The sequence below is a fragment of the Hymenobacter montanus genome (assembly GCF_014699115.1).
GTDB classification, from domain to species: Bacteria; Bacteroidota; Bacteroidia; order Cytophagales; family Hymenobacteraceae; genus Hymenobacter; species Hymenobacter montanus.
Window position 1 is genome coordinate 1 of sequence record NZ_JACXAD010000003.1, and the last position, 115,343, is coordinate 115,343.

The 115,343-nt window shown below is 57.9% G+C and carries 92 protein-coding genes and 3 pseudogenes (1 of these 95 running past the window's edge); 43 read left to right on the forward strand and 52 right to left on the reverse strand.

What is annotated here, in order from left to right:
- Positions 1-725: 725 nt before the first annotated feature.
- Both IC235_RS22425 and IC235_RS02995 read right to left on the reverse strand, forming a co-directional pair.
- Positions 726-848: a hypothetical protein gene (locus IC235_RS22425; protein ID WP_262892809.1), complete on the reverse strand. Its 123-nt coding sequence runs from the start codon at positions 846-848 to the stop codon at positions 726-728.
- Positions 849-1,357: 509 nt separating this feature from the next.
- The gene (locus IC235_RS02995) at positions 1,358-1,726 is read right to left on the reverse strand and encodes a hypothetical protein (RefSeq protein ID WP_191003694.1); all 369 of its coding nucleotides are present in this window, start codon (positions 1,724-1,726) and stop codon (positions 1,358-1,360) included.
- On the opposite strand from IC235_RS02995, the gene IC235_RS03000 reads away from it, so the two are divergent.
- Entirely contained in the window at positions 1,727-2,125 is a 399-nt protein-coding gene (locus tag IC235_RS03000) for an integrase core domain-containing protein (RefSeq protein ID WP_191003695.1), read from the forward strand.
- A gap of 77 nt (positions 2,126-2,202) precedes the next feature.
- On the opposite strand, the gene IC235_RS03005 is transcribed toward IC235_RS03000, so the two are convergent.
- From IC235_RS03005 to IC235_RS03015, 3 genes are all read right to left on the reverse strand, one after another.
- Positions 2,203-2,388, reverse strand: coding sequence for a hypothetical protein (locus tag IC235_RS03005; protein ID WP_191003696.1), 186 nt, complete (start codon positions 2,386-2,388; stop codon positions 2,203-2,205).
- A gap of 1,167 nt (positions 2,389-3,555) precedes the next feature.
- Entirely contained in the window at positions 3,556-3,780 is a 225-nt protein-coding gene (locus IC235_RS03010) for a hypothetical protein (RefSeq protein WP_191003697.1), read from the reverse strand.
- Positions 3,781-3,849: 69 nt separating this feature from the next.
- On the reverse strand, positions 3,850-4,353 hold the full coding sequence (locus IC235_RS03015; protein WP_191003698.1) for a hypothetical protein: 504 nt from the start codon (positions 4,351-4,353) through the stop codon (positions 3,850-3,852).
- Between the two features lie 117 nt (positions 4,354-4,470).
- Here IC235_RS03015 and IC235_RS03020 point away from each other — a divergent pair, with 117 nt between their 5' ends.
- The 6 genes from IC235_RS03020 (at position 4,471) to IC235_RS03045 (ending at position 9,082) form a co-directional block, all read left to right on the forward strand.
- Positions 4,471-4,731 (forward strand): 4a-hydroxytetrahydrobiopterin dehydratase, encoded by a 261-nt coding sequence (locus IC235_RS03020; RefSeq protein WP_191003699.1) that lies wholly within the window; start codon positions 4,471-4,473, stop codon positions 4,729-4,731.
- A gap of 69 nt (positions 4,732-4,800) precedes the next feature.
- Complete coding sequence (gene rsmI / locus IC235_RS03025) at positions 4,801-5,562, forward strand: 16S rRNA (cytidine(1402)-2'-O)-methyltransferase (protein WP_191003700.1); 762 nt, start codon at positions 4,801-4,803, stop codon at positions 5,560-5,562.
- A complete protein-coding gene (lnt, locus tag IC235_RS03030) occupies positions 5,534-7,255 on the forward strand; it encodes an apolipoprotein N-acyltransferase (RefSeq protein WP_191003701.1) in 1,722 nt (573 codons plus the stop codon). Before rsmI ends, lnt begins: the two co-directional genes overlap by 29 nt.
- Positions 7,256-7,381: 126 nt before the next feature.
- A complete protein-coding gene (locus tag IC235_RS03035) occupies positions 7,382-8,188 on the forward strand; it encodes an inositol monophosphatase family protein (protein ID WP_191003702.1) in 807 nt (268 codons plus the stop codon).
- Positions 8,189-8,386: 198 nt separating this feature from the next.
- Positions 8,387-8,608: a hypothetical protein gene (locus IC235_RS03040; RefSeq protein WP_191003703.1), complete on the forward strand. Its 222-nt coding sequence runs from the start codon at positions 8,387-8,389 to the stop codon at positions 8,606-8,608.
- 132 nt (positions 8,609-8,740) lie between these two features.
- A complete protein-coding gene (locus IC235_RS03045; protein ID WP_191003704.1) occupies positions 8,741-9,082 on the forward strand; it encodes a hypothetical protein in 342 nt (113 codons plus the stop codon).
- Between the two features lie 204 nt (positions 9,083-9,286).
- On the opposite strand, the gene IC235_RS03050 is transcribed toward IC235_RS03045, so the two are convergent.
- From IC235_RS03050 to IC235_RS03070, 5 genes are all read right to left on the reverse strand, one after another.
- Positions 9,287-9,913 (reverse strand): XAC2610-related protein, encoded by a 627-nt coding sequence (locus IC235_RS03050; RefSeq protein ID WP_191003705.1) that lies wholly within the window; start codon positions 9,911-9,913, stop codon positions 9,287-9,289.
- Between the two features lie 265 nt (positions 9,914-10,178).
- Positions 10,179-11,198 carry an SPASM domain-containing protein gene (locus tag IC235_RS03055; RefSeq protein WP_191003706.1) on the reverse strand — a complete coding sequence of 340 codons (1,020 nt, stop codon included), beginning with the start codon at positions 11,196-11,198 and terminating at the stop codon, positions 10,179-10,181.
- Positions 11,199-11,313: 115 nt separating this feature from the next.
- On the reverse strand, positions 11,314-12,915 hold the full coding sequence (locus IC235_RS03060) for a TlpA family protein disulfide reductase (protein WP_223847057.1): 1,602 nt from the start codon (positions 12,913-12,915) through the stop codon (positions 11,314-11,316).
- Between the two features lie 242 nt (positions 12,916-13,157).
- Complete coding sequence (radA, locus tag IC235_RS03065) at positions 13,158-14,555, reverse strand: DNA repair protein RadA (RefSeq protein WP_191003708.1); 1,398 nt, start codon at positions 14,553-14,555, stop codon at positions 13,158-13,160.
- A 130-nt stretch (positions 14,556-14,685) separates the two neighbouring features.
- Positions 14,686-15,429: a hypothetical protein gene (locus IC235_RS03070; RefSeq protein WP_191003709.1), complete on the reverse strand. Its 744-nt coding sequence runs from the start codon at positions 15,427-15,429 to the stop codon at positions 14,686-14,688.
- A 1,104-nt stretch (positions 15,430-16,533) separates the two neighbouring features.
- On the opposite strand from IC235_RS03070, the pseudogene IC235_RS22730 reads away from it, so the two are divergent.
- Positions 16,534-16,946, forward strand: a pseudogene (locus IC235_RS22730) (sensor histidine kinase).
- A 179-nt stretch (positions 16,947-17,125) separates the two neighbouring features.
- On the forward strand, positions 17,126-18,784 hold the full coding sequence (locus IC235_RS03080) for an FAD-dependent oxidoreductase (protein ID WP_191003711.1): 1,659 nt from the start codon (positions 17,126-17,128) through the stop codon (positions 18,782-18,784).
- Between the two features lie 89 nt (positions 18,785-18,873).
- Here the strand turns inward: IC235_RS03080 and rfbA are convergent, their stop codons facing one another.
- From rfbA to IC235_RS03120, 8 genes are all read right to left on the reverse strand, one after another.
- Positions 18,874-19,752, reverse strand: coding sequence for a glucose-1-phosphate thymidylyltransferase RfbA (gene rfbA / locus IC235_RS03085; protein WP_191003712.1), 879 nt, complete (start codon positions 19,750-19,752; stop codon positions 18,874-18,876).
- Between the two features lie 62 nt (positions 19,753-19,814).
- Positions 19,815-20,174 (reverse strand): DUF4259 domain-containing protein, encoded by a 360-nt coding sequence (locus tag IC235_RS03090; protein ID WP_191003713.1) that lies wholly within the window; start codon positions 20,172-20,174, stop codon positions 19,815-19,817.
- A 241-nt stretch (positions 20,175-20,415) separates the two neighbouring features.
- Positions 20,416-21,450, reverse strand: coding sequence for an SDR family oxidoreductase (locus IC235_RS03095; RefSeq protein ID WP_223847058.1), 1,035 nt, complete (start codon positions 21,448-21,450; stop codon positions 20,416-20,418).
- 65 nt (positions 21,451-21,515) lie between these two features.
- Positions 21,516-22,571 carry a dTDP-glucose 4,6-dehydratase gene (gene rfbB, locus IC235_RS03100; RefSeq protein ID WP_191003714.1) on the reverse strand — a complete coding sequence of 352 codons (1,056 nt, stop codon included), beginning with the start codon at positions 22,569-22,571 and terminating at the stop codon, positions 21,516-21,518.
- A 104-nt stretch (positions 22,572-22,675) separates the two neighbouring features.
- The gene (gene galE / locus IC235_RS03105; RefSeq protein WP_191003715.1) at positions 22,676-23,692 is read right to left on the reverse strand and encodes a UDP-glucose 4-epimerase GalE; all 1,017 of its coding nucleotides are present in this window, start codon (positions 23,690-23,692) and stop codon (positions 22,676-22,678) included.
- A gap of 126 nt (positions 23,693-23,818) precedes the next feature.
- Positions 23,819-25,114, reverse strand: a complete 1,296-nt coding sequence (locus IC235_RS03110; protein ID WP_191003716.1) for a nucleotide sugar dehydrogenase — start codon at positions 25,112-25,114, stop codon at positions 23,819-23,821.
- Between the two features lie 35 nt (positions 25,115-25,149).
- A complete protein-coding gene (locus tag IC235_RS03115; RefSeq protein ID WP_191003717.1) occupies positions 25,150-25,782 on the reverse strand; it encodes an acyltransferase in 633 nt (210 codons plus the stop codon).
- Between the two features lie 428 nt (positions 25,783-26,210).
- Complete coding sequence (locus tag IC235_RS03120; protein ID WP_191003718.1) at positions 26,211-27,653, reverse strand: aldehyde dehydrogenase; 1,443 nt, start codon at positions 27,651-27,653, stop codon at positions 26,211-26,213.
- Between the two features lie 261 nt (positions 27,654-27,914).
- Between IC235_RS03120 and IC235_RS03125 the strand changes: the two are divergent.
- Positions 27,915-28,124: pseudogene (locus IC235_RS03125) on the forward strand (transposase); the annotation flags it as partial.
- A gap of 566 nt (positions 28,125-28,690) precedes the next feature.
- On the opposite strand, the gene IC235_RS03130 reads toward IC235_RS03125, so the two are convergent.
- On the reverse strand, positions 28,691-29,635 hold the full coding sequence (locus IC235_RS03130; RefSeq protein ID WP_191003720.1) for a glycosyltransferase family 2 protein: 945 nt from the start codon (positions 29,633-29,635) through the stop codon (positions 28,691-28,693).
- A 321-nt stretch (positions 29,636-29,956) separates the two neighbouring features.
- Here IC235_RS03130 and IC235_RS03135 point away from each other — a divergent pair.
- A pseudogene (locus IC235_RS03135) lies at positions 29,957-30,409 on the forward strand (IS1 family transposase); the annotation flags it as partial.
- A 658-nt stretch (positions 30,410-31,067) separates the two neighbouring features.
- Here IC235_RS03135 and IC235_RS03140 read toward each other — a convergent pair.
- Together IC235_RS03140 and IC235_RS03145 are read right to left on the reverse strand one after the other, a co-directional pair.
- Positions 31,068-32,018, reverse strand: coding sequence for a glycosyltransferase family 2 protein (locus tag IC235_RS03140; RefSeq protein ID WP_191003721.1), 951 nt, complete (start codon positions 32,016-32,018; stop codon positions 31,068-31,070).
- 463 nt (positions 32,019-32,481) lie between these two features.
- Complete coding sequence (locus tag IC235_RS03145; RefSeq protein WP_191003722.1) at positions 32,482-32,778, reverse strand: hypothetical protein; 297 nt, start codon at positions 32,776-32,778, stop codon at positions 32,482-32,484.
- 1,103 nt (positions 32,779-33,881) lie between these two features.
- Between IC235_RS03145 and IC235_RS03150 the strand changes: the two genes are divergently transcribed.
- The 3 genes from IC235_RS03150 (at position 33,882) to IC235_RS03160 (ending at position 36,896) form a co-directional block, all read left to right on the forward strand.
- A complete protein-coding gene (locus IC235_RS03150; protein ID WP_191003723.1) occupies positions 33,882-34,421 on the forward strand; it encodes a carbohydrate binding domain-containing protein in 540 nt (179 codons plus the stop codon).
- A 113-nt stretch (positions 34,422-34,534) separates the two neighbouring features.
- A complete protein-coding gene (locus IC235_RS03155; protein WP_191003724.1) occupies positions 34,535-35,968 on the forward strand; it encodes a hypothetical protein in 1,434 nt (477 codons plus the stop codon).
- 385 nt (positions 35,969-36,353) lie between these two features.
- On the forward strand, positions 36,354-36,896 hold the full coding sequence (locus tag IC235_RS03160; RefSeq protein ID WP_191003725.1) for a carbohydrate binding domain-containing protein: 543 nt from the start codon (positions 36,354-36,356) through the stop codon (positions 36,894-36,896).
- Between the two features lie 124 nt (positions 36,897-37,020).
- Here the strand turns inward: IC235_RS03160 and IC235_RS22735 are convergent, their stop codons facing one another.
- The 3 genes from IC235_RS22735 to IC235_RS03175 are packed head-to-tail and all read right to left on the reverse strand — an operon-like array spanning position 37,021 to position 37,605.
- Positions 37,021-37,155 carry an integrase core domain-containing protein gene (locus IC235_RS22735; RefSeq protein WP_191003726.1) on the reverse strand — a complete coding sequence of 45 codons (135 nt, stop codon included), beginning with the start codon at positions 37,153-37,155 and terminating at the stop codon, positions 37,021-37,023.
- Entirely contained in the window at positions 37,148-37,453 is a 306-nt protein-coding gene (locus IC235_RS03170) for a DDE-type integrase/transposase/recombinase (RefSeq protein ID WP_191003727.1), read from the reverse strand. Before IC235_RS03170 ends, IC235_RS22735 begins: the two co-directional genes overlap by 8 nt.
- Positions 37,450-37,605: a hypothetical protein gene (locus IC235_RS03175; protein ID WP_191003728.1), complete on the reverse strand. Its 156-nt coding sequence runs from the start codon at positions 37,603-37,605 to the stop codon at positions 37,450-37,452. The genes IC235_RS03170 and IC235_RS03175 overlap by 4 nt, the downstream gene beginning before the upstream one ends.
- Positions 37,606-38,490: 885 nt before the next feature.
- Between IC235_RS03175 and IC235_RS03180 the strand changes: the two genes are divergently transcribed.
- The 3 genes from IC235_RS03180 to IC235_RS03190 all read left to right on the forward strand — a co-directional run bounded on the left by IC235_RS03180 (position 38,491) and on the right by IC235_RS03190 (position 42,728).
- A complete protein-coding gene (locus IC235_RS03180) occupies positions 38,491-39,564 on the forward strand; it encodes a hypothetical protein (protein ID WP_191003729.1) in 1,074 nt (357 codons plus the stop codon).
- Positions 39,565-40,262: 698 nt separating this feature from the next.
- On the forward strand, positions 40,263-40,802 hold the full coding sequence (locus tag IC235_RS03185; RefSeq protein ID WP_191003730.1) for a carbohydrate binding domain-containing protein: 540 nt from the start codon (positions 40,263-40,265) through the stop codon (positions 40,800-40,802).
- A 78-nt stretch (positions 40,803-40,880) separates the two neighbouring features.
- Complete coding sequence (locus IC235_RS03190) at positions 40,881-42,728, forward strand: hypothetical protein (RefSeq protein WP_191003731.1); 1,848 nt, start codon at positions 40,881-40,883, stop codon at positions 42,726-42,728.
- Positions 42,729-42,753: 25 nt separating this feature from the next.
- Here IC235_RS03190 and IC235_RS03195 read toward each other — a convergent pair whose 3' ends face one another.
- The 3 genes from IC235_RS03195 to IC235_RS03205 all read right to left on the reverse strand — a co-directional run bounded on the left by IC235_RS03195 (position 42,754) and on the right by IC235_RS03205 (position 46,165).
- Positions 42,754-43,479: a glycosyltransferase family 2 protein gene (locus IC235_RS03195; RefSeq protein WP_394355239.1), complete on the reverse strand. Its 726-nt coding sequence runs from the start codon at positions 43,477-43,479 to the stop codon at positions 42,754-42,756.
- Positions 43,480-43,588: 109 nt separating this feature from the next.
- Entirely contained in the window at positions 43,589-44,383 is a 795-nt protein-coding gene (locus IC235_RS03200) for an SDR family oxidoreductase (protein ID WP_191003733.1), read from the reverse strand.
- A gap of 27 nt (positions 44,384-44,410) precedes the next feature.
- Complete coding sequence (locus tag IC235_RS03205; RefSeq protein WP_191003734.1) at positions 44,411-46,165, reverse strand: glycosyltransferase family protein; 1,755 nt, start codon at positions 46,163-46,165, stop codon at positions 44,411-44,413.
- 366 nt (positions 46,166-46,531) lie between these two features.
- Here IC235_RS03205 and IC235_RS03210 point away from each other — a divergent pair, with 366 nt between their 5' ends.
- From IC235_RS03210 to IC235_RS03235, 6 genes are all read left to right on the forward strand, one after another.
- Positions 46,532-47,050 (forward strand): 3-hydroxyanthranilate 3,4-dioxygenase, encoded by a 519-nt coding sequence (locus IC235_RS03210; protein WP_191003735.1) that lies wholly within the window; start codon positions 46,532-46,534, stop codon positions 47,048-47,050.
- 87 nt (positions 47,051-47,137) lie between these two features.
- Positions 47,138-48,172, forward strand: coding sequence for an amidohydrolase family protein (locus tag IC235_RS03215; protein ID WP_317173524.1), 1,035 nt, complete (start codon positions 47,138-47,140; stop codon positions 48,170-48,172).
- 384 nt (positions 48,173-48,556) lie between these two features.
- Entirely contained in the window at positions 48,557-49,825 is a 1,269-nt protein-coding gene (gene kynU / locus IC235_RS03220; protein ID WP_317173525.1) for a kynureninase, read from the forward strand.
- 83 nt (positions 49,826-49,908) lie between these two features.
- Positions 49,909-50,601, forward strand: coding sequence for a hypothetical protein (locus tag IC235_RS03225; protein WP_191003737.1), 693 nt, complete (start codon positions 49,909-49,911; stop codon positions 50,599-50,601).
- Positions 50,602-50,621: 20 nt separating this feature from the next.
- Positions 50,622-51,251 (forward strand): alpha-ketoglutarate-dependent dioxygenase AlkB family protein, encoded by a 630-nt coding sequence (locus IC235_RS03230; protein WP_191003738.1) that lies wholly within the window; start codon positions 50,622-50,624, stop codon positions 51,249-51,251.
- Positions 51,252-52,154: 903 nt separating this feature from the next.
- Positions 52,155-54,836, forward strand: a complete 2,682-nt coding sequence (locus IC235_RS03235) for a T9SS-dependent M36 family metallopeptidase (RefSeq protein WP_191003739.1) — start codon at positions 52,155-52,157, stop codon at positions 54,834-54,836.
- A 909-nt stretch (positions 54,837-55,745) separates the two neighbouring features.
- Here IC235_RS03235 and IC235_RS03240 read toward each other — a convergent pair.
- On the reverse strand, positions 55,746-58,517 hold the full coding sequence (locus IC235_RS03240; protein ID WP_191003740.1) for a TonB-dependent receptor: 2,772 nt from the start codon (positions 58,515-58,517) through the stop codon (positions 55,746-55,748).
- 749 nt (positions 58,518-59,266) lie between these two features.
- Here IC235_RS03240 and IC235_RS03245 point away from each other — a divergent pair.
- Positions 59,267-60,658 (forward strand): FAD-dependent oxidoreductase, encoded by a 1,392-nt coding sequence (locus tag IC235_RS03245; RefSeq protein WP_191003741.1) that lies wholly within the window; start codon positions 59,267-59,269, stop codon positions 60,656-60,658.
- A gap of 257 nt (positions 60,659-60,915) precedes the next feature.
- Positions 60,916-61,635, forward strand: a complete 720-nt coding sequence (locus IC235_RS03250) for a LytR/AlgR family response regulator transcription factor (protein ID WP_191003742.1) — start codon at positions 60,916-60,918, stop codon at positions 61,633-61,635.
- On the opposite strand, the gene IC235_RS03255 is transcribed toward IC235_RS03250, so the two are convergent.
- A complete protein-coding gene (locus IC235_RS03255) occupies positions 61,632-62,246 on the reverse strand; it encodes a 3'-5' exonuclease family protein (protein WP_191003743.1) in 615 nt (204 codons plus the stop codon). The genes IC235_RS03250 and IC235_RS03255 overlap by 4 nt on opposite strands.
- Before the next feature lie 399 nt (positions 62,247-62,645).
- On the opposite strand from IC235_RS03255, the gene IC235_RS22925 reads away from it, so the two are divergent.
- Together IC235_RS22925 and IC235_RS03265 are read left to right on the forward strand one after the other, a co-directional pair.
- Positions 62,646-63,917: a hypothetical protein gene (locus tag IC235_RS22925; protein ID WP_240540696.1), complete on the forward strand. Its 1,272-nt coding sequence runs from the start codon at positions 62,646-62,648 to the stop codon at positions 63,915-63,917.
- 412 nt (positions 63,918-64,329) lie between these two features.
- Entirely contained in the window at positions 64,330-67,017 is a 2,688-nt protein-coding gene (locus tag IC235_RS03265; RefSeq protein WP_191003744.1) for a T9SS type A sorting domain-containing protein, read from the forward strand.
- Between the two features lie 429 nt (positions 67,018-67,446).
- On the opposite strand, the gene IC235_RS03270 is transcribed toward IC235_RS03265, so the two are convergent.
- Complete coding sequence (locus IC235_RS03270; RefSeq protein WP_191003745.1) at positions 67,447-68,661, reverse strand: serine hydrolase domain-containing protein; 1,215 nt, start codon at positions 68,659-68,661, stop codon at positions 67,447-67,449.
- Between the two features lie 275 nt (positions 68,662-68,936).
- On the opposite strand from IC235_RS03270, the gene IC235_RS03275 reads away from it, so the two are divergent.
- The 3 genes from IC235_RS03275 (at position 68,937) to polA (ending at position 73,939) form a co-directional block, all read left to right on the forward strand.
- On the forward strand, positions 68,937-69,989 hold the full coding sequence (locus tag IC235_RS03275; protein ID WP_191003746.1) for a sensor histidine kinase: 1,053 nt from the start codon (positions 68,937-68,939) through the stop codon (positions 69,987-69,989).
- A gap of 51 nt (positions 69,990-70,040) precedes the next feature.
- Positions 70,041-70,763, forward strand: a complete 723-nt coding sequence (locus IC235_RS03280) for a LytR/AlgR family response regulator transcription factor (protein WP_191003747.1) — start codon at positions 70,041-70,043, stop codon at positions 70,761-70,763.
- 290 nt (positions 70,764-71,053) lie between these two features.
- Entirely contained in the window at positions 71,054-73,939 is a 2,886-nt protein-coding gene (gene polA, locus IC235_RS03285) for a DNA polymerase I (RefSeq protein ID WP_191003748.1), read from the forward strand.
- A 124-nt stretch (positions 73,940-74,063) separates the two neighbouring features.
- Here polA and IC235_RS03290 read toward each other — a convergent pair whose 3' ends face one another.
- The gene (locus IC235_RS03290) at positions 74,064-76,535 is read right to left on the reverse strand and encodes a fibronectin type III domain-containing protein (RefSeq protein ID WP_191003749.1); all 2,472 of its coding nucleotides are present in this window, start codon (positions 76,533-76,535) and stop codon (positions 74,064-74,066) included.
- A 698-nt stretch (positions 76,536-77,233) separates the two neighbouring features.
- Between IC235_RS03290 and IC235_RS03295 the strand changes: the two genes are divergently transcribed.
- Entirely contained in the window at positions 77,234-78,307 is a 1,074-nt protein-coding gene (locus tag IC235_RS03295) for a serine hydrolase domain-containing protein (RefSeq protein ID WP_191003750.1), read from the forward strand.
- Between the two features lie 544 nt (positions 78,308-78,851).
- Here IC235_RS03295 and IC235_RS03300 read toward each other — a convergent pair.
- Complete coding sequence (locus IC235_RS03300) at positions 78,852-80,981, reverse strand: sigma-54-dependent Fis family transcriptional regulator (RefSeq protein WP_191003751.1); 2,130 nt, start codon at positions 80,979-80,981, stop codon at positions 78,852-78,854.
- Between the two features lie 286 nt (positions 80,982-81,267).
- Here IC235_RS03300 and IC235_RS03305 point away from each other — a divergent pair, with 286 nt between their 5' ends.
- From IC235_RS03305 to IC235_RS03335, 7 genes are all read left to right on the forward strand, one after another.
- Positions 81,268-82,599, forward strand: coding sequence for a TolC family protein (locus tag IC235_RS03305; RefSeq protein ID WP_191003752.1), 1,332 nt, complete (start codon positions 81,268-81,270; stop codon positions 82,597-82,599).
- 110 nt (positions 82,600-82,709) lie between these two features.
- Entirely contained in the window at positions 82,710-83,138 is a 429-nt protein-coding gene (locus IC235_RS03310) for a universal stress protein (RefSeq protein WP_191003753.1), read from the forward strand.
- 110 nt (positions 83,139-83,248) lie between these two features.
- Entirely contained in the window at positions 83,249-84,364 is a 1,116-nt protein-coding gene (locus tag IC235_RS03315) for an HlyD family secretion protein (RefSeq protein ID WP_191003754.1), read from the forward strand.
- A gap of 274 nt (positions 84,365-84,638) precedes the next feature.
- Entirely contained in the window at positions 84,639-86,210 is a 1,572-nt protein-coding gene (locus tag IC235_RS03320) for a DHA2 family efflux MFS transporter permease subunit (RefSeq protein ID WP_191003755.1), read from the forward strand.
- A gap of 440 nt (positions 86,211-86,650) precedes the next feature.
- On the forward strand, positions 86,651-87,079 hold the full coding sequence (locus tag IC235_RS03325; RefSeq protein ID WP_223847060.1) for a hypothetical protein: 429 nt from the start codon (positions 86,651-86,653) through the stop codon (positions 87,077-87,079).
- Between the two features lie 67 nt (positions 87,080-87,146).
- Complete coding sequence (locus IC235_RS03330) at positions 87,147-87,527, forward strand: hypothetical protein (RefSeq protein WP_191003756.1); 381 nt, start codon at positions 87,147-87,149, stop codon at positions 87,525-87,527.
- 101 nt (positions 87,528-87,628) lie between these two features.
- Positions 87,629-88,330 carry a carboxypeptidase-like regulatory domain-containing protein gene (locus tag IC235_RS03335; protein WP_191003757.1) on the forward strand — a complete coding sequence of 234 codons (702 nt, stop codon included), beginning with the start codon at positions 87,629-87,631 and terminating at the stop codon, positions 88,328-88,330.
- A gap of 123 nt (positions 88,331-88,453) precedes the next feature.
- Here the strand turns inward: IC235_RS03335 and IC235_RS03340 are convergent, their stop codons facing one another.
- Positions 88,454-89,488 carry a hypothetical protein gene (locus IC235_RS03340; protein WP_317173526.1) on the reverse strand — a complete coding sequence of 345 codons (1,035 nt, stop codon included), beginning with the start codon at positions 89,486-89,488 and terminating at the stop codon, positions 88,454-88,456.
- Between the two features lie 897 nt (positions 89,489-90,385).
- Between IC235_RS03340 and IC235_RS03345 the strand changes: the two genes are divergently transcribed.
- On the forward strand, positions 90,386-90,649 hold the full coding sequence (locus IC235_RS03345) for a hypothetical protein (RefSeq protein WP_191003758.1): 264 nt from the start codon (positions 90,386-90,388) through the stop codon (positions 90,647-90,649).
- A 97-nt stretch (positions 90,650-90,746) separates the two neighbouring features.
- Here the strand turns inward: IC235_RS03345 and IC235_RS03350 are convergent, their stop codons facing one another.
- From IC235_RS03350 to IC235_RS03375, 6 genes are all read right to left on the reverse strand, one after another.
- Complete coding sequence (locus IC235_RS03350) at positions 90,747-91,859, reverse strand: efflux RND transporter periplasmic adaptor subunit (RefSeq protein WP_191003759.1); 1,113 nt, start codon at positions 91,857-91,859, stop codon at positions 90,747-90,749.
- A 108-nt stretch (positions 91,860-91,967) separates the two neighbouring features.
- Positions 91,968-93,209, reverse strand: a complete 1,242-nt coding sequence (locus IC235_RS03355) for an ABC transporter permease (RefSeq protein ID WP_191003760.1) — start codon at positions 93,207-93,209, stop codon at positions 91,968-91,970.
- Positions 93,210-93,324: 115 nt separating this feature from the next.
- Complete coding sequence (locus IC235_RS03360; protein WP_191003761.1) at positions 93,325-94,566, reverse strand: ABC transporter permease; 1,242 nt, start codon at positions 94,564-94,566, stop codon at positions 93,325-93,327.
- Between the two features lie 89 nt (positions 94,567-94,655).
- Positions 94,656-95,150: a hypothetical protein gene (locus IC235_RS03365; protein ID WP_191003762.1), complete on the reverse strand. Its 495-nt coding sequence runs from the start codon at positions 95,148-95,150 to the stop codon at positions 94,656-94,658.
- Between the two features lie 45 nt (positions 95,151-95,195).
- Positions 95,196-95,864, reverse strand: a complete 669-nt coding sequence (locus IC235_RS03370) for an ABC transporter ATP-binding protein (protein WP_191003763.1) — start codon at positions 95,862-95,864, stop codon at positions 95,196-95,198.
- 60 nt (positions 95,865-95,924) lie between these two features.
- Positions 95,925-96,095 carry a hypothetical protein gene (locus IC235_RS03375; RefSeq protein WP_191003764.1) on the reverse strand — a complete coding sequence of 57 codons (171 nt, stop codon included), beginning with the start codon at positions 96,093-96,095 and terminating at the stop codon, positions 95,925-95,927.
- A gap of 407 nt (positions 96,096-96,502) precedes the next feature.
- Between IC235_RS03375 and IC235_RS03380 the strand changes: the two genes are divergently transcribed.
- A complete protein-coding gene (locus tag IC235_RS03380; protein ID WP_191003765.1) occupies positions 96,503-96,691 on the forward strand; it encodes a hypothetical protein in 189 nt (62 codons plus the stop codon).
- 432 nt (positions 96,692-97,123) lie between these two features.
- Here IC235_RS03380 and IC235_RS03385 read toward each other — a convergent pair whose 3' ends face one another.
- The 5 genes from IC235_RS03385 to IC235_RS03405 all read right to left on the reverse strand — a co-directional run bounded on the left by IC235_RS03385 (position 97,124) and on the right by IC235_RS03405 (position 101,970).
- A complete protein-coding gene (locus IC235_RS03385) occupies positions 97,124-97,915 on the reverse strand; it encodes a hypothetical protein (RefSeq protein WP_191003766.1) in 792 nt (263 codons plus the stop codon).
- A 417-nt stretch (positions 97,916-98,332) separates the two neighbouring features.
- Positions 98,333-98,740, reverse strand: a complete 408-nt coding sequence (locus IC235_RS03390) for a hypothetical protein (RefSeq protein WP_191003767.1) — start codon at positions 98,738-98,740, stop codon at positions 98,333-98,335.
- Between the two features lie 458 nt (positions 98,741-99,198).
- On the reverse strand, positions 99,199-99,960 hold the full coding sequence (locus IC235_RS03395; protein WP_191003768.1) for an acetolactate decarboxylase: 762 nt from the start codon (positions 99,958-99,960) through the stop codon (positions 99,199-99,201).
- 616 nt (positions 99,961-100,576) lie between these two features.
- Complete coding sequence (locus IC235_RS03400; RefSeq protein ID WP_191003769.1) at positions 100,577-101,122, reverse strand: prolyl hydroxylase family protein; 546 nt, start codon at positions 101,120-101,122, stop codon at positions 100,577-100,579.
- A 137-nt stretch (positions 101,123-101,259) separates the two neighbouring features.
- Positions 101,260-101,970 carry a head GIN domain-containing protein gene (locus tag IC235_RS03405; protein WP_191003770.1) on the reverse strand — a complete coding sequence of 237 codons (711 nt, stop codon included), beginning with the start codon at positions 101,968-101,970 and terminating at the stop codon, positions 101,260-101,262.
- Between the two features lie 330 nt (positions 101,971-102,300).
- Between IC235_RS03405 and IC235_RS03410 the strand changes: the two genes are divergently transcribed.
- The gene (locus tag IC235_RS03410; RefSeq protein WP_191003771.1) at positions 102,301-102,843 is read left to right on the forward strand and encodes a hypothetical protein; all 543 of its coding nucleotides are present in this window, start codon (positions 102,301-102,303) and stop codon (positions 102,841-102,843) included.
- A gap of 169 nt (positions 102,844-103,012) precedes the next feature.
- On the opposite strand, the gene uvrB is transcribed toward IC235_RS03410, so the two are convergent.
- The 3 genes from uvrB to IC235_RS03425 all read right to left on the reverse strand — a co-directional run bounded on the left by uvrB (position 103,013) and on the right by IC235_RS03425 (position 107,534).
- A complete protein-coding gene (uvrB, locus tag IC235_RS03415) occupies positions 103,013-105,055 on the reverse strand; it encodes an excinuclease ABC subunit UvrB (protein ID WP_191003772.1) in 2,043 nt (680 codons plus the stop codon).
- A gap of 102 nt (positions 105,056-105,157) precedes the next feature.
- The gene (locus IC235_RS03420; RefSeq protein ID WP_191003773.1) at positions 105,158-106,867 is read right to left on the reverse strand and encodes a hypothetical protein; all 1,710 of its coding nucleotides are present in this window, start codon (positions 106,865-106,867) and stop codon (positions 105,158-105,160) included.
- 19 nt (positions 106,868-106,886) lie between these two features.
- Positions 106,887-107,534 (reverse strand): RNA polymerase sigma factor, encoded by a 648-nt coding sequence (locus IC235_RS03425; protein WP_317173527.1) that lies wholly within the window; start codon positions 107,532-107,534, stop codon positions 106,887-106,889.
- 361 nt (positions 107,535-107,895) lie between these two features.
- Here IC235_RS03425 and wrbA point away from each other — a divergent pair, with 361 nt between their 5' ends.
- Entirely contained in the window at positions 107,896-108,510 is a 615-nt protein-coding gene (gene wrbA, locus IC235_RS03430; RefSeq protein WP_191003774.1) for an NAD(P)H:quinone oxidoreductase, read from the forward strand.
- Positions 108,511-108,781: 271 nt separating this feature from the next.
- Here the strand turns inward: wrbA and IC235_RS03435 are convergent, their stop codons facing one another.
- Positions 108,782-109,525 carry a shikimate dehydrogenase family protein gene (locus IC235_RS03435; RefSeq protein ID WP_191003775.1) on the reverse strand — a complete coding sequence of 248 codons (744 nt, stop codon included), beginning with the start codon at positions 109,523-109,525 and terminating at the stop codon, positions 108,782-108,784.
- A 117-nt stretch (positions 109,526-109,642) separates the two neighbouring features.
- Positions 109,643-110,305, reverse strand: coding sequence for a DedA family protein (locus IC235_RS03440; RefSeq protein ID WP_191003776.1), 663 nt, complete (start codon positions 110,303-110,305; stop codon positions 109,643-109,645).
- Positions 110,306-110,782: 477 nt separating this feature from the next.
- Between IC235_RS03440 and IC235_RS03445 the strand changes: the two genes are divergently transcribed.
- On the forward strand, positions 110,783-113,536 hold the full coding sequence (locus IC235_RS03445) for a TonB-dependent receptor (RefSeq protein ID WP_191003777.1): 2,754 nt from the start codon (positions 110,783-110,785) through the stop codon (positions 113,534-113,536).
- 141 nt (positions 113,537-113,677) lie between these two features.
- Here the strand turns inward: IC235_RS03445 and IC235_RS03450 are convergent, their stop codons facing one another.
- From IC235_RS03450 to IC235_RS03460, 3 genes are all read right to left on the reverse strand, one after another.
- Complete coding sequence (locus IC235_RS03450) at positions 113,678-113,965, reverse strand: acyl carrier protein (protein WP_191003778.1); 288 nt, start codon at positions 113,963-113,965, stop codon at positions 113,678-113,680.
- A gap of 127 nt (positions 113,966-114,092) precedes the next feature.
- The gene (locus IC235_RS03455) at positions 114,093-115,088 is read right to left on the reverse strand and encodes a DUF4249 domain-containing protein (protein WP_191003779.1); all 996 of its coding nucleotides are present in this window, start codon (positions 115,086-115,088) and stop codon (positions 114,093-114,095) included.
- A 246-nt stretch (positions 115,089-115,334) separates the two neighbouring features.
- Positions 115,335-115,343: the end of a DUF4249 domain-containing protein gene (locus tag IC235_RS03460; RefSeq protein ID WP_191003780.1), read on the reverse strand. It continues 987 nt past the right edge of the window; only the last 9 of its 996 coding nucleotides appear in the window; its start codon lies off the right edge, out of view — the gene reads right to left on this strand; the stop codon is at positions 115,335-115,337.

Genomic DNA, 115,343 nt, shown 5'->3' on the forward strand with positions numbered 1-115,343 from the left:
GCCAACGCCGCCCATGCCCGGTCACTGATTTCATCCAGATTGCTCACGAACCCAAAGATAATTGTCCGTACAGCCTAGGTCATTAGGTGGTAATGAAAAAGTTGGGTATGTGAAAGGTGAATAGCAGATGCTATCCAAAAGACCGTTTATACTAAATACCCTCTCTGTTTTTAGGGTAGTAGCAGGCGATGTAGGAATTCCTGCAATACTCCTAAACTCTAAATCGTAGCTGTATATAACACTAGGCCACAAAACATTACTGGGTATATTGCCTACACTTCGCGCTGTAACGGCCACAATGTGTAGATTATCGCCCAATTTAGTTGTGACTAGATCGCCTGATAAGATTGGAGCCATAGGTCCCGACATTCCCTGAGCGCCCGTTCCTCCTTCATAAACTGATAAGTATACACGCCGCGCTGCCTTCAAGGCTAGCCAAACTGTTACCGATGCATTCTCGGTGCGGCGCAAAATAGGCCCAGCCAATATCAGCGGCAAATCGGACAAGCGTGAAGCAAGAGAAGACCAAGCCATTATTTCTCAAGTAAACAACTGGTTGTATTGATTTTGCTCTGCAAACCCTAAACAGGGTAATGTCAGAAAGGGTACTTACAACTTTGGTAAGCATTTATAAACGTGAATCTAGAACCCGAACCTTCCAAACTGTGCACCCTTCCACCACACCCGGCCACTATACTCGAACTTGCGGGCTCCGCCTTGGCTCATTAGTGGCCGGGGCCCCACTCGCCCTGGCAGTTGGCGGAGTACTGAGCCGTTTCGGGCACCAGGGCGCAGATGGTGCCGACTAAAGTGCCGCCCAGCGGCAAAAGACGTGCACGTGCTCCCAACTATTCGAACGCATAATACGTAGCATGCCAAGGCATTACCCAGCATGCTCCCGCCTTTCATGAGCAGGCCCACGTATGGGCAGCCACCACCGTTGGTGACGTCGTTCCCCTGTCGGCTCCCTACAGCCGCCAGTTGGCGCGCTGCGGTCGTCTCGGCGATAGCTAAGGCTTGTGTGGCAGCAGCGCAGTATGCGGGAACGAGCATGGGACAAGGGTAAGCGAGGGACCTGGTGGAAGGCTGAATCGTGGGTGGGGCCACGCAACTGAAAGGAAGGGGCAAGCCCGGCGTGTGGCGGCCGGAAGTTTATACTTGGCGGGGCGGGCCACTATAGGTCCGTTGTGAGCAGGCGCGCAGAAATCGGACGGAAGAGGTAGCGTCCGGGAGGCAGTGTTACCCGCGACAAGGATACAACGCGAACACGACTTTCGCAGTATGGCAGGAGTAAAATATTTTTGATATTATCTAGTAATATTAAGGAGTTTGTTGGGGATGAGTAGATTATCGGTAGCTAAGCGTCGAGCCAGTTGAGCAGCACCGTCAGGGCGCTACCGCAGAGGTGTAGCGAGCGGCGGGTAGGGCGTTTGCTCCAAGAGGGCGTGCAGCAAGACGTACTGGGACCAGTGCCGACAAAACCTTCGCGCCGCACCGTTGGCCGGGCTAGCGGCGGGCGGGTAGCTCGAGCCAGCGCCAGTTGGTACTCCGGCACCACCAGCACCTCTAGGGTCAGGGTGAGCGCAGCGGCCCCCAGGGCCTGGTGGTATTGCTCGGCCTCCACCTGGGTGGTGAGGCGGGCATTCCCCACCGGCTCGTAGATCTCTAGGTGTATAGTCCCATAGAGTAGTGGAGTGGTGTTTAGCACCGAATCTCGCCAGCACATATGGGACAAATACTTCACGGCAGCGCCCGGACAACTCCGGCAGTACGGCGCCTTATCCAGCTCCCTTATAAGGTGCACAAGGTGCTGACCGACAACGGGACCCAGTTCGGCAATATATCCCACCAGGTGTATACCTGGCGGCACCTTTTCGACCGCGTGTGCGACGAGCACGGCATCGAACACCGCTTCACCAAGCCCGCCCACCCCTGGACCAACGGCCCGGTCGAGCGCTTCAGCCGCACGCTGAAAGAAGCCACCGTGCCGCGCTACCATTACCAGACTACAAATGAACTCAACGACCACTTGCAAGCCTTTTTGCTGGCCTACAACCATGGCAAGCGCCTCAAACGGCTAGCGGGTAAAACCTACACGAGTTCATCTGCCAGCAGTGGCACCTGAACCCCACTATCTTTATCCGCGACCCTACCCAGCTCACCCTGGGACTATACACCTAGTGTGGCGGCGTGGACTAGCGCTTAGGTATCTTCGCCCAGCTCACGGGCTCGGGCGCCCGAACTGAGGGCCGCCGGGCTGAGCAGGCGCTTTTGAGTGGGGGCGCCCCCACTCGTGCCGCCCAGCCGTTGGTGCTCATACGCCACCACCCGGCATGTGGCCCGGGGGCGGCCACCAGGCCAGCCAGATTGGTCAGGCGCAAGCCGCACGGCAGCAGTTGGAAGTAGGGTTAGCAAGGCCTACACGTCCCATACTAGGTCCTCGAAAAGCTGGATAGTGCTAGCCTAACTGAGCGTGACCACTACCAAAGGCCGGAAAATGCTGGCTACTTCCTCGAGTATTATCTTTTGCAGGTTGGCTTTCACGGAGCTATATTTTGGGGATACTGCGCACTAGATTTATAAGAGCGGCCCCCAGAGGAAGGTAAAAAAATACCAGCACCACCCAGCCATACTCCATCCATGCAAACTCTTTGCTCCATCCATTGCTAAGCCAAATCGGCAGTGAAGCTCGCCCCAAGGCCACTATCTTGGCTGTACCAGATGATTTCGGCCGCGACAGGAAGAAAATGGGAACGTATAGGGCCAGCACAAACGGAGCTATAATGAACAAGCTTGCCAAAGCTATTGGGGTAGTTTCAGACAGAAGCAGGGTCAATAGCATTGCCAGACGCGGTTAAGAGCATGTACATTGTTTTATACTGGGGAAATGATAAGTTGGTGCTGAGTTGCAGGGCCGAGCATAGACTCCAGCATTCGGTCGGACACCTGAAACCAGAAATTATACTAAATCCTGTGCCGCGGTAAATCCACCCGAAATCAAGTTATTTGATCATATCCCACCGCTAGCTCCCAAACAGGCACCTTGTTCAGCAAAGCATTTCCGGCCAACGGTGTGAGCCGAAGCGGTAGATAGTGCGTAGCGCAGTAGCGGTTATCCAGGGCGTGTCCGTAGTGGCAAGTGAAACGGTTGAGCCAGCAGGCCATCAAGCTGGGGCTGCAACTCCAGGCTTCGCTGCAACCTTTGCAAAGCCTGGGTAGCTCCTTGGGCAAAGGAAAAGAATACTCGCTCATAGTCTCTGAAGCGATATCATTTCCGTGAATGCCTCCTGCAAAGCTCAAGCCATTGTGTACAAGGTTAGCAGTGTACGCTCGGCTTCGGTCCTGTGGCACTTCGCCCGTTGGGATGCGTCTGTGCCGCTTCGCCACCGTTGTCTTTTGTAATGGGTGAGGTGCCGTATGCTAAGAGGCGTTCCTGACAATGCGGGATAGAGCATCGTCAGGAACGCCATTGCACGGGCGATGAAACACTTGCTTCATCATTTCCGGCGAGCTCTCGGCCCGAAAGCTACGCCACCACATCGTGGGACTAGACCGCTAGTGGCCACCACCGTAAGCGGGGCGCCCCGTCTCCGGCTTTTCGAGGTTGCGATTGGGGTGGCGCACCCCGGCGTCGAGTGCTTCCTGCTCAAGCCGGGCTTCGGTTTCGGCGTCGTGTTCGATGGCGGGCATGTTGCCCACGGCTTTGGGCTGCTCCGTTACCGTGGGGCCTCCTTTGTTTTCGCCGGATTGTTGGTTGGTGTTATTGCTCTTGTACGGCATGATGAAGGAACGTTAGAAAGGTGGAAGGAATGGCAGTTTCTCTTTCGGTGGTGCCGGCCGCTGCCGCGGTTACTGGTCGATGGCGGAGTCGCTGGCGCCGGGGTCAGTAAGTTCGGCGTTGGTGTCGGTACCGGTGATGGGCTGAATGGCGCGCGGTTCCATTTGGCCCATGCCCACGCGGGAATTAGGCTTCAGCATTTCATCGACGCCGGGGCGCCGGTCGTGGGCGTCGAGCTCGTCGACGGGGTGGCCGCTGGGAATTACCCGCTCATCTTCGTCGTCGGGCAGGTCCTGGTTCGGGCGGTCAGCCAGCGTCCCATCGGGCAGGCGGATATTGTCCGGAACTAGGCCCTGGCTCAGGCGGTCGGCGTTGGCATTCACGGAGAGGGCCGTTTCGCCGTTGGCCGAGTCGGTGCCAAAGCCTTCCTTGCCGTCCCGGTTGCCGAAGCCGCCGCGGGCCTCTTCGTTCTTGGGAGGGTCGGCGTTGGGAATGTGGTGGCCGGCCTCCATTTCTTCGTTGGTGGTGTCGTCGTTGATGACGCGGATAGGGCGATTATTGGGGTCGATGGCCATTTTCAGAGGAGGATTTTGATGAAACGACTGGGATTAAGGTGTACTTTGGTTTGGCCGTTTGGGTTGTGTCTCCTTAAAGCCCGGCTTCTCCCTCTTACCCGCTAATCTCCTTACCCTATGTGGGTCGAAACTAATCATAGTCTGCGCCGCCGCTTCCGCTTCGTGGACTTCAAAGCAGCCTTCGCTTTCCTCACCGACGTCGCCGCCGAAGCGGAGCGGCTGGACCACCATCCGTGGTTCAGCAACGAATACAACGTGGTAGAATTCCGCCTGCGCACCCACGACGCGGGCAACACCGTAACCCGGCGCGACCACCAACTGGCTGAAGCTATCGACGCGGCGGCCGCCCGGTACGCGGCGCTCACGGAGGAATGCTAAGCCGCCGGCTACTGACTTTCACTGCTTCATTCGGTAGGGCTCGTTGGACCCAGCGTTTACCTTTGCGCCATGCCTAACACGGTCCTTTACTTGGTGCCCACACCCATTGGCAATCTGGAAGACATCACCCTGCGGGCCATCCGCATTCTGGGCGAGGTGAGCACGGTGCTGTGCGAGGATACCCGCACCAGCGGCCGCCTGATGCAGCACCTGGGGCTGAAAAAGCCGCTCCTCTCTTACCACCTGCACAACGAACACCAGCAAGTACCGCGCTTACTCGACCGGCTGGCGGCCGGCGAAGCCATGGCCTTGATTTCGGATGCCGGCACTCCCGGAATTTCCGACCCGGGGTTTCTGTTGGTGCGGGAGTGCCTGGCCCGGGGCCTGGGCGTGGAGTGCCTGCCCGGGGCCACGGCTTTCGTGCCGGCCCTGCTCAAGTCCGGATTCGGGGCCGAGCGATTCACATTTGAGGGGTTTCTGCCGGCGAAGAAAGGTCGCCAAACCCGCCTGCGCGAGCTGGCCTCGGAAACCCGGACCATGATTTTTTATGAGTCTCCGCACCGCATCGTCAAAACGCTGGGCCAACTGGCCGAGGTGTTGGGCCCTGCCCGGCCGGCTTCGGTTAGCCGCGAGCTGACTAAATTATTTGAAGAAACCGTGACCGGTACCCTGGCCAGCCTGGAAGCTGACTTCGCGGCCCGTCCCACAATCAAAGGAGAAATTGTCGTTGTCGTCGAAGGAAATCCTGCCCCGCCCGCCCGCGAGCCCCGCCCCGGCCGCGAAGACCGAACCCACCGCGCCGATGACGAGGGCCTCGACGGCGAGGAGTAGCCTCCTCCAGCACCCGGTAGTACTGGCTGGGCTGGGCGCCCTGCTACTGTGGGGGGGCTGGGCTCCGCACCCCACGGCCTGGCTGGTGCCGCTGTTGTTTATTGGCTGGGTGCCGTACCTGGTGATGGAGCGGCAGCTCACGCTGGCCGGCGCTCGCAAACGTCGGGTATTTGCCAGCACGTACTTGTTTCTGGTGCTCTGGAACGCGCTTACTACCTGGTGGGTGAGCTACGCTGAGCTAGCGGCCGGCATCGCCGCCGTGGTGCTGAATGCCCTGCTCATGTGCCTGCCCCTCATGGCCTTCAGGCAAACCAAAAAGCGGCTCGGGAACCGCCTCGGCTACTTGTCGCTGCCCGTATTCTGGATTGCCTTCGAACAGCTGCACCTGCACTGGGACATAACCTGGCCCTGGCTCACGCTGGGCAACGGCTTCGCGGCGGCCCCGCAGTGGGTGCAATGGTACGAGTACACCGGCTTTCTAGGCGGGTCGGTGTGGGTGTGGGCGATGAACCTGCTGATATTTAGAGTCTTAATTAAAAATGAAAAATTAAAAATTAAAAGCGCAGCCGGCCCCGATGCCGATACCGGCACACGCCGCGTTGCATCCGACGAGTCATTTTTAATTTTTAATTCTCAATTTTTAATTCCCCTCCTAGCCATCATCCTGCCCATACTCCTATCCTACCTCATGGGGGCGGTTTACCAGGAGAAAGGCCCCAGCACCGAGGTAGTGGTCGTGCAGCCCAACGTCGACCCCTACGTGGAAAAGTTCGAGGGCGGCGCCAAATTCATTTCCTACGACGAGCAGTTGACCCGCTTGCTTAGCCTCTCGGAACGGCACCTCACTTCGCAAACGCGCCTGGTGCTCTGGCCCGAGACGGCCCTGGAGGAGTCATACTGGGAAAGCACGATTGAGAGCAACCCCAAAATCCGCCGCATCCGGCAGTGGCTGGCCCAGCACCCCGGGGTGGCCTTGCTCACGGGCATCACCACCATCGACTCGTACCCCAACCAGGAAGCGGCCAGCGAAACCGCCCGCTACCGCGACGATCTGGGCTATTACGACGTCTTCAACACGGGCGCTTATTTCGCTGATGCCACGGCCCCGATTGCCTTCTATCACAAGTCGCGCCTCGTGCCCGGAGTAGAGAAAATTCCGCCCCTGCTGGCTTCCGTCATTTCCCACATCGACCTTGGCGGAACGGTGGGCAGCGTGGGCAGCCAGGCCGAGCGTACGGTGTACCCCGCCCCGGCCCCCGCGCCGGCTCTGCGCGTGGCCCCAGTCATCTGCTATGAGTCTATCTACGGTGATTTTGTGGGTGAATACACCCGCCGCGGGGCCACGCTGCTGAGCGTCATCACCAACGATGCCTGGTGGCACGATTCCCCCGGCTACCGGCAGCTGTTTAGGTACGGGGCCTTACGCTGCATCGAAACCCGCCGCGACTTGGCCCGCTCGGCCAATACGGGCTTCACGGGCTTCATTAACCAGAAGGGCGAAGTTATTCAGCGAGAACCGGCCTGGGTGCCGACGGCCAGCCGGGCCACGGTGCACCTGAATAAGGAAGTAACGTTTTATGCCCGTTTCGGGGAGCTGATTGGCCGGGGCACGCAAGGGCTGGCGGTGCTGCTGTTGCTGGTCGCTTTCTGGCAAGGCCGCCGCCGCCTGCCAGCCCGGGTGCCCGCCGCCTGAATGGTACCAAAACGCTAATAAGCGTTTCCACCTTGATCAGCCGACGTTACGCAAAGCCCGGCAGACTGCCCCGGCAAGATGAGTTGCTGCACAGTTGCCTCTTGATTTAGTTTTATTTTCTTACTGATGCTTCCTGATTTTACCGAGCTCTCTCTTAACCTTGCCGGGCTGTGCCGTACCACGGCCCAGTTCATCCGCCAGGAAGCCACTAGGTTCGACCGTAGCAAGGTCGAGCACAAAGGCGTCCACGACCTGGTAAGCTACGTGGACCAGGAAACCGAGCGTCGGCTCGTGGCGGGCCTGCGCCAACTGCTGCCCGCTGCCGGCTTCATCACCGAGGAGGGTACGGTGGGCCCGGACTCCCAAACCGAGGAGTTCACGTGGATAATTGACCCGCTCGATGGTACCACGAACTTCGTTCACGGCCTGCCGGTGTACTCCATCAGCGTGGCGCTCCTGCACCGGCACGAATTGGTGGTGGGCGTGGTGCACGAGGTAAACCGCGACGAGAGCTTCCGGGCCGTGCGGGGCGGCGGGGCGTTTTGCAACGACGAGCCCCTGCACGTCACCGACGTCCCCGACCTGAACAGCTCCCTCATAGCAACGGGCTTTCCTTACAAAGATTTCGGCAAGCTGGCCGATTACCTGCAGCTCCTGGGCGCGTTCATGAGCCGCAGCCACGGGGTGCGGCGCCTGGGCTCGGCCGCCGTAGACCTGGCCTACGTGGCCGCTGGGCGCTGCGAAGCGTACTTTGAGTTCAATCTGAATTCCTACGACGTAGCCGCCGGCATTCTCCTGGTGCGGGAAGCGGGCGGGCAGGTCACGCAATTCCTCGAAGACGGGGACCCCCTGTTTGGGCGCGAGGTGGTAGCGAGTAACGGCCGCGTACACGTCGAAGTACAGGAGACCATCAGGGAGTTTTGGCGGGTGTAGAACTTGCCCCAGCATCTCGTTGCGTTGAGCCACCAGTCGGTGGTCTAACGGCTGAATTCCTTGCGTCCGCGAGCTGCTTCGACTATGCCCGGCATAATGGCCAGGTATGCACTGAAGTATATTGCGCTGTTGTGCAGCGAGCTATTTTTATGGCCAGTACGTAGTAAACTATTCCCTTCATAACGCAGTTTATCCGTCATGCTTCTGCTCGCTCTTACCGCTGTCGACCTCCAGTATTGCCTGATTGCTGTCCTCTTTGTGGTGGCAGCTTTTTACGTGGGGCGCATCTTCTGGCGGGCCTTCTTTAGCAAGACGGCGGCCGGCTGCGCCAAGGGCTGCGGTGGAGCCTGCGGAACCTTGGACGTGGACCAGCTGCAACGCACCATTGAGGCGCGGGCTGCCCAATCGGGCCGCCGATAGGCTCAGGGCTACGGCCCATATTTTATGCTGTCGCAGATAACCCGCCCCCGCCTTGGCTGCGTATAGCCCAAGCGGGAGCGGGTTGCGTTTGCAGCCGCTGCTCCGCTTACTACCTCTAATTACCCCATCGCCATGCAGGACAAAGAAGAAGAACGCTCGCTAGTAAATGTTGAGAAAAAACTGTCAGCCGACGGCTTCATCCAGGACTTCAACGTTGTGGATGGGCGCCTCCACACCATCGGCAACGACTCCAATCGGACGTACGCACCTGACGAAGTAACCATTGTAGACTTCTACCGCTTCGAGGGCGAAAGTAACCCCGATGATATGTCCATTCTCTACGCTATCGAAACCAACGACGGCGTACGTGGCACCATTTCCTCGGCCTATGGTACTTACGCCGACTCCGACGCCCTGGAATTTCTCACTAAAGTGGAAGACTTGGGCAAAAACCTAACCAAGGGGCACAAGTAGGTAGCTGGGAAAAGCCGGAGTGTAGCCACTTACTAAACTTCTGTGGCATGCGGCCTTAGCTGCTCTGCTGCATTCGTGGAGAGGGCTTTTCGATGTAAAGTCCGTGAGCTTTAGGCGGCTTTCTACATCGACAAAAAATACGGACAGTTTATTGACAAACTGTCCGTAAGTGATTAAGCAACTGATTAACAGGGATATTAAAGTTTAGCCGATGCGCTTGCGGTAAATATATACCCACTTTCCATTTCGCCTAACCTTCCGATATTCCACCACAATCATATCCCCGTTTTCAGTTGCCGGCATGGTGCCTTCTTGCGCGATTTTCATCAGCACCCCATTGCTCCATACGTACGTTTCAGTCCAGTTTTCAGCAGCGCTGGAATGATTGCAGGTACTACTGATCTGTTGCTGGGCCTTATTTACGCTGAAGCACGGCATTGCACTAAGCGTCCCGTGTAGGAGCATAGATTTTGTCTTGGGCCGGTATAGATATACATCCTCAAACAGCTGCACATTTCCACTGTTGCTTCGATAAAGCACATCTTCATAACCGTCAAAATTGACGTCCTCAAAACGCCAGACGTCTTTGTCTCCATTCTCCAGCCGGACCAATGCGTCTTCTCCCAGCTCAAGCGTGCTAATCAAGGCGTTGCTGCCGTTCAGAAAAATCAGTAATCGATTTTCCTTATCCACGTAGCCATGCAAGTGTTGCCCCTGTAGCTTACAGCGCACTGCTACTTGAGCATGTACCGAAACAGGCACGGCAAAGCAAGAAAGCAGCGCGATTACGAATGCTTTAATCATAACCAGCTTTTTAGCAAAGAAAAGCATTTATCCGGCATTTGATCTGGATTTTGCCGGGAGTAAGGCTGCTGTGTCCCTATTCTTAGTTTCTTAAAGCGGGTTCTGCTCTTCTGAACTTATACAAGCAGGGTTTTAGGCGCCTTCGCTGGTTCCTGGAGTAGTCGCCTGAACCTCTCGCCGCTACAGTGAACCAGGGCACACGCCGCCGGATCACTGGGTATCAACTCATAGGGCGAACCTCGGGAGCTGCCTACGACCGCCTAGGGTACTCCAGCCCGACAATCCTGCTAAGCTACCCCCACACTTTAGTGCCTTCCGAGCAGTTGCGGCACATCTCGATCTGGTTGCGGCCTCTAAGCAGGCTGCTTCGGAATTGCTGATACTTGGGGCCGCGCCAGACCTGGCGGAATGTTGCCGTTTTGAGGTCGCCCTGGCGGTACTCGGCGTCTTTGTCGAAGCAGCAGGGCACCACCAGGCCATCCCAGGTGATGACGCAGGAATGCCACATTTTCCAACAGTGGTTTATCAGGGCATTTTTCAGGCTCCAGGTGCCGTTGCCAGTGGGCTGGTAGCGCGAATAGTAATCGATGGTGGGGATGAGCGGGGAGCCATGCTGGTGGTCGTAAATCTGGGCTGTTTTAAACCAGACGTCGTCTACGCCCAGCGCTTCAGCGAGCTGCCGGGCGTCGTCAATCTGGTGCTCGTTGGGCCGCACCACCAGGAATTGGAAAATAATCCGGGGCGTGCCGGACTTCAGCTGCTTGCGCCAGCGGACTACGTTGCGGGTACCTTCCAGCACTTTCTCAAGCCGGCCCCCCACACGGTACTGCTGGTATACCTCCTGGGTGGTGCCGTCGAGGGAAATGATCAGCCGGTCGAGGCCACTTTCCACGGTGCGCCGGGCGTTCTGGTCGCTCAGGTAATGGGCGTTGGTGCTGGTGGCGGTATAAATTCCCTGGTCGGCCGCGTAGCGTACCAGGTCCAGAAACTGCGGGTGCAAGTAGGGCTCGCCCTGGAAATAAAAAATCAAGTACCACAGGCGGCTGGCCACCTCGTCAATCGTCTGCTTAAATAATGCTTCCGGCAGCATGCCCGTGGGCCGGGTGAACGAGCGCAGGCCGCTGGGGCACTCAGGGCAGCGCAAGTTGCAACTGGTAGTGGGCTCAAAGCTCAGGGCCAGCGGCAGGCCCCAGTGCCGGGCTTTACCGGTGAGCTTGCTCAGCAGGTAGGAGCCTACGATTTGGGCGGCGTTCCAGACGCGGAGCGGCGTGGCTTTTGATAAAACGTTGAGGCCGTCGGCGAGCAGAGACATAGGAGGGAGAAAGCAGTAGCGCGAACTTTGCGGTCCGCGTCCCTGGATGGCGCCGGGCTACGGCGGGGACGTGAACCGCAAAGTTCGCGCTACTTAGGCTATGCCGCCGCGGGCTCTATTTCTTGCCCGAAAATTCGATGGCGCTGGTATAAGTGCTGGCTTTGCCAAACGACTGGTTTATTTCGTCGATGGCCGCCCGGCTGCTCAGGCGCTTGGGCTTGGTGTTGACGAAGGTCCCGTCTTCCCCAACCAGGAAATAGGTCGGCACATCCTGCAAGGCGTACGCATGCGCCACCGCCGACCGCAGGCCGCCCCCCGCTATCCGCGCTTGCACGCCGGGAAGCTTCTTCACGGTTACGAGCTGCCGCCAGGCCTGCTCATTCTCATCCAGGGCAATGTTGACGAAGGCAATGTTCTTGCCCTCAAACTTGCGAATCAACTCCTGAGCGTAGGCCAGGTCGCGCAGGCACAAGCCATTGGTGGTTCGCCAGAAGTTGATGTACACCAGCTTGCCCTGGAAATCGCGCAGGCGCACGGTGTCGCCCGTTGCGGTGGCCAATTTGAAATCGGGTGCGGGCGAGCCAATGGCAAACTCCTTGTGCCGGTTGAAATCGTCCTGCAGCGTAGGGTAATACTGGCCTTTGGCGTCGTAGTTCTGGAAATCAGCCAGCATAGCCGCCGACTGCTTCACGTGCCCAAAGCGGAACGACTCCTGCAAAATGCGCCCCAGGATAATGACCCGGGTAGTGCCGGTAAACTTCTTGCTGGCTAAGGCATACGAGGCCGGGTAAAAGTCCGGGTCGGACCGCTGGTGCTTGTCTTGCGCCACGGCAAAGTGCACGTAGTTGAGCAAGAATTCGTGGTACATCTCGCTCTGAATGGCGTTGGGATTGTTGAGCAGGCCGGGGTCTTCCAGAAAGCTGTAGTAAGTAGGGCCCATCTTCAGGCGCCCTTCGGTATTTACTACTTGCTCCCGCAGGTCCTGGAACATCAGGCGGTCGTTGGCGTAGGAGTACGTTACCTCCGCCAGCGCGTAATTGTAAAATTCCTGGGTGAAGGATTGCTTCGCCGCGTGGTCATCCAGGAAGAAAAGCTGGTGCTTGCGGCGGTACTCCAGGAAGGACAGAAATGGTGCCTCGTAGAGCTGGATGTTATCGGGCAGCACCTGGAAGCCATCGTTTTCAACAAATTGCTCGTCGGCTTCCACTAGATAGTTGTTCGCATTAGCCGCCTGCAGCCGGTGAATCTGCGACTCGGTGAGGTTGGACCCATTGCGCAGCTTGGTGCTTAGCCCCGTAGGCACATCATTGGCCTTGAACTTCAACGAGCCTGACATGTCGCTGCCCTTGAAGCGGACATCCATGTCGGTGCCCGGGTCCAGATAGAGCGGAGCCACGTCGTCGCCGTACACTAGGTCGGCTTTGGTCGGGCCGGCCAAGGGCACCACTAACTTGAACTCACCCTTAAAGTTCAGCCTCACGCGAACCAGCTTGTCTTTGGCGTCGAGCGGGTTATCCCGTATCGAAACGGCTATCGAATCGGCCGTAACGCCGTTCACCCGGCCGCTCAGAATCGCATTGCCGACTATTACGGGAGCCGTTCTGACTACGGAGCCCGTTTTGCCTGCCGCCGGCTTAGGTTGCCCATAGCTCAGCAGGGGGACCATCAATAACGTCGTACTCAGTAAACGACGCGCGTGAGTAGATAAAGATGACATCATAAAAGAGGCTAACTGCGGACGACCCTCATCGCCCATCAAAAATCGACATAATAATCCTTATTACCAATTGTGCCTTTCCCTATCGATTCGCGGTAAAAGCATATCAGCGATCCGAAGATACGGCATTTTGATTTATAAAATCCAAAACTAAGCCACTTGATCTTTTTTATTTTTTCGCAAGTCGCTCCTTCGACCAGGGGCCCGGCTCACTGTCGAGACTAGATACCGGATCTTTTCTATCAGCCAAACAGGCCGTTAAGCACTTCATCGAGGCGGCTAACGGCTTGTACTTTCAAGCCGAACCGGGCCAGGTCCAAGCCTTTACCGTTGAAATGAGAAACGTACATTTCGCGAAAGCCGAGCTTTTCTGCCTCGGCCAGGCGCTGGTCGAGGCGCGATACCGCCCGAATTTCGCCGCTCAGTCCAACTTCGGCCGCCAGGCACACGTTGCCGGGAATCGGTAAGTCGTTGAGCGAGGAGACTACCGCGGCGCACACAGCCATGTCGAGGGCGGGGTCGTCGAGGCGCAGGCCGCCGGCAATATTTAAAAATACATCGTGCTGGCCCAGGCGCAGGCCGGCGCGCTTCTCCAGCACGGCCAGCAGCATCTGCAGGCGTTTGCTGTCGAAGCCCGTGCTGCTGCGCTGCGGCGTGCCGTAGGTGGCCGGGGTTACGAGGGCCTGCACTTCCACCAGTAGAGGGCGGTTGCCCTCCAGGGTGGCCCCGATGGCCATACCGCTCAGGCTTTCGGCGCGCTGCGAGAGCAGGATCTCGGATGGGTTGCTCACCTGGCGCAGGCCGTCGCCCTGCATTTCGTAGATGCCCAGCTCGGAGGTGCTGCCAAAGCGGTTCTTGGTCGTGCGCAGGATGCGATAGCTCAGGTGCCGGTCGCCCTCAAACTGCAGCACGGTATCGACCATGTGCTCGAGAATTTTGGGGCCAGCAATACTGCCATCCTTGGTAATGTGGCCGATGAGCAGCACTGGGGTGCTGGTTTCCTTGGCAAACTTCAGGAACTCGGCGGTGCACTCGCGAACCTGGCTGACGCTGCCGGCGCCGCTCTCCACCAGGGTGGAGTGCATGGTCTGGATAGAATCGATAACCAGGATGTTGGGTTGCACCTGATCGACCTGCCGGAAGATGTTTTGGGTGTTCGTCTCCGTTAAGATATAGCAGCCGGGGTGCTGGCCGTCGGCCAGGCGCTCGGCGCGCATCTTGATCTGGGCCTCGCTTTCCTCGCCGCTCACGTACAACACCCGCAGCTGGCGCAGGCTGAGCGCAATCTGCAGCATGAGGGTGCTTTTGCCGATGCCGGGCTCGCCCCCAATCAGCACCAGCGACCCGGGCACCAGCCCCCCGCCGAGCACGCGGTTCAGCTCGCCGTCGGGGGTGATGATGCGGGGCTCATCTTCGACCAGAATATCGCCTAAGGGCACCGACTTCGCGGCCTTGGTGAGGTTGCCGCCCGGCACGGTGCTGGCCGGCTTCCACTGGCCGGTGGAGGTGGCGGCCGTTTCTTTTTGAATAACTTCTTCGACGTAGGTATTCCACTCGCCGCAGGCCGGGCAGCGACCAATCCACTTGGCCGACTGGGCGCCGCAGGACTGACAGAAAAATACGGTTCTTGCTTTCGCCATAAAGGGAGCTGTTGAGTAGGATAAGCCAGGATATAATAAGGCTTTAGACTCCCAAAAAGTGCCGGTAAAATAGCCTTCCAGTTGAAATCCAGTCGGCTTACTGGGTGGTCTTTCCTTTTAGTGGCAGGGCTTACGGTTGGGCCACCAGTGTATTGTACTGCCTCACCAATTCGGGGGCGTTCTCGACCTGGTAGCGGGGGTGGCGTTCGCCCGCGGCCTTATTGGGCGAGCGTTGCAGCTCGGCTACCAGCGTCGGCGCCTGCTGACACAGCTTGCTCATAAACTTTATAAAGTCTTTTTGGGCCCGGGGTATTTCCTGCAGCTCGCCGCCGGCCAGGCGCACATACCAGTAATATTTCTCGTGCGTGCCGGTAGAAACCCACACAGGAACTGCTAAGGGAATGGGCAGCAGCATGTCGTTCTTGGTTTTGGCGTAGCCGAAAATCTGCATGGGTCCCGGGCCGCCCAGGTTCTCCGCCAGGATTTTTAAGGGCTTGTCCCGCATGTATAGCGCTTCCAAGGTGTGCCCATCCACGCTCATGCTTTGTAGCCGCTCGATGCTGATGGCTTTGATCTTGGGTGGCGGCAATTGGTCGGGCGGCACTTCGTAGCATTCTACCTGGTTGACCAGGCAAGTGCTGTAGTCCTCAACATAGCCTCGAACCTGCTTGCCACTGGCGAAAGTGAACTGCGCGGGGAAGTACTTGGGCTTGCCGTCGCGGGCCGCCCGCACCGAATCGGTGTGCGTAGCCGCCCGTGCCGACCGTTGCGCCAGGGCCGGGGAGCCCCCCGCCAAGCACGCCACCCCCACGGCAGCAGTGCGGAGCCAGTTGCCCCAGAAGCCCGGGGCCGCAGGCAAAAGTATTCTATTCATAAAGTATTCCTGGAGTCGGGCCGTCTGCCAACGGGCGGCAAGATACGGCTCAACGAGGCGGGTTGCTGCTCAACTTTTTGCCCTTTGCTGGGTTGTGTCGCCATGTCCGAACACATCCTTTCGACTGTTGGTGAGCTAGGCACCATCACCGCCTTTGCCGACCTGCCCCCGGCCACGCTGGCCTGGTTAGTAGCCCACGGCGAGCGGCGCGAATTTCCCGACGGCAGCACCGTGGTGCAGCCCGGCGACCCCGCCCAATACCTAATGGCTATCCTGCAGGGCGGCCTGCAATTCTACTCCGTGCAGAAGGGTGGGCGGGAGCCCCGGTTCCGGGCCGAAAAGGGGCAAATTACCGGCGTGCTGCCGTATTCCCGGCTGCAGGTAATTAGCGGCTTCGGCGTGGCCGTGGGCTCCACGGTGCTTTACCTGCTGCACCGCAACCTTTTTCCGGAGCTCGAGCAGGTTAGCCCCGACCTCGTGCAGCGGTTGGTGGGCTTGATGAGCGACCGGGCCCGGGACGAGGTGCGCAGCCAGGAGCGCGACGACAAGCTCCGCGCCCTGGGCAAGCTTGCGGCGGGCCTGGCCCACGAGCTCAACAACCCGGCCGCGGCCATTGCCCGGGCCGCCCAGGCCCTGGCCGAGCGTGCCGCCACCAAGCCGCAGTTGTTGCAGGAACTGCTGGCGCAATGCCCCAATCCGGAGGCTTTGGGTGCCTTCGCCACCCGGGCCGTACCCCTCGCCCAGACCGGCGGGGCCGTCCAGCTATCGCCCCTGGAGCAGGCCGAGCGGGAGGAAGAGCTCGCCGACTGGCTGAGCGCGCAAGGCGTAGCCGATAGTTTCCGCTTGGCGCCGGGCCTGCTGGAAACGGGCCTGACCGAAAAAGTGCTGGCGACTGCCGCCGAGGTTCTGCCCCCCGCGGCCCGCCCCGCGGCCTTTGCCTGGCTCGAGTGCCAGCAGACTACGCTTCAGCTCATCCGCGAGGTGCAGGAGGCGGGCAGCCGCATCAGCAAGCTGGTGGCCGACGTGAAAACATACTCCCACATGGATCGCGACAGCAGCTTCGACCTGCTGGACGTGGCCACGGGCCTCGACAGCACCCTCAACATGCTGAGCTTTCAGCTACGCCCGAAAAACGTCCGCCTCGTGCGCGACTATGCCCCCGACCTGCCCCGGATTCGGGGCCAGGTAAGCAGCCTCAACCAAGTGTGGACTAACCTGCTCGACAACGCCATCGATGCCCTGCCCGCCCAGGGTGGCGAGCTGACCTTGCGCACCCGCCTGGAGGGAGATTGGGTGCGGGTGTTCCTGATTGATAATGGCGCGGGCATCCCGGCCGAGGTGCTGCCGCACATCTTTGAACCCTTTTATACCACCAAGCAAGCAGGCGCGGGCTCCGCCTGGGGCTCGACATTGCCCAACGCATCATCAAGCAGCACAACGGGCGGCTGGAGGTAAGCTCCGTGCCAGGCCGCACCGAATTTTGTGCCTGGCTGCCCATTGTTACGCCGCAGGCTTAAATTTGGTCGTTCCCACCCTGTCAAGACCGAGTATCCAGCCTCCGCCCATTCACCCCGCCCGAATGTAGTTGAGGAGGTCGTTTGGGGTATTCGATGGACCAATCCCCGCTTATACCTGGGGCGGTGTAAGGGTTCTCTTCTTGGCTCAGGCAGGCGTTTCCTGCTCAATATTCTTTCCCATGACTGCAAAAAAGCCTATCATCCTCGCCGTCGACGACGACTCCCAGGTGCTGGCGGCCATTGTGCGCGACCTGCGCCAGGAGTTCAGCCAGGACTACCGCATTGTGCGCGCGAGCTCCGGGCCGGAGGCGCTGGCGACCATTCAGGAGCTAAGAAGCAAGGAAGAGGCCCTGGCCTTGATTGTGGCCGATCAGCGCATGCCGGAATTAGAGGGCGTAGAATTGCTTACCGCGGCCCGCGAGCTCTTTCCCGATGCCAAGCGGGTGCTGCTCACCGCCTACGCCGATACCGAAGCCGCCGTGCGGGCTATCAACTCGGCCCGGCTCGACCACTACCTCATGAAGCCGTGGGACCCGCCCGAAAACTTGCTTTATCCCACGCTGCACGACTTACTCACGGCCTGGCAGATGGCCCACAAGCCCAAGTTCAGGGGCGTGCGTCTCATCGGGTTTCAGTGGTCGCCGCTTTCGCACGAGCTAAAGGATTTCCTGAGCGGCTACCTGGTCGGCTACCAGTGGCTGGACTTCGAAACCAGCACCGAAGCCCAAACAATGGTAAAAATGAAAGGATTCAGCGCGAGCGACTTGCCGCTGGTAATCACTGCGGACGGCAGTGCCGTGGCCAACCCTACCAAAGCCGCCCTGGCCCAGCACCTGGGCATCACCACCCGGCCCCTCCAGGAAATGTATGACGTGGTGGTAATTGGCGCCGGGCCCAGCGGGCTGGCCGCGGCCGTGTACGGCGCCAGCGAAGGACTCAAAACCCTCATCATCGAGCGGCAGACCCCCGGGGGGCAGGCGGGTACCAGTTCCCGCATCGAGAATTACCTGGGCTTCCCCACCGGCCTGAGTGGCGCCGACCTGGCCTTCCGCGCCTGGTCGCAGGCGGTGCGCCTCGGGGCCGAATTTCTGGCTCCCCAGGAAGTAACCGAGCTCTGCGTACAAGACGGCTACAAGGTTCTCACGCTCGGCGATGGCAGCAAAATCAGCACCAAGGCCGTGGTGCTTACTACCGGCGTGAGCTATCGAACCCTCGACGTGCCGGGCATGGACCGCCTCAGCGGGGCCGGCGTATATTACGGGGCTGCCCGCACCGAGGCCCGCAGCTGCGACGAGCAGGACGTGTACATCGTGGGCGGGGGCAACTCGGCCGGGCAGGCGGCCATGTACCTGGCCACGTACGCCCGCCGGGTGTTCATCGTAATTCGCGGGGCCAACCTGGCGGCCAGCATGTCGGCTTATCTCATCGAGCAAATTCGGACCACGCCTAACATCGAGTTGCTGCCTTTTTCTCAAATCAAGGAAGTGTGCGGGCAAGACCGCCTCGAAGCCGTGATAATCGACCGCAACGGCACGGTGGAAAAACGGCCGGCCCGGGCCTTGTTCGTGTTCATCGGGGCCAAGCCCAGCACCGAGTGGATTTGCAACCAGGTTATCTGCGACAGCAAGGGCTACCTACTCACCGGCCGCGACCTCGTGGCGGACCCACGCTACGCTACAGTTTGGAAGCAAGACCGCGAGCCGTATTTGCTCGAAACCTGCGTGCCCGGCATCTTCGCGGCCGGCGACAGCCGGGCCGGGGCCATGGCGCGGGTAGCTTCAGCGGTGGGGGAGGGCAGCATGGCCATCAAGTTCGTGCATGAGTACTTGGACGAGTAAGCTCATTTAGCAATGACCCGCCGTTCAAGTGGCGCCTCCAGGCCCATATGAACGGCGGGTCATTGGCCCATGCTAGCGGTTCGCTGAGTTTACTCCCCCATAACCAACTGCTCGGGCAGGTGCAGCAGGTAGTCGCCATAGCCGCTCTTGCGTAGGGGTGTGGCGATAGCGCGAAGTTCGTCGGCCGTGATAAACCCCTGGCGGTACGCTATTTCCTCAATGGCCCCCACCTTCAGGCCTTGGCGCTGCTCGATTACGCGCACAAACTCGCCGGCTTGCATGAGGCTTTCGAAGGTGCCGGTGTCAAGCCAGGCCGTGCCGCGGCCGAGGATGCCGACCTTGAGCGTACCGCGTTGCAGGTACTCGCGGTTCACGTCGGTTATCTCGTATTCGCCGCGGGGGCTGGGCTTCAGGTTGCGGGCGATTTCGATGACGTCGTTGTCGTAGAAATACAAGCCGGGCACGGCGTAGTTGCTCTTGGGCTGGGCCGGCTTTTCCTCAATGCTAAGGGCTTTTCGATCAGCATCGAACTCGACCACGCCGTAGCGCTCGGGGTCTTGTACGTGGTAGGCAAATACGACGCCGCCGGTGGGGTCGCTGTTGGCTTTCAGCAATTCTTCCAGGCCCTCGCCGTAGAAGATGTTGTCGCCGAGTACCAGGGCAACTTTATCATCACCAATAAAATCGGCCCCAATGACGAAGGCTTGCGCCAGGCCGTTGGGAACTTCCTGCACGGCGTACTGAAAGTCGCAGCCGAGGCTTTTGCCGTCGCCGAGTAATTTCTGAAACTGCGCCTGGTCGTGGGGCGTCGTGATGATCAACACTTCCCGAATGCCCGCCATCAGCAGTATCGATAATGGGTAGTAAATCATGGGCTTATCATACACCGGCATAAGCTGCTTGCTGACGGCCAGCGTGAGTGGGTGCAAGCGAGTGCCGGAGCCACCGGCGAGGATAATACCTTTCATTTTTGAGGGGAATGAGTGAGGAGAAGTGGAGATTAGAGGAATTGGTTTAGGGCCGCTCGCAGCTACTGCCAGTGTTTCACAACTGCCAGCAACTTGTCGAATGACTGCTCCATAACCTGGCGCCGCGCTACTTTATAGTCTGGATCAGGATCCAGCTCATCAATGGTCTCATCCCATTGGGTCAGCACCGTGCGTCGGCAATCGGCGACGAATTGCGGATTAAGTCGCGTATCACTGTAGTATTGGCTCAGCATGGTTAGGATTTCTACTGCGGCCATACAGTGGTTGCTTTCCTCGTCGGCATCAGCCAACTCCGGGTTTTCTACCACCTCCATTAGCTTTTCCACCAGAGGGTTGGCAATGTCGCTCAAGTAGTCAAGCGCGTCATCGCTATCAAAATTACCGCTGCCCCAGGTTCCCATGTTAGCTTAGTTTGAATGGATGTTGATGTCTTTTTCCGACTATGAGAGCCTGTTCGAAAAATAGCTGTCCTTGAAAAAAGAACCGCATGCTCCTCTGGCATTCGCGAAGCTGCAGCATCTTGACTTCGAGAGTATGTTCAAAGAGTAGAGCTAATCGAATGAATCACTCTCGTAGTAGAGATGCTTCGACCAGCGGACGCCAGATAGGGCAGGATGTACCGCTTATTTTCCGGATGGGCTCTTAGTTACGTTCCGCAATAAATTCCTGATTGGCCCGGAACCACTCCAGGGTCTGGCGGAGCCCTTCCCGGATGCGCACCTGCGGTTCGTAACCCAACAGGGTCTTGGCCTTGGAAATGTCGGCCAGGGAGTCGCGGATGTCACCGGCCCGCTCGGGGCCAAATTTGGGGGCTAAGCTCGAGCCGGCTTCTTCGCGCAGGATGTCGTACATCTCCACCAGGGAGGTGCGGTCGCCTACGGCAATATTGTACACCTGGTGCAGGGCCTCCGGCCGTTGCACCAGGGCGGCGCGAATGTTGGCCTGCACGCAGTTCTCGACGAAGGTAAAATCGCGGGTCTGGCCGCCGTCGCCGTTGAGCGTGGGCGGTGTGTTTTGCAGGATGGCGTCGATGAACAGCGGAATCACGGCCGCGTAGGCCCCGCCCGGGTCCTGGCGCGGGCCGAAGATGTTGAAATAGCGCAAGCCGATGATTTCCAGCCCATAAGTGCGGCCGAACACGTCGGCGTACAGCTCATTGGCGTACTTGGTGACGGCGTAGGGCGAAAGCGGCTTGCCGATCCGGTCTTCCACTTTGGGCAGGCCGGGGTGGTCGCCGTAGGTGCTGCTGCTGGCCGCGTACACGAAGCGCCGCACGCCGGCGTCTTTGGCCGCGACGAGCATTTGCACGAAGCCGCCCACGTTCACGTCGTTGGTTAGCACGGGGTCTTTAATGGAGCGCGGTACCGAGCCGAGGGCTGCCTCGTGCAGCACTACGTCGACGCCCGCGCAGGCCGCGGCGCAAACGGCAGCCTCCCGAATGTCACCCTCCATGATTTCGAGGGCGGGGTTGCCGGCAAACAGCGCCAGGTTTTTGTGGAACCCATTGGAATAATTGTCCAGGGTACGCACCTTTTTAACGCCGTACTTCAGCAGATACTCCACGATGTTTGAGCCAATAAAGCCCGCGCCGCCGGTCACGAGAAAGGTAAGGTTGTCGAGTGGCTGCTCGTGGAAGGGAATCTCGTACACGATGATGAATGTGGTAAAATGTGACAATGGGAGAAATGTGAAAATACTCTAGCGCCAAACAGCACCCATCTTCACATTTCCCCATTGTCACATTATCGGTTACTGTATTGCTTCTGGTTGTATTCCTGGTAGGCGCCGCTGGTCACGCTATTCAGCCACTCCTCGTTGGCGAGGTACCAGTCCACGGTCTGGGCCAGGCCCTGCTCGAAGGTCACGCTCGGCTTCCAGCCCAGCTCGTTCATGATTTTGGAGGAGTCGATGGCGTAGCGCATGTCGTGGCCGGCGCGGTCGGTCACGAACTTGATGAGCCGGCGGGAAGTGCCTTGGGCCTGGCCGGTTTTTTCGTCCACCACGTCACAGAGCAGCTCAATCAGCTTGAGGTTCTGCCACTCGTTTACGCCGCCAATGTTGTAGGTATCGCCGTTTTTGCCCCGGTGGAATACTGCGTCGATGGCTGTGGCGTGGTCTTTCACGAACAGCCAGTCGCGCACGTTTTCGCCTTTGCCGTACACCGGTACGGGCTGCCCGGTCCGCAGCCGGTGAATGGCCAGCGGAATCAGCTTTTCGGGGAAGTGGTTGGGGCCGTAGTTGTTCGAGCAGTTGCTCAGCTTGATGGGCAGGCCGTAGGTGTGGTGCCAGGCCCGCACGAAGTGGTCGGAGCTGGCTTTGGAAGCTGAATACGGAGAGCGGGGGTCGTAAGCGGTTTCCTCGGTAAACATTTCGGGGCCGAAGTCCAGCGAGCCGTACACCTCGTCGGTGCTCACGTGGTAGAACACGTGGCCCTCGTAGCCGCCGGGCTGCCACAGGTGACGGGCCGCGTTCAGCAGGTTCACGGTGCCAATGACGTTGGTTTTCACGAACGCCATCGGGTCGGTGATGGAGCGGTCGACGTGCGACTCGGCCGCGAGGTGAATCACGGCATCCGGCTCCTCGTTGGCGAACAGCAGGTCAACAAAGGGCTGGTCGGCAATGTCGCCCTTGATGAAGCGGTAGTTGGCCGCGTCCTCAATGTCGCGCAGGTTTTCCAGGTTGCCGGCGTAGGTCAGCGCGTCGAGGTTGATGATCTGGTAGTTCGGGTACTTCGTCACGAACAGCCGGACGACGTGGGAACCGATAAAGCCGGCGCCGCCAGTAATGAGGATTTTCATATTTAAAGAATGTGAGAAATGGGGAGATGTGAGAAATGTGGAAATTAGTGTGAATCAGAAGCAGGTTCCTCTTCACATTTCCACATCATCTAAATTTCTCACATTCAAAGGGTCTGCTGCCATTTCCAGGCGCTAGCCAGGGAGTCAACCAAAGAAGTTTCCGTTTTGAAACCCAGCACCTGCGCAGCCTTCGTGGCATCGGCGTAGATGGCGGGCACGTCGCCGGGGCGGCGTGGGCCAATGCTGTAGTTCAGCTTCTGGCCGCTGGCTTGCTCGAAGGCGTGCACCACTTCGAGCACCGAGTTCCCCTGGCCCGTGCCCACGTTAAAGGTTTCCACCGTTTCGCTGGCCTTGCGGTCGAGCAGGCGCTGCACGGCGGTGATGTGCGCCTTGGCCAGGTCCACGACGTGGATGTAGTCGCGAACGTTGGTGCCGTCCACCGTGTCGTAGTCGTTGCCGTTGATGGTCAGCTTCTCCCGAATGCCGGCCGCCGTTTGGGTGATGAATGGCACCAGGTTGTTCGGTACGCCCAGGGGTAGCTCGCCAATCCGGGCTGATTCGTGAGCCCCGATGGGGTTGAAGTAGCGCAGCAGGATGGTGCGCAAGGTATTGTTGGGTGCGGCCGACACGTCGTGCACGATGTCTTCGCACATTTGCTTGGTGCGGCCGTAGGGCGAAGAAGCCGGCTTAGTGGGCGTGGCCTCCGTTACGGGCAGGGCGTCGGGGATGCCATACACGGTGCACGAAGACGAGAACACCAGGTTTTCGACCCCAAACTCGGGCATAACGGCGAGCAGGGTCAGCAACGACCCCACATTGTTGCGGAAATAAGCCAGCGGCTTCTGCACCGATTCGCCCACGGCTTTGTACGCGGCGAAATGAATAACGCCGGCAATGTCCCCCTCGGCCGCGAACACGCCGCGCAGGGCCGCCTCGTCGGCGCAGTCAATGCGGTGCGTGGGCACGGCCATGCCCAGAATGGACTCGAGGCCCGCCAGTACCGATTCCTGCGAATTGCTGAAGTCATCCACAATAATCGGCTGATAACCCGCCTGGTGAAGCTCAACCACGGTGTGGGAGCCAATGTAGCCGGCCCCGCCGGTAACCAGAATCTTTTTCATAGTTCTTAGTTTTTGGTGCTTGGTTGTTAGTGCTTGGTGCTTGGTATTTTAAAGGTGGGGCCAGATAACCTGCTCACTAGAAGCCAAGCACTAGGCTCCATGCACCAAGCACCAACAACCAAGCTTTTACAGGCTCCAGTAGTGTAGCTCTTTCATTTTGCCCCGGTACAGGCCTTTGATGTCGACCAGGACGGCGTTGTCGGAAGTGATGGATTGAAAGTAGGCCTCGTCTTTCGCGGCGTAGGGCTGGTGGCTCACGGCCACGATAACGGCGTCGTAATCGGTTCGTACGTCGTCGTTGTGCGTCAGGCGGAAGCCGTATTCGTGGTGCAGCTCGTCGGAGTCGGCGTGTGGGTCGACAATGTCGACGTTTACCGAAAAGTTTTTCAGCTCCTGAATGACGTCGGCGACTTTGGAATTGCGGATGTCCTCTACGTTCTCCTTGAACGTCGCGCCCATCACCAGCACGCGGCTCTGGGCTACGTTCTTCCCCTTTTTGATCATCATCTGCACCGTTTTGCGAGCAATGTAGGCCCCCATGTTGTCGTTGGTGGTGCGGCCCGAAAGGATGACTTTGGCGTCGTAGCCAAGCTCCTTCGCCTTGTAAGTAAGGTAGTAAGGGTCGACGCCAATGCAGTGCCCACCCACCAGGCCGGGCGAGAACTTCAGGAAGTTCCACTTCGTGCCGGCCGCTTCCAGCACCTCGTACGTGTTGATGTTCATGCGGTCGAAAATCATCGACAGCTCGTTCATCAGGGCGATGTTGACGTCGCGCTGGGTGTTTTCAATGATTTTGGCGGCCTCGGCCACCCGGATGCTGCTGGCCCGGTGCACGCCCGCGGTCACCACCAGCTCGTAGACTTTGGCGATGGTCTCGAGCGACTCGGCGTCGCAGCCGCTTACTACTTTCACGATGCGCGTGAGGGTATGCTCTTTATCGCCGGGGTTGATGCGCTCGGGCGAATAGCCCACCTTGAAATCGTGCGGAAACTTCAGTCCCGACAAGCGTTCCATCACCGGGATGCAGTCTTCCTCGGTGCAACCCGGGTACACGGTGCTTTCAAACACCACGTAGTCGCCTCTTTTCAGCACTTTGCCCACCGAGCCCGAGGCCCCGAGCAAGGGCTTGAGGTCGGGCTGGGCGTGCTCATCGATGGGGGTAGGCACGGCCACGATGTAGAACTGGGCCTGGCGCAACACTTCTATCGAATCAGTGAAGGTGATGTCGCAGCCTTCGAAGTCCTTCTTTCCCAGCTCGCCGCTGGGGTCGATGCCCCGCTTCATCTGGGCCACGCGGCCCGCATTAATATCAAAGCCAATCACCTTGAGTTGCTTAGCAAATTCCAGGGCAATGGGCAAGCCTACGTAACCGAGGCCAATAACGGCCAGAGTGGCCTCTTTACGCAATAGTTGGTCGTACACTTGTAGTTGTTGATTGCTAGTTACTAGTTGCTTTGCTAGTTGCTGATTTTCGGCAACTTGTTATTCACGCCCGCTATCGGCCGCACCGAATTTCCATCCGGGCTAATCTCGTAGGTCTCGCCGCTTTCGGGGCAAGTGGCCCGGCCGGTGGCATCGAAGGCCAGGCGGTGCCCGTAGGCGCTCATCCAGCCCTGCGGGCGGGCGGGTGTGCCGTATACGAGGGCGTAGGCCGGAACATCGTGCGTTACCACGCTGCCGGCGCCCACGAAAGCGTACCGGCCCAGCCGCACGCCGCACACGATGGTGGCATTGGCTCCCACCGTGACGCCCTGCTCCAGGTAAGTGGGTTGGTATTGGCCGGCTCCCTTGCGAGGCACGGCGCTGCGCGGGTTTTTCACGTTGGTGAACACCACCGAAGGGCCCAGGAAAACGTCATCTTCGCACACGACCCCGCCGTAGAGGCTCACGTTGTTCTGCACCTTCACGTTACGTCCCAGGGTCACGCCGTCGGCCACGAACACATTCTGGCCCAGATTGCATTGCTCGCCAATGTCGGCACCCGCGCAGATGTGGCAAAAGTGCCAGATGCGGCTGCCGGAACCTATCTGGCAGCCCTCGTCGAGAATAGCCGTGGGATGGGCGTAGTAATCAGCAGTAGAGTGGGGCATTCGGGGCGGGCGGGCGGTTCAGCCCGCAAAGGTAAGATGAAGCGCGGGGTTGGGATCGTGATTTCAAGTAATTCATGCGTTTTCGGTACGTTATAGGCCAACTTACACCCCCGCCCACCTCAGGTTTTTAGTGGAAGTTTCATCACAGTCAACCGCCAATAACGACCGGTGCGGGAAATATATATTTTATCGTTAAATTCTTAACCTGCTGCGTTCAGTGCCGGGCTCCTGATTAGTGCCCGCCGAACCATACTCGCTCAACGAGTTGCGCCCCGGGGCTGACTGAAACCCGCGAGCCCGTGACCCGGCCGGGCCTGAGCAGCATCAGCTGCCAGGTGCCGTCGGCAGAAAGTTATGGCGACGTAAAGCTGCCTTGATACCCATTCGCCATTTGGCCGCTGCCTTACGAGCGGAGAGCAAAGGGGGACTCATAGCTTCACGCACACGTTCTGAGCTTCGGTGAAAAATCGCAGAGCCTCCAGTCCGCCCTCGCGGCCAACACCGGAGTTTTTCATCCCGCCGAAGGGGGTGCGCAGGTCGCGGTGCAGCCAGGTGTTCACCCACACGATGCCGCTGTGCAGCGACTGCGCCAAACGGTGGGCCCGGGTTAGGTTGGTCGTCCAGATAGTAGCCGACAGGCCGTAGTCGGTGCTGTTGGCCCAGGCCAGGACTTCTTCCTCGGTATCGAAGGGGGTAAGGGTAACGACCGGGCCGAAGATTTCTTCCTGGTTGGTTCGGCAGTTGGGGGGCAGGTTTTCAAAAACCGTGGGCTCCAGGAAATAGCCATCGGCGCAACGGCCCGGTACGCTGACGCGCCGGCCACCAGCCAGCAGCCGGCCCCCTTCCTCGTGCGCCAGCTTGATGTAGGCCAATACTTTCTGCAGGTGCGCCTGGCTCACCAGGGCGCCTTGGGTGGTAGCCGCTTCGAGCGGGTCGCCTACTACCTGGGCCTTAAGCTGCCGCAGGAACTCGGCTTTGAACGCCTCGTAAACGGGTCGCTCAATGAATATGCGGGAGCCGCACAGACAAATCTGCCCTTGGTTCGCGAAGCTGCTGCGGATGCTGGTCGCCACGGCAGTTGCCAAATCACAGTCCGCAAAAATCAGGTTGGGGTTTTTGCCGCCCAGCTCCAGGCTCAGCTTCTTGAACAGGGGGGCCGCCGTTCGGGCCAGGTGCCGCCCCGTAGTGGTGCCCCCGGTGAAGCTGATGGCCTTGATGCCGGGGTGCTCGACGATGGCTTGCCCGCAGCTCGGCCCCGTGCCGTGAATGATGTTGAGCACCCCGGGCGGCAAGCCTGCCTCGATGCAGAGCTCACTCAGCATGAAAGCCGTGGCCGGAGTGATTTCCGAGGGTTTGGCCACCACGCAGCAGCCCACGGCCAGGGCCGGCGCGATTTTCCAGGTGAAGAGGTACAGCGGCAGGTTCCAGGGCGAAATGCACCCCACTACGCCAATGGGATGGCGCACGGTGTAGTTCAGGGCTATGCCCTCCTGCAGGTGCGCCTCGGTCGCAAAATGCTCGGCGGCGGTGCCAAAAAAATGAAAGTTAGATGCCGCCCGGGGGATGTCCATTACCCGCGCCAGGCTCAGGGGCTTGCCATTGTCCTGGCTTTCGGCCTGAGCCAGACGTTCCAACTTGGCATCAATCAGGTCCGCGATCTTAACTAGCAGGCGGCCTCGTTCCTCGGCCGGCAGGGCGCGCCAGGCCGGCAGGGCGGCTTCGGCCGCCGCTACGGCGGCGGCTACGTCGGCAGGGCCGGAGTCGGGAATCTGCCCGTACACCTGACCGGTGGCGGGTTCCATGTTATCGAGGTAGCGGCCCGACTGGGGCGGAATGAGGTAGCCGTTGACGTAGTTCTGGATATGGAGCATAAGCCAAAGAACGGAAACTGGCTCCATCAAACCGCAAGTCCTTGGCAGGGCCCACCGCGGCGTAGGCTACGGCTTATGGTATAGTTCTAATGGCTATCGTGTTGTTTTTGCATCACTGCTGGCTCAATTTTCCTACACCCTTTGATGCGCCTTTGCTCAACGACAAGTTTGCGGCTGATCGCTCCTTCCAGCGCTGGCACAAGCATTGATATCTGGAATGGTCTAGACGTTGTTATGGACTTGTGAGCGAAATTAGCGGGTATGGAAATCACCCGCCGCGCTTACCCCAGCGACGTGACCGACGAGGAATGGGGCTTTTTAGTGCCGTACCTGTTGCTGGTGCGGGAAGATGCAGGCCAGCGGCAATACCCGCTGCGGAAGCTGTTTAACGCCTTGCGCTACTTGGTGCGCACGGGCTGCACTTGGCGCTACCTACCCCATGATTTGCCGCCCTGGGCCACGTGCTACCAGTAGCTGATTTGAAGACCAATTGATTAATTATGTCTAATAATTCAACTTTGGCAGCCAATACCGATACACAGCATAGCAAACAGCTTGCTCCTGCGGCAACAACGGCTGTCAGGAATACCAGCAGTGAGGCTGGCAGTGCCTACCACGTTGAACTACGTGGCTACAGTGCCCCAGCTTCAGCTCAAATGCACTTTCCCAAGCCTCGAGCAGCCAGGCCGGTAGCACGCGAGCCTGTTGGTATACAGAAAGGCTCACTATTGGGGCAGTTCGTGCCTATGAACTGCACGCCTATTTCGAGCTGCGCATAATAGCAGCTCGAAATAGGTTTTAATGCCACCGCTAACGTGAGCGGGTACTCGGTGGGCCTGGTCGCAACGGTTTCATCCGGGGCAGCAGGATAACGAGATACGCCAGTAATAGCAGTGCTACCACCAACCGGTTGGAGCCGCATCGGGCGAAAGCATGTGGTTTTCAAGGCATGATAAAAAGGATATTTCATCAAACCATGAATTGGCAACTTACGCATAAGGCGTGCCCGCAGGCTTCGTTTTCGCACCGGTTTAGCGTTACAATGGAGCGGGAGGCCGCGGCAGGCCGTCATCGGTTTCGCGTACCAGGTAAGGCGGCCGCTGTTTGGACTGCATAAATAGCCGGCCCAAGTATTCGCCCATAATACCCAGTACTAACAACTGAATGCCGCCAATGAATAGCACACTTACCAGCACAGACGACCAGCCCACCACGGCCCGAGTAGTGAAAAACGTGACGTACAGCGCATACAGCGCGTAGGCAAAGGCTAGCACCGAGACTATCGCACCAGCCAACGTAGCAAAGTGCAGCGGCCGGACGCTGAAGGAGGTGATGCCGCTCAAGGCCAACTGGACCATCTTGCCTAGCGTGTATTTGGTGGTGCCGCGGAAACGCGGCTCGGGCGTGTATTCCACCCTTTTTTGCCGGAAGCCTACCCAATGAATGAAGCCGCGCAGAAACAGTTCCACATCGGGGCTGGCCCGTACCACATCGGCTACGCGCCTGTCAATGAGGCGGTAGTCAGCCGTACCAGGCTCAAAATTTACACTCGACAGCGTGTTCATCAGCTTGTAAAACGCGGCCGAGGTCCGGCGTTTTAGCCACGGCAGCTTTTCGTCGTCGCGCCGCTGTGTGTATACGATGTCAAAGCCTGCCAGCCAATGGCCTAATAGTTCAGGAATAAGGCGTGGTGGGTGTTGTAAGTCAGCATCAAGCGAAATGATGCAGTCGCCGCTGGCATAATCAAGCCCTGCCCGCAGGGCGCTCTGATGGCCGAAATTGCGTGATAGTAGGACGTAATGAATTTCTTCATCCTGTTCTCGCATCTCGCGCAATACCCGACCTGTATCATCCCGCGAGCCATCGTCGACAAATATCAACTCACGTTCGTACCGGCCAGTTAGGTTCTCCTTTATGCGGGCAGCGACCTCTGGAAGGTTTTCTTCTTCGTTATAGGCCGGGACGACGACGGATATTTTCATAAGTAACCTAAGTTGCGAAGTAGATCGGAGGTAAAAAGTCTGGTGGCGGGTTAATTTTAAGGTGTGCGGTGTAGCTTGGGGCATGGTTTACACGCAGCCATGAATTGCGCCAATGAATAGATTCGGCGCAACGGATACAACGGTGGACGGGCTAAGTGCTTGGCCCACCAAGGCTACTTCCAGCCGGCGGCCGTGGAAATAGCACGGCAATACGCCCAGCCTGACCGCTTGCTGTTGGAACGCAGCTCGCTGCGGCGGCCGAGAAAAGCACAACGCCAATGCTGGGAAGCGCTGTAACTTATGTAGGTTAATGAAGCGTGGACGTCTGTAGGCCGGACGCAACACCAGGGGTGGCACTGGTTGGCTGCTGAACGGACAAGCCGGCGCATCGTGGCTCAGGTCTTGGGCAACCGGGGCACCGCGATGCTGACGCGGCGCTGGAACACCTTGCCCCGTCGCTACCATCACACGTGCTACCTCACCGACGCCTGGCGGGCCTATCCGCAGGTGTTGCCAACTGCGGCCCACTGCGTCGGCAAGACGGGCACGCAGGTGGTCAGAGTTCTCAATGGCAAGCTGCGCCATCGTTGCTGTGAGCCGATTCGGCGTTCCTGTTCGCTCAGCAAAGGCCGAACCAGCCACTGCAACCGCGTTAAAATTGCCATCGACGGCCATAATTTAAAAATCACCTTGGGGCAAACGGTAGCAAGGTACGGCGTCCTCGACAATTTTCTGTGTTTCACATGCTCACATGCTCACCTGACTCATTCCTAATCATTACGCTATATCTTGACGGAGAGTACGCCCTAGATCACGATGGGTAACCCGGCCCCATAGAGAGCCACTTTCCTAATTGGTCAACCATAAATAGCTAAGCAATATAGGGCGGTTCTGATCATCGCGCGTCTGTGCAGCCGAAACATCTTACGCGCAGCAGTAGAACAGAGCCGTTTCTGGGTTGGTATACCCGGAGCGATCGGAACACGGACTCAAATACAGCCCTAATCAATTAAGTAAGGGTGCCTAAGCTCAGCAGGACATATTCCTTTATCCGGTTACGGATGAGAGCATTTAAACAGCTCGACTGTGTTATTACTATACGCAGAATGCTTCGGCTGCATGGGCGTCTGATGAGCTTTTGGCTACGGGTGTTTTACGCGTATTATGCCCTTTCGAGCCAATAAAGTTATTTTTTAGCTACGGTTACTCGTTTCCAAGAAGCTGTTTGAGTACACAAAAATGGTCCTGCTCCAACCAGCGGCCGCCAGATAGAGCAGGACGTGCAAAGGTGATTTTTTCGCTAACTCAAACAGCTACTAAGTTATTTCTAATTAACTCCTGTACGAAAGTGTCGTAGCAGGCTTGATTCTGCGTTGGCCAGTTCACCAAAGGTATTTTTTGCAAAGAACATAACACGCGTCAGGAACTGGATCTAGCGGCTTGGTTGCGGCTCGGCAGTAATGTTGGTATCAGAAATCAGGTACAGCGGCCGCTGGCGTACGTTAGCCGAAAGCCGGGCCAGGTATTCACCAATAATGCCAATCGAGATGAGTTGCACCCCACCCATAAACAGGATACTCAGCATAAGTGAAGGCCAGCCAGGCTCGTAATCGTGGCTAATGAACCGCGAATACAAGGTATAAATGGCTACCAGGAAGGCGATACCCGACACGATAAACCCACTTATAGTGGCAATCTTGAGTGGCACATCAGAAAAGGCTGTGATGCCATCCAGTGCCAAGCGAATCATCTTGCGGTAGGTATACCCCGTTTCACCCCCTACCCGCTCGGCGCGGTCATACTCGATAAAAGTTTGGCGGTAGCCAATCCAGGAAATCTGCCCGCGGATGAACTTGTTCTGTTCCGGCATTTGCCGCAGCCCTTCCACCACCTTGCGCGAGATGATACGAAAGTCGCCAGTATCGACCGGAATAGAGATTTGGGTAATGTTAGCCAACAGCCGGTAAAACAGCCGCGCTGTGAGCTTCTTGGCGGCACTTTCGCCCCGGCGCGAGCGCCGCTTGGCATACACCACCTCAAAGCCTGCATTCATTTTCTGGTACAGCAGTGGAATCAGTTCGGGCGGGTCCTGCAGGTCAGCGTCGATGATCACCACGGCCTCACCAGCAGCACGGTCGATGCCGGCCGTGACAGCAATCTGGTGACCAAAGTTGCGGCTCAAGTCGATATAGCGCACCCGCTGGTCGCGGGCTACCAAGTTCAGTAGCAGAGGTAAAGACTGGTCACGGGAACCGTCGTTGATGAAGATAAGCTCAAAGCTGCCGGGCAGCGCCATCGGTTCCAACACACTCAGTAGGCGCCGGTAGAGTTCGTAGATGTTGGCTTCCTCGTTATAAATAGGAATGATTACAGACAGTTCCACGTGGGGTGAGGATAAGGATGGTGGTAAGAAGTCGGGCTAGTTTTTGAACCAAGGCAAACACGCTCATGTACAGTGACAGGTTGGAGTGACGCAGCAACTGGTTTTCGGCCTTCACTTGGCCTCCTAACCGGCTGTTGGAGGCCTCGCAAACTAGAGGCAGTCGCCGGTAGCGCTCTCCTTGATAACTGGTGAGGGCCGCCCTGAAATCCACTGGCGCCCTAAACGTAGGCCGCTACCAGGAAAAAGCTGGGCCGCATTCCAAAAGGAATTACGCTTGGCGAGCAGATCAGCCTGCTTCAGGGCTGCCCAGCCTCTGCCGGGAGTGGAGCCGGCGGTCGTTGTTCATCACATCGTACTCGTTCTAGAGGTAGGCGTGGGTGGGCATTGAAAGACATAAAAATTAGGATCGACCGCAGAGCCTTTGCCTCATCTTTGATGTGTTCGAGTGCGTCAGAGGCAATCATCAGGTTAAAACAGGCTCTACAAAAGCCAGGTTGGTCCTATTCATCACCGCTATGTTGGGTGCTACACCCCGAGCCTTGGTTAACTCGACGTTGGAGCTACTTACATTGATGCTGGCAAGGCCGGTATGGAAGGCAGTCTGGTACCATTGAATCAGCGGTCCACCTAAACAGCTAATTTCTAGAATGGCCGACGTCTTCGGTAACTGCAGGCTTGTGATAAGGTCATGCACCGCGTCGCGGCGGTTAGCAAACCACCAATGCTGTTCTGCCAATTGGTACCTGGCTTCATAAGTCATAAGTTAGGTTCATGGTCTGGCAAAAGTACACAGTACTAAACAGTCGCGCTGTTTCCGTTGCTGATTTAGTGTAGCATCAACTCATATTGTCTAAGATGTATAGTCCCAAGGTGAGCTGGGTTGGGTTTCGGCTAAAGATAACCAGGCTCTTTTGCTCCTATATGTCCACAAATTCGTGGGAGTTTTGCCCAGCAGGTGCTTGAGACGTTTGCTGTAGTTATCAGGCAATGAAAAGGCTTGCGGGTGCTCGTTGAGCTACGCAGTGGTTTGGTAGTGGTTAATGGTGTTGTGGCCCGGTCAGTTTGGGAAGGCGGTGCTCGAGGCCATACTCGTCGCAGACAGGCTGCCAGGCGGACACCTGCCAGGGGCTGTTACCAAACGGCGCACCATTATCTGTCCGTACTTTAGGCACTATGCGCTTTATAGAAAATTAGGAAACGGCCCCAGCATCCGGCGCAAAAGTCAGCGGCCAGCTTCTCGTACGGTCGATGGCGACGAAAAAGCGCATCGCGTAATTGATTGGTAGACACGGCCTGTCCGCTGTGCGCTTGGGCAGAGCCCACATGCAAGCAGCCCACCGGGTAGTAACTTTTTTTCTTTTCCGCCAACTCCGGGTCCGTGGGCGACTCATGCCGTGGGGCAGTGCAGGGCCAGGCAGAAGAGGTGGGGTATGGCTTCGGTTCTGGTGAAGCGTAGAGACAGTCGCGTCCAAGGGCAACTGGGCGTGGTAGCGAAAGGCCCCGGCAATGGTCTCTTCTTCGGCTGTGGTGGGGCGTTTACACCACTTGGTCACCGTTTTGGGACTGGCCTCGTGGCAGGTAGCTAAGCTTTGTAAGCTTTCCGAACTTTGTAGGAATAAGCCGCCGGAGTTGTTCGGGCGCTGCCGTGAAGCAAGTCACGCATAGGCGCTGGCGAGGTTCGGTAGTTAAGATCACGGTACTGTATTCTCGGACCGTACAGCTAGCCAACGTTAACGCCATGCACCAGAAAGTAATCGAATCACCGCGTAACATCAGAGCGTAACTCTCCGTTGCGGCATAGTTTGTTTTCCTTGCCGAGTGTCTAACTTTGCCATTTCTAATAAGCTCTTCTCAACCTTCTTCATGAAAAATATTGCTGCTTTATTAGCCCTAATATTGCTTGGCGCCTGCTCCTCAGACAAAAAATCAGGTAGTGCATCAGGCAATAAAATTATTACGGCAAACGACTTTGAATCAGTAGCTGGCTGGAACGTCGACCCACTCATTTTAGATCGGGGGCGGGCCCACTCGGGGCAGTATGCCATTAAGGTAGACGCGAGCCATGAATTCAGCTTAACTTTCGATATGGCGCTGGGAATGGCTACTCCCAGCAAAATCAAGAAACTCCATCTGGAAGCTTGGGCGTTTTTGCCTAGCAATAAAGCAACTGGCGTACTGGGCATCCAATTGATGGGAGGCCCGTCAAATTCCGACATGCTATACGGTGACGGAATTCAGCTTGGACAAGAAGTGAAGACTTATAATAAGTGGGTGAAGGTCAGTAAAGAATTCACGCTTCCCGATAATATTACTGCTGCCCAGCATATTCGTCTTTCGCTGTGGCGGGCGGATGCCAGCGACTTTGTGCTGGTGGATGACATTGAGCTGAGTATCAAGGAATAACTTCATTTAGCGCAAGCGGCTTACCATGAGATACTGGATTGATAACATTCCATCCAGAAATCATTGTTGTGGTTGAATAAGCTGATTGGTAAGATTATTTCTCTTTTATTCTAATGAATAAACGTTACTGGTTGGGCTTGTCCGTAGTACTGATAGTACTGGATATAATACTTACGTATTGGCACAACTATCAGCTCCCACTTGACGGCGACTTGGTGCACATAGTATTGCCAGCCCCGTATTATGCCAAGGTGCTAGAAGACCCCTTTGGGTGGGGCGTGTTGACGAAAAACGAGGCATACGCCGCGACCAACCGTTTTTTCGCTCATGCCAGCATGAGCCTGTACTGGAAGCAGGTGCCCCGCCTGCTCCAGCATTTTACGTCCCCTATCAATAGCCTGTATATAGCCAGTGCCTTATTTAATACGGCTGTTCAAATCCTGATTCTAGTTATCCTAGCTGCTTATGTGCGGCTGGGAGCTAGGATTAAATCCAACAGTTGGAACTTCTGGCTGGGAGTAGTTTTAATGACCCCATTGTTTCAGACGGCGGGATTCGCGGAGCAAATGGGCATTGTTAATCATGCTATTACCTACTCTTTTTTCTATGCCCTTCCCATCGCGCTATTACTGCTGATGCTCTGGCCCTTTTTCAGGGCTGCCTGCTTGAACCAGCCACTTCACCTTCGTCCCTGGCAGATGGTCCTACTAGTGCTGCTAATGGTAGTAATAGCATTTAATGGCCCGATTGCTACAGCTGCCGTGGCAGTACTGATGATTTGTATTGGGCTGTATTGGGCTAGTCAACAATGGCAGCACCGCGCCTTCCGGCTAAGAGTAGGATGGCTCTCTGGGCAGGCAATCTCACTATTGGTCATTCTGGCCATCTTCAGTATCTATTCAATTTATATCGGCCAAAGCAATATAGAGAATGTTAATACACATACTCTATCGGAGTTGTACCGATTGCTGCCTACTGGCTTCCAGCAGCAGATAACATTGGATTGGGGCTTGCCTTTGCTTATTGGGGCCTTGCTGGTCAATCCTTTGCTGATTCGCCTTTTTGTACCGATTTCTTCAGAGCGCCAACACATTCTGAAAAGCCTGCGGTGGGTGGGGCTGTTTGCGGTAGTATTTATCCTGTTACTACCCTTCGGAGGCTACCGCCCTTATCGGCCATACCTTATCAGAGGCGACTCAATTCTGCCGATTCTGATCGGGCTGTTTTTCGCTTATGGAATATCCACGCTCTTTCTGTTAGGGCAGTTAAGGGGGCGCATCCGGGCCTGTTATGCAGTTGTTGTCGCCTTATTTTCGGGGGCCTTCATCTATGCTGACCTTATAATAAAAATGCCCTATAACAGCGACTGCGAACGATGGGCCTTAGAACAGATAGCCCAATCGCCTGACCCCGTGGTGCATATCTCTCCTTATTGTACTCTTCTGCACTGGTCTTCGATGAACGATTCCCAGGATTCTAAAATTGCAGGCGAGATGCTGCATTATTGGGGCGTGACTACTACCGCGAAGCTCTACGACCAAAAGTAAACTCGTCGAGCGAACCAGTTGAGTACACAGATTTAACGCCACCCCTCTTGATGCGGCTATCCTGTAACAAATGGTGACATCTTGGTATACTGTTCCTGCTATTACTCTCTAATGTACCTACACGATTGGTTGGTAACAATTCAGCAAGGGCAAGATCTGACGGCGGACATAAATGGAATGATATCATTTTATTTCTGATGTCTTAGTTTCAACTTGCCAGCGTCTAGCCATCAGTAGTAAAAGACGATAGAGTCATGCTGATCTTCTGTCGGGTAACCGGAACTTGGACTGTCAATGTGGATTGTGTTACGTTGTAGGAGGCCAGCATTCGATCTTAAACTTTTATCTTTGTTGATTGATCACAAATTTTTCTGGTTTAGTAGGCATGAAAAAAAATCTGTATGTGCTTCTCCTTTTGGGGATGATGGCTTCTTCCTGTAATAAGTCCGATAGTACGGAGAAAGCTATTAATTTGCTTGCCAGCAACGATTTCGAATCGTTAGAGGGCTGGGTAGGCGAAACACCCTATAAATCTCTGACCAAGGAAAGAGCGCACTCAGGCCAGTTCTCAATCCGCGTTGGCCCAGATGTAGAATACAGCAATGGGTATAGTAACGAGCTAAGTAAACTAAGCCTTATTAAACTTAATAAAATACGGGTGCAAGGCTGGGTATACCTACTGCCAGGCTCATCGCCGGCTACTCTAGTGATAGAGGTCATGAATCCGGGAGAGGAGAAGCATCTTCTGTGGGAAGGAGTTGAACTTGCAAAAGCTACGCAGGAACGTAACCATTGGGCTAAAATAGAAAAGGTAATTACGTTGCCGCCCGATATTAAACCCACCAATCGGTTGAGGGTGTACCTATGGAGCGCTGGTTCGCAAACGCCGGCTTACATCGACGACCTACAGATTATACGTGTACTGTAGCAGTACACCTTGCCGCCCCCTCTCCACTTTGGTACTATTTAGTACTAGGGAAGCGTAGCCCGCAGGGTAAGAGATGACTTTGGGTGTACGCTTCCGCATTCGGTAAGCCAGTCGTTAGTAGAGGTTAATCCGCTTGTTTAAATTCGAGTGGGGTCATAAAATTCAAGGTCTGATGCGGCCGTTGCGTGTTATAGTCCAGCCATTCGTCTACGAGTTGGCGCACGTGGGCCAGCGACCGAAATAGGTGCGCGTCAAGCAAATCGCGACGAAACGAGCCGTTGAAGCACTCTACAGTAGGCGTTTTGGGTCGGCTTGTCGGGCTGAGTCCAGCGCAAGGTGATTCCCTGCGCCTCGCACCACTCGGTCAAGCAGACGCTAATAAACTCCGGCCCATTGTCGGTGCGCCGCTGCGCCGGTCTACCACGATACTCGATTAAACGTACCAGCGTCTGCACCACCCGGGCAGCAGGCAACGAAAAATCGATTTCTACGCCCAGCAACTCACGGTTATCGTCATCGAGCACGTTCAGCGTGCGAAAGCGTCGGCCATCGGTCAACAGCCCGTGAAGTCGAGCGACCAGCAGGTGATAGCCGCCGCGGGCACTGCCAAAGGCTGCCTGACGCGGGCAGACACCCGCTTTTTCAGCCGCTGGGGCAGGTTCAGGGTGAGTACCCGATAAATGCGCAGGGTGTGCTTGTGATTACTCATCAGCCCATTCTTACGCCCGCCGTTGGCTCCAGCATCCAGAAGTCCCAGCTGAGATGCCGACCGGTTAATGTCCGCAGCGCGTGCTGCACAGACTCGTCGTTGCGCCCCTGCTCCACCAGCTGGTAGCTGCCTGGGAAAGCTCGAGGCACACGCCCGCCGTTGGCTCCAGCCTTTGTTTACTGAGCCCTGCGCTGCCTGGCGGGGCGTAGGGCTACTTCCTTTTTCGCAGTATCTGCTCGATGGCTTGGTGCTCTACGCTTAAATCAGCCAACATCTGTTCGAGGCGTTCATTCTCTTCCTCTTAGTGCCTAGGCCAGGTTAGCCCGGCTATGCTGGCCCCGGCATACTTGCTTTTCCAGGCATAAAATATCGCCTCGCTCAGGCCAGGCTCGCACACGATTTGTGCCACGGTCTGCCCGCTGGCTTGCTGTTGGAGAAGGGCCACCATCCGGGCTCCGGTGAATCGCCCTTTTTCATTTCGCAATTGTCAGGTAGTGAAAGTACGCTTTCCTCTACGCACAACTGGCTCTCTATTTAGGGATGCGTACAACGCCCTGTGCCTGGGCAGTGCTTACCTTTGTTTTAAGAGCCGCGTATCACGCTGGCACAGTCAAATTTTAGCGCCATATGGCATCTTTTCGATTATCTACTAGCCTTTTCGCCCAGTTGCTCATTTACCTGCTACTGCTAGTGGAGTTGTTGCTATTTACTCGGTTTAGAGCAGGTATGGGAGCCTATTTAAGTCCGGTAGTACTGTACTTAACTTCGGTAACTGCTTGTGTATCATTCTACTTATATGCCCGCTACCGCCCTTGGCCAGTGCCTGAGGCCGCACATCCACGACCAAAGGCCCGCCAAACGTGGACCCGGTTCCTGGCGTTGTTAGTGGCCACTACGGTCGGCATCTGGGTTAGCACTACAGAAATCAGGCATATTGTACGCGACTTCATCATCAATATCAAGTACTCCGACGTCATCCCAGCTCTGAAAATATTCGTTACGCGCTGGTTGGTTGGAGCCGAAGTCTATACGCCCCTAACGTGGGAGATGGGCTATCTGGATCTGCCCACATATTTACCCGCCACTTGGTTCCCCTTTGTAATTGCCGAGCAAACAGGGTTGGATTACCGCATTTTGGCTTGGAGTATCTTCGTGCTAGGCTGTGGCAGTTACGCCATGGTGCTCTGGCGGCGGCAACTGGCTTGGCTTCCGACCTTGGTACTGGCTTTAGTACCATTCCTGAGCATCTATTTGATGCAGCTCACTGATCCTTCTTCATTTGGTCTCACCGTTGAAACCTTAATTATCGGGTATTACTCGCTGCTAATATCCGGCATTCTGCTACGCTCCTGGTCACTAGTGCTGATAGGGCTGCTGGCGTGCTTGCTATCGCGGTATTCGTTGGTGTTCTGGGTGCCCCTTCTTTTGGGCATGATGTTCTTCCAGGATTCCCGGCGCCGGGTCCTGCTACTGGCGGGAGCCCTGCTCATCGGGGTCTTGTTGCTGTACATAGTACCCTTTCTCTCGCACGACTGGACCATGCCTGGCCAAGTGCAGGCATATTATACCATGGCCGCCGTAGGTGAATGGGTTCATCTTAACGAAAACGGCCTCCCGCTACACTTATACAATGGAGTCGGAATGGCGCCGTTCTTTTATAAATATGCATCTGGCTCAACGCTAGAAAAAATGATGTTACTCAAGGCTGTGCATGTTATTCTCCTACTAGCTATTGTAACGGGAGCTGGGCTACTCTATTGGCGTCAGCGGTCTCCCCGCATGAACTACCAATTGTATGCTGTGGTGGTTTTGAAGCTCTATCTGGCCACCTTTTATGCGTTCGTTCAGGTGCCGTACACTTATCTAGCAATGGTAGGGGTATTTACTTCTGTGTTTATGGTATTGATGCTATCTGCAACGTCGGTGCGGGCAGCCGTGCTGGTTGAGCCTGATCAGTGATAACACATACAGTTATAATCTTCACTCTTTACTTTTTTCCTGCTGCTTGAATTCATGCTTCATTACCCCCTTTCCTCTTCTGCTCACCATGTTTGCCCTGAGTGGCTGCCATTGAGAAGCCTCCCAGCTCCACCTGTCAATAACGTTTTAACAATCAAAAATTTACATGATTTTGACAGCTGGTTAGCCAATTCACGGCCGCCGCTACGCTGAGTTGGGAAAGAGCCCACTCAGAAGTTTAGCTTGGGTTATGCCAAGATCCAGTGGCGCTTGGCACCCGACTGGCTGGCCAAGCTCACCGTCAGAGCCGGGGTATCGCTTCCCAGCGCCCACGCCGAGCAAGCTGGTCACTGAGGTGAAGGAGGCAGGCCTAACGCCCCTAATCTACTTTGGGATGGTCTAGCACTTAACAAAGCCGTAACAAATGGCGGTATGTGGAGCAAAGGATAATCATGCCCAACGCCGCCAAGCCAACGAACCGCCTGCAGGTATACCTATGGCTTGCTGATGGCAAGTTACTGGTTTACCTCGACGACCTGAAAATTAAGCTGGTAGAGTAGGGCTTAGCTAACTTACCTCACTATTTCCACTGGCAGGCGTAACTGCACTGCCCAGTCCTAACTGCGTAACCACTGGTTTGTTAATGCGGACTTTATATCCCTAGTTTCGTTTGCTGTTTCCGCTTTGATTTTAATATAATGCCAAAAACTCTCCTTCCTTTTTTTGTTTTCCTGTTGGCTGCCTGCAGCGGCCCGGGAGCTGACCCTAACGAGGCCAACCTGCTTGCCAGCAACAATTTCGAATCGGTAGATGGCTGGACCAGCGGTATGCCGGTGCCTTCGCTCACCAAAGAGAAAGCTCACTCCGGACGCTACTCTGTCATTGTGGATCCTAAGGTCGAATTTAGCTTGGGTTATACGAACTTTCTGCGGGCGCTTTCGGCATCTGCTCTGAAGAAAGTCAAGGTGCAGGCTTGGATACTGGTGCCCAACCGAAATGCCGCAGCCAATATTGTTCTGCAGATCGTTGACTCGGCGGACTTACAGAGAAAGCCTTATTTCTGGCAGGCCCTGGACGTTATGCAGCAAGTTAAGAAGGACAACCAGTGGGTGGAGGTAGCGCAGGAATTTACTCTGCCCGCCAATACGGCTCCGACCCACATGCTTTCGACTTATCTGTGGCGCAGGGGTGACCAACGCGTGTACATGGATGACCTGCGTATTCTGAAAGTAGAGTAGTTTCCGAAAACGCCTGAGTGAGCAAGGCCTCCTCGTGCTACAGATTAAAGTCTCTTAGCTTCCTGTTTTTCTTTGCTTATGCATTCTTCCCGCTCTGGCTTTTCTTACTCCCTGGTTGTCCTTGTTACGCTCTTTTTACTGATGCTCCAGGCCAGGCTTTGGGCACCTTACTGGGACACGCATAACGTGCAGGCTATTCTGACCTGGGATGCCATGGGCTACTACCTTTACCTACCTGCCAAGCTCATCTACAATGACCTTGCATACCTGCGCTTTGTGCCCGACATAATGCGTGAGTACTCGCCTAGTTCAAGCTTCTACCAAGCCTTCCAGGTACCTGATGGGCCGGAGGGCGCTCTAGTGATGAAGTACACCTGCGGACTGGCCGTGCTCTGGACGCCGTTTTTCTGGCTGGGCCACTGGGCGGCGGGCTGGCTCGACTACCCCCAGGATGGCTTCTCCGCTCCTTACCAGGTAGCCATTGCCTTTGCGGGCTTGTGCTATGGCCTGCTGGGCCTAGGCCTGTTGCGTCGAGTATTGCTGCGCTACTACTCCGAGGTGGCGACGACGCTGGTGCTGGTGACGCTGGTACTGGGTTCCAACTACCTTCAGTACGCGGTGTTCGACTCAGCTATGGCTCATACCTACCTATTCACGGGTTACGCCCTACTGCTGTGGCTGACGGTGCGCTGGCACGAGCGGCCCAGCCGTGGGCGGGCCTTGGCCATTGGCCTCACCCTGGGGCTGCTGATCCTGATACGGCCTTCGGAAGCCGTGGCTGGGGTGCTGCCCCTGCTGTGGGGCGTAACCTCACTGACCGCTGCCCGTCAGAAGCTACAACTGCTGCTCACTCGCTGGCCCGACGTACTGCTGCTGGCGGCCGGTGCCTTGCTGGGCGTATTACCCCAGGCCCTATACTGGTACTGGGCTACTGGGCACTTCCTGTTTTATAGCTACGGTGACCAGCACTTCAGCTTCCTGCGCCCCCATACTTGGGAGGTGCTCTTCAGCTTCCGTAAGGGCTGGTTGTTATACTCACCGCTGCTGCTGCTACCGGTGGCGGGGCTTGTGGTGCTCTGGCGTCGGCAGCGGACGCTAGCTGTGCCGGTACTGGCTTACTTCCTGCTCAACCTGTGGGTAGTATCGGCCTGGGATATCTGGTGGTATGGAGGCAGCCTTGGGCAACGCGCCTTGGTACAGAGCTATGCCGTGCTGGCCCTGCCCTGGGCTGCGGCCCTAAATTGGCTGCTGGCACCCGAGCGCCGCGCCCTGGTACAGGGCACGGCCGTGGTGTTGGGGGGGCTGCTGCTCAGTCTCAACCTGTTTCAGCACTGGCAGTACATGCGTAGCATCATTCATCCCGAGGAGATGAACCGACGCTACTACTTAGCTGTATTCAATAAAACCATGCCCACGCAGGCGGATTATGCATTACTGGACGTGAAAACCCAACTACCCCGCGCCGAGCGGTACTACCAGCGCCGGCTACTGGGCAAACTGGACTTCGAACAGGGGGCGGTGGATACGGTTACAGGAATTACGGCCGAATTGGGCTATTTCAGCCGACAGTCGTACCACGCTGATGCGGCACATGCCTACAGCCCGTCGCTGACCCTGCGCCTGGGCGATACCGGCATGGCGCCCGGACAATACCTGCGAGCGTCGTGCCGGGTGTACAGCGACTACGGCGCCTGGGCTAACAAGCTGGTCATGGTTGTGGAGCGCGCCGGCAAAACCATTGTCTGGAATGGCGTGCGCCTGCAAAACAACCTGAGCATCAACCGTAATTGGAACGAGGTATACTTCGACGCCCCATTCCCGGAAGAGGCTCAGCCTGACGACGTGCTTAGGGTATACATTCTGAATGAGCAGGGGTCAGGCTGCTTCATAGACGACTTGCAGGCTGAGGCTTTCAGCCCGAAATAGCCAGAATCCAGACTGGCGGCGGGCCTTATTGCCCTAGCAGGCCGTACTTTAGGATGCAATAGATGGCGCGAAAGCCGTCGCGCCAGCCAATCTTCTTGCCCTCAGCATAAGTGCGGCCGTAGTAGCTAATGCCCACTTCATAGATGCGCGCACCTTTCACCCTGGAGACCTTAGCTGTTACTTCGGGCTCAAAGCCAAAGCGTTTTTCCTGCAATTGCAAGCCCTGAATGATATCGCGCCGAAATAGCTTGTAGCACGTTTCCATGTCGGTCAGGTTGAGGTCAGTCACCATGTTCGACAGGAAGGTAAGGATGTTGTTGCCGATGCTATGCCAGAAAAACAAGATGCGGTGCGGGTTGCCACCCAGGAATCGCGACCCAAACACCACGTCGGCAAAGCCTTTGAGGATGGGCTTGAGCAGCAGGTTATACTCCTCGGGGTCGTATTCCAGGTCGGCGTCCTGAATGATGACGTAGTCGCCGGTAGCCTCGCGAATGCCCGTGTGCAAGGCTGCCCCCTTGCCTTGGTTTACGGCGTGTTCGAGCAGGCGCAGGCCCATTTCCGGATAGCGCATGGCGTAAGCCCGGATAGTGTCGGCCGAATCATCAGTGGAACAGTCATTGACAAGGATGATTTCCTTGCTAATATTATTCACCAGTTTCAGCTCACGCAATAAATCCAGAATCTGGTGGATGGTGCGGGCTTCGTTGTAAACCGGAATGACGATGGAGAGCGTGTCAAATTTTATCAAAACGGAGAATTTGCTTAAGCAAAAGTAATAGAATTTGACCATCAGCCGGTGGCTAACGCTCAGCTAGCAACAATGCTCCCGAAGCTTGGCATTGAGCCAAACTTACTACCTACAAACTGCCGGTTCGGCCGCCATCCACGGGCAGGTTGATACCATTAAGGTAGCCTGCCGCTGGAGAAGCCAGAAAGGCTACGGCCGTCGCTACTTCTTCGGCCAGCCCAAAGCGCCGGGCCGGAATCAGCTTCAGCATTTCATTTTCAATCGCCTCCATTGGGTGGCCGGTTTGAGCGGCTTTGTGCGCTACCAGGGAGTGATGGCGCTGGGTAAGGGTGGCCCCGGGCAATACGTTGTTCACCGTGATGCCGTGCGGCCCCAGCTCATTGGCCAGGGTTTTGGCCCAACTGGCTACGGCCCCACGGATAGTGTTGCTCACCCCCAGCCCGGGCAACGGAATCTTGACCGACGTGCTGATGATGTTGATGATGCGCCCGAACCCTGCCGCCCGCATGCCCGGCACCAGGGCTTGGGCCAGCAACTGATTGCACACCACATGCTGGTTGAAGGCTAGCTGTAGCGCCGCCACCGGTGCCTCCAGCAAGGGGCCGCCGGGGGGGCCGCCCGTGTTGTTTACCAGAATGTGGAAGCCGCCGGGGTGCTCGGCCAGGTACGCGTGCACCACGCGGGCCAGGTGCTCAGGATTATCGAAATCGGCTACAAGATAATCGTGCTCCTGGCCCGCGGGTACGGGCAGGGCCGCGGCGCATTCGCGTAACCGGGCTTCGTTGCGGGCCAGCAGCGTAACGCCAGCGCCTTGAGCTGCCAGCGCTTCAGCAATGGCCCAGCCAATGCCCTGGGTCGAGCCGCCCACGAGGGCGCGATGCGTGGTTAGGGGAAGGCTGCTCATAGATGGCGCAGGGGAAAATAGGGTAGGCTAACGGATGGGAGGGGTAAGCAGCACATAACCTCCAACAAGCTGCTCGCGGTAGTGGTAGGGCTGCAAAAGCTGGCGCAAGTAAGCATGCACGGGCTGGTTGCGGTAGGGTGGGCTGATAACGAAAGCCGCGGGGTCGAAGGTGCGCAGGAAACGCTGAACCTGTCGCGGCGAAGGCTGTGCGGGCGGCACCGTGTCGGGCTTGGTTTGTATAGACAGGAGCGCATGTAGCACCGGTTCCTGGTCGAGCGAGGCAAATAATTCGGGACTTACCCGCGACAGGCTGCCAATAGGCAGCTTCTTGTGGTGGAACGTTTGATAAAACGGCTGCTCGAACTCTACCGCGCCCACCAGCCGGCTCCCATCCAGAATACTCAGCGGAATGGGCACCAACGTGGTTCCGGGCAGCTTGGCTACCTCTTCAAAAACCGGGGGGACCATCGTCACCGACGCCCGTTGATAGGGTTTGGGCCAGAACTCAATCATAACAATTGCCGCTAACAGCAGGCTCAGCGCGTGTTGGCTAAGAGTGCTCCAGCGGTCGCGCCAAGCAGCTTCCAGGGCGCTAAATGTTATGATAGGCAGGAATAAGCCAATCATCATGATCCAACGAGTCGGACAGCGGATGTTGTTGACGAAAGGAATAAAATGCTGGAATGCCGTGGGCAGGTTTAGCCGGTCGTGGCCATAGATGCGGAGTGCCGGTACGGTGAACATAAGAAAGATAACCAACACCCAGGCGAGCGGGCGACCTTGAAGATCCTGGAAGCGCCACGATACCGGGCGACGACGTACCACGCGCAGGCCCCACAACAGCAGCGCCAGGAGCGGCAGGGCGTACCCGATAAATATCGTGTTTTCGAGCGAATCCGGCATGTTGAATACTTGGGGGTTGTGGTGGAGTCGTTCGACCCACTCCCAATGCACGAAGTGGCTGGTCGGTGGCGGCATGAGGTACGACACCACGTCGCCACCCCACCAGATGCCATTGTCTTTAAGCCCGGCCAGGTGCATCAGCCGGATTAAGATGTGGCTGCCAACCAAAATGCCCACCAGGTACAGCCACGGGCGTGGCCGGCGCCACTGAATGTGCCCGATGCGAAACCAGAACCACGCCGCGTAAATCAGCGAGAAGTGGATGAGGCCAAACAGCACGTAGTAGTCGCTGAGTAGCGTGATGATGCCCAGCAGCAAGCACAGCGCTACGGCGCGCCAGCTGCGCACCAGCGGTAAAAACAGCCCCTCCCGAAATACAAACGCCCGCAGAAACATCAAAACGTAAAAAGGCACCGTGGCCGTCAGCACCAGGTTGTAGTGCTCAGGCAGGCGCTGCATCTTGTAAGGGGCATAAGCGAAGATAAACCCGCTCAGCAGGCACAGCAAGGGGCTTCTCACCCACCGGCGCGTAAGCAGATAGGCCCCCGCGCCTGATAGCGCGTAGCTCAGCAGCAGGGTCGTGTTCAGGGCCAGCATGTCGTCGCCCAATACCACGCTCAACAGCCCGATAATGGGCGTGTAGGTGTGCATCACCAGCCCCGACCCATGCGGATAAAACAGCCAATCGGTGTAGTAAGGGTTGTGGCCGCTCAGCACCGCCTGGCGAAAGTGCCAGACATTCCAAAGAAACTGGTAAGATTCACGGCCCGGTGCGACCAAGAGCGACGAAGAGAAATCGAGGGCTAGCGGCCAGGTGAACACCAGAAATAGCGAGCCATAAAAGGCTAATAGCAGCATTAGGCGCAGCCCATTTCTCATAAGACGATGACGGCAGACGAAACAGCCTCGCCCAAAAAGAGTAGGAGGATGCCGCCGACCTGAGACAAAAGTAGCGCAGCCAAATTACAGCCAGCATTAACCACCGAGAGCCCCGCAAAACTGACGGCGCAGGGTTGTATTGGGGGCGTCTGGGTCGTACCACTAGGGTAGTGGCGCAGTTGCGGGGCGAGCAGGGCGTCATCCTAGACGCCGAGCCAAGCGGCAGCGTGGCACAGGCCTTCCCCGCGTCACTTCCCGATAGCTGCTAAAAACGCCCGAGCGGGCCCAGCAGATTCAGACGGCTCGCGCTGTATCTTGCCAGCAGTTGAATGCTCCCGCTTCTTTACTTTTTACTCTTGTCGCCCCATGATACCCCGCCCTTTCAACTTCCAAAAGTGGATCGATGAGCACCGCCATCTGCTCAAGCCCCCGGTCGGTAACCAGCAGGTGTTCAAAGACAACAAAGACTTCATCGTGATGGTAGTGGGTGGCCCCAACGCCCGTAAAGATTACCACGTGGACGCCGGCGAAGAGTTATTTTTTCAGCAGGAAGGCACGATGATAGTTAAGATCATTGAGGATGGCCGACCAGTCGACATTGAAATCAACGCCGGCGAAATGTTTCTGCTGCCCCCCAACGTGCCGCACTCGCCCCGCCGCCCCGCCGGCACCGTGGGCCTGGTACTGGAGCGCTATCGCAGCCCCGGCGAGCTCGATGGCTTCCAGTGGTACTGCGAGAACTGCGGGAATAAGCTCCACGAGGAGTTTGCTGAAATCACCGATATCGTGGCGCAGCTGCCGCCCATCATGAATCGGTTTTGGGCGTCGGAAGAGCTGCGCACCTGCGCCAGCTGCGGCACCTACATGAAGGCGCCCGGGGAGTAGATTCTGGCTTGCAGTAGCTAGTTTCGGGTTGTTTAACCACAAAATGAGCCCTTCAAAACCGGTAACTCGCCACCAGAGACCTGCCCCGTGCTGAGCATCGACATCCATACCCACATCCTGCCCGAGCGCTGGCCCGACTTAGCCGAGCGCTACGGCTACGGGGGCTTTATCCGGCTGGAACACCACAAGCCCTGCTGCGCCCGTATGATGCAGGATGATAAGTTCTTTCGGGAAGTACAGGACAATTGCTGGGACCCCGCCGTGCGGCTGCGCGAGTACGACCAGTTTGGAGTACAGGTGCAAGTGCTGAGCACGGTGCCGGTCATGTTCAGCTACTGGGCCAAGCCGGTCGACTGCCTCGACCTGAGCCAGTTACTCAACGACCATATTGCCGACGTGGTGCGGCGCTACCCCACCCGCTACGTGGGCCTGGGCACCCTGCCCCTGCAAGCGCCGGCCCTGGCCATCAAGGAGCTGGAGCGCTGCATGAGCATCGGCCTGGCGGGGGTGCAAATCGGTTCCCACGTCAACCGCTGGAACCTCGACCAGCCGGAGCTATTCGAGGTGTTTGCCGCCGCGGAGGCGCTGGGGGCCTGTGTGTTCGTGCATCCCTGGGATATGATGGGCCAGCAAAACATGCCCAAGTACTGGCTGCCCTGGCTGGTGGGCATGCCCGCCGAAAGCACCTTGGCCCTCTGCTCGCTCATATTCGGTGGAGTGCTGGAGCGGCTGCCGAAGCTCCGGGTGGCGGTGGCCCACGGCGGCGGCTCGTTTGCCAGCAGCATCGGCCGCATCGAGCACGGCTGGCAGGTGCGCCCCGATTTGTGCGCCGTCGACAACCCTCACAATCCGCGCTCCTACCTGGGCAGGTTCTGGGTCGACTCGCTGGTGCACGACCCGCTGATGCTGGAATACCTGGTGAAAACCCTGGGGGCCGATAAAGTCATGCTGGGCACCGATTATCCGTTCCCACTCGGTGAGCTGGAGCCCGGCCAGCTAATCAAATCCCTGCCGTTGGCGGTCGACATTAAAGCCCGAATGCTGGGCCAGAACGCGCTCGACTGGCTGGGGCTAACCCACGAGCAATTCATACCTGCCCAAACCAGCTTAGCTTCTCCTTAAATTAACCAGTCGCAGGCGCTTGGCTACTAGCACCCAGCCCCCACCTCATCCATTTGAGGCGGATTCCAGTCTGATTCCCGGTCGTCAAGATGACGCTTGGGGCCTGAGAAGCCGCTCTCGCGCTAGCCCAGTGGCGGGGCCGCTGTTCTGCTCGGCTGGCAGTCTCACGCCTAATACGCCTAAACTAAGTCCTGGTCCTGCCTGTGCGCCTCCGGATGCTGGGGCTGGGCCCGGCAGTGCTGGGGTAAGGACGTTTTCACTTCGCCACTTCTGGCTAGCATCCCCGCCGCAGTTGGCTCGTACTATCAGCGTCCCGTCGGCTGGGCCGTCGTCCTGCCTCGGCTGATTTTTTCTTTCTTCGCTTAATTCTTACCTGCATTGCCAGTGCTTCTTCCCTCTTTCGCCGCCGACCTCGACGCCGCCGACCCGTTGGCGGCCTTCCGCCAGGAATTTCATATTCCCCCGGGCCCCAACGGGCAGCCGAGTGTTTACCTGTGCGGCAACTCGCTGGGCTTGCAGCCCCAAAGTGCCCGCGCCGCGGTGGAGCAGGAGTTTGAGGCCTGGGAACAACTGGGCGTGGAAGGTCATTTCCACGGCGAGGCGCCCTGGCTGCACTACCACGAAACCCTGGCGGCTCCCTCGGCTCGGCTGGTCGGGGCCCGCCCCCTCGAAGTGGTGGTAATGAATAACCTGACGGTGAACCTGCACCTGCTGCTGGTCACGTTTTACCGGCCCACGGCCCAGCGCTACAAGATTCTGATGGAAGGCGGCGCCTTTCCCTCCGACCAGTACGCGCTCGAAAGTCAGGCCCGTCTGCATGGCCTCGACCCCGCCGAGGTGATTGTGGAGCTGATGCCGCGCCCGGGGGAGCACACCCTACGCACAGCCGACATCGAAGCCACCATCCAGGAACTGGGCGACTCGCTGGCTACCATTATCATCGGGGGCGTGAATTATTACACTGGGCAGGCCTTCGACCTGGCCGCCATTACGCGGGCCGGCCACGCCGTGGGAGCGTTGGTGGGCTTCGACCTGGCCCACGCCGCCGGTAATCTGGAAATGCACCTGCACGACTGGGACGTGGACTTTGCCTGCTGGTGCTCGTACAAGTACCTCAACTCGGGCCCCGGTGGTACGTCGGGGGTGTTTGTTCACGAGCGGTTTGCTCATCGGCCCGACCTACTGCGCCTGGCCGGCTGGTGGGGCCACGACCCGACCGACCGGTTCCAGATGAAAAAAGGATTCCGGCCCATGCCCGGGGCGGCGGGCTGGCAGCTTTCCAATGCCCAAATCTTTCCGATGGCCATTCACCGGGCCAGCCTCGAGCTCGTGGACCGGGCCGGGGGCATGGCCGCCCTGCGCCGCAAGAGCGAGCAGCTCACCGGTTACCTTGAAACCTTGATCCAGGAGCTAGGATTACCGAGCTCGCAGTTGGAAATCATCACCCCTGCCGACCCCGCCCAACGCGGCTGCCAGCTCTCGGTGCTGGTGCACCAGCGGGGCCGCGAGCTGTTCGACTATCTGGCCCGCCAGGGCATCATTGCCGACTGGCGCGAGCCCAACGTCATCCGCCTCGCACCCGTACCGCTCTACAACTCGTTTCAGGACGTAGCCCGGACGGGAGCCGCGTTGCGGCAATTTTACCATTCCTAGCTCTCCCTAGCTTTCGGGGGTATTATCCATGTTCGTGAAGCTCCTCTCCAAACTGCTCACTTTAATTACCGCAACCTGATTCCATGGAAGATTACGCCGCCAAGATGCTGCTCAAGACCGACGCGGCCCTGCGCGAATACGTGACTGGCCATGCCCAATACCGGGAGGCCGCCGTGCTGGCCGCGTTGGATGAATTGCGCCGCCGCGGGCACCCGGCCCCCGAAGAAGCAGCCCTGCGCCCCGGCCTTGAAGCGGCTGCTACCGCCCAGCGGGCCCGCGAGGAAGCCGCTGAAACCGAGCGACGGTCGGGGGCCGCGGGGGATAACCTCGAGGAGGCTGACCCGGCGCTGTATTCACCGGTCAGCATCGTTCTGTTTTCGGTGCTTCCCATGTTCACGATGCTGACCGGGGGCGTACTGATGGGCATGAACTTGTACCGGCTGGGGAAAAAAAGGGCCACACTGGGCTTGGCCTTTTTTGTTATTGCCTACCTATACATTGGCTCTCTGCTCTTCAGTTGGGCCGTACTAAATTGGGGGCTGAGTCCGGTGTTGGGCGTTTTGCTTTTCAACCTGCCCGCGGCCCTGGCTTACGTATTGTGGTTTTGGCCGCGTTATGTGGGCGCGACCAGTTTTCGCAGCCGTAATGTGCTCGTACCAATCATGGTATGGATGCTTCTGGCGTGGGGCCTGCAAAGAATTACGCCCTATCTCATCCGGCAGCAGCCCAAAGAGGTACGCCAACAGCTAGAGCGCATGATGCCTCCGAATCAGTAGCCCCCGGTTGCGCCGCTTATATGCCGTTCCACTCACTGGGCCTACCTGGGGCCGACGTGCTTTTTGACCCATCTTTCCTCTCCGCTGCGGAAGCGGATGCGTTCCTGGCGCAGCTGACGGCCGAGGTGGCCTGGGAGCAGCGGAGCTTGCGCCTGTTCGGCCGGGAGCACCCGCAGCCGCGCCTCACGGCCTGGTACGGCGACCCAGCGGCGCGCTACACCTACTCCGGCCTGGCCTGGGAGCCCCGCCCCTGGACGCCGGTCCTGCGGCACCTGCGCCAGCGCCTGGCCGCCGCGGCCACGACGGCCTTCAACAGCGTGCTGCTGAACTACTACCGCGACGGCCGCGACAGCATGGGCTGGCATTCCGACGATGAGCCCGAGTTAGGGCCGGCCCCCACCATTGCTTCGCTGAGCCTGGGGGCCACGCGGCGCTTTCGGCTGCGTCCCCGGCCCGGGGGTGGGCAGAACCATGCTCCGTTTGGCCTGGACCTGCCCAGCGGCAGCCTCTTGCTCATGCGGGGGCCCACCCAACAGCACTGGCAGCACGCGCTGCCCAAAAGCGCGCGACCCATTGGCCCCCGGCTCAACCTCACCTTCCGGTGGGTGGAGCCGGGGGCCAATGGGCCCGAGCTCTACTCGGCATCTTAAGCCTTAACTTACCAGAAGTCGTTTCTAACTAGGCCCTGGGCGAGGTGCCAGCTCCAGATGCCACAGGCCAGGGGCATTACTGTAGGGCGCGGTGTTGAAATCCAGGGTGAGGTGCACTCCAGATGCCACAGGCCAGGGGCATTACCCGTTCACTAAAGGGGATGATCCCAACACCCCCGCCGCCAGTGGCATCTGGTTGTCGCGCAGGTGTATTAGTAACCGGCGAGGAAAGCACCGATTCCCAACTGTCAACCGCCCGCTGGGAAGTCGCCTGGGCCTGCGGAGTAAATCCAGATAAGCAGCGGGGCGCCACACGGGTATGCATGTTTTTGGAGCGGGGCAGGCACACGACCACTGGTACCGCAACAAAGGTCTAGCCGACGACTGGCTGAATAGCCGCCCTAAGCAGCGAAAGCAGGAATCATTTTTTCATTCAAGAGAAAGGGGAGTGGAAAAGAATGTTAAGCGTAAATCTAGAAGACCGGCATACGCTTGATAAGTCGAAGATAAATCGATGATACCCAGAATATAAACACAATGACCGCTGCCGCTGCCCCGTATCAGCTTACCCGACATTACATCCGGCCCTGCTCACGAGTTAAAAGGAGATATGTGGCCCGGACGACGAGGTGCTGGTCCCCTGCGCCGCCGCAGTAAATATTCCGCATCCGGTATCAGGCACAGCCGCAAGGCGAACAGTGGGGCTGCGGTAGCGATATAATTACTATAGAATATTTCTTGTGGTCAGGACGGTAGCGTATGTAACTATTTCCGTTAGGTGTGGGGAAATTTTCAGATTTACTGTGTAGATTTGAAACCCAACACTACCTGACGCAGGAAGTGTTTTATTTTCAGCATTTGAAACAACCCTTTCTAATTTCCCATCTTCACCTCATCAACAGAATGACAAAGATCTTTACCACGCCCGGCGGCCGGGCGCTGATAGTAGCGGCGCTGTTGGCCACGCCAGGGCTGACCGTCGCTCAACAGGCGCCGCTGAGCCGGGCATTGTCGGCGCTGAGCAGCAAAGCTTCGCGCCAAGGGCTAAGCGAGCAGGACTTAGCTAACCCGGCCGTCACGAGCCAGTACACCGATGCCAGCACCGGCATAACTCATATATACTTGCGGCAGCGCCACCAAGGAATTGAGGTGTACGGCGCCGTGGCGAACGTGCACGTGGCCAGCAATGGCAGTGTTGTGGCTATGAATCAGAATTTCGTGCCAGGCGTAGCCGCCGCAGCGCGCGCTACGGCTCCCACGCTTACGCCGGCCCAGGCTGTAGCCGCCGCGGCGCGCGCCCTCAACATGCCCGCTCCCCGAGCGTTGAGCGTGGAGCAGGCGGGCGAACCTGCCGAAGGCATGGTATTCAATAATGGAGGGATCTCCCTGGAAAAGATTCCGGTGAAGCTCATGTACCAGCCCACCGCCAGCGGCGAGTTGATCCTGGTTTGGGATGTGACGCTAGCTCCCCAAAACGCAGAGCACCACTGGAACGTGCGCGTAGATGCCCGCACGGGGCAACTGCTCGACAAAGTCGACTACACGGTTTCGGAGGAGGTTTCCTTCGCTGAGATGACTCAGCAGGTGTTGGGTTCCCGCAACTGGTCGCAGGTACGGGCTACGCCCGCTGCGGCCACAGGTACGGCCAACCGCGTGACGGCGCCCAACTCCTACAATATATTTCCGCTCACCATCGAGAGTCCGAGCCACGGGCCGCGCCAAATAGTCACTGACGCGGCCAGCACGACGTTCTCGCCTTTTGGTTGGCACGACGTGAACGGAGTAGCCGGCGCCGACTCCACCAACACCAAGGGCAACAACGTGTATGCCTACTTGGACCGCGACAATACAAACACCTACCGGAAAGGCAACAGCCCCGAAGGCGGCCCGACCCAGATTTTCGACTTTCCTTTCAACCCGGCGCTGGCGCCGCTCGCCAACAAAGACGCAGCCATAACCAACTTGTTCTTCTGGAACAACTTGATGCACGACGTAATGGCTAGTAAAGGCTTTACGGCGGCGGCAGGCAATTTTCAGGTAAAAAACTACGGCAACGAGCCTGGCGCCAACGATCCGGTGCTGGCGGAAGCCCAGGACAAGGCAAACCAGGCTCCTTCCTCGGAAACCCGTAACAACGCGAACTTTAGCACGCCGCCAGATGGTTCTTCCCCGAGAATGCAAATGTTCGAGTGGGATGGCGCGACGATCCTGAACGTTACCGCCCCCGCTACGTTGGCGGGCCCTATTACTGCGCGGGAAGGCAGCAATGGCCGTAAGTTAGCTGTTGTGGGCCCCATCGTAGGCAATTTGGTGGCTGTCAACGACGGCTCCGCTCAGCCTACGCGCGGCTGCAACTCACCATTCGTGAATACGGCTGCCATCAGCGGCAACATCGCGCTGATGCGGCGCGGTAAGTGTAACTTCTCCTCTAAAATCAAGAATGCCCAGAATGCCGGAGCCCGCATGGTTATCATGATGGATAGCATTCCCTCGCCGTCGCCACTGTTAACCATGGCTGGCACGGCCCCGGATTCGATAGGTATTCGCATTCCGTCGGTGTTCATCTCCAATGCCGATGGCCTTCGCCTCAAGGCTGCTCTTGACGCGGGCCAGACGGTTACCATCCGATCGGCTACAGAAGTGAATCGCGACGGTGACTTCGACAACGGCGTCGTATCTCACGAGTACGGCCACGGCATCTCGAATCGCCTCACCGGTGGCCGCCTGAACACCTCCTGCCTCAACAATCTTGAGCAAATGGGCGAAGGCTGGAGCGACTTTTTTGCTCTTTGGATGACTACGCGCCCCGGTGACGTGGGCACTACGGGCCGCGGCATCGGTACTTACGCTTCTTCGGAGCCAACTACTGGCCCAGGTATTCGCCCCAAAAGGTACAGCACCGATTTCAGCATCAACGACGCCACTTATGCCCTCATAGGCACTGCTGGCTACAATACCAGCGACAATGTGCATTCCATCGGTTACGTGTGGTGTTCTGCCTTGTGGGACCTGAACTGGAACATGATTGCCCGCCATGGCTACAATCCCGACCTGATGGCGGCTACCGGCGGCAATAACATGACCTTGCGCCTGGTGCTGGAGGGACTGAAGCTGCAACCCTGTAGACCTGGCTTCCTCGACGGGCGTGATGCTATTCTGAATGCGGACATTGCGCTGAATGGCGGGGCCAACGTCGATCTCATTTGGCGTACCTTTGCCCGCCGTGGCATGGGCTTCGACGCCGTGCAAGGCACCAGCAACAACCTTGTGGATAACACGGCCGGCTACGCGTTGCCGTCATTCCTGAGCACCGCCAAGTATCTGAACGAGCAGCAACTGGAAGTATATCCCAATCCTGCCGCCGACCACGTGCTGGTGCGCACGCAGGTGAGCAGCAAAACCGCCGTTTCAGTGGAACTGTTGACGCTAATGGGCCAAGTGGTGCGTACTGTGTCGGTACCAGCCAACACGTTGCAGCAGAGCGGCGTAAACCTGAACACGGCAGAACTAGCCACCGGGGTTTACATCGTGCGCCTAACTACTTCGGAAGGCATCATCACCAAGAAGGTATCTGTGCAGCACTAACCCAACAGAGTTGACCCACGGGTCCTGCTTCGTAGAAAACCCGTCTGACCACCCGTCGGACGGGTTTTTTTACGGTTCCTGAGCTCGGTTTCTTCCGTGTGCCAGGCCTTACGATTCTCCTCTGGTCTCACGGTCCGACGCGGTGCTGCTCCACCAGCCGAAGGCGATTTTGCGCCCGGTTTCTGCGCCGACAAGTACTATAAGCGGCTGTTCGCCGGCTACTGGGCTAGGGAATCTACGGCATCAGCAGAGCCAGGGCCAAGAGGCCACCAGTGCTGTTCCCCGGCTACCGCGCTCGCTGTTAGGTTGCCGAGCGTACCCACACCTAGTTCCACCGATTCCGCCGTTTGCTCATTCGGTGAGAAGAAGTGGCCCACTACGAAGCCTTGCTACACCTGGCCTGCGCTAACACTATCTGGCTACATTCGCTCTTGTTTTGGGATAGGTTCTAAGTTAAGTAGCACACCTAAGGGGCTTACGAACCATGTTTCTCCCCTGAAGGGATTGAGCAAGCTGCATAAAAATTCCCGCGGGCGTTTACAGAGCAGGCACTAAAGAGCACCAGCAGAATCCACGCGGCACGGTCCGCATCCGTACTTGCTACATGTATGCTACCGAGGTCACAAACCGTGATTTTGTCGTGTTCACGGTGAGCCCAAGTCAGGACCGGCCCTTACCATTGCCTCGCTGAGCCTAGGGGCCGCGTGGCGCTTTCGGCTGCGCCCCCGGCCCGGGCCTGGTCCTGGTCCTGCCCGGCGGCAGCCTCTTGCTCATGCGGGGCCCACCCAGCAGCACTGGCAGCACGTGCTGCCCAAAAGCGTGTGGCCCGTTGGTCCCCGGCTCAACCTCACCTTCCGGTGGGTGGAGCCGGGGACCAACGGGCCCGAACTCTACTCTGCTGCTTAGACCTTATTTGATATCAAACAGTAGCCCGAAGTATCCGAGGCGGCCATAGCTGGGCGCGCCGTACACTTGCAGGTTAGCCGTATTAAACAAGTTGGTGGCGCCGACCTGGAACGTGGTGTGAATGCTTTTGAGGATGTAGCCTACTTGCGCATCCACGGTCTGGGCTATCGGCACGGTGCCGGTGGCAAACGTCGATTCGTAGAGGAAGGCATCGACCCAGCGGTAGTTGACATTATAGCTCAGCTTGCGCTCCAGCGCGAGCCCATCGACCCCCAGGTTAAACTTGTGCCGGGGGGTATTGAAAAACGACTGCGTTCCAGTCTTAAAGTCTTTGGTGATAAGATCATTGTAGCTGTAGTTGCCGCTCACGGTAAGGGTGGTTGCTACGGCGTAGCTCAGCGTAAGGCCCGCGCCCTGGCTTTGCACGCGCTGGTCTACGTTAGCCGCAATTTGAATAACGCGGGTAGGGTTGGGGTTGCCATTGGCCAACGTCGGGCTCTGAAAGCGTACGCCCGCTCCGGCCCCGATTTGCCCGGTGCTGGGGCGGGTGCCGTCGATGTTGCCGATGAAGTTTTGAGTAGCGATAAAGTTGTTGTACGTGTTGTAGAAGTAGTCGAAATCGACGTACAGCTTTTTGATCAGCTGGGCGCGGTAGCCCACTTCGTACGTGTTTACTTCCTCCAGCTTGAGGCTCGGGGCGCTGTATTCGTAGGTGGCCAGTTCGTCCGCCCGACCCGGGGCCAGGATGCCCGGAAGTTTGCCAGCCAAGGCGGTGGTATAGCCCTGGAAGCCCCCGCGCACGTTGCCCAGCAAAATGGCCCGGCCCACGTCGAGGCGAATGTACTGGTCATTTTGGGTAGGTGCCCGGAAGGCCCGGCTGAAGCTGGCCCGGAAGTTCTGCTCCTTGTCGGCTCCCAGCGAGTACACGGCCGAGGCACGGGGCGAAAACGCGGTGCCAAAGTTCTGAAACCGGTCGACCCGGCCAGCGGCGGCCAGCTTCAGGTGGCTGTCGAGCAAGGTTTTGCTGGCCTGAGCGTAGGCTCCATATTCGTAGTTTTTGATGCGTGCGCCGTCCTTGCTGTCTTCAAACAAGCTGCCGTCGGATCCCAGCAAGAACTGGCGGTAGGCCGCGCCCACGGTTATGTCGGCAAAAGGGTTGTTGTATGTGTATTGCCCACTACCATCGTTGATAATAGAGCGCAACAGCACCCGGGCGCCCTTACCCGGTGTCGGGTCATGGATAATCTGGTCGCGGGCTTTAATGAAGTCCGGATCGCCGGGACGGAGCAGCGGCGCATTGGTATTGGCCGCCTCGCGGGCCGCCAGGGCGGCGGCATCGGCGTTGTTGCCATTGGCAGTGTAGGCCTGATTGTATACCGCGGCGTACGTGCCAAAATATCGCTCGGCGTAAGTGCCGGGGCGGGTACCGCCGCTGCCGTTGGGCACGCTGAAGCCCGGGGCCGGCTGGGTTTGCAGGAAGGCGCCCAAAAAGCCAAGGTTATAGGAGCCGGTGCCCTGAGGATTGCGCGCACCCGAGAAGTCGTAGGTGGTGTAGCCCCGCACAAACCAATTGCGGCCTTCGGCTTGCACGCGCGCTTGGTGCACTCCGCTATTGATGAACCGGTAGCGACTAGCGCTTTGGTAAGTGGTGGTGGTCGAAGTGTACCGGTAGTCGATGGTGGCTTTAACCGAGTTGCTGAGCAGGACGGCCAGGGTGGGGGCAATCTTGTACGAATTCGTTTTGTCGTCCCCCGCAATCAAGTCCTTCTCCGTGTAGCCCGGCAGGAAAACCGTCTTCCCAGCCAGTGCCCCACTAGTGAAGGTGTTGCCGATGTCGCCGTAACGGTTTACGGCGTCATAGCCCAGGTTCGAGTTGACGGAGTTATTGCCTGGCTCAATCAGCAAAGACGTCGCGTCCTTATTATCGGCAATGAAATCGTCGGCTACGGTGGCTCCGCCGGAGATCTTGAAAGCAACTCGGTCACTAATTTTCATGGCATAACGCAGTTGACCATCATACAGGTCGCGGGTGCCACCGCGCAGGCGCACGGTCAGGCCGGGCGTACTAAAGGGGTCCTTGGAGTTCATGAGCAGCACGCCGTTGAAGGCGTTAGCACCGTAGAGGGCGGAAGCGGGTCCGTGCACGATCTCCACGCTGGCTATATCGAGTATCGGCATGCCCAGCAAGTTGCCGTAGTTGCCGCTGAGGCTGGGCAGCTGAGTGTCCATGTAGTCGGCTAGCTGAATAACCCGCTCCGAGCGCGAGGAGTTGAAGCCCCGGGTGCTGAAGCTGGTGGTGAGCAGGCTCGAGCTGCTGATGTCGATGCCCTTGAAGCGGCCCAGCCCGGCCACCAGGTCCGGCGTCGTAAGTTGTTCTATCTGGCGCTGGTCGAGCTTTTCTACCGTTACCGGTACCTGGCCGATGCTTTCTTCCACGCGCGAAGCAGCTACCACCACTTGGTTAAGTACTACGCTTGGACGCAGGACGACCGCCAGGGCATTGTCGGGGGCGCTCAGTTGTAATTCCTGAGTTTCGTATCCGATGAAGGAAACCGATAGGGTTAACGGTCCCTGCGAGAAGTCGGCCTTTAACTCGAACTGGCCCTCTTCGTTGGTACTGTTCCCCTTAAAAGTATTCTTAATGATCACGGTGGCCCCGGGCAGTGGCATGCCGGCTTCAGTTTGCACGGTACCAGCAATGGACTCAGTGTTCTGGGCCCAGAGTCCTAGCGGTAGCAGCAGGAATATAACTATAATTATGTAATTTTTTCGCATGATTATGGGGATTAAGGATGATAGAGCCCAAACATAGTAGCTAATTCAGTAATTAGCGAAATACCAATATCGCTTCAGTAGAGTAGGTTGTAATAATATTTTGACAAATAGTGTATTAGAAGGCATAGGGCAAATAATAAAACTGGTAAAATTATATCCATCGCCATTAGAGGTTTGTTTCTCCCCAAAGCAGCTCAAAGCATAGCTGAATAAAAATGAGGCAGTTATCATTGATAGCTGCCTCATTTTTACGGCTGACTGAAATTAAAATAAGCTCTAATACCTAATGCTGGGATGCCCCGACAGCTGCGGGTCTCCTTCTTCGCTTACTACGTAAGAGCCGACCTGCAATACCACAGCGACCGGAGGCAGCGATACGGCGATCGGTAAGCGACGGCGCCAAGCCGCCGTGCTGGGGTGAAACTGAGAAACTGTGATTTCAGGTAATGTCAATGCCGTGGTCCGGCGGCTGGCAGCCCGGTAACGCCACCGCATATATCCTATCCGCTTATATCGAAATCGAAAGTGTGTCATAGCATAAGGAGGTTTTATTATAATTATCCAAAGGTCTCATTGCCTTTGATTCGTTTCTGGCAATTCCGCCCAACGGAGCCTATTACTCGGCGAAATATAGAAATGCCAGGCTGAAGGAAAGTGAAAAGCATTCTTTTTACCTGGTAAGGCCGGAGTAAGTTAATTTGCCCGCTACCCGCGTAGTAGCTTCGTTGCCCCACCTGTCTCGTCCCCGCATGGCTTCTTCCGTTTCATCATCAGCGGCTCCCGAAAAACTCACCGTAATGGGAGCGGGCTTAGTTGGCTCTTTGCTTTCCTTGTACCTGGCCCGGCGCGGGCATGCCGTGCACGTATTCGAACGGCGGGCCGACCCGCGCCGGGCCGGCTTTCAGGAAGGGCGCTCGATTAACCTGGCGCTGTCGGACCGCGGTTGGCGGGCCCTGGAGGGCGTGGGCATAGCCGATGACATTCGGCGGGTGGGCATTCCGATGACTGGCCGCATCATGCACGACCAGCTTGGCAACCTTACCCGGCAGCCGTACGGGCAGGATGGTCAGGCGATATATTCCGTTAACCGCGGCCACCTCAACCGCCGCTTGCTCGACTTAGCCGAAGCCCAACCTACGGTTCAGCTCCGCTTCGGCCAGCAATGCCTGCACATCGATTTGAAGCAGCAGCACCTGCACCTGCTCGACACGGCCACCCAACAGGAGCACACCGAGCCCTACACCCGCCTGTTCGGCACTGACGGGGCATTTTCGGCCGTGCGGGGCGCTCTGCAGAAAACCGACCGCTACGATTACTCTCAGCACTACCTCGAGTACGGCTATAAAGAGCTAACCATCGAAGCCGGCCCCAACGGCACCTGGCAACTGGAAAAGAATGCCCTGCACATCTGGCCCCGCGGACAGTACCTGATGATTGCGCTGCCCAACCTCGACGGCTCGTTCAACTGTACGCTGTTCTTTCCCTACGAAGGCGCCGAGAGCTTTGCCGCGCTGCCAACGCCGGCCGACGTAACAGCCTTCTTCGCCCGCGTGTTTCCCGACGCCGTGCCGCTGATGCCGGCCTTAACTGAGGAGTTCTTTGCCCATCCTACCGGCTCGCTTGTCACCATTCGCTGCTATCCGTGGAAATACGACGATGACGTGCTGCTGCTCGGCGATGCCTCGCACGCCATCGTGCCCTTTTACGGGCAGGGCATGAACGCCGGCTTTGAAGACTGCAGCGTGCTGAACGAACTCCTCGACCAATACGGCGATGGGGCCTGGCCCACCGTTTTCACCGAGTTTCAGGCCCAGCGCAAGCCCAACGCCGATGCTATGGCGGACCTGGCCCTGTACAACTTCATCGAAATGCGCGACCGGGTGGCTGACCCCCGCTTTCTGCTCCAAAAGAAAATCGAGGCCAAAATCGCCAGCCAGTTCCCCGGACGCTGGACACCACTCTACTCGCAGGTTACGTTTTCGCACACGCCCTACGCCGAAGCCTGGGCGGCCGGCCAGCGCCAGGATGCCATCATGGCCCGCCTCATGCCGCACATTCAATCGGAGGCTGACTTTGACCAGCCCGCCGTGCAGGAGTTAATACGGCAAGAAATGGCCGTACGGCCCTCGTCAGCATCTTAGCCCAATACGTACGCCGGTGGCCTGGCCTTATTGGAAGTGTACCATAGTGCCATCGAAACCCAAACGGCGGCTCAATGGGTTTATCAGGCAAACAACTCAATTGCAATAGCTAAGATAGCTATAAGGCCTACGTTAAATTTTTTTCAATTGCGGATGATAGTGATAATTTGCCCCGTGAGTGGTTACTTTATACCGACGAACGGGCTTCTTTGCTCGTTATAGCTTCTACTGCCTACTCCATTCCCTTCCGTAGCTATATGTTAACATGCGCTATTATCGACGATGATGAGATCAATCGCCTGACCCTGGAGCACTATATCGAGCTCACTCCCAGTCTCAAACTTATCAGCTCGCTGGCCGATGGCATTGCCGGGCTTGCTTTTTTTCGGGAAGGCAACCGGGTTGACGTGCTGTTTCTGGATATTGAAATGCCGCATCTCAGCGGCATGGACTTGTTACGGGTGCTCACCGACCCGCCCGAGGTCATCATCACTACGTCGCGTCAGGACTTTGCCGTTGATGCGTTTGCGCTACGGGTAGCCGATTACCTGATGAAGCCCTTCGATTTTGCTCGCTTCACCCAGGCCGTGGAAAGGGTACAGCCCCGCCAAAGTCCTAAAATCGGCCAAGCTACTGTTCCTACTGTCGAGGGGGTAGGCCACACTGACTTGTTTGTGAAAGTGAACAGTCGAATGGTGCGCATCAAATTTGATGATGTACTGTACGTCGAGGCTTTGTCCGACTACGTCAACATTGTTACTCCCAAGCACAAGTACATCGTTTACACCACGCTGAAGGCCCTGGAGAGCCGATTGAGCGTATTCACTAACTTTATTCGGGTGCATCGCAGCTACTTGCTCAACACCCAGCACATCGATTCCATTGAGGATAATACGGCTAATCTGCGCGGCGGCCACTTCGTGCCCATCGGCAAGTCGTACCAGGAGAGTTTTTACAAAAGCCTGCAGCGTATTTAAACCGTCGGGCTAGGCTCGTCAGCCTGTTTATAAGCGGGCCGCTCATAAAAGGGTCGGAGCAGACGAATGACGTCCAGGGCGTCGGCCAGGGCTTCGTGAGCTACTGCGCAGTCGTCGAAGCGGGCGCGCGCCTTACAGATGCTCATATTAGGCAAGCGCGCGTCCTTGTGCCAGTTAAGGTAAAAGGCGGCGGGGTCGAGCATGGCGGGGTCGGCGCGCACGAGGGTGCCCCAGCCCGGTAGCTCTTTGAGGAAGCCCAGGTCGTAGGAAGCAATGTTTTTACCCGCCATGGTCACGACCACGCAGTCTTTGGCGTCGGGCCGAAAGCCGTGGGCCAACAAAAACTCGCGCAACTGAAGTAGCAGCTCGGTTGGGGTGCACAGCTCGGGGTTGGGCGTTTTCCGCGCTAGTTCTACTAATAAGCGGGCATTCAAGGCCAGGGCGCCCGCCGTGCCCACGTATTCGGGGTGGCGCACCAGGCGCCGGAAGGCGGGTAGCTCGGCTAAGGGCCGCGGGTGCCGGGAGTCTTCGATAACGGCAGCCAGTTCCAGCACCTGGTGGCGCTGGGGGGCGGGGCCGGAGGTTTCGAGGTCGAGGGAGACGTAACGCATGAGTAAGTGTACGAACCAACCCGGAATGGTACTGTCCCCTTGGCCTGATAGCTACCAAGCGCCTTCTCAAGCAGACCGTGGGGCGCATTAGCCTGGTTCTCTCGAAAAGCATTGTCCGCAGTGTTGGCGATGTCGTTGGGGCCGTGTCGCAAGGGTTGTTTTTCTAGCGGGAGCAGTCCGATGCTGCTCGTTTGGGGCAAAGCGAGCTTGAACCGAAGAGGCAAGCAAAAAGCTGAGTAAGCCAGTAAAGTCAAAAGGGCTGCTTAAGCGTGACAAAAACGGCCCGGATAGGTCTTATTCGAGTAGCGAGCCTTCTTTTGTTTTGCTTGGCCGGAGAAGCAGCCCGGCAGCGTTGACCACAATGGGCATCGGTTCGCCGGAGTGCAGTTGGCTTACGATGTGATACTCTATCAAGTGGTGCTGTTGCCGCCGCCCTGGACTTCCGGCTCATCAACGAATGGGTGCGCTATTGACCGCTATCTCTGGTTGACCGCGGACCTGCAAGGCCCTGTTGAAAACCCGGACTACTATTTCACGGCCACTGGCCCGGAAGCTGCCGAAGCTGCCGACAACCTGATGCTGACGCAGGGGTGGAGCCGATTTAAGTGGGAAGACGTACTAGCCGCTCCCAAGCCCTTCGACTTCCTGCCGGAGCTTAATTGGCCCCTGGTGGAGGCGCAGTTTACCCAGGCCGGTACCAATAGGTCCCGGGGTGGGGTGACGGCCTACCTCGCCGCTCCCAGCCGCATTACTCAGCTCAGCATCGCTCAGAGTAATGCTCAAGGCCGGGCCTTGTTTGAATTGCGGACATTCCATTCGCCGAAGGAACTCGTTTTGCAGACAGAGGCCTGGCAGGATAGCACTTGCAAGATGACAATCCTCGACCCGTTTTCGACGCGCTATACGACGGCCCCACTGCCACCCTTTGGCCTCACCCCACGCTTTCAAAGCGATTACGCTAAGCGGCACCTGCAGGCTCAGGTACAGCAAATTTTTGCCGGCAAGTACCAGCCGCGCTCCGCCCAAGTACGGGTCGATAGCTTATCCTTTTATGGTAAGCCCAATGAAACGTATCTGCTGGACAAGTACACCCGCTTTAAAGTAATGGAGGAAGTGCTGCGCGAGTACGTACCGGGAGTAGTAGTCCGAATCCGAAAAGACGGCTTTCACCTGCTGGTGGTGGATCAGGTGAATAAAACCGTGATGCAGGAAAACCCCATGGTGCTACTAGATGGAGTGCCGGTCTTCAATATCAATAAAATTATGGCCATGAATCCACTCAAGATTCAGCGGCTTGAGGTTGTTGATGGCCATTATTTTCACGGCCCAGTGGTGTATAGTGGCATCGTCAGCTTCACGACTTACAAGGGCGACCTGGAAGGATTTCCGCTCGATGCCCATGCCTTGGTGCAGGAATACGAAGGCGTACAGCAGCACCGGGAGTTTTATGCTCCTCGCTACGACACGCCGCAGGCCGCTACAAGCCGCTTGCCCGACTTGCGTAACTTACTTTATTGGAATCCCAACATTACCACCAGCAAAGAACCCCAAAGGCTGGAATTCTACACCGGCGACCAAGCCGGCCGCTACTTGGTGGTGTTGCAAGGACTCGCTGCTACTGGGTTGTCGGGCAGCCACAGCTTTGTGCTGGAAGTGAAGCCAGTACTGTAGTCTGATAGGCCTCGTGAGTCCTGCCATATTATGGCGTGGAGCAGGGAGCTTTCGTTGCACGGGGCGAGGCAGCTGGTTTACACAGGCACAGGCCACGCTACATGTTAGCCGCATTAGTCTATGGCTTTGAGCCGTGCTTGCAAAACCTTATTCCTTGCAATTATTTTCTTGCCTATGTTTATTGATTAATCACAAATTAATTGCATTATTCAATCGAAATAATTAAAACAAGATGCTGTTTATCAGCTGATTAAATATTAATGCTTTGCTGGGCTAATGTGGTAAAGTGCAAACAAAATCCTTTGGCTATTGTAATTGCTTTACTCCTCTGATAAAGTACATTTGCACAATTATCAGGGATAAACGAGTTAATAGTTCAGTGTTTAAAATACATTTATTAAATTAATCGCATATGAAGAAAATTCTTTTTCTGTTTAGTCTTGGCCTGGGGCCACTCACTCCGGCGCTTGCGCAGACGGTAGTCAACCTCAGTAATACGGTCACTAACCCCGATCCGCTGCCCTTTGGGCTAAATTGGTCCGAAGCCAATTCCTCCCGCGACCTCACCGCCCTGAATAATCATACCGGCGACCCGGGCTTTGGTCGGCAGATTATCCGCTTGAAAGGCATCTGCGACGGCGGGAGCGACACCTATGCCGAGCACACTACCGACCCCAGCACCGACTACTACCAGACGCTGTATACGGGCATGTTCGACGGCGGCGAAATCCGCGTCTACCGCGAAACCCCGACCGGCATCACGCTGGTACGCACCAGCACCATTATCAACTTCTACGCGGATGACCTTGCGCCCAACCACCACCGCATCACTTTCGCTTCCGGCCCCACCGTGCAGGCTGGCGACATATACGTGATTTCGCGGGAAGCCAACGCCGACCTTAACCAATACTGCCACCCCCGCCTGACCTGGGTTCGGAACGGGAATAATACGTGGAGCAAAAATGTAGACGACCAAGACGGCCTCGGCAACGAGGCCGACGTGACCAAGGAGCTTAGCACTGATGTTCCTCCCAATGGGGGCACCACCAGTTGCAAGATCAGGAACACTAATCCCAACAACCGGGAGGTCGGCATCGGGCAGTATTTCAGCAACAGCCCCGAGAGCGGCGAATTTTCCTTTGAGCCGGCCAAGACCTATCGTTTCACGGTGTGGCTCAAGCAAACCGGCATCGCCGGGGGGACCGTTAACCTGAAATCGAGCGGGACCGGTATCAACCACAATTTTACGGTCACCGGTACTTGGCAGCAGTATACGTTCGACGTAAGCGGCGTGCAGCCCATCGTCAATGGCGGAGCAGTCGACTTCCTGAGATTAACTTTCAATGGCGTCGGCACGCTGTGGATTGATAACTTTACGCTGCACGATGCGTCGTACCCGCTGTTTGCCCTTTCGCCGGCCATCGAGCGGGAGTTAAAAAACTTCAAGCCCTACAACCTGCGTATCTGGAGCGGCCAGACCAACCAGGAGTTGGGCACCAACATTGGCGACTGGACGGATACCGAACTGCAGAGTGCCCGGTTGTGGTCGCCGAATCAAGGCCCGGTAACCGGTGCGGCTCTGAAGCTGCCCACGGTGCTGCCCCTGTGCGAGGCCAACAGCATTGCTCCCTACCTGATTTGCAGCCCCTCGTTCAGTGAAGCGGATTTTCTGGGTCTGATGGAATACCTGGGCGGGCCATCTACTACGCCCTACGGGGCCAAGCGGGCGGCTCAGGGCCACCCGACACCCTACACGGCCAGAATGCCAAAAATCTACATTGAGTTGGGTAACGAAACCTGGAACCAGCTCTTTGCTCCCTGGGACTATAATTTTAATGGGCAGCGCTACGGCAAGTTTGCGCAGTACTTTTACAATATTATCAAGTCGAGCCCCTACTACGATGCCAACAAGTTTGAGCTCCTGCTGGGAGGTTTCCTGGTAACGGCTGACCAGTATGGCTACGGCCAACAGGCCGTGACCCAAGCCCCCGACGGCAAGCAGATGATGCTGGCCAACTACGTGGGCGGCTTTGATGGCTTGAACATCCCCTCCTCGCCGGCCTTCGCCGACTCGGTGCAGCAAACGGCTTTCTACGCCCGCTGGATAACCCGTAACATCATCAACGACCACCTGGCCACCCGCGACCAATTAGCGGCCAGTGGTAAGCCCTACAAGCTAGGCATCTACGAAGCCGGGCCGGGTTACGCGCTTCCCGATCCCACTAACCCTTTCGACCTTCAGGCCGAGCGCATCGGCAAGTCGCTGGGCTGCGCCGTCGCTAACCTGGATGCCTTTTTATACCAGAGTGAAAAAGGCTTTGGGGTCCAGAATTTATTTCTGTTCGCCCGCGGCTTCAACTGGACCTCCCACACGGCAGAGTCGCAGGGGCTGCGCCCCCATAATCACTTCCTGGCGCTGCAAATGCGTAACCGCTTCGCCAAAGGGGCCATGATTACGACCACCGTGACCGGCTCGCCCACCACGTACCTGCCGCTGATAGATGGCAATGGCAACGGCACCTACGACTCGGGCTACGGGGAAGCCCCGGCCGGCAACTACGAAAACATTGCGGCCTATTCCTTTAAAAACGCTGATGAGTTTAGCGTGTTCGTGCTCAACCGTAGTGTCACGGCTAACACTCCCGTTACCTTTAACCTGCCGGCCGGGGCTACCATGGACAGCTTGCGCCTCTACAAGCTTACTGGCGACCCCACCGGCAATAACATCAGGGCGCTGAATTACCAGATCCAGCAGCAGCGGTTTGAGATTCCGGCTAACTCCACCAGCTACTCCTTCACCATGCCGGCGGGCAGCATCTATCTGTTCACGACCAAGAAAAGCAATCTTCCGTTGTCAAGCTCCGGGGCCAAGGCCGCAGCCGGTACCTTGTCCGTGTTCCCCAACCCCGCCGCCGACTACCTCACCTTGCAGGCCCCGAACGCGACCAGCGGCCCAGTAGAAATCCTGAACAGCACCGGCCAGCGGGTGCTGCGCCAGCAAGTTTACCGGCCGGGCCAGCAGCTGCACGTGGGAACCCTGCCGCCTGGTGTTTACTCCGTCCGCTTCGCCGGGGCTGCCAGCAAGTTCGTCATTAAGTAACCGAGTAGAGCTGCCCGACGACCAGCCCCTGCTTTCGGGCGCTTGGATTCGGTTACTACGAAGGTCACCAATTTGCCCGCGGGCTTCGTTTCCAGCACTGGTTTTGTGCTGGAAACGAAGCCCGCACTGGTTATGCTCGGATGCTTCCGGTCGCAGGAATAGCTTCCCTACCAGTAAGCGAATGAAGGTACCGGCCAGCCCAGTTTGCGGCGGCTTGCAGAGGGGCCTTTCCCGAAATTTAGCGTAGTTACATTGCCACCAGCCTTTAGGTCCAGGCTACAGGTTAGAACTCGACTGTGCCCAAGATGGGCAACTGAGAGAAAGCATAATGCTTAAGCACACGAGGGCACGTCTTATGGTTGAGCTGATAGGGCAATATTGTCGCACAAGAAGCAACGGGAGAATTGACACTACTTACACTGGCTCGGCTCACTGGGTCGCCAGGGCGAGCAGATCGGCCGTCAATTTATTTTCGAACACATCCCTGGCGGGGGAATCGAAGTAGGTCCCGATGTTGGTAAAAGCCACCAGTGTAAGATCCAGAGCGGGCAAGTAATACATCTGAGCGGCGGCTCCTACTCCGCTGCCCGAATGCCCAAACGCCCGACCGTAGGGGGTGTCAACCCCAAAAAGGCCCAATCCATACTGAGTGCCCGTTATGCCGGTATCGACCCATCGCGTCATCTGTTGAAGCGACTGCCCATTCACCAGTTTTCCCTTCCCCAAGGCCTCGATAAACTGTCCCAGGTCGTAGGCCGAAGAGATCAACCCGTCGTCGCCGAGGAAACTACTGACGCTCGCTGTTTCGAAGCCCGAATAGTCTTCGAGGACACTATCGCCATCGCGATCAAAATAGTTGCCGCTAACCAGGCCCCGAGGCCGGGGGTAGCCCGGCTCGTTTTTGTAATAGATATCACGCAGACCCAACGGCTGGAAGATGCGCTCCGTGAACCGATAGGCGTGGCTACGGCCCGTGACCTGATCGATAAGCAAAGCGGCCAGCAGGAAATTGGTGTCTGAGTAGCGGTACCCTGCACCGGGAGCAAAGTAGGGAGGATCCCCGGCGATATAGTTTAAATATTGCTCCGCAGTATAGGTACGCAACGGGTTAGCCACCTCATCCGCCACAAAAGCTTCGTCTTCTAAGTAGTTGGTAATACCAGAGGTATGATTCAACAGCTGCCGTACCGTGGCCTGATCGGCGTTGCGAATCGGGCCGGTGATGGTAGCTGGCAAATAGGCGGTGATTCTGGTGTCGAGGTCAACCTTCCCTTCTTCCACTAGCTGCATGACGGCCGTGGCCGTAAAGGTTTTCGCAATGCTCTGGGGGTAATTGAGCGTGCAAGGGCGCATCAACTCTCCAGTTTGGAGGTTGGCTTTCCCCGCAGCCCCCACCCATACGCCATCTCTCGGCGTCTTGATATATACTACCACACCCGGTAAGCCCTTCTGGATGTAGCTGTCTACCAGAGCTTGGTAGGCAGCCGCTTTGGGGTTAGCGGGGAGGGTGGGCGTGTGGCACTCCGTGGCTGGTTCCAACGGTTCGTCTTGTTTATTGCAGGAGCTGAAAAGCGGGCCGGTTACTAAGACCAACAACAGCGGGGACAGGGTCCAGAAAAATTTCATGATCCAGGAAGTTTTCATGCGATGGTACTTGGGGTTAGAAATGGTGGCAACATCCGTTGCCCGCATCGACTTACCCAATGGCGAGTCTTAACACAAAATTTGAATGCTCCGGCGTCGCCCTAGCCCGCTAATCTGCTAACCCGACGATTTCATCCGCCAACCCCGTCTGGCCTGAGCCACCTTTCCCTGAAACAGATTTGGCGGACGAAATTGCGGCGTTGGCGGATAGTGAGCAGGCAATCTTCAGCCATCAGGCTACCTTAGCCGGTAACTCCTGAGCTGCTACATGCCCCATGCGCCGCCGTACTTTTCTCAATCACGCTTTGTTCTGGGCCCTGTTTCTGGCCACGGCGTTGGGATACAACACGATAGTCCATCATAATGGCAGCTTCAGCCTGGGTCTGTTTTTGGCGGAATTTAAACGGCCGGATACGTACGTTGAGTACGGCCGAGTTGCCACCACTTTCTATGTCAGCCTATGGGTGTTCACCCATCATTTCTTTCCCAAGTATTTTGCGATTACCTTCTTGCAAATATTGCTCTTAGGGGCCTGGGATGCGGCTTTCAGTTACGCCCTGTATTACCGGTTTATTCCCTTCCTCACCGGAACGGTATTGCTTTCCGAAACCGACCCTGGCCTAGGGCGCTACTTTATTGATCAGTGGATTGCCAGTCTATTATATGTGCTATTGGCTTTGCTTTTCAACCAGGGCCAGCAATATTTAAAAAATGAGGCATTGCGCCAGGAGAAAAACGCCATCGAACTGTCATTCTTGAAAGCCCAGCTCAACCCGCATTTTCTCTTCAACACCCTAAATAATCTGTATGGGTTGGCCTTGACTGAGCCGGTGCGCATGCCTGACGCTCTGCTCAAGCTCGCGGAGCTGATGCGCTACATGCTCTACGAATCCAACGAAACCCTTGTCGAGCTGGTCCAGGAAATCGATTACCTCAACAGCTACATCGCGTTGGAAAAGCTGCGCCACGACGGCGGGGTGTACGTGGATTTCACGGTCGAAGGCAATATCAACGGCTACCAAATCGCGCCCTTGCTGCTGATTTCCTTCGTGGAGAATGCCTTCAAGCACGGCAGCATCGATAACCCCCAACAGCCGGTGGAACTGCGCCTGACCGCTCGCGGGGGCCAACTGACCTTTTCGTCTCACAACCAGATTGTGCGCAAGAACAAAGACCAAGTAGGCGGAGTCGGCTTGCAAAGTGTGCAGCGGCGCCTAACTCTACTCTACCCTGGCCAGCACCAACTCACTATAACGCAGGAAGCCGGCTGTTTCCACTGCTCCCTGGAACTGCAAGGTGTGGCCCGGGTATCCCAGACAATCAAGTAAGTTTCTTTACTTTCCTCTGTCTATTCTGATTCCTTAAGTCACTACGACCATATGCCGCTCAATGCCATAGCCATTGATGACGAACCGCTAGCTCTGCGGGTGATAGCGGACCACGCCCGGAAAATACCGTTTCTAGAGTTGGTGGCCACAACTACCAACCCCATCGACGGTCTATTACGGGTGCAGCAGGGCGGCATCGACTTGGTACTGCTGGACGTGCAGATGGCCATGCTCACGGGCCTGCAGTTTCTACAATTGCTCCAGAATCAATGCGCTGTCGTTCTCACCACTGCTTACCCTCAGTATGCCCTCGACGGCTACGAGTATGCCGTCGCTGATTACCTGCTCAAGCCCATTTCTTTTGACCGGTTCTTGAAGGCCGTGCAACGCGTGCACACCCAAACACTGCGGGCACCGCTACTCCCAAACCAACCCGCCGCTGCTTCATTGAGCCCAGAAGTGCCAGGGTACATTTTTGTTAAGACGGATCACCGGCTGGTAAAAATCAGCCATGCAGAAATCTGCTACATCCAAGGCGGCAAAGACTATGCTACAGTAGTCACCGGCACGGATAAGGTGCTGACCTTGAGTAGCCTAAGCAAGTTGGCGGAAAGCCTGCCGCAGCCCCATTTCCTGCGGGTCCACAAGTCCTACCTCGTGGCGGTGGCGAAGATAGTAGCAGTGGAACGGCAGCGCATCTACCTCGGCGAGGCCGTTATCCCCATTGGTGACACTTACAAAGAGGAGTTTGCGCGGGTAGTGAGAGGCTTATAAGGTCAGGGGAGAACGTTATATACTATTAAAATAATAACTGTGTTTTGTGTAAGTAAAGGAGCGCACTAGGATGGATGTTGTTGGTCAGCTATTGCAAATCAATAACGGTAAAACCGGGGTCTAGCGTCTGCGCCCTTACTTCGCAATTCGATTGGGATCAAGCCCAACACGGCCGCTCGTTGTAATAAGACGTAGCGGATTCTAAATGAGTAGCTATTAGCAGCCATCATAAGTTAAAGCTACATACGGATGGGCCAACCTACTTGTCCTGCATCCCGTTTTCACTTCCTATGACCGACAACATTGCCGCCCCCGCTAAAAAGCTTTTCCTGCTCGACGCCTTCGCGCTGATTTACCGCTCGCACTTCGCGTTCAGTAAAAACCCGCGCATCAACTCCAAGGGCATGAACACCGGGGCCGTGCTCGGCTTTACCAACACGCTGGTCGAGGTGCTGCAAAAAGAAAAGCCCACGCACATCGGCGTGTGCTTCGATGCGGCGAAGAAGACGTTTCGCCACGACCAGTTTGCCGACTACAAGGCCCAGCGCCAGGCCATGCCCGAAGACATTGGCATTGCCATCCCCTACATCAAGAAAATCATCGATGCCTTTCACATTCCCGTGCTGATGATGGACGGCTTCGAGGCCGACGACGTGATTGGCACCCTGGCGCAAAAGGCGGAAAAGGAGGGCTTCGAGGTATTTATGATGACGCCCGACAAAGACTATTGTCAATTGGTGACGGACCATATCAAAATCTACCGCCCGGCCTTCATGGGCAACGCGGCCGAGGTGTTGGACGTGGCCCACGTGCTGGCGCGCTTCGAGATTGAGCGGGTGGAGCAGGTGATTGATATCCTGGGCTTGCAGGGCGACGCCTCGGACAACATTCCCGGCATTCCCGGCATCGGCGAAAAGACGGCTAAGGCACTGATTAAGCAGTTCGGCTCGGTCGAAAACCTGATTGCCAATTCCGACCAGCTCAAAGGCAAGCAGCAGGAAAACGTGCGCAACTTCGCTGAGCAGGGCCTGATGAGCAAGGAGCTGGCCACCATTCACGTGAACGTGCCTTTGGAGTTTGAGGCCGACAAGCTGGTGCTCGACGCCCCCGACGAGGCTAAGCTGCGGGAGCTGTTCGACGAGCTGGAGTTCCGGCAGCTGGCGGCCCGGGTGCTGGGCGGCGGCCCGGCCCGCCCCCCGGCCGGGGTAGCCAAGCCCGGGACCACCGGTGCGCGGCGGCCCCGGGTGGTGGCCGGCCAGGCCTCGTTATTTGGCAACCCCGGCGACGAAGCTGTGGCCATCGGGGCTGAGGAAGGCGAAACCGGCCAATTCGGGGCGCCCACCGGCCCCCGCCGCCGACTCGAAGACGTGCCCTACCACTACCACCTGATTGATACGCCCGAGCTGCGCAAGTCGCTGCTATCCTTCCTGCTGCAGCAAACCGAGGTCAGCTTCGACACCGAAACCACGGGGCTCGACATTATGACGGCGCGGCTGGTGGGCCTGAGCTTCTGCTGGCAGCCGGGGGAGGCCTACTACGTGCCCGTGCCCACGGAAGACCCGGCCGCCGCGCAGGCCATTGTGGATGAGTTCTGCCCGTTCTTCGAGGCCCGGCACATCCTCAAGATTGGCCAGAACGTGAAGTACGACCTCACCATTCTGCGGCACTACGGCGTAGAAGTGAGCGGGCAACTGTTCGACACCATGCTGGCCCACTACCTCATCGAGCCCGACATGCGCCACAACATGGACGTGCTGGCCGAAACCTACCTGCACTACTCGCCGGTGTCTATTCTGGACCTGATCGGCCCCAAGGGCAAGAAGCAGAAAACCATGGCCGACATTCCGCCAGCCGAGGTGAAGGACTACGCCTGCGAAGATGCTGACGTAACCCTGCAGCTCAAGCACGTGTTCGAGCCCATGCTGAAGGACCTGGGCCTGCTGGGCTTGCTCAACGACGTGGAAAACCCGCTGGTACCGGTGCTGTCCAGCATCGAATACGAGGGCGTGAGGATCGACTCGAACGCTATGAACGAGTACTCGGCCGAGCTGCAAGGCTATATCCAGGAGCTCGAGGGGCAGATCTTTGCCGAAGCCGGCGGGCCCTTCAACATCGGCTCGCCCAAGCAGCTGGGCGAGGTGCTTTTTGACAAGCTTCAGCTGGGCGGCGGGAAGATCAAGAAAACCAAGACCGGCCAATATGCCACCGGCGAGGAAATCCTGAGCGTGCTGGCGGCCGATAACCCCATCGCGGCCCTCATCCTGGAGCACCGCCAGCTCACCAAGCTGCGCAGCACCTACGTCGAGGCGCTGCCTCAACTGGTGAGCGTAGTTGACGGCCGCGTGCACACCAACTTCAACCAGGCCGTCACGGCCACCGGCCGCCTGAGCAGCACCAACCCCAACCTGCAGAACATTCCCATTCGCACGGAAAAGGGCCGCGAAATCCGTAAGGCCTTCGTGCCGCGCGATGATAACCACGTGCTGCTAGCGGCCGACTATTCGCAGGTTGAGCTTCGCATCATGGCCGATTTCTCGGGTGACAAAACCATGATTGAGGCTTTCCGCCAGGGGCTCGACGTGCACGCCAGCACCGCCAGCAAGGTCTTCCACGTACCCATCGACCAAGTCGACGCTGAGATGCGCCGTAAGGCCAAGACCGTGAACTTCGGCATCATCTACGGCATCTCGGCCTTTGGCTTGGCGCAGCGCATCGGCATCAGCCGCAAGGAAGCCACCGACATCATCGAGACCTACTTTCAGGAGTTTCCGTCGGTGAAACAGTTTATGGACGACAGCATTAACCGGGCCCGCGAGCAGGAGTACGCCGAGACCTTGCTCAAGCGCCGCCGCTACCTGCGCGACATCAACTCGCGCAACGCCACCCTGCGCGGCTACACCGAGCGCAATGCCATCAACGCTCCCATCCAGGGTACGGCCGCCGACATCATCAAGATGGCCATGATCAACATTTACCACTGGCTGCGCGAAGAGAAGCTGCAAACGCGCATGATTCTGCAGGTGCACGACGAACTGGTATTCGACGCTGTACAGGAGGAGGTTGACTACATCACGCCCAAAATCAAGGAGCTGATGACCAACGCGCTGCTGCTGCCGCACGGCGTGCCCCTGGAAGTGGAAGTGGGCACGGGCCGCAACTGGCTGCAGGCGCACTAGCCGGGTTGGCGCCGCTAATAGCTAATGCCTCAACTGCTCATTTTTTAGCTCATAAAAACAGCAAGCCCCGGCAACCTGAGTTGCCGGGGCTTGTTTGATTTACTCCAAGTCAATCAGGTGCACCCTATTCGAGCACCACGCGACGCGTGAGCACCTGCCCACCGGCCGCGACGCGTAGCGTGTAGAGCCCCGGTGCGAGCGAGCGGGCGTCCACCGTCTGCTCGGCCGCCGGGCGCAGGGACTGGCGCAGGACACACTGGCCCAGCGCGTTGAACAGCGACGCCTCGCCCGCCTGGGCCGAAGAGCGGTGCAGCGTGAACTCGCCGCTGGCGCTGGGGTTGGGCGATACCAGCAGCCCATCCGCCTCGGCCTGGGCCCGGGCGGCGGACACGGTGGAAGCCGTCGCGCAGATGCTGAAGGCTCCCAGGAGGTCGTTGAACTGGAAGGTATGTACGCGCACCCAGTAGGTAGTGCTGGCCGTGAGCGAAGTGAGGTCGAGCGCCGGTGCGGCCACGTTCGACTGACCACCCACGCAGCGCACGTTCACGAAAGGCCCCGTGCAGGAAGTCCCCCGTAGCGCCTGCACGATGCTGGCGGAGGACCCCGTCACGCTAATGCGCACGGCCGTGCTGCCGGGTCCGGTGGCGGCGGTCGTGAAGCTAAACCAGACGTCGCGCGGCGTAAAGTTGACGCCGGTGCAGGCGCTGGCCGACACGGACGGACTAGTGGTGATGGTGGCTCCGAGGTTAGTCGTGTTCAGCGGCACGCAAGTGGAGTTGAGGGGCAGCACGATGGCGGCGCAGGGGTCGTCGTTGGTCGGGGTCGTGGCGAAGTTTATCGGGCCGGCCAGGGGGCTGGTACCCGCTGCTCCGCCGCAGTTCTGCCGCACGTAAAACTGGTACGCGGTGCTGGGCTGCAAGGTAGTGAGCGTGAGCGGCGACGTAGCGCCTACCACCGAGGTGCCGCTGGTGGCGGGGTCGAAGCCGGCGGGGCCGTAGATCAGCGTTGCGGTACCGCCGCCACCGCCCAGCGCGAAGCTGAGGGTGGCGCCATTTTGGGTGGCGTTGCTCGCGCTCAGGTTCGTTGGCAGGGGGCAGGCCGAGGGTTCCGTAATGGTGAGTATAAAGTCCTTGGTTTCGCCCAAGCCGAAGTTAGTGCAAGCATCGGAGGGGCCATTGGTGTTGGGCGTGCGGCGTGAGCGCACGCGCAGCACCGTTTGGCCCAGGGCAGCCGTAGCCGGCACCGTGATATTCACCGTCGAAGGCAGGTTGACGCCCGACGATACGGCTACCTGCACCCATTCGCCGGGCTCGAAGCTCAGGCTGTGGTCGGCATCCAACCAAGCCGAAATAATGTCGTTGGCGCCAGTTGTAACGATGAGCTGGTAAGTGCTGCCCCGCTGCACCGTGGCCGTAGTGCTGCCACTGGCCGGATAGCTGGTGTAGGCCTGAGCCGGCGCACCGGACGAGGTGCAGGTGAGGCCCGAGGCATTGAGGGTGGTGCCCGATAAATTGATGGCCGTGATGTTATCCGGTCCACACGTGCCGCCAAGGTTCGTAGCGCAATAGCCCGCGGTCGTATTAAAGGTTACCGTAGTAGGCGGCGAGGTCAGCCCACCCCCGCACGCGGCGGCGACGGTAGCCGTGTACGTGGTGTTAGGTGTCAGCCCACTCAGGGTTACCGGCGAAGCGGTGGGAGCCGGCGACAGGGTTTGCAGGGGGCCTCCAGCGGCCTGGTACGTTACCGTGTAGCCGGTGGCAATGGCCGGCCCCTGAAAGGTGAGGGTGGCCGTGGTGCCGGTAACGGGAGCGGCTCCGAGATCAAAAGGAGCGGAGCAGCCAGCGCTGGTACCGGGCTCGAAGGCGTACATCTGGCCCGCCGCGGGGGCCGTAGTGATGGTTCTGGTTTCGGTGGTGGAGCTGGTCACTGGCGCCGCCGAGCTATTGTTCAAGCTGAGAAAAGCCGATGGGTTCATGGCGGGCACCGGCCCCGCCAACCCAATGGAAGCCCCGAAGCTCGGACCCGTAGCCGGGGCCATGCTCTCGGGCCGGTAGATGTACTCGATCCGGTTGGTGCCCTCGTACAATTTCACCTGAAACGAGATAACCGGCCCCGTAGCTTGGTAGCTCCATTTCCAGTTCAGCCATTCAAACGTGAACACGCGGTTCGGGGCCGTGCCCGAAGTTTGGTACGAAGCGCGGGCACCGGCCGCGCTACCGGCCAGGTCGTCCCACAGGGGCGCGAGCAGCGGCTTTTCAGTGGCGGCCGCATTCGTGCTGAGCTGGTTGCCCACGTTGTAGCTGGCGTTGGCATTAAAGGATAGAAACCCATTGGAAGACGCTTTAACGCCCGTATACGCCACGCCACCAAATACAAAGCTGAAGCCCAGGGGCAGCAGCGTCGAGCCGGAAGTAGCGTCGTCGGCGAGTAGCACTGGTACATTAGTGGCGCTGTTTGCCAGTGGAGTGAAAGTGCCCGCCGACGCAGTAAACGAGTACCCATTAACCTGGGCTTGGGCCGGGCACACCGCCGCGCCCCCGATTACCAGCAAAGCCGGCAGCAGCCAGCGTCGCCACAGAGAAGTAAAAACCTGCATATAACGAGAATTAGGTGAATGAAAAAACGAAGAAATTTATTGATTATGCAAAGCTAAGGCGTTATGCTCTACTGTGCGACGAAATGTTTTGACAAAAAAACGTATAATTTATCCTTTATCTGAATGCTGAATTTTTGTAAAAGTAGTTGACTTCTTTTTTGCATTTTAAGGCAACATTGGTGGGCGGGCTCGCAGCATTGCCAAGCGGAGTACAGCATGAGTAATTAACGCAGACAGCTTCCCAGAAGCTATTCAGGTGGTAATTTAAGGATTTTAACAAGGGCTCAAGAATTCGTGATTTCCGATATCCTGGGAGCGCGACTCGCGCTACTCTTGCCGGTTCATAGCGGAAAGCGCATCCGTTTCCCTCCCGGATGGGGATGTGTTAATCACCTTTTTTTTACCGCGTAGTTATGGGCTTGGCGGTATTTTGCGCGCTAGTGTTGCCGGGCATGTCCATTAATATTACCCTATCCCACCGCCTTGCGGCTGTCGGCCCTGGTACCAACGCGAAACTAGTGGTCCGGCTATTTCTAGCCCGGGCTAATGGCGGGGGCGCGGTACGCTACCGGGGCCTGGCCAGCGTCGCAACAAGTAAGAAGTGGCCCCGCATCACACGTACCTGCGATGGCTACCGTTGCTACCCTCCCGTTTTCCCACCGACATTTGAGTTGCAGCCAGCTACCCGCCTGTCGCCTATGAGACATTCTCTCCTCTTTCTGCTTGTGCTATTGTGCTGCCCGTGGAGCCGCGCCCAACTGTCGCCCACGGCCGCCACGCTGCTGGCCCTGATGCAGCAGGCTAACGTGCCGGGGACGCAGCTGCTGTACACGCGCAACGGCAAGAAACAAGCATACGCGCTGGGCCAGCGCACCGCCGGCCAACCAGCCGTCGTACAGACCACCACCACTTTCGAGGCGGCCTCGCTCGGCAAGGCCGTGTTGGCGTATACCACGCTGCGCCTGCTCGATCAGGGTGTGTTCAGCCTTGACAAGCCCTTGCTGAGCTACTACGCTTACCCGCGCCTGCAAGGAGCGCCGAACGCCGACAAAATCACGGCTCGTATGGTGCTCGGTCACACCACCGGTCTACCCAACTGGGCCACTAACCCGCTGAGCCCGGAGTGGGCCACCGCGCCGCTACGCCTGAAATACGCGCCCGATAGCTGCTGGAATTACTCCGGCGAAGGCTACGTGCTGCTGCAAAAAACGCTGGAGTACCTCACCAGTAAGTCGTTTGAGACGCTGGTGCAGGAGGAGACTTTCGGGCCGTTGCGGATGACGCACAGCAGCTTCGTGTGGAGCGAGCAAATGGCTGCTAATGTCGCCTCGGGTCATGACGGCCAGGGAAAGCCCGCTCCCATCACGCACTTTTCCGCCGCTTACGGCGCCTTTAGCTTGCTCAGCACTGCAGCCGACTATAGCCGGTTCTTGCAGGCGTTGATGACGGGTAAGAAGCTTAAGCCGGCCACGGCCCAGCTACTCCGTAGCCCGGCCAACGAAGCCCAGCGTTGCGGCAAGCCGGCGACGTCCACCGACCCACTTATCGCCTGGGCTTGCGGCGTGGGCTTGGCCACCACCAGCCAGGGACTGGCCCAGTGGCAGTGGGGCGACAATGGCAGCTTCAAGGCCTTTTACATGACGCTGCCCGGCAAAAAAGAAAGCCTGGTATTCCTCACCAACAGCTCCAACGGCCTCAAAATGGCCGATGACCTGCTGCGGCTGTTCTTCGGCCCGGGCGAGTATAGTGCCCTGCAGTGGTTGTCTGAATAGTTTACTTTACTGACGGGGCGGCTCCATATCGGCGAAATCATTCAGAGTGCCCGCCGCCGGCACCTCGTCCAAGGCCAACGCGGCGGCTCCATACCAGCAAAATCATTCAGCCGTGGTGGCGGCACCTCCAAACCTGAAAGTAGGCAGCAAATGAAATGATTAGCGTAGTGCGCATCGTGTAATTGCGTATGTCGCTAAACGATACGCTGCAAAGTAGAGGTGCAAAATGCTGACCCTCTAACCCTTACTGTCAGTTTAGCAATAAGAAGGCTATCCAATCCCCACAAACTAAGAGCTAGCCAACCCAAGTTGCGGACTAACCGCGTGGCGGCGGTAGAGCATGGTACCCCCGACCAAACCAGAGCCGCGTCGCGGTGACAGGTCAACGCCAAGAGCCGAAGGTATCACCGCTACGCGGCTCTCACCCACCGGACCTCTTTCAATTCCTACCGGGTACGACCGCGACGCGGCTCTCACCCACCGGGCCTCGTTGAAGTACTGCCAACCTTCCGCCGCTACGAGGCTAGTTCGCAACTTGAGTTGGCTACGCCTCCACCCCCACCGTGCGCCGGATGCCCAGCTTCTTCATGCGGGCTTCCAGGGTTTTGGGGTTGATGTCGAGCAGCAGGGCCGCCCCGTGGGCACCGCTTACCCGGCCGCCGGTTCGGTGCAAGGCGGTGAGGATGTGGTCGCGCTCCTGCTCCCGCATGGTTTTGAGCGGAGCCGTGCCCGAAACAGTGGCGTCAGCCGCTCCGGATGTTGCTGGGGCCGCCGCAAACCCCGCGAATTCCAGAAACGGCCCCTGGCTTACGATGATGGCCTGTTCCAACACGTGCTCTAACTCCCGAATGTTGCCGGGCCAGGAATAGGCTCGCAGGGCCGCCAGGTCGGCTGGGTGCACCTGGCGGCTGGGCTTGCCCAGGCGCTTGCTTAGCCGCTGCACGAAGTGGCGCAGCAGGGGCTCAATGTCTTCCCTACGCTCGCGCAGGGGCGCTAGTTGAATGGGAAACACGTTGAGGCGGTAATACAAATCGGCTCGAAAGCGGCCCGCGGCTACTTCATCAGCCAATACCCGGTTGGTGGCCGCAATTACCCGGGCATCGGAGCGCAGCACCCGCGTGCCGCCCAGGCGCTCAAACTCTTTTTCCTGGAGTACGCGCAGCAGCTTGGCTTGCAGGTCGAGCGGCAGCTCGCCGATTTCATCCAGGAAGATGCTGCCACCATTGGCCAGCTCGAACTTGCCGATGCGCCGCTCCACCGCCCCCGTGAAGGCGCCTTTTTCGTGGCCGAACAGCTCGCTTTCGATGAGCTGGGCGGGCAGGGCCGCGCAGTTGAGCTTGATGAGGGCACGAGCGTGGCGGGGCGAGGCGTTGTGCAGCTCGCGGGCTACGAGCTCTTTGCCGGTCCCGGTTTCGCCCGAAATCAGGACCGTTGTGTCGGTAGGGGCCACCTGACGGATGCGTAGCTGGGTTTGCTGCAAGGCCGGGCTGTTGCCGACGAATGCTCCGGAATCGGCCCCGAAGCGGGCGGAAGAGTTGATTTCATTAACCAAGTACGTCCGCTCCTGCTCAACCTGGGCCTTAAGCTCCTGGATTTGCTCGAAGGCGAAGAGGTTTTCCAGGGCCAGCGCAATCTGAGGCACCAGCCCCACTACCGTCGCCAGGTCCTGGGGCCGGAAAGCATCGGGGCGGGCCGCGGAAAGGGTGAGTATGGCCGCGCCATCAGGCCGCTGCCAGATGGGCACCACCAGCAGGGCGCGGGTGTGGTAGTGCTCGTACACGTAGCGCAGGCGCGGGTAGCGCACGGCCAGGGCCTTGAACTCGGGGCCGGAGTAAATAGCCGCGGTTTGCAGTAGCTCAGTATTCTGCTGATAGATCGTGCTCTTATCGGCCAGGATTTCGGCTTGGTCCCGGTCCAGGCTTAACGCCTCGAGCGGAGCCCCGGGCGCTGGGCGCAGGAGTTCAGCAAAAGCCTGAAACTCCTTTTCCTGCCCCGCCCGCTGCACCCGAATGCCGAAGTACTCGAACGGCACCACCCGGCTCAGCTCCTCGGCCACGGCCCGGAACAGTGGCTCCCGCTGCTTGATGCTAAGCAAAGCGTTGTTGATGTTCAGCTGCAGGGTGCGTTCCTGCTCGCGGCGGGCTACTTCCTCAAAAGCCAGGGTGTTAGCTACGGCCACTGCCACGAGCGCGCCAATCTTCTCCAGCAAGCGCTCATCGGCGGGCGTCAGGTTGGGCGAGTGGCGGGCCGCCAGGAAGAGGGCCCCAATCAACCGGCCGCCGGTGCGGAGCGGCACGGCCGTGAGCTGCGTGATCAGTAGCTGCTGCATTCGCACAAAAGGCTCGTAGTCTGGGTAGTCGGCTAAATAATCCGACAAGGCAATCTGGCGCACTTGCGGGTTGGCTACCAGCTTTTCAAGGGGCGAGCCGGCAATGGGCGTGAAGTAGTTATTCCCGGCGGGTAGAGCTAAGTCACTTTCTTCGGTTCCGTAATAGTCGCGCAAGAAAAGACGCTTGTTCTTCAGCTCAGCGTCAAATACGCTGATGCCGATGAGATCAAACGGAAAAATCAGGCGCAGCTTCGTTGTAACGACTTTAAACAGCGAGTCTTTGTCACGGCTAGTTGCGATAGCATCATTGAGATGCAGCAACAAAGTTTCGTCTTGATCGGGCATGAGCGAGGGCAAAGCGGATTCAACCAGCGTAAGGCAAGACAACGGCTGGCTTATTTATTCAATAAGCAAAAGAAACTCTAGGTTCCTGAAATATCAGGAGAATGAATTTAGGAATTCCCATTATTTAAGGAAAACCACTAATGACCATAAAAGTTGTCGGGAGTCTTAATGCTTACTAAAAGCCCGTTCCAGCGGCATGGTGGGCTTTTCAGCGATAAGCGCGCTGTCCGGGCTACCCTTGGCACGGCGTTCGGTAAGCGGCAAGGGCTACACTCCCGAACTTCCCATGTCTTCTCGTTTTTCATCATCAGCCACCATTGCCTTTACGGTAGCATTATTTAGCGTGGGTACTGCTCAGGCCCAAAGTGGGTCGGGCATCGACGTTATTTCGGATTCGCTAACGCTGGAAGGCACGGTGCGCTCCGTCCTGGATGCCAACCCCGGCATCACCTCACTCGAAGAGCTGGCCAATGCCGCCAGTGGCCGCCTGGCCCAGACGCGCACCGGTTTCCTGCCCCAGATAACCGGTACGGCCACCTACACGCGCATCGACCCCGTCGTGAAAATACCGCTGGGAGCCGAGCCGTTCCAGATAGCGCCTAACAACAACTACGACGCTCACATCACGGCCCAGTACCTGCTGCTAGACTTCGGCAAGAGCGAGGCCACGGTGCAGGTGGCCGAAGCGCAGGTGCAAACTGCTCGCGACAACGTAACCGTGAGCCGGCGTGACCTGGCCTTCAATGCCGCGCAGGTGTACTATAATATTCTGTTCCTGCGCGAAAGCATTAAGGTGCAGGATGCCCAGATTGCTTCCCTGGTCGCGCACCGCAAGGAAATGGAGAAGCGGGTGCAAGGCGGCGTCAGCACCCGTTTCGACGTAACGACCACCGACGTGCGCATCACGCAAGCCCAAAACACGAAAATCGACCTCGAGAATCAGCTCCGCAACCAGCAAGTGCAGCTGGCGCGCCTGCTGCATAAACCCAATCAAGCCGATGTTCCAATAAAGGGCCGGCTGACTTTCGAGCCGCGCCCGGTCGACGTGAACGCTGAAGTTGCGAAGGGCCTGGAAAACCGCCCGGAGATCAAGCTGGCCCGCGATGCCGAGAATACCGCTACACTTCAGCAGCGCTTGGTGGAGCGCAGCAACCTGCCCAGCCTGGGCGTAGGCGGGCAAGTCGGCACTAAAAATGGCTACCTGCCCCAGCTCAATCAGCTTAGGTTCAACACGGTAGGGGTACTGCAGCTCTCGGTGCCGATTTACGACGGCAACAAGAACAAGAATCAGCGCGTGGAAGCCTTGGCCAACGCTCGCAGCGCCAACGCCCGCACCCAGGACACCCAGGAGCAGGTTCGCGCCGACGTGCGCCAGGCGGCGAACAACCTCGAAGCCAGCCAGGCCCGCTACGCCAATGCGGAGCAGCAAATTGCCCAGGCTACCGACGCCCTCACCCGCGCCCAGGGGCGCTACCGCTACGGCGTCGGGCAAAACCTCGACGTACTCGACGCCGAAACCCAGCTGGCCCAGGCTCGCCTGGCCCGCGCTCAGGCGATGTATAACTACACCCTCGGCCAGTATCAGCTCAAGCGCGCCACCGGCGAGCAGATTTGGTAATACTTGCCGCCGATGGGCAGGTGAGCAATGAAGGGAGTATCGCCTGATTTCTCCAACGCTTCGCCTAAGCTCGTTCAGTCTGTTTACCCTTGCTTACCCTCCTCTTAACAATGACCATCCTTTGTCCGCTCGATTTTTCGGCCGCCTCGGCGGGGCTGGTGGCGTACGCGGCGGCGCTGGCGGTAGCGACCGGGGCCGAGCTGCGGCTGCTGCACGTGTGCGAGCCGCAGCTCGGCCCCACTGGTCAGCCGCTGAGCTCGGGACCGGCGGCCCTGCCCGAACCTTGCGCCGAGCAGTTGCAGCGCCTCCGGGCGGCGGCGGAGCAAGCCGGGGCCGCCCCCGTGCACACTGGCATCGTACCGGGCGAGGCGGCCCTCGAAATTGTGGCGGAAGCCCGCCGCCAGCAGGCCGACTTAATTGTTATTGGCGCGCACGGCTGCACGGGCCTCACCCGCTTCCTAATGGGCACAACCGCCGAAACGGTATTGCGTACCGCCCGTTGCGCTACCCTTTTGGTACGTGCGCCCTTAACCTCCTAAACAATCCAAAGAAATGAGAACCGTCGGCTTGGCCGTAGGGGTTTCTCCCTTTCTCGTTCTTGTTTCCCACTCCGCTTTATTCTTCATTCCTCATTCTTAATTCGATTAAGATGGCTCAGACCGAAACTGCTCCCGTCGTATCCAAAGCTCCGGTTCCTTATCCGAACGCAACCTCGACCGAGGCCGAGGCGCCCCCGGAAGAGCCGAAGCGGCGTAACCCGCTCGTATTAATTGTTGTAGCCGTAATTCTGCTGGCCGCCGGCTACTATGGCTGGACGCGCTACCAGTTTGCCCAAGCCCACGAAAGCACTGATGACGCCCAGGTGGAGGGCGACGTGTACCCGGTGCTGCCCCGGGTAGGCGGCCCGGTACTAGCCGTGAAAGTAGGCGACAACCAGCCCGTTAAACAAGGCGATGTGCTCGTTATCCTCGACCCGGCCGATTATCAGCAGCGGGTGAACGCGGCCGAGGCCGCTCTGGCCGCTGCGCAAGCCCAGGTGGTAGCCGCCCGCGCCGCCGTGGGCACCGCCCAGGCCAACGTCCGCACCGCCCAAACCACCATTGGCGTCAGCGAAGCCAATCGGGCCCGCTTGCAAAAAGACCTTCAGCGCAGCACCTTCCTCCGGCAGCAGGACATCATCCCGCAGAGCGAGTACGATGCCGTGCAAGCCAACCTGCGTGCCACCACGGCCCAGCGCGCCACCGCCACCGACCAGGTGAGCGTAGCCCGCCAGCAAGTAACGGCCGCTCAGCAACAAGTAGCCGTGGCCCAGGCCGTGGTGAAGCAGCGCCAGGCCGATCTCGACAATGCCCGGCTCCAGCTTAGTTACACCACCATCACGGCCCCGGAGGCGGGTATCGTGAGCAAGAAAAACGTGCAGCCGGGCCAGGTAGTAGCTCCGGGCCAGCAGCTGTTCGGCATTGTGGGCAGCTCCCGCACCTGGGTGGTAGCTAACTTCAAGGAGACCCAGCTGGAAGACATGAAAGTAGGCCAGCCCGTGAAGATCGAGGTCGATGCCTACCCGCATGAGGAGTTCCGGGGCCACATCGAGTCGCTATCCGCCGCTACCGGGGCCCGCTTTGCCTTGCTCCCGCCCGATAACGCCAGCGGCAACTTCGTGAAAGTAACGCAGCGCATTCCGGTAAAAATCGCCCTCGACAAAGTTGACCCCCAGCACCCCCTACGCGCGGGCATGAGCGTAAAGGCCACGGTACAGGTGAAGTAGAAGTTGGTGCTTGGTTGTTGGTGCTTGGTCACTAATGACAAGGCCGCGCAACTAGCGCGTGTTATGCACTGAGAGGAGCATTTGCGCGTCGCCGAAAACCACGCAAGACGTAAAGAAGCACACTCGGGCACTTGCTCCGCTACGGTGCATACCTGATACGGCCCAGGAAAAACGGTGGTTGACTCAAAAACCGCCGCTACCCGCTACATAGCCCAGAACACCAAGCACCAAGCACTAGGCACCAGGCACCAAGCACCAACAACGCATTACGATTATGGAAACCGGATTTACTAAGTGGATTATCGTCGTGACGGTGGTCCTCTGCGTTTTGCTGGAGCTTATTGATACCAGCATCGTGAACGTGGCCCTGACCCAGATGATGGGCAACCTGTCGGCCACCCAGCAGGAGGTGAGTTGGGTGGTGGCCGCTTATGGCATCGCCAACGTTATTGTTATTCCCATGACGGGCTTCCTGGGTGAGCAGTTTGGGCGCAAAAACTACTTTTTCTTCTCGGTAGTGCTTTTCACCCTGGCTTCCATGGCGTGCGGCCAGAGCACCAACCTCTGGGAGCTGGTGGCCTTCCGCTTCATCCAGGGCATTGGGGGTGGCGCGCTCATGGCTACCTCGCAGGCTATTCTAGTCGATACCTTTCCGCCCAAGCAACTGCCGCTGGGCCAGGCCCTGTTTGGCATGGGCGTAATCATCGGCCCCACCATTGGCCCCACGCTGGGCGGCTACATCGTGGATAATTACGACTGGCCCTGGATTTTCTACGTGAACGTGCCGGTGGGCATTATGGCGGCCATTTTCACGCTGCTGTTCATCCGCGACCCCGACCGAATTAAAAATGCCATTCCCCGACCCTTGCGGGAGATCGACTGGGCCGGCATTGGGCTGTTGATTATGGGCGTGGGCTCGCTGCAGTTCGTGCTGGAGCAGGGCGAGAGCAGCGACTGGTTCGAAGACAACACCATTCTGCTGTTCAGCACGCTGGCCGCCATTGGCATTGTGGGCTTCATCTGGCGCGAGCTTACGGCCGCTCAGCCCATTGTCGACCTCCGGGTGCTGGCCAAAAGCCGCAACCTGGCCGTAGGAGCGTTTCTGTCGTTCGTACTCGGCTTCGGACTGTTCGCCTCGGTGTTCGTGTTTCCGATATTCACGCAGCGCATTCTGGGCTTTACGGCCGCCCAAACCGGCTATCTGCTGCTGCCCGGCGCGCTGGCCTCGGGCTTTATGATGCCGCTGATTGGACGGGCGTTGCAAGCCGGCATTTCGCAGAAGTTTATGATCCCGGTCGGCTTCGTCATCTTCTTCATCTTCACCTTCTGGATGTCGTCGCGTATCTCGCCCACGGCCGGCGAAAGCGACTTTTTCTGGCCCCTGATGGTCCGTGGCGTAGGCCTGGGCCTGATTTTCCTGCCCATCACCACCATGAGCCTGGCTGGTTTGCAAGGCAAGGACGCCGGTCAGGCCGCGGGTATTACCGGCATGATCCGCCAACTCGGCGGCTCCTTTGGCGTGGCTATCGTGGGTACCTATCTCGAGCGGAGCATTGCCGCCAACCGGGTGGCCCTGCTGCCCAACATCTCTCTCTACGACCCCGAAACCGTGCAGCGTATCCAAGCCTTCACCCAGAACTTTTTGGCGAAAGGCTTTCCGCTGGAGCAGGCTCAACGGCAAGCGTACGGCGCCCTCGAAGGGGTTTTGATGAAGCAAGTATCCCTTATCACGTATTCCCAGGTATTCACGGCCCTGGGCATTTTCTTCCTGGCCTGCTTGCCGCTGATTTTACTGGTAAAGCGCGTCCGCTCGGGGGGCAAGGTAGATTTGAATGCTGCTCACTAGCCGGCGTGGGCAACTAATTACCTTACTGTGGGGCGCCAACCAGCTCCGCTAACTATTTATTGTTACTCGGCTGATCAATGAAGGGGAGGGCTGACGGCACGCTGGGGCTGGCGGCCCTCCCGTTTTGCGCTATCTAGAAGCTAGATCGGTGGTCTTCTATTCCGCTTTCATACATTCAGGAAGGCGGTTTAACCTCGGCAATCAGAGGAATATTGCTCTTTTGTTTGTTTATTGGAAAAGTTATATTAGTTGCAAGCAAGGGGATGGTAAAATTATGGCGACGAAATACCATGTCTTATCCTGCTGAAAGGGCGGTTTATCTAAAACATTGAAAAATTGTTTAATTATTGTGCACCAAAAGCTAAACGACTAAGTAAATTCGTGTGTTCACAACGCACAAAAAGACTCAAGGATCATCCGGAGGCGTTGTTTGCTCTTCCATGAATATTCCTCTTCTAGATCATCTGCAGTCGCTCGCTAAAACCAGTGCTTCGCCAGCTTCCAAGCTGTTACGCAGCCAGGCAGTGGCGACGGTTGAAGCGGTACGAGAGGCCCTGCCGGAATTGCTGGCAGTTGCAGTTATCGATATTGAAAGCGGGCGGTCTCTGGCAGCTCATAGCAACACCCCGGCGCTAACGCCCGCCAAAGCGGCTCGTTATCACACCGAAGTGGTGCGCCAAAAGCGCCAGGCTTTACAGGCATTGTCGCTGCCCGACGAAAAAATCGAAGACATCCTCATTACCCTGCGCGAACAGCTGCACCTGCTGCGCATTAGCGCGGATGATCAGCGCCTCTTGTATTTGGTAGTGAGCAGCCACGACACCAATCTGGCCATCGCCCGCACGGTGCTCCGGATGCACAGTGAGTAAATGCTGTCAGTTTTAATAGTAGTCCATTTATTTTTTTCCTCTTATTCAAATTTTAATTTTTTAAGTAATGGCGTATTCTACAAGCACCCCAGTTGGCCAAGCCATCCAAAATATTATTAATGATTTGCCCCAGTTGATAGCCGTGGCTGTCGTGGATACCCAATCGGGTATGGCCATGGCCTCGCATTCCAACTCGCCAACGCTTAACCCCGAAACGGCCGCCGCCTACAACGCGGAAGTCGTGAAGCAGAAGCATAAGGCCATGACAGCCCTGAAGCTCACGAACGAAAGCATCGACGACATTCTGATTACGCTTACCACCCAGATTCACCTCCTCAATCTGGTGGATGGCGGTAAGAAATTCATCTATCTCGCGGTGAACTCTCGCGACACCAACCTAGCCATTGCCCGCGATGTATTGCGCCAGCAAGCAGAACTAATTAGATAGGCAAGAAACCGGGCGCTAATACAGCGCCCCGCCTATGCTGCCTAAACCAGACAATTTAATTCCTGAATTAAATCTCACACCCATTATCAATTGCCTATATCATGAAACTTACCGCTTCCCCCTTCAATCCAACCACGGGTGAATTGCTGCCCGTATATCGCGATGCATACCTCCGGGGTGACTTATCGCACGAAAACACGGTAGCCGTTGAGGCTTACCTAAAAAGCAACCGGTCGCTGGGCAACGACACGCTCCGTCGCTTCCACGACATGAAACAGGATGGTGAGCACATGCGGCCCGTGGGCTGGGTGCAACGCCAGATGGATCTGATCCGCACGGAGCCGAAGCGTTTCCGGCAGCGGGCCGCCGCCCTGGTTATGGGAGCGGTCCTCGTCGCCGGGGCTTCGATGGCTACCACGCACGTGTCGAACCGCAACCTAGTAACTAATAAAGCCCTCACTGTCGACGCGACCAGCCTGAGTGAAGGCGAATTAGCCGAGGCTTCGAGTGAGGCCAGCGCGCGCACGGTAATGGTGCAAGGCCGCATCCTCGACGAGAACGGCCGGCCCCTGGTGGGCGCCACCGTAATCGATAAGGTTTCCGGTCAGGGCGTGGGCACCGATGCCAACGGCAATTATTCCATGCGGCTGCCCGCTCACCAGGCCAAGAAGCTGCAATTCGGCTACGGTGGGTACGCCGACGAGGAAGTTCAGGTCAATGGCTCCTCGGTCCAAAACGTCACGCTGGTGCCCCGCAAGCACCTGGAAGGGCGCACCAAGCGCCACCGGTGGTTGTTTTTCTAGGCCAGGGGCGGATGCTCAACTCCAATAAAAAAGGACCGCAACACCAGTTGCGGTCCTTTTTTGTTTGATTATACGGGTCGGGGCATCAGTCAGCCAGTGCGCACCAAGCCTGGCGCCAGGTCTCTACTGGTACTGAATGTAAAGCGGCTTGGGCGTGAGCTGAGCCAGCACTTCGGGGGGCGTCATCAGGTGCGAATTTTTGGGCTTGATGTCGTACTCGTAGAAGAGCTTGAAGCCGGTATACTGCACGGGCTGGGTTTGAATATAGTCGTGGTAAGAGTCCTTTTTCAAGGTGGGGCTGCCCCAGCCGTCCATGTGCATCACGATTTGCACGCGGGGGTCGAGCTTGATGTTTTTGTAGTTGGTAATCATGCCCTGGGTGAAGCGATGCACGGTGAGAACCTTGGGCGGCAAGTGGTTTTCGCTTACAATGCGGGCCAGGAAGCTCACGGCATAGTTCACGTCTTTGGCGTCGTAGGTACCAATTTTCTTGCCCGGGCGCACGCCCTTGGTTTCCATGGCGAACTCGGGGTCGATGCCCATGTGAACGATGGGATCCTTGAGGTAGGGCTCCAGCTTGGGCAGCTCGGCCCGCAGGTTGCTCAGGCCCACCTGCACGTCGAGGAAAATAATGCAGTGGTGCTCCTTGGCCCAGTTAATGGTTTCTTCGATGGTGGCCCTGGAGTTCATGAGGCGATACTTGCCGTCTTTGCCCGCGGCACCCTGGGCCGTGATGGTGACGCTGTGCAGGGCCGGCTGGATGGGCAGGCTCGGATCGGCTGCTTGCCACTGGGCCAGTACTTTCTCGAACTTGCGGAACATCTGCTCCTTGGGCTCGCGGCCCAGAATGCCCATGCCCTTCGAGCGGATGTTGCCATAAAAGGCCACGATGCGGTGGCCCGGCAGGATGGCGCCGGGCAATTGCCCGCTCTTTTTCACGATGGAGTCGGCCCGGAGCGAATCACGCCGCATGGCCAGGGCTTTCAGCTTAATGGTGTCGACCGGAGGGGGGGGGGCGGGGGTACTACCAGCCGTTGCTGCGGCTTCCGGCTTTTTGCCCTCTTCGGGGCTGGTTCTGCAAGCGGGCAAGCTGGTGGCAACCAACAAGCCCAAAGTGGCGGCCACGACGGTTCGACGTGGTATAAAAGAAGTCAACACTGAATTAAAAACAAATTAGGAGGTCGCTAGGGCCCGCAAGTTAGCCCTTTTCGGACGCCCGCCGCCGCGCTTAACCTGAAAAAGCGTTGGTACAGGTCGGCGCTGCCAAGCCAGGTCAGCACTTTAAAGGTAGTTTCTTGTAATATGTAATAATAGGGTTGGCAATAGGCAGTAATCAGATAATTAGCATTTCGATAAACCGCCGGTTTATTTTTATTTCCGCAGCGGCTTATCGATCAAATTCGCTGAGCAAGGCGAACAGGAAGCCCACTATTTCTCCTGCCGGATCTGGTCGGCGAGCATTATCAGCCGGGCCCGAAGTGCGAAAACCACTGTCTGCCCGAGGCCACGATGGCGTATTGCGAGGTAAGATTCCGCCGTTTTCGCCGTTTATATCTCGCTTTTTTTCATAATGAAAACCATATTATTTCTTTGTTTCGGTCGGCTGGCGCCGTAGCTGGGGTATTCTGACAGCGGCTGAAAGCTCCCTTCTAAAGCCTGATTGCCGCTTCTTTTACCGGCTTAGAGATTTGTTCGGCCTGAGTAAGATGTAGCGTGTAAAGAGTAATTAAGCTGGGGAAATAAATTCAGCTTTTCGATCGTAAAAAACTGGAAACCATAAAATTGATTTTCGGTAATCCGATGCCCCAGTAGCAGCCGCACACTTATTTTACTTTTTCTTTAGGGCTATGTGGCTGATGCTTTTGGGAAAAATTCACTGATGCCAAGCACCGGCATTAGCGAGTGGAGCGCCGGCTTTGCCGCGTTCAGCTAAATAGGTCATCGGCCATTTTATTTTTTTTGAATTTGTTTCCCCTTACCTGATACTTGCTTCGTATACATGGCGCGGCATTATATTTGGCGCTATCAATCATTTCACTCTACAGTTAAAACAGCATGGCTCTAAATTTTGATGACTTTCAGAAAATCGTGGAAAAGGCGCAGCAAGCCGACGGCGTGAAAGCAGACCTGAAACGTGCCCTGAAAAAGGTAAACACGGCCTTGGGTAATCTGCAGGCCGCCCTCAGCGAGGCTGACGCCGTACTCTCCGACGAGTACGTATCGGCGCCCAAAGAGCGCAAGCCTCGTCAGCCGCGTGCTCCCCGGTTGGGCGAAGACGGTACCCCTAAGAAGCCAGGCCGGCCGAAAAAAACGGCATAAGTACCGAACTCTCAATGTGAGACCGGCCCCTGCTTTACCAAAAGCAGGGGCCGGTTTATGTATATTCCTACGGGTAGCTACCCATTACTACCCGCTACTAGCTCTTCTTCTCAGTCCCGGCCGGTGGGCCCAGCACCTTCACCTTGTCCGCTTTGGCCAGGCCCGACAGTACTTCCACGTTGATGCCGTCGGAGAGACCGGTTTTTATCAGGCGCTTTTGAAACTGCTGGGGGCCGGTTTCTACTTCCACGAATACGCTGTCCTTGTTGACCTTGCCGAATTGCAGCAGGCTTTCCCGAATGGCCAGCACCTGCTGGCGGCGGCCCAGCACGATGTCGCCATTCGCCGAGTAGTTGGCCCGCAGAAACTGGCCCGGCTTGAGCTTGAGCCGCGCCCGCACCTGAAACTTAATCGCGCCCTCTTCGGCCAGCCCTTTGGGCGCGATGTACTCGAGGGTGGCCGGGAAACTCTGATTTTCGAGGGCGCCAATGGTCAGGTTCAGGTCCATGCCTTCGCGTACCTTGCCCACCTCGCTCTCGTCGATTTTGCCCTCGAACACCAGGCTCTGCATGTCGGCCACGGCGGCGATGGTGGTGCCCTCATTGAAGTTGTTGCGCTCGACCACCGACGACCCCACCTTGACGGGGACGTCGAGCAGCAGGCCCGTAATGGTGGAACGCACCAGGTTGAGCGAGCCGCCGGTGTTGCGGGAAGCCCCGCGCTGAGCAATCTGCAGGTTGCTCTCGGCCGCGTCCATGGCCTGCTGCTTGGCCCGGTAGTCGGCCAGAAAGTTGAGGTATTCCTGCTCGGCAATGACTTTCTGCTCAAACAAAACCCGCTGCCGGTCCAGCGCCACTTTGCTCGTTTCCAAGGCAATGCGCGCGGCCTGGATGCTGGTTGTGGCGCTGTTGACGTTGGCCGCGTTGGCCACCGTGCGAATGCGGGCGAGCAGTTGGCCTTCCCTGACCGGCTGCCCGGCCTCCACGTACAGCTCCTCCACGATGCCCGACACCTGGGGCTTGATTTGTACTTCGCGGCGCGGCACGATGCTGCCCGTGGCCACGGTCTTTTTCACGATGTCGGTCACGAAAGGCGATTCCGTAGTGTAAGTGACGGGGTCGGTGTGGGCCTGCTTCCAGAAATAGTAGCCCAGCCAGCCAAATCCGGCCAGTAGCAGCAGCAGCAACAGCGAAAGGAACACGCGTTTCATGAGAATTGGTAAAGGGAAATGTTATTCATGTTGTTAATGCCGGCTCGAGCAGCGCGCCGGGCTCCGACAAGCCTGGCCGATGGTTCTGGCCTACCCCGGAGGTCGGGGCTATTCATCTTTCAGGGCCACCACGGGCTGGACTTGCGCAGCTTTCAGGGCCGGCACTAGCCCGGCCACGGCGCCGGCCACGACCAGCAGCGTCACGGCCGTGCCGGCCACGCCCAGGTTGACCTGGGGGTTGGCGAAAAACCCGATGTTCTGGCCCGCGATCAAGGCATTGATGCCGGCCATGAGCGCGGTGCCCACCAACAGGCCCAGCAGCCCGGCCGCGGCCGTGATAACGATGCTCTCCTGCACAATCAGGCTGACGATGCTCCAGGGGGTAGCCCCGAGGGCCTTGCGGATCCCGATTTCCTTGGTGCGCTCTTTCACCACGATGAGCATAATGTTGCTCACCCCGATGATGCCGGCGAGGATGGTACCGATACTGACCAACCAGCTAAAGCCCGTGATGCCGGTAAACAGCCCCTGCACCCGCGCGTACTCCTCCTCCACATTAGCCGAGCCGAGCGCCCGGTCGTCGGTGGGGGCCACTTTGTGCTGCCGGGCCAGTACCTGCTTGGCCTTGGTTTCGACCACCGCCGCCGGAATGCCGGGCTGGGGAAGAAAGGTGAAATAGCTCACCCTGTTCACTTGGTTGAAGGTGTTTTGCAGCGTGGTAAGCGGAATAATGATGGTTTGAGCCTCTTCCTGGGCATTTTCGGGCTTGCCTTCGGCCTTGAGCAGGCCCACCACCAAAAAGTAGATGCCCTTGATGCGAATCTGCTGGCCCAGCGGATTCTGATTGCCAAATAACACCTCCGCTACCCGGTCGCCGATGACGGCCACTTTGCGCCGCTCCCCAATGTCGGGTGCATTGATGAACCGGCCCCCAATCAGGTGCAGAGCCTTCACGGCCGGGAAGCCGGGGTACTCGCCGTTCACCGAAAACGACGAGCTCTTGGTGCCGTATTGCACGGTAAAGGTGCCGTCGAGCGAGCCGCGGGGCAGAACGAGAGCCGCTTCGGGCACCTCCCGCGCCAGGGCGGCCACATCGTCGTTGGTAAACTGAATGGAGCGGCCCACCTTCAGCCCCGCGTAAGGCACGCTGGTGCGCTGCGACCAGATAAACACCGCGTTCTTGGCCACGTCGAATTCCTTTTCCACACCATTGCGGAAGCCCCGGCCGGCGCCGAGCAGGACCACCAGCATGAAAATGCCCCAGTACACGCCGAACGCGGTCAGGCCCGTGCGCAGCTTGTGGCGCCGCACCGTGCCGAGAATTTCCTGCCATTTGTCGAGGTCAAACATTAGTACGGAAAAGCAAAAGGGGCCAGCAGCGTAATTATAAACGGGGTTTTTCTACTCGGAACGGTCGTACCCGGCGTTGTATTTGGGCTCGGGGCAATCATTCTTAGAATGGGATTTAATCGGCGCGCAGGGCTTCGATGGGTTTAACGTTGGCTGCCTTAGTGGCCGGCACTAGCCCGGCCACCGCGCCCGATACTACCAGCAGGGCCGTGGCGCTGAGCGCTACGGTCAGGTTCACCTGTGGGTTATCGAAGTAGGATGAGCTGCCCCCGGCTTGCTCCAGGGCGTAGCGCACGGCGTCGAGCAGGGCCACGCCGGCCAGTAGCCCTAAGTAGCCCGAGACGCTGGTAATCACCACCGATTCCTGCACAATCATGCTGACGATGCTCCAGGGCGTGGCTCCCAGCGCCTTGCGCACGCCGATTTCGCGGGTGCGCTCCTGCACGATGATGAGCATGATGTTGCTCACACCCACCACGCCGGCCACCAGCGTGAGCACGCCAATCACGCTCACAAACAGCTGAATGCCCTGGAACAGCCCCTCGAATCGGGCCACTTCTTCCTCGTTATTTTCGAGCTCCAGGGCCTGTTTATCCGCGGGGTCGAACTGGTGGCGGCGGGCCAGCAATTGCCTGATCTGCTCTTCCAGCACCTTCACCGGTGTGCCCTGACGGCTGCTCACCCCGATGCGCTGCACCTGGTTGTACTGGTTGAACGTGCTTTGGAACGTGGTGAACGGCACAAAGGCCCGCTCCTCGTTGCGGCCGTTGTTGCCGGTGTTGGTGAACGTACCCACGATGCGGAAAAATACTCCCTTCACCCGCACGTACTTGCCAATGCCGCTGCTGTCGCCAAACAGCACTTTGTGTACCTTTTCGCCCAGCAGCATCACCTTGCGCTGCTCGATGCCGTCGAGCGGGCTCAGCAGCCGACCCCGGGCGAGCCGTTCGCCGTTGATCTGGAAGAACTCGGCGTTGGCTCCGAACACCTGGTAAGAGCCGTTTTTGGTGCCGTTAATGATGGTGTATTCGCCGAAGAGCCGGTTGCGGGTAGCGAGCAGCTCCACGCCGTTTACGTGGCGGCGGATGGCCTCCAAGTCGTCGTTGGTGAATTTAATTTCCCGGCCGGGCTTCAGGCCCTGCCAGGGCAGCGACGTTTTGCCGGCGCTCACGAACAGGCTGTTCTTCGCTCCGCTGCCAAACTCCTTCCACACGCCGTTCTCCATGCCTTTGCCCGCGCCCAGCAGCAGTACCAGCATGAAGATGCCCCAAAATACTCCGAAGGCCGTCAGGAACGTGCGCAGCTTGTTACGCCGCATCGTGCCCAGAATTTCCTGCCATTTGTCAAGGTCAAACATCTAATCAATGGTTAACAGTTATCAATCAGCCGGCCGCCGGTAGCGGAATCGCTTGGGGGCGGGCCGACGATAAAAGATTGATGCATCAGCTATTTCTGGCAGCCTTGCCGGACTTTTTCGAGGCGGCCCACCACTTCTTTTACGACGGCTTCGTTGGTGGTATAAAGCGGGAACTCCAGGCTGATGCTGCTGCCCTTTTTGCGGCTATTTGCCTTGACTTGAAAGTGTTTTTGCCCATCATCGTCCGTGGCCGGCTCATACGTCAGGGCCGTTACGTCCGCCCACTCGAAGCTCATTTTCATTTCAAAAATGCCGTTGTCCATTTTCACCGCCCAGCCCGATTTGCCGCGGTTGAAGCTTAGGCCCAAGGGTTGACTGGTGTGTGCCTTGGCTCCCCGGTCGCGGATCAGTTGCTCGCCGCCACACCCGTTGAGGGTAAGCGTTACTTCCTGATTGGGATTCTGGGGGTTACGCATCAGCCGGTTGAGCTGCTGCGCCACTGCTTGGGTTTCGGCCGGGGGCACCTGGGCCTGAGCAGCGCCAGCAGCGCCAAATAGCACGAGCAGGAGAGCGGAAGTTTTCATGATAAAAGGTAAGAAAAGTGGGGCTGGAAATGGCCCGGCCAGGGGTTACTCGTTTACTATCAAGCCATCGCGCACCCGAATCATGCGCTGGGTTTGGTCGGCGATGTCGTTTTCGTGAGTCACAATAATTACCGTCATGCCCTCGCGGTGTACCTGTTTGAAGATGTCCATTACTTCCTGCGTCGTCTGGGTGTCGAGGGCACCAGTGGGTTCGTCGGCCAGAATCAGCTTGGGCTGGCTGATGAGGGCCCGGGCAATGGCGACGCGCTGCTTCTGGCCGCCCGACAACTCGCTGGGCAGGTGGTCGGCCCGGTCGGCCAGGCCCACGCGGTCGAGGTAGTCGAGCGCCAGTCGGTTGCGCTCGCGGCGGCTCACCTTTTGGTAGTACAAGGGCAGGGCTACGTTTTCCAGGGCGCTCTTGAAGCTGAGCAGGTTGAACGACTGAAATACGAACCCCAGGAACTGATTCCGGTAGTGGGCGGCCCGGGTTTGCGACAGGTTGCGGTCGATGCGGGTGCCGGCCAGGGTGTAGTCGCCTTGGTCGAAATCGTCGAGAATGCCCAGGATGTTCAGCAAGGTGCTTTTCCCCGACCCCGACGACCCCATAATGCTCACCAGCTCGCCCGGCCGGATGTGCAGGTCGATGCCCTTGAGGACCTCTAACCGGTGGGCGCCCACTTCGTAACTCTTCCGAATGTTTCGCAATTCAATCATAGACCGCTGGCAACCATGCACTCGTGCTGAGTTTTAATACTTGAGGCTGCGCGGGAAACATCATTCCAGCGCAAAATCCACCGCCCGGGTAGTCCGGCAGCTTGGGGCGTTTTGCCCGGCTGCCTGGCCGGCCCGGCCAATAGATGCAACTTCGGCCACGGTAGTTGCCTGGTCATTCGCCATCGCGCGGGTTAGAAGCGCAGCGCTGAGCAGGTCTACTGCTTGCGGCACCGTCGAAAGGTAATAAGCACACGACAACCGGCGGCCTTTACCGGCTACTACCTCATCCCGGAGCGCGGTAAACGCGAGTCGTACTCACGTGGCTCCGCAACCAGGCGCGGCGGGTCCCGACTCAGCGAGGGTGTTCGATTAAGGTACGTCTGCTTTGCCCGGGCAATAGGGTAAAATCCGGTGAATCTAGTCCAAAGCCTGCTCTCTAAAAAACCTTTGGTTGCTATCGCCTTAAAAGCCCCTACCCCTGGATAAATGAAGGGCGAATAAAGCCGTTTGCCCTAGTCAGTTAGCTCATTTTTCATGGATTGATGCAAATAATTATTCGAAGTAGATCCAAATGCTATGAATCAACAAAAAAAAGCGTTATCATTGTGAATATTTTTAGGTAATTCAGCACTTCCCACATGAAAACAGCTTTGGAGATGGCCCACGAGGCGTATACTGCCCGTAAACAAGCAGAGCGTCAGGAACAAATGATGCGGTTGCGCCAGGAATTACAAGCTTCGCTCCCCCGTCAGGCCGCCGGGAAACGGGCGCTCAATGCTACCAAGCGCGCCAAGTCAGTAACGTCCTCACAGCAAGAAGCCGAGTAAGGATTAAATCTTATGGCGTAATCGGGAAAGTGGGGCTGGTTTGTGTCAGCACTACTTTCCCGACAAGCTATAAGTGCCAATATGGTAGTGGAACCCACTAACCTATACCGTGGTGTGCGGACTGTCGGATCTAGTGCATAGTGCAATCAGCGAGGCCGTCGCGGACGGAGCCATAAGGTTGTAGTCTGCAGTAGTCCTATTTAAGGGTGCGAGGTCAGCAGCAGTAAACAAGAATCAAGGGCTCTGCAACGTAATGGCATAGTCACTGGGTTCGATACGGGAGATGTAATATACTGTCATCCTGACCACGCAAATACCTTATCCCGCAGAAACAACAAGCGGTGAAAGACGGCCGAAGCCTTTGATGGGGTGGAGTAAGCCTACTCTATTCTCAAACGGAAAGACGTCAGCTTTCCAGGCATAATGCCGAAACTAGGTCCTTTTTCCTTTAGGAGCAGGCCTGGATTTGGGCGCCGGGTACACAAACTGCTTCTGCTTCAGCCAGCTTTCTATGAAGTGCGGGTCGGCCGAGAGACAGCCTACTACGCGATAGTTGGAGCGCAAGGCTGGAGCAGTGGCAGCTTCTTCGTCTACTACGGTGGACTCACCTAGATAAGTGGAGTGAATGAAGCGTACTTCCCCCTTGTCTACCAGCAGGAAGCCTACGTGAAAGTCCAGCCCCACCACGTACAGACCGTCGCCGAGCTGCTGTACCTGCTGCACGAAGCTGCGCTGTGGCACCAGGCTGTAGCGGTGAATGTGGGCTTCGTCAGTTAGATTCTTAACCAGGCTTTCGGAAGTTGTTTTGGCCAAGGCCACGCGTTCGAGCCGTATTCCGGCATCTCGTAATGTAGTCGTGACGAAGTAGCCGCAGGCAATACTGCCCCGCTGTGGCGTTTGGGTGGTGCCATAGAAAGCCCAGGGTGTGCCGTACCAAGTGGGCCAGATATCTGTGTGGAGAGCGGTAATGAGCAGTTGCCGGGCCTGCCGTTGCAGGGCCGCTTTTTCAGGGCCGGTGTCAGCTTGCTGATAACGAGTGGCCAGGGCGGTACGGCGTTGGGCCAGCGCCCGCAGGCGCTGAGGGTAGCCGGCCGTATCGGGGGCCACTTGCGCTAGTGGGGCTGCTGGCTCGGACTGGAATGGGCGCAACTGATAGTAGGTTAAGCTACCTAGCAGGACGAGCAGGAATACCACTTTAATGAGAGTTGCTGTTGGGCATTTCATACAGACCCAACTAACGAACCGCTTGTCATTTATTGCATTATTAGCGCATCATATTTAATTGCTGCATGTGGAATCAACAAGTCTTCTTCTCATTGGCCCAGGGCGACAACGTCCGCAAAATGGAGCGGCCAGGGCACGGCTTGGCCTCGCGTCCTGGCGAGTCCTGCAATGGACCAGCGCTGACAGCGCTCAGGTTTTCACCTCGCTAAACCTAGCAGCATTCGCTTGCGTCTGCCAGCAGCGGCTGGTAGCCCCACGCAGGCCGTAAGCTCCATGTACCAGGTTCAGCCCGTGGATGAAGGGTGGCTTGCTCTACAGGCAGTAAGTGCCGACGGAGGCGATTGTAGTCCGCTGAACAGCAGGCCAAGTAGCTTGATAAGCCGGCTGGCCATGCACCCCTCTGGCAAAAACAATTCCTTATTTGGCTTTGCGGAATAAGTAGCGGGTCATGAAAATACCTTGCTGCGATTGTCCGCCCGTGCCCTGAATGGTTTGGGTAAGGGGCGTGGTCTGATACAGTTCCCAGCCCTCAGCGGTAATCTCGCTGAGGTACCGCACAATTAGCTCTTCGTTGTTGCGCACGTTGCCCATGTTGATCCCCAACAGCGAGAATAGATTTTCCATGTTAGATTCCTTCGTGCCCTTCCACTCCGGCGTAAACAGTACCCGCGAGCGGCCCAGGCCGCCGGGCACGATGCTCTCAATGGTAGTCATTTGCAGGAACTGGTAGCCCCCCTTGGCTTGGGCCCGCGTCGGGTGAGCGAAAGCGAAACTGGTCATCAAGAGCAGGACCATCAACGTCCGGCGAATGGATAAAGCAGGCATATAATACAGAAGGAAAGAGAAAAACGAGGTCGCAAAAATAGTTGTCGGGCCAGGGCCGCGCCTATTGTACGTGGTGCGCCCCACTTCCGCTGCTGGTGCTGAAGTTTGCCAGACAGGCGTTGCCTTTGTAGCATACGTTGCTGCCGCCTTCGGTACGTATGCTACCCCAACAATTTTTCAGCAGCCGCTGGCAGCCACCATCGACCTCAGCAGTTCGAGGGGTGGCCCTGGTTAAAAGGTCGCTTTAAAAGACCCATTTGGCTTGGAGCGCATTCACAAAATGGGAGGACTACTGCCTTGCATTGTGCTCGGCTTCCTAACGTCACCCTCCGCTGGTGTGTGTCCAAGAGTAGTAACGAGAGGCCCTAACAGGTTACGATGCCATCTGTGCCCATTCCTGCCAAATTAGCTGGCGCTGGGGTACGCCCGGCTAAACCCGGCTGTTGCTTAGGGCACACTTACGGGCGGTTTGGCAAAGGAATTGGGCCTGCGGCTGGCAGGTAAAGCATCAGGCTTGCTCCGCTTAGGCCCAGGCTGTCGACGTGCGCGGCGAAGGGCCGGCCAGTCGGGCGCACGTGCATGTGCATCCAGGTGGTGTGGTGGGTGAACACTGCTTGGTGCTGCCTTGAAAAAAAGCCCAACAGTTCTGCTGGTTGCTGGGTGTAGTGGCCGCGATAAGCGTAACGGTGGTGATTGTCGTGGGTATGCTGCCCGCCCGCGGTGGGCCACTGCATTACGTGCCAGCCCACGTAAGCCGGCGCCCCGGCCAGCCGGAATGCAAACGGTGCGTTCTGAATACCTCGCTGCCGGGCGCTACGCTCCACAAAAGCTTCCAGTTCGCTGGCGGTGCGCACCGTAGCGGGCACCGGTTGGGCCTTCCAACGCGGCACGGCACTGGTGACCAGCAGCGCTGCCCGCCCTTGGGGCAGGGTATCCGTCACCAGTCCCGTCGGCGTGACGCGGGTGGTAGCGACTCGACCGTTCCAAATTAACAGTTCACCCTGCAAGCCTTCGGCCACGCCCAGCCCGTACAGGTGTTGGCGGCGCAAGGTGTCGAGGGCCACTTTGGCGCTAAGGTCGTTCTGGCGCATGAAGTTGCGCATGGTGCCGTACACGTGCACGGCCGGCGGCCCCGTCGGGTAAGCCGCCGTCATGAAGGTCCCAGTCAGGGCTGGCAGCAGCCCGAGTTTCAGGAACTCACCAATCGAGAAGCTATGCATATCCGAGCAAAAAACGGTAGTCCTGGAAAACCACCTGGCCCTAGCGCAAGCGGTTTTCGGGTGGGCGTGGTGGATTACTTCTTGCAGCTTGCCGGGCAGCCTGACGGCATGGAGGCTGGGGTGCAGCCTGGCTTGCAGGCCTGGGCTGGTCTACAGGCTGGTGAGCACGTAGCGGCAGTTTTCGCCCGCAAAGGAGAGGCTTTGGGCTTGGAGCCGGCGAAAGAGAGCGTGGAAACGGCCAGCAAGCCGGCCAGCAGAAACTTAGACATAAGAGTTAGTTGAATGAAAGGGTGAGAAATGCAAGCGTGAACGTTCGTTTGCTTAGGTCCGCTTCGCCTCCAACTCTTGCGCTGCTACTGCTAATTTTTATTGCCCGGCCGTGCAAGGCTGCCGGGCAGTTGGGCACGTGTTCTGGTTGCCGCCCCCAGCCATCCTGCCCGGATGCGGGAAGGCGGGTACTTTCCAGAGCAGGACCACCGCGGCTCAAGAGGGCGCCGCGAGTTGTTGCTCCGCCAGGATTGAGTTCAGCAACTAAAACCGCGACTGTGTGGGCGTGGAGTGCAGCGTGCGGGGTGGCTCTTTAACCCTTGGCGAGTGACGTTATACCAACGCTACTCTACTGGCCGAAATACAGCACATCGGTGCGCAGCACGTATTTACGGCCCTCGATTATGGGGCAGCCTTTGTGGCGCAACTCGTGCCGGAAGCCCAAGGCAGTTCCCCGCCGCGGTGCCACGCTAAGCGTCTCAAATTCCGTTTCGCCGCCCTTGAAGCCCTCGTTAAGATACAGCAGAAATGTCCACCGACTGGCCACCTGCTCGCTCTGCCGGATGCGGCCATCCTTGTGCTTGTTGAACCGCTCTCCCACATCATAGCGGTAGAAGCGGAACTGCTCGTAGAGGCCTACCGCGGGGGCGCCATCCGCTTCGTTGGGTAGCCAATTCCGCACGCGGTGCCAGAACCTATCAGCCAGCGCGGCGTCGGTATACTCCAGGCGGTAGTTGTTGCGAATGCCCTTCAGCATCTGCGTGCCCGTGCCGGTAGCTACGCCCGCCTCGGCAAAACCAAGCTGCTCGCTTCGTGCAATTAGCTCGGCACACTCCGCGGGCGAGAGAAATTCTGGGATTTCGAAGATGGCATCGGTGAGGTAGCGGGCTTGCATAAGGAAGGCATAACAGAAAGAACAAGAGTAACCACCAGCCTAGCCGTTAAAGTCTGGACGGTTGAGTGGTTTATTGGCCAGTTCTCCCCAAGTTAAATTATTGCGAATCACAGGCCGAAAGCTGATCCGACGTCGTTTTATTGTACGTGATGCACCCCGCTTCCGCCGCTGGTGCCGGAGTTCGCCAGATGGGCATTGCCTTTGTAATGCACGTCGCTGCCGCCCGAAGCACTGGACGATAGCTCGCCACTCACCGTTACGTAGACATCAGAACCGCCGCTGGCGTCGACTTTGGTGGTGCTGCTTGGCAGGGCGTAGGCCTTGTAGTCAGAGCCCCCGCTCACCACTACGTGCTGACGCTCTACGCGGCCGGAGAGGCTCACATCGCTACCGCCCGAGGCTTCAACCTTAAGGGATTTAGCAGTCAGTGCCATTTTCACGTCGCTGCCCCCGCTGGCGTTGATGTGGAATTCTTCGGCCGTGAAGTTCGACTCGCTTTTCGCGTCGGAACCCCCACTCAGGGCTAGTCCCATAAGCCGGGGGCAGGTGATGTACACGTTCACTTTGCGGGCGGCGCTCAATAGGTTACGCCACGAATAATTCCGTTCCCACCCAATGGTGAGCGTGCCGTTTTTTACTTCGGTCACCACGTGGGCCTGGGCTTGCGGCGCGGCTTCGACCACCACGGACGTGGTGGGCCCCGAGGTCAGAAATACATCAATGCCGCCACTGGAGCTGACCACCTGAAAATCGTTCAGCTGGCGTGGCTGCTTGACTTGAGCTTCCGCCGTGCAGGCGGTGACGGCGACGGCCGCAATCGTAAAAAAAGAGGTAAGGGAGCTCTTCATGATCAAAATGGAAGGCGTAGGGGTAGCACATCTTGAAACCACTTCAAGGAGGGGATACGGTTCAGCCGGGTACGGTTCGGGTACATTCTCTATTGCGCTGTAAACATAAGAACTATGACCCCGGACTCCTCTGAGTACTTAAGTATTTGATTGGCATCGCGCTCGCTTTGCCAGTTGCTCGCGTCCGGCTGGTCTGGCTGCCTGATTCAGAATTCGGTATATTGTACAAAAAAATATTTTTAACATTCTGCGATGAGCTATTAGCTAGCCTGTGGATTGAGGTAGTTAGCTTTGTAATATTCTTTCTTATAAAATAATTTTTCCTTATCGATGAAGTTTCCTTTACAAACCCTGTTGGTCACCGGCTTGCTGAAAGCAGCCATTGTATCCGCTCATGCTCAAGCAGTCCCGGCCGCTCAACCGGAAGCTCCAACTGCCCCCGTCAGTGCCGTGCCCGCGGCGCCGGCTGCTTCGGACCCGACCGCTGAGCCTTTGCTGCCGCCGGCCCTGGTAAAAGGTAAGTATAAAGATTACTTATATCGGCGCTATGCCACTGATAAAGAGGCTCGCGCTACTATTCACATGTTTGGTCGCAAGCAAACGGGTGGGGCCTTTTGGTTGGTCGGCGGGGCGGCAGTTCTGGGCTTCATAACGTCGCAGACCGGAACCAGAACCAATAGCTCGGGCACTACCACATTCGAGGTTTCGCCCTTGGGGTATTTAGTATTCGGGGGCCTTCCGGCTGCTATTAGCATCGGCAAATTTGCCCGTTTCAGCAACGGTGAGCTGTATAAGGTATTACTGGATTACGACAAGACCCATACGTTCCCAGGGTATATTATTGGGAAGATGGGCAGATCAGACTATCAGTAAAATCGTTTTTCAGCAGTAGAGCTAGCTAGCCAGGACAAGCAAGCCCAGCCACGAGATACGCAAGAGCGTGCGCTCAAGCATTCCGTGGCCGGGCTTGCAGGGTGAGCGGCCGCAAGTCCCAGCGCCGTTAAAAGCTGAGTTGAGGCGGGCAGCGACAATCCTCGTCGGGTTAATCCCGCTTGCCCTTCAGCATTGTTTTTAGCGCGGCTAATTCGTCGCGCAGCTTGGCGGCTTGCAGGAAGTCAAGTTCCTTGGCGGCGGCTTCCATCTGCTTCTCGGTTTGCTTGATGAGCTTTTCCAGCTCGGGGCGGGTCATCATGGCCACTACGGGCTCGGCGGCCAGGGCCAGCGCGACGCCGTCGCTATCGGGTCCTGCGTAGCCCTGAGTCTCTACCACCCGGTAGTCCGACAGCGCCGTCTGGCCCAGGATTTCGGCGTGGCTCTTGCGCACCGTGCGCGGCGTGATGCCGTGCTCCTCGTTGTAAGCCAGCTGGGTGGCGCGGCGCCGGTTGGTCTCGTCAATGGCCCGCTGCATCGAGCCGGTGATGCGGTCGGCGTACATAATGACCTTGCCCTTGTCGTTTCGGGCGGCGCGGCCCATGGTTTGAATAAGGCTGCGCTGGTCGCGCAGAAAGCCTTCCTTGTCGGCGTCGAGAATGGCTACCAGGCTTACTTCCGGCAAGTCGAGGCCTTCGCGCAGCAGGTTTACCCCGATGAGCACGTCGATTTCTCCCAGCCGCAGCTTGCGCAGGATTTCCACCCGGTCGAGCGTTTTCACGTCGGAGTGCACGTATTCAACCTTGATGCCGAGGCGGTCCATGTACTTACTCAGCTCTTCGGCCATGCGCTTGGTCAGGGTAGTCACCAGCACCCGGTCGCCTTGCTTCACCCGCTCATCTACTTCGTCCAGCAAGTCGTCGATCTGGTTCACGCTGGGCCGGATGTCAATCTCCGGATCGAGCAGGCCGGTTGGGCGGATGATTTGCTCCACGATGATGCCGCCGCTCTGCTCCAGCTCGTAATCGGCCGGCGTGGCCGACACGTACACGGCCTGCCGGAACATGCTCTCAAACTCGTTGAAGGTCAGCGGGCGGTTATCCAGCGCCGAGGGCAGGCGGAAGCCATACTCAATCAGGGCCGTTTTGCGGCTGCGGTCGCCGCCCCACATCGCCCGAATCTGGGGCATAGTGGCGTGGCTCTCGTCCACTACCAGCAGGTAGTCGTCGGGAAAATAATCGAGCAGGCAGAACGGCCGCGCGCCGGGCGTGCGCCGGTCGAAGTAGCGCGAGTAGTTCTCGATGCCCGAGCAGTAGCCCAACTCCCGAATCATCTCCAGGTCGAACTCCGTGCGCTCCATGATGCGCTTGGCTTCGGAGTCGCGGCCCTCCTTCTCGAAGTAGGCGTGCTGCAACACCATGTCGTCCTGAATTTCTTTGATGGCCGTGTTCAGGGTCTCTTTACCCGTCACGAACAGGTTGGCCGGGTACAGGGCCACCCCGTTGGCCTCGTCGCTGAGCTTCTTGCCGCTCACCGGGTCAATCTTGTGCACCGACTCAATCTCATCCCCAAAGAAGTAGATGCGGAAAGCATAGTCGGCATAAGCTGGGAACACGTCTACCGTGTCGCCCTTCACCCGAAAGGTGCCGCGCGAAAACTCCACTTCGGTGCGCGAGTACAGAATCTGCACGAACTGGTAGAGCAGGTTGTTGCGCGTGTAGCGCATGCCCGGCTTCAGGAAGATGACGTTTTTGGCGAACTCCTCCGGGTTGCCAATGCCATAGATGCAGGATACCGAAGCCACGACGATAACGTCGCGCCGCCCGCTGAGCAGGGTCGAGGTGGTATGCAGGCGCAGCTTCTCGATTTCCTGGTTAATGGCCAGGTCTTTTTCGATGAAGACATCGGTGCTGGCGATGTAGGCTTCCGGCTGGTAATAGTCGTAGTAGCTGATGTAGTACTCGACGGCATTGTGCGGAAAAAACGCCTTGAACTCGCCGTAGAGCTGCGCCGCCAGGGTTTTGTTGTGGCAGAGCACCAGGGCCGGCTTGCCCGTTTGGGCAATGACGTTGGCCATGGTGAAGGTCTTGCCCGTGCCCGTGGCCCCGAGCAGGACCTGGGCGGGCTCGCCGTTGTTTACGCCCTCCACGAGTTTGGCAATGGCCGTGGGTTGGTCGCCGGTCGGCTTGAATTCAGAGGTAAGTTGGTACTCCATGCAACGGTTAAGGTAGGCCGAAAAGGTCAGCCTAACTTAACCATAAACCCGGATTTTGGGTTTCGTCGGAAGCAGAAAGCAAGCGCCCGGCCGGCCTCAAGCCTACCGGCCGAACTCCACCCCCGCTTCCAGACCGAAGCTGTAGGGGCGGCTCTGAGCGAAGTAGCTCTGTACGGGGTGGGCATTCAGGGGCACGAGGCCGAGCTCCGCCACGGGGCCCAGCGTGAAGGCCCAGTTGCCAACGCCGGGGCGGAACTGAGTGCCCGCTCCGCCGCGCACGCTGCCCAATACCCGGCGGTAGGGTGTACCGGCCGAGAACAGCGAATAGGTCCGGGTAGCTTCGGGGTTATCCGCCACCTCACTGCGCACGTCCAGCAGAGCGCTTATGATAGCACCGAGGCGCCCGTAGAAGCTCCAGCCCCGTTTGGCCGGGTTGCCGTAGCGCACCTCCACCGGAATGCCGGCTGTCCGATAGCGGAAGCTGGTGGTGCGCAGCGGCCCGGTGCTGAGAGATCCCAGGTCCAGGAGCTGCTCCCCTACAAAGGCGGCAGTGGAGGCCGATTGAGCGGTAGCCTGCGCAACTTCCGCCCCGGTGCTCAGCGACCAGTGCCCGCCCAGATGGCACCGGGCCACGAGGGCCAGGCGCTGGCTGAGGCCGGGGCGCAGGTGTTGGCGGTATTGGGCCGCTGCCGCTTCGGTCAGAGCGGGAGAATCCGCGCCCAGCGCCGGGTTGTAGTCGTAAGCCGGCTCGATGCCAACGCGCGAAAAGTTAATATTGGGGTTGAACGCGCCCACTGTATAGCTGGCGCCAAAGTGCCATCTGCGGGTCGCCGAAGCTACTGCGGGGGTGGCCTCGGCCGGCAACGCCAACGGAGCCAGGCCATTGGGTAAGGGGGCGGGGCCGGTCAGGGCCAGCGAAGCCGGCTTGGTCGCCAGCAAGCTCAACGGTTCGGCCGTGGCCGAGACTGCGGATGTCGAGGCCACCAAAGCCGGTGAGCCACTAATCACGCCAGGTAGCGCGCCGCTGGCCGCCGGGCCAGCGGCGGCCGCGGTGACTCGGGTTGCCCCGAAAGTCGGTTCGCCATTGCCCGTGAGACCAGTTGCATGCGAAGTTTGGCCACCAATAGCTTGAGGCCGCGCTGCCGGGGTGGCGCGGCGGCTGGCCGGGGCGGCTGCGGTGCCCAAGGTGCCGCCGGAGCTGATGCTGGCCAATACTCCACTTCCGGTACCGCGCAAGCTCGCGCGGTGCCCGGCAGCTTCCGCTCCATGTTTATAGCCCAAACGGCTGCCGGTGGCTGCCAGCCCAACGCCGGTAGTGCGGCTAGCCGGACTGGCGCCGGAAGATTGGGTTGCCGAAATAACGCTACGGGATGGGGTCCTCATCGCGTTTTCGGCCGTTTTTGCCGGGCCAGTCGCTCCCGCAGAAGACGCCCCGGAAGTAGCCGAAGCCCGGCTGGCGGCTAGTGGAGCGGACGATGGGCTGACTCCGGTGTTGGGGTTGCTTACACGGGCCGGGCCGGCGGGCCCGGCGTTAGTCGCCGAAGTACGCGCCCCGGAACTGCCCGCGGCTAGTTCATTGGCCTTGTCGGCCGCGTGGTGCGCCCACCAGCCCGTGCCGGCTAGGGTGGCCAGCAACAGGCTCGCGGCGGCTACCCAGCGCGTTACTGCCAGGCGGCGCCGATAGGTTTCGTTTTGGCTGGTCAGCAGGGAATTATCAATCTGGTCCCACAGCAGGGGCGGCGGGGGCACGGTGGCGTCGTCGCCCAAGTGGTGGCGGAATAATTCCTCCAGGCTGCCGGTAGATTTGGGCATAGAATTTTTATCGATAGGATTAGCTGACATGGCGGGTTGGAGTGCCGAGGCGCTCCAGTTTGGATTGTAAGATGACGCGGGCCCGGGAATATTGCGACTTACTCGTGCCCTCGGTAATACCTAATAATTCTCCGATTTCCTTGTGGGTATAGCCTTCGATGGCGTATAGGTTAAAAACCATGCGGTAGCGCGGCGCCAGCTCCTGCACCATTGCCAACAGCTCCTGAAAGTTGTAGTTGCTGAGGGTGAACTCCTCGCTGGCCAGGGTTGCGGGGTAGTCACCGTCGCTCACCGCCACCAGCGACGCATTGCGGCGGTGCTGGCGCAGGGCGGCGTTGATCATGATTCGACGAATCCAGAATTCCAGCGGGCACTCGCGCCGGAAGCTGGCCAAGGTGCGGAACACGGTCACAAAGCCTTCCTGAAGCACGTCTTCCGCTTCAAAGGTGGTTTGGGCGTAGCGCAGGCACACGGCCATCATTTTGCCGGCATACTTGTCGTAGAGCAGCTTCTGGGCAAGCGAGCGGCCCCGTAGGCAGCCATCGATCAGCTCGGCTTCGGTGGGCGGGTTGGCGGTCATGCTGCGGCTGGCCGTGAGGCGCGGCGAAGACGTTTGGTCGGGCAGCACGTCGTCGGCTCCAAAAGCAAACCAGGTCGCGGTACTCATGTCGGCAGCCGGTAACCCGAGCCGGTGGGGGAAGCAAGCAGGAAAGGTAATTTTTGCAGCATGGCAAGGCCAGTCAACCCAGAAAAAGTCAGCCCGACAGGGGCTCGTTGCTAGGGGAGACCCATTGCTACGAAAAGGTTGCAACCCGCTCGTAAAGAAGCGGGCTAGCCAGGAGCATAGGAGCACGAGAGAGGACATCGTCAAATATATTGAATCGGGCCGCACAACAATCGAACGACTATCATTGTATAACTAATGTACCTACACTATTTTGCGCCCTTAACAAATTGTTTCCCTGAAACCACTACCTGGAGGAGTGGTTTCGCCCACCGTTCTTACTTTTTCACCCAACTCTCTTTTTATGAAGACCCTTGTATTGTTTTACTCCACTTATGGCCACATCTGGAAGATGGCTGAGGCCGTAGCCGAAGGTGCCCGCCAGGTTGCTGGCAACGAAGTGGTGGTGAAGCGTGTGCCAGAAACCCTGCCCCAAGCCATCTTGGACCAGATTGGGGCTACGGCCGCGCAACAGGCGTTTGCTCACGTGCCCGTAGCTACCCCGCAGGAGCTGGTGGAGTACGACGCCATCATCTTCGGAACGCCCACGCGCTATGGCAACCTGTGCGGCCAGATGCAGGCCTACCTGGATAGCACCGGCGGCCTCTGGGCCCAGGGCGCCCTGGTAGGCAAGGTGGGCGGGGCCTTCGTGAGCACAGCTACCCAGCACGGCGGCCAGGAAACCACTCTTCGCGCGTTCCACACCGAGCTGCTGCACCACGGCTTCGTGATAGTAGGCCTGCCCTACGCCTGGCAGGGCCAGATGGGCCACGAAGAAATGACGGGTGGCACTCCCTACGGTGCCAGCACCGTCACGGGTGGCAAGGGCGAGCGCCAGCCTAGCGAAAACGAGCTGGAAGGTGCCCGTTTCCAAGGCCGGCACACGGCAGAAATAGCTCAGAAGCTAGCGGCTAAGTGAGGTCAGCCCGTACGCGGGCCCAAGCGCTGACAAGCCCATCATCACCTATCCGCTAAAGACAGATTATCTGGGTTAGTGGATGCGTAACCCTGATCGTACGAGCCGTTGAATGTCAGGTATTCCGCGGCAGATGTTGTAGTCAGGATGAAATGAAAAGCCCCGGCTCCACAACGAGCCGGGGCTTTGTGCAGCTAAACTATGGTCCTGGTAAACGTGGTGGTTGAGAGTAACGCATATGGTGTCCTGCTGCCCGGAGAAATGCCTAGCGGCCTCAGTGTGCGTGCCAAATCTGCCAGGCCGCCTCGGCCTGTAAGCACAGCATCTCGAACCCATTCTTCACCTGGGCGCCGGCGTCCTTGCCTTTGGCCATGAACAGGGTTTCGGTAGGGTTATATACCAGGTCGTAGAGATAGTGCTGCGGCGTGAGCGCCTCGTAAGGCAGAAGTGGGCACTCGTCGGTGCGGGGGAACGTGCCCACCGGCGTGGCATTGATGATCAGCGAATGCTCCGCTACCAGCTTGGGGGTGAGGTCGTGATACGTCAAGCCCACGCCTAGGGGGTCGCGTGTCACGTACCAATGCGGAATTCCCAAATCGCGCAAAACCACTTCAACGGCTTTAGCAGCGCCGCCATTCCCCAGAATCAAGGCCCGGCTGGTGGCGTCGCAGTGCGGAAAGAAGGTGCGCAGCGATTCCCGGAAGCCGACGTAATCGGTGTTGTGGCCCACCAGCCGGCCGTCGGGGGTACAATCAATAACGTTCACTGCGCCCACGCGGCCGGCCGAAGAGGCCAGCTCATCGAGATAGGGGATTACTACTTCCTTGTAGGGCACGGTCACGTTTAGCCCCACCAGGTCCGGATGCGCGGCCAGCAGGCCCGGCAATTCCTCAATAGTAGCCAACTCAAACAGGTCGTATTGGTACTCCGTCAGCCCGAGTGAGTAAAATTTCTGAGCGAAATAAGTCTGTGAGAAAGAATGGCTGAGGGTTCGGCCAATGAGCCCAAACTGACGCATAGTGAGAATGATAGATAGATTGGATAGCCCAAAATAACACAAAAAACCGCTCCGGATAGGCTCATCCGAAGCGGTTTGAGGCGAATGACCCCGTACAGCGGAGCTGATAAACCAAACTCAGCGCCCGCCCGCGGCCGGCGCACTGCCCATTCTGCTTCTGATAAAAGATATCATTGGTGGCAGCAGCGACAAGACTATGATGCCCAGAATCACGAACTCGAAGTTCTTTTTTACCGCCTCAATGTTACCAAACAGGTAGCCAACCGTAGTGAGCAGCACCACCCACAGCACCGCGCCCGCAATGGAGTACGAGGCAAAGTAGCGGTAAGTCATGGTGCCCACTCCGGCCACGAACGGCGCAAACGTGCGCACAATCGGCACGAAGCGCGCCATGATAATGGTTTTGCCGCCGTGCTTGGCGTAGAAGGCCTGGGTTTGCTCCAGGTATTTACGCTTTAAGAAACGGAAGTCTTCGCGAAACACCCGGGGCCCGATGTAGTCGCCCACCAGATAGTTCACGTTATCGCCGATGAAGGCCGCGGTAATCAGCAAGGGAATCAGCACCCATAAGCTCAGGCCCGTTTCCGGCCGGGCCGCCAGCGCGCCGACCGCAAACAGCAATGAGTCGCCGGGCAAAAAGGGAAACACGATGACGCCTGTTTCGGTGAAAATAATGAGAAAGAGGACCAGGTAAGTCCAGGTGCCATAATTCGATACCACATCCACCAGGGTGCGGTCGAGATGCAGAAAGAGATCGAAGAAATGCTTGAGGGATTCCATGCCGAGCATAAAGTGAACCACAAAGAAAACCTACTGTTGCTGCACCGAACGATTTAATGAGGTTGCGGGATAATCGCTTTTATTATATAGATTGTATAAATTCAATAAATGGCTTGGTTTTATCGGTCCGGGCGCAACTATTTTAGAATCAATATTTGATTTATAACGAAATAAGTAGAAATTGGCGCAATCACTTCTTAATCATGTGTTATTTTTTAAATATCCTTTTATTTAAGAACAGGCTGTTCTTAGTTAATTGACGCTTCCCTTGCTTTCAGAAGTAGCTTTTAGTATTGTATTCCGCGCACCCGATAACCCGGTTAAGCCGGGCTAATCTAGAGTCCTAAACCCTATAATGCTAGCTGCAGGCCATACTCGCTGGCCTGTTCTAATACGAGTACAAAGTATACGCTTACAGCTTTTTACCCGCTACATATGCCATACGCTTGCCTTTTATTATTTACGCGCTTATTTCTATTGGCTCTGACGTTGGCCCTGCCTCTTAAGGTCTGGGCGCAGGCCCGCGTCGCGGGCCCGGAAACGCTGGCTGGCACCATATTTACCGGTAGCGGGGTGGAGCTGCCCGGCGCCACAGTGTTTCTAAAAGGCACTTTCATCGGCACCAGCACTAATGCAGAAGGCCGGTTCTCCTTGCAGGTGCCGCAATTCAATCCCCCCGTTACGTTGGTGGTGTCCTTCATGGGCTACATCACCAAAGAGGTGGAGCTTTCCGCGCCCAGTATGGAATTGAGTATAACACTGGAGCCCAGTCCGTCGGCGCTCAACGAGGTGGTCGTAGCCGCCTCACGCGTGGAGGAAGCTATCCTACGGGCCCCCGTTACCATCGAGAAGGTGTCGAGGCAGCAGCTCGAAAAGATTGCTACCCCCGAGATTCTCGGGGGCCTGGGTCAGTTCAAGGGCATCGATGTGAACTCGGCTTCGATGCTATTCACGAGCGTGAGTACGCGCGGCTTCAACACGGCGAAGTCGGAGCGTATCGTTCAGCTCTTCGACTATGCCGACATGCAGCTGCCCTCGCTTAGCCTAAGCCCCGGCAACATGGTAGGCATCCCGGAACTGGATATGGAAAGCATCGAGATAGTCCACGGGCCCGCCTCGGCCCTGTACGGCTCTAATGCCCTCAACGGCGTGGTGCTGTTTAATTCCAAAGATCCATTCACCTACACCGGCCTCTCGGCCCGCCTCCGCGGCGGGCAGCGCGACTATTTCGACGGGCAGCTGCGCTACGCGGTCCGCTTGAGCCCGAAGGTGGCCCTTAAGTTCAACGGCAGCCTACTATCGGCCAAGGAGTGGATTGCGGATGATTACTCGGCCTCGTCCAACTCCCGCTTTCCTACGGGCTCACCCCGGGGCTGGGACGCCATCAACCGCTACGGCGACATCATATTAGCTGATAACAACCCCGCTAACCCTGAGCTGTACCGCTTCGGTGTCCAAGTTCCCGGATTTACGGAGCGCGAGCTGCTGGCCAATGACGACCACACCAGGTCTTACCGCGTGATGGGCACGCTGGCCTACCTCATTCGCGACGACCTGAAGCTGACCGTAGAGGCCAAGCGGGCGGTAGCTACCTCCACCTACCAGAACTTCAGCCGTTTCCGCCTCCGTGATTTCGGCACCAACCAGTTTCGCGCCGAGCTCAAGAATAGCCGCGGGTTCCTGCGCGTGTACTCCACCCAGGACTTTAGTGGCCAGTCGTACGAGTTGGAGTCGCTGGCCGGTTTCCTGGCCACTTCCCGCATAAGCGACGACCCCAGTATTCGATTCAACTACGCGGAGCAGTACATGAACGACTATATCAACGCTTACTATCAGTTTCGTCAGAATCAGCCGTCCGGCTCGCAGCCCCAAAATCAGGAGGCCCTGGCTGCCGCCCGCGCTGTAGCCGATGCGCAGTGGCAGCAACGGGCGGGCTCGGCCCGCATTCAGCAGCAGCGCGAAAGCATTATTGCCAACGATGTGCTGCGCACCGGCTCGCGTATTCGGTTTGGCTCTTTCATGTACGATGCCAGCTTACAGTACCGCTTCGCCCTGCCCTTCGAGCTCGACCTGACTACGGGCGGTGCCTACCGCGAGTACCGCCTGGGCTCGGAAGGCCGGTATTTCTCCGATACGCCCGGCAACCGCATCCGCAACTATGAGTACGGAGCCTATGCGCAGCTGACCAAACCCCTGCTCGACCAACACCTAAAGCTGGCCGTGGCGGGGCGGGTCGACAATTTCCAGAACTTCGACGCGGCCTTCTCGCCCCGCGCCTCGGCGGTGGTCTCGCTGGGGGCAAAGCGCCAGCACAACTTCCGCCTCAACTACAGTAGCGCCTTCCGGGCTCCCTCGGCCCCGGAACAGTACTACGCCATCGATTTGCCGCGCTACTTCGTTTCTGGCAATTTAACCGGGTTCCGAGGGTATAGCTTCCTTAACGTGGACCCCGCCACGGGTAGGCCTGAGGTACTGGTGGCCCGCAACCCGATGACCGGCCAGTTGACGGTGAATCCGCGCAGCCCCGCTTTCGAGCAGGCTATTGACCCCTTGCGCCTGGAACGCGTCGGCACGTTCGAGATAGGCTACCGGGGAATGCTGTTTGATAAGCTCGATTTCGACGGCAGCCTGTATTGGAGCCGTTACAACGACTTCGTGGGGGCTACCAACATCCTCAGCAACGTCGATGGCTCGCGCCCGACAACCCAACAGCTTACCGATGAGCAGAACTATCAGAGCGGCTATACGGTGTCGGGGAGCCGCACGCGCTTTGTCTACGCCTGGGTGAACAACCCCGCCCCGGTAGATACGCGGGGTGCTACGGTAGGCGCGGTGTATTACTGGATGAAGCAGCTGAATATTTCGGCCAATTACACCTACAGCCAGCTGACCAACGAGCCCCGGCCTTACGGGGCGTTCAACTTATCCTCCTTCTTCAATACGCCCACCCACAAGTACAACGTAGGAGCGAATGGCTTGCTGGCCCGCAACCTGAGCTACTCGGCCAACTACCGCTGGGTAGAAGGACACTTCCAGGAGATGCCCTTTGCCAACGGTAATGTCAAAACCTACTCCACCATCGACGCACAACTCGATTACAGCGTTCCGAGATACAAGAGCACCTTGCAACTCGGGGTTTCGAACTTGCTGGATGGAAACAACGTGCAGATAGTCGCGGGGCCGAAGATTGGACGCCTCGCGTTCTTGGGTTTGCTCGTAGACGTAAAGTAGGCTACTGCCATAGCCGCCCCGGGGCTCGGGCGGCCGGGGGCTCATCGTTCCAGCTTCGGCCCACAAGGAAAGGAGGCGAACCTTTCAGCTCATTATTCTACGTTCCTGGGTTGCGTCCGTAAGCCAGAGCCGTCTACTCTGTTACGCGGCCTGGCGCATAGCGGGGGCGTGGGCCGCTACGAACCGGACGAAGTCATCGACGTGAACCAACGGCACCTCGTCGGGAATGGTGATGCTGAAGCGCCGCTCCAGTTCCAGGATGATGTCGACAATGTCGACCGTATCGAAGCCTAACTCCTGGCTCAGGCTGCTGTGCCGACGCAGGCGGCCCGGCCGAATGGCTTTGCGTTGGCGAATGACGCGGAGTACTTGCTGGGCAACAGCGGCTTGGGCTTGGGCAGCCGTGCCGCGGGTGAGGGAGTGAACCATAAGTAGGAGTACGAAAGAAGTTAAAAATACTCGCGCCGCCAGGGCGGGCGCACTCTTTGGCTGGTGGCCGTTGCTACTGCCAGCGCTGCCAGGTGTTAGCTGCCGAGCGTTACTCGAAACTTCGCGCTTAGGGTAGCGGGATGCGGTAAGTAACCTCGTGGGCGCCGCCAAACAACCCAAAGCCAGACTGGATGTTGGAGTGCAGCGGCGTAGGCTCGGCAAACGGGTTCCCCTCGCCATCCTGATAACGGTGCCTGGACAGCAGAAAGCGGTAGGTATCCGGGGTGAGGGTACTGATGATTACTTCCATGTAAGCGAGTGGGCAGCTACCCGGGATGCCGCCACAGTAGTCTTTGTCGTACAACACGTCGGAAGAAAATGTGAAGCGCTGACCGTTGACATTGGTATCGGCGTAGGGTGAGACGTTGGAAGTGCTCGTGAAGGACTGGGAAAGCTGGAGTCGGCCGACCTCAATAGGATTTTCCCGCCTCGTGAAGTCGGGTACTACTGGCTTCCAAGGCCCATGATTGCCCTGAGCGTCGAGCAGACGGGCGGTGGCCATGTAGTAGTCGGTCGTCGCGGCATTGTCCTGAATCGTGACCGTCAGACGGGCTCGGCTAAGATGGGAATAGCCTGGTGAGATGGGCAGAGGCGTGAGGCTGGCGCCCTCGACCACCGTGGGGAAAGGCATAGTTAGCGTGCTTTCCACCGTCTCCAGCCCCGGCACCGTGGCCCGTAGCGTATACGTCTGGCCCGGCTGGCCCCGCAGCTTGCGCACCGGTCGGTAGTAGCCCTGGTGACCAGCATAAGGGCCAATAGCAGGCGTAAAGGCCTTAAACTCTTCTACCGTCTGGCCGGTCTGGTCTGCTATCGTGACGGTGGCGTCGGCGCGGCCCTTGTCGCCTTGGCGACTGAAAATCTCCTGGCTCGCGCCGACGTAAAGCCAGCCTCCGGAGGGGTCAGTAATGGTATCGGCTGGCTGGTTGCGCAGCAAATACAGCAGCGACACGCGGGGGGTATGGGCGGGAGCAGGGACATTCACCGAGGTTTCGCAGCCCGTAGCCACCCCACCCATGGCAGCGAGTAGTAGCAAAAAGCTGTGGTTTAATCGAAGCAGGTTCATGAGGTGAATACTTTAGTGAGGGTGTTTAGAACAGGCAGTCAACTCTGAAATCAGAAGCTTTTGCTGGAAAAGGGAATAATCGGGATTAAGGCAACCTGTTTGCATACCGACAAGCGCGGTCGCATAAGCTTATTGCTGAGCAACCTGTGCCCGCCAACAGCACTGCCAGGCCGGTGAGAAGAACCAGTAGTAAGATGATAAAAAGGTCAGAAAATCAACGGGATAAAGCCGCCCGAAACGCTACGCTTAAGGTAG

Coding starts and splice junctions, on each gene's coding strand:
- IC235_RS03200 (WP_191003733.1), bottom strand. CDS start 44,383: ATGAGCAGCCTTCCCCTAACCACGCATCGCGCCCTCGTGGGCGGCTCG.
- IC235_RS03345 (WP_191003758.1), top strand. CDS start 90,386: ATGGCTCTAAATTTTGATGACTTTCAGAAAATCGTGGAAAAGGCGCAG.
- galE (WP_191003715.1), bottom strand. CDS start 23,692: ATGAAAAAGATTCTGGTTACCGGCGGGGCCGGCTACATTGGCTCCCAC.
- IC235_RS03250 (WP_191003742.1), top strand. CDS start 60,916: ATGTTAACATGCGCTATTATCGACGATGATGAGATCAATCGCCTGACC.
- IC235_RS03050 (WP_191003705.1), bottom strand. CDS start 9,913: ATGCTTTTCTTTGCTAAAAAGCTGGTTATGATTAAAGCATTCGTAATC.
- wrbA (WP_191003774.1), top strand. CDS start 107,896: ATGAAGACCCTTGTATTGTTTTACTCCACTTATGGCCACATCTGGAAG.
- uvrB (WP_191003772.1), bottom strand. CDS start 105,055: ATGGAGTACCAACTTACCTCTGAATTCAAGCCGACCGGCGACCAACCC.
- IC235_RS03455 (WP_191003779.1), bottom strand. CDS start 115,088: ATGAACCTGCTTCGATTAAACCACAGCTTTTTGCTACTACTCGCTGCC.
- IC235_RS03040 (WP_191003703.1), top strand. CDS start 8,387: ATGCTTCTGCTCGCTCTTACCGCTGTCGACCTCCAGTATTGCCTGATT.
- IC235_RS03380 (WP_191003765.1), top strand. CDS start 96,503: ATGAAAACAGCTTTGGAGATGGCCCACGAGGCGTATACTGCCCGTAAA.
- IC235_RS03175 (WP_191003728.1), bottom strand. CDS start 37,605: ATGAGTAATCACAAGCACACCCTGCGCATTTATCGGGTACTCACCCTG.
- rfbA (WP_191003712.1), bottom strand. CDS start 19,752: ATGAAAGGTATTATCCTCGCCGGTGGCTCCGGCACTCGCTTGCACCCA.
- IC235_RS03245 (WP_191003741.1), top strand. CDS start 59,267: ATGGCTTCTTCCGTTTCATCATCAGCGGCTCCCGAAAAACTCACCGTA.
- rfbB (WP_191003714.1), bottom strand. CDS start 22,571: ATGAAAATCCTCATTACTGGCGGCGCCGGCTTTATCGGTTCCCACGTC.
- IC235_RS03210 (WP_191003735.1), top strand. CDS start 46,532: ATGATACCCCGCCCTTTCAACTTCCAAAAGTGGATCGATGAGCACCGC.
- IC235_RS03020 (WP_191003699.1), top strand. CDS start 4,471: ATGTGGGTCGAAACTAATCATAGTCTGCGCCGCCGCTTCCGCTTCGTG.
- IC235_RS03185 (WP_191003730.1), top strand. CDS start 40,263: ATGCCAAAAACTCTCCTTCCTTTTTTTGTTTTCCTGTTGGCTGCCTGC.
- IC235_RS03440 (WP_191003776.1), bottom strand. CDS start 110,305: ATGGAATCCCTCAAGCATTTCTTCGATCTCTTTCTGCATCTCGACCGC.
- IC235_RS02995 (WP_191003694.1), bottom strand. CDS start 1,726: ATGTGCTGGCGAGATTCGGTGCTAAACACCACTCCACTACTCTATGGG.
- IC235_RS03045 (WP_191003704.1), top strand. CDS start 8,741: ATGCAGGACAAAGAAGAAGAACGCTCGCTAGTAAATGTTGAGAAAAAA.
- IC235_RS03060 (WP_223847057.1), bottom strand. CDS start 12,915: ATGTCATCTTTATCTACTCACGCGCGTCGTTTACTGAGTACGACGTTA.
- IC235_RS03150 (WP_191003723.1), top strand. CDS start 33,882: ATGAAAAATATTGCTGCTTTATTAGCCCTAATATTGCTTGGCGCCTGC.
- IC235_RS03155 (WP_191003724.1), top strand. CDS start 34,535: ATGAATAAACGTTACTGGTTGGGCTTGTCCGTAGTACTGATAGTACTG.
- IC235_RS03385 (WP_191003766.1), bottom strand. CDS start 97,915: ATGAAATGCCCAACAGCAACTCTCATTAAAGTGGTATTCCTGCTCGTC.
- IC235_RS03395 (WP_191003768.1), bottom strand. CDS start 99,960: ATGCATAGCTTCTCGATTGGTGAGTTCCTGAAACTCGGGCTGCTGCCA.
- IC235_RS03190 (WP_191003731.1), top strand. CDS start 40,881: ATGCATTCTTCCCGCTCTGGCTTTTCTTACTCCCTGGTTGTCCTTGTT.
- IC235_RS03225 (WP_191003737.1), top strand. CDS start 49,909: ATGGAAGATTACGCCGCCAAGATGCTGCTCAAGACCGACGCGGCCCTG.
- radA (WP_191003708.1), bottom strand. CDS start 14,555: ATGGCGAAAGCAAGAACCGTATTTTTCTGTCAGTCCTGCGGCGCCCAG.
- IC235_RS03425 (WP_317173527.1), bottom strand. CDS start 107,534: ATGAGTACCGCGACCTGGTTTGCTTTTGGAGCCGACGACGTGCTGCCC.
- IC235_RS03035 (WP_191003702.1), top strand. CDS start 7,382: ATGCTTCCTGATTTTACCGAGCTCTCTCTTAACCTTGCCGGGCTGTGC.
- IC235_RS03360 (WP_191003761.1), bottom strand. CDS start 94,566: ATGTTTGACCTTGACAAATGGCAGGAAATTCTGGGCACGATGCGGCGT.
- IC235_RS03435 (WP_191003775.1), bottom strand. CDS start 109,525: ATGCGTCAGTTTGGGCTCATTGGCCGAACCCTCAGCCATTCTTTCTCA.
- IC235_RS03130 (WP_191003720.1), bottom strand. CDS start 29,635: ATGAAAATATCCGTCGTCGTCCCGGCCTATAACGAAGAAGAAAACCTT.
- IC235_RS03335 (WP_191003757.1), top strand. CDS start 87,629: ATGAAACTTACCGCTTCCCCCTTCAATCCAACCACGGGTGAATTGCTG.
- IC235_RS03090 (WP_191003713.1), bottom strand. CDS start 20,174: ATGGGAACCTGGGGCAGCGGTAATTTTGATAGCGATGACGCGCTTGAC.
- IC235_RS03235 (WP_191003739.1), top strand. CDS start 52,155: ATGACAAAGATCTTTACCACGCCCGGCGGCCGGGCGCTGATAGTAGCG.
- IC235_RS03000 (WP_191003695.1), top strand. CDS start 1,727: ATGGGACAAATACTTCACGGCAGCGCCCGGACAACTCCGGCAGTACGG.
- IC235_RS03160 (WP_191003725.1), top strand. CDS start 36,354: ATGAAAAAAAATCTGTATGTGCTTCTCCTTTTGGGGATGATGGCTTCT.
- IC235_RS03310 (WP_191003753.1), top strand. CDS start 82,710: ATGACCATCCTTTGTCCGCTCGATTTTTCGGCCGCCTCGGCGGGGCTG.
- IC235_RS03295 (WP_191003750.1), top strand. CDS start 77,234: ATGAGACATTCTCTCCTCTTTCTGCTTGTGCTATTGTGCTGCCCGTGG.
- IC235_RS03055 (WP_191003706.1), bottom strand. CDS start 11,198: ATGTCTCTGCTCGCCGACGGCCTCAACGTTTTATCAAAAGCCACGCCG.
- IC235_RS03390 (WP_191003767.1), bottom strand. CDS start 98,740: ATGCCTGCTTTATCCATTCGCCGGACGTTGATGGTCCTGCTCTTGATG.
- IC235_RS03080 (WP_191003711.1), top strand. CDS start 17,126: ATGACTGCAAAAAAGCCTATCATCCTCGCCGTCGACGACGACTCCCAG.
- IC235_RS03070 (WP_191003709.1), bottom strand. CDS start 15,429: ATGAATAGAATACTTTTGCCTGCGGCCCCGGGCTTCTGGGGCAACTGG.
- IC235_RS03405 (WP_191003770.1), bottom strand. CDS start 101,970: ATGAAGAGCTCCCTTACCTCTTTTTTTACGATTGCGGCCGTCGCCGTC.
- IC235_RS03420 (WP_191003773.1), bottom strand. CDS start 106,867: ATGCCCAAATCTACCGGCAGCCTGGAGGAATTATTCCGCCACCACTTG.
- IC235_RS03290 (WP_191003749.1), bottom strand. CDS start 76,535: ATGCAGGTTTTTACTTCTCTGTGGCGACGCTGGCTGCTGCCGGCTTTG.
- IC235_RS03305 (WP_191003752.1), top strand. CDS start 81,268: ATGTCTTCTCGTTTTTCATCATCAGCCACCATTGCCTTTACGGTAGCA.
- IC235_RS03230 (WP_191003738.1), top strand. CDS start 50,622: ATGCCGTTCCACTCACTGGGCCTACCTGGGGCCGACGTGCTTTTTGAC.
- IC235_RS03410 (WP_191003771.1), top strand. CDS start 102,301: ATGAAGTTTCCTTTACAAACCCTGTTGGTCACCGGCTTGCTGAAAGCA.
- IC235_RS03115 (WP_191003717.1), bottom strand. CDS start 25,782: ATGCCCCACTCTACTGCTGATTACTACGCCCATCCCACGGCTATTCTC.
- IC235_RS03275 (WP_191003746.1), top strand. CDS start 68,937: ATGCGCCGCCGTACTTTTCTCAATCACGCTTTGTTCTGGGCCCTGTTT.
- IC235_RS03240 (WP_191003740.1), bottom strand. CDS start 58,517: ATGCGAAAAAATTACATAATTATAGTTATATTCCTGCTGCTACCGCTA.
- IC235_RS03265 (WP_191003744.1), top strand. CDS start 64,330: ATGAAGAAAATTCTTTTTCTGTTTAGTCTTGGCCTGGGGCCACTCACT.
- IC235_RS03255 (WP_191003743.1), bottom strand. CDS start 62,246: ATGCGTTACGTCTCCCTCGACCTCGAAACCTCCGGCCCCGCCCCCCAG.
- IC235_RS03280 (WP_191003747.1), top strand. CDS start 70,041: ATGCCGCTCAATGCCATAGCCATTGATGACGAACCGCTAGCTCTGCGG.
- IC235_RS03320 (WP_191003755.1), top strand. CDS start 84,639: ATGGAAACCGGATTTACTAAGTGGATTATCGTCGTGACGGTGGTCCTC.
- IC235_RS03350 (WP_191003759.1), bottom strand. CDS start 91,859: ATGAAACGCGTGTTCCTTTCGCTGTTGCTGCTGCTGCTACTGGCCGGA.
- IC235_RS03010 (WP_191003697.1), bottom strand. CDS start 3,780: ATGCCGTACAAGAGCAATAACACCAACCAACAATCCGGCGAAAACAAA.
- IC235_RS03325 (WP_223847060.1), top strand. CDS start 86,651: ATGAATATTCCTCTTCTAGATCATCTGCAGTCGCTCGCTAAAACCAGT.
- IC235_RS03205 (WP_191003734.1), bottom strand. CDS start 46,165: ATGAGAAATGGGCTGCGCCTAATGCTGCTATTAGCCTTTTATGGCTCG.
- IC235_RS03355 (WP_191003760.1), bottom strand. CDS start 93,209: ATGTTTGACCTCGACAAATGGCAGGAAATTCTCGGCACGGTGCGGCGC.
- rsmI (WP_191003700.1), top strand. CDS start 4,801: ATGCCTAACACGGTCCTTTACTTGGTGCCCACACCCATTGGCAATCTG.
- IC235_RS03015 (WP_191003698.1), bottom strand. CDS start 4,353: ATGGCCATCGACCCCAATAATCGCCCTATCCGCGTCATCAACGACGAC.
- IC235_RS03330 (WP_191003756.1), top strand. CDS start 87,147: ATGGCGTATTCTACAAGCACCCCAGTTGGCCAAGCCATCCAAAATATT.
- lnt (WP_191003701.1), top strand. CDS start 5,534: ATGACGAGGGCCTCGACGGCGAGGAGTAGCCTCCTCCAGCACCCGGTA.
- IC235_RS03315 (WP_191003754.1), top strand. CDS start 83,249: ATGGCTCAGACCGAAACTGCTCCCGTCGTATCCAAAGCTCCGGTTCCT.
- IC235_RS03120 (WP_191003718.1), bottom strand. CDS start 27,653: ATGCTCCATATCCAGAACTACGTCAACGGCTACCTCATTCCGCCCCAG.
- IC235_RS03300 (WP_191003751.1), bottom strand. CDS start 80,981: ATGCCCGATCAAGACGAAACTTTGTTGCTGCATCTCAATGATGCTATC.
- IC235_RS03450 (WP_191003778.1), bottom strand. CDS start 113,965: ATGGTTCACTCCCTCACCCGCGGCACGGCTGCCCAAGCCCAAGCCGCT.
- IC235_RS03145 (WP_191003722.1), bottom strand. CDS start 32,778: ATGACTTATGAAGCCAGGTACCAATTGGCAGAACAGCATTGGTGGTTT.
- IC235_RS03270 (WP_191003745.1), bottom strand. CDS start 68,661: ATGAAAACTTCCTGGATCATGAAATTTTTCTGGACCCTGTCCCCGCTG.
- polA (WP_191003748.1), top strand. CDS start 71,054: ATGACCGACAACATTGCCGCCCCCGCTAAAAAGCTTTTCCTGCTCGAC.
- IC235_RS03370 (WP_191003763.1), bottom strand. CDS start 95,864: ATGATTGAATTGCGAAACATTCGGAAGAGTTACGAAGTGGGCGCCCAC.
- IC235_RS03365 (WP_191003762.1), bottom strand. CDS start 95,150: ATGAAAACTTCCGCTCTCCTGCTCGTGCTATTTGGCGCTGCTGGCGCT.
- IC235_RS03400 (WP_191003769.1), bottom strand. CDS start 101,122: ATGCAAGCCCGCTACCTCACCGATGCCATCTTCGAAATCCCAGAATTT.